Origin of the sequence: Chromobacterium sp. IRSSSOUMB001 (assembly GCF_023507765.1) — a bacterium.
GTDB classification, from domain to species: Bacteria; Pseudomonadota; Gammaproteobacteria; order Burkholderiales; family Chromobacteriaceae; genus Chromobacterium; species Chromobacterium haemolyticum.
Genome location: NZ_JALCYU010000018.1, coordinates 1 through 99,234 on the forward strand (window position 1 = coordinate 1; position 99,234 = coordinate 99,234).

The 99,234-nt window shown below is 63.6% G+C and carries 91 protein-coding genes and 4 tRNA genes; 44 read left to right on the forward strand and 51 right to left on the reverse strand.

What is annotated here, in order from left to right; all coding sequences use genetic code 11:
* Window positions 1-127: 127 nt before the first annotated feature.
* A complete protein-coding gene (locus MOV80_RS20055; protein ID WP_019103283.1) occupies window positions 128-445 on the reverse strand; it encodes a hypothetical protein in 318 nt (105 codons plus the stop codon).
* Between the two features lie 267 nt (window positions 446-712).
* Here MOV80_RS20055 and MOV80_RS20060 point away from each other — a divergent pair, with 267 nt between their 5' ends.
* Window positions 713-1,966 carry a nitrate/nitrite transporter gene (locus tag MOV80_RS20060; protein ID WP_249605439.1) on the forward strand — a complete coding sequence of 418 codons (1,254 nt, stop codon included), beginning with the start codon at window positions 713-715 and terminating at the stop codon, window positions 1,964-1,966.
* A 98-nt stretch (window positions 1,967-2,064) separates the two neighbouring features.
* Complete coding sequence (locus MOV80_RS20065; RefSeq protein WP_019103281.1) at window positions 2,065-3,462, forward strand: NarK family nitrate/nitrite MFS transporter; 1,398 nt, start codon at window positions 2,065-2,067, stop codon at window positions 3,460-3,462.
* A gap of 132 nt (window positions 3,463-3,594) precedes the next feature.
* Here MOV80_RS20065 and MOV80_RS20070 read toward each other — a convergent pair whose 3' ends face one another.
* Window positions 3,595-4,527, reverse strand: a complete 933-nt coding sequence (locus MOV80_RS20070) for a PAS domain-containing protein (protein WP_019103280.1) — start codon at window positions 4,525-4,527, stop codon at window positions 3,595-3,597.
* Between the two features lie 604 nt (window positions 4,528-5,131).
* Between MOV80_RS20070 and MOV80_RS20075 the strand changes: the two genes are divergently transcribed.
* A complete protein-coding gene (locus MOV80_RS20075; RefSeq protein WP_019103279.1) occupies window positions 5,132-6,460 on the forward strand; it encodes a sodium-dependent transporter in 1,329 nt (442 codons plus the stop codon).
* A 187-nt stretch (window positions 6,461-6,647) separates the two neighbouring features.
* Entirely contained in the window at window positions 6,648-8,492 is a 1,845-nt protein-coding gene (locus MOV80_RS20080; RefSeq protein WP_019103278.1) for a methyl-accepting chemotaxis protein, read from the forward strand.
* On the opposite strand, the gene MOV80_RS20085 is transcribed toward MOV80_RS20080, so the two are convergent.
* The 5 genes from MOV80_RS20085 to MOV80_RS20105 form a co-directional block, all read right to left on the reverse strand.
* Window positions 8,489-9,493: an ABC transporter ATP-binding protein gene (locus tag MOV80_RS20085; protein ID WP_019103277.1), complete on the reverse strand. Its 1,005-nt coding sequence runs from the start codon at window positions 9,491-9,493 to the stop codon at window positions 8,489-8,491. The two genes, MOV80_RS20080 and MOV80_RS20085, sit on opposite strands and share 4 nt — an antisense overlap.
* Before the next feature lie 14 nt (window positions 9,494-9,507).
* Entirely contained in the window at window positions 9,508-10,122 is a 615-nt protein-coding gene (locus MOV80_RS20090; protein ID WP_249605440.1) for an ABC transporter permease subunit, read from the reverse strand.
* Window positions 10,122-10,328: a hypothetical protein gene (locus MOV80_RS20095; protein WP_249605441.1), complete on the reverse strand. Its 207-nt coding sequence runs from the start codon at window positions 10,326-10,328 to the stop codon at window positions 10,122-10,124. The genes MOV80_RS20090 and MOV80_RS20095 overlap by 1 nt, the downstream gene beginning before the upstream one ends.
* Entirely contained in the window at window positions 10,325-11,236 is a 912-nt protein-coding gene (locus MOV80_RS20100; protein WP_019103275.1) for an ABC transporter permease subunit, read from the reverse strand. Before MOV80_RS20100 ends, MOV80_RS20095 begins: the two co-directional genes overlap by 4 nt.
* Window positions 11,237-11,303: 67 nt before the next feature.
* Window positions 11,304-12,398, reverse strand: a complete 1,095-nt coding sequence (locus MOV80_RS20105) for an ABC transporter substrate-binding protein (protein ID WP_081576422.1) — start codon at window positions 12,396-12,398, stop codon at window positions 11,304-11,306.
* Window positions 12,399-12,607: 209 nt separating this feature from the next.
* On the opposite strand from MOV80_RS20105, the gene MOV80_RS20110 reads away from it, so the two are divergent.
* Entirely contained in the window at window positions 12,608-13,342 is a 735-nt protein-coding gene (locus tag MOV80_RS20110) for a UTRA domain-containing protein (RefSeq protein ID WP_019101812.1), read from the forward strand.
* A gap of 40 nt (window positions 13,343-13,382) precedes the next feature.
* Window positions 13,383-14,381 (forward strand): asparaginase, encoded by a 999-nt coding sequence (locus MOV80_RS20115; protein ID WP_019101811.1) that lies wholly within the window; start codon window positions 13,383-13,385, stop codon window positions 14,379-14,381.
* 206 nt (window positions 14,382-14,587) lie between these two features.
* Here MOV80_RS20115 and MOV80_RS20120 read toward each other — a convergent pair whose 3' ends face one another.
* Complete coding sequence (locus MOV80_RS20120; protein ID WP_206833296.1) at window positions 14,588-14,908, reverse strand: hypothetical protein; 321 nt, start codon at window positions 14,906-14,908, stop codon at window positions 14,588-14,590.
* Between MOV80_RS20120 and MOV80_RS20125 the strand changes: the two genes are divergently transcribed.
* The 8 genes from MOV80_RS20125 to MOV80_RS20160 all read left to right on the forward strand — a co-directional run bounded on the left by MOV80_RS20125 (window position 14,895) and on the right by MOV80_RS20160 (window position 20,062).
* Window positions 14,895-15,434 carry an ATP-binding protein gene (locus MOV80_RS20125; protein WP_249605442.1) on the forward strand — a complete coding sequence of 180 codons (540 nt, stop codon included), beginning with the start codon at window positions 14,895-14,897 and terminating at the stop codon, window positions 15,432-15,434. The two genes, MOV80_RS20120 and MOV80_RS20125, sit on opposite strands and share 14 nt — an antisense overlap.
* Window positions 15,435-15,634: 200 nt before the next feature.
* Entirely contained in the window at window positions 15,635-15,850 is a 216-nt protein-coding gene (locus tag MOV80_RS20130; protein ID WP_043594600.1) for an RNA-binding S4 domain-containing protein, read from the forward strand.
* Window positions 15,847-16,035: an oxidoreductase-like domain-containing protein gene (locus MOV80_RS20135; protein ID WP_019101808.1), complete on the forward strand. Its 189-nt coding sequence runs from the start codon at window positions 15,847-15,849 to the stop codon at window positions 16,033-16,035. The genes MOV80_RS20130 and MOV80_RS20135 overlap by 4 nt, the downstream gene beginning before the upstream one ends.
* Before the next feature lie 2 nt (window positions 16,036-16,037).
* On the forward strand, window positions 16,038-16,901 hold the full coding sequence (locus tag MOV80_RS20140; RefSeq protein WP_043594597.1) for a 3',5'-nucleoside bisphosphate phosphatase: 864 nt from the start codon (window positions 16,038-16,040) through the stop codon (window positions 16,899-16,901).
* Window positions 16,898-17,464 carry a dihydrofolate reductase family protein gene (locus MOV80_RS20145; protein ID WP_043594594.1) on the forward strand — a complete coding sequence of 189 codons (567 nt, stop codon included), beginning with the start codon at window positions 16,898-16,900 and terminating at the stop codon, window positions 17,462-17,464. The genes MOV80_RS20140 and MOV80_RS20145 overlap by 4 nt, the downstream gene beginning before the upstream one ends.
* A gap of 12 nt (window positions 17,465-17,476) precedes the next feature.
* A complete protein-coding gene (locus MOV80_RS20150) occupies window positions 17,477-18,097 on the forward strand; it encodes an L-threonylcarbamoyladenylate synthase (protein WP_019101806.1) in 621 nt (206 codons plus the stop codon).
* 47 nt (window positions 18,098-18,144) lie between these two features.
* Window positions 18,145-18,783 carry a site-2 protease family protein gene (locus tag MOV80_RS20155; protein WP_019101805.1) on the forward strand — a complete coding sequence of 213 codons (639 nt, stop codon included), beginning with the start codon at window positions 18,145-18,147 and terminating at the stop codon, window positions 18,781-18,783.
* 82 nt (window positions 18,784-18,865) lie between these two features.
* Window positions 18,866-20,062: a tryptophan--tRNA ligase gene (locus MOV80_RS20160; protein WP_043594592.1), complete on the forward strand. Its 1,197-nt coding sequence runs from the start codon at window positions 18,866-18,868 to the stop codon at window positions 20,060-20,062.
* Between the two features lie 668 nt (window positions 20,063-20,730).
* On the opposite strand, the gene MOV80_RS20165 is transcribed toward MOV80_RS20160, so the two are convergent.
* The 3 genes from MOV80_RS20165 to MOV80_RS20175 all read right to left on the reverse strand — a co-directional run bounded on the left by MOV80_RS20165 (window position 20,731) and on the right by MOV80_RS20175 (window position 23,155).
* Window positions 20,731-21,198 (reverse strand): YbaK/EbsC family protein, encoded by a 468-nt coding sequence (locus MOV80_RS20165; protein WP_043594590.1) that lies wholly within the window; start codon window positions 21,196-21,198, stop codon window positions 20,731-20,733.
* Between the two features lie 72 nt (window positions 21,199-21,270).
* Entirely contained in the window at window positions 21,271-22,398 is a 1,128-nt protein-coding gene (locus tag MOV80_RS20170) for a methyl-accepting chemotaxis protein (protein ID WP_043594587.1), read from the reverse strand.
* Window positions 22,399-22,666: 268 nt separating this feature from the next.
* Window positions 22,667-23,155 carry a winged helix-turn-helix transcriptional regulator gene (locus MOV80_RS20175; protein WP_019100787.1) on the reverse strand — a complete coding sequence of 163 codons (489 nt, stop codon included), beginning with the start codon at window positions 23,153-23,155 and terminating at the stop codon, window positions 22,667-22,669.
* A gap of 136 nt (window positions 23,156-23,291) precedes the next feature.
* Between MOV80_RS20175 and MOV80_RS20180 the strand changes: the two genes are divergently transcribed.
* The 4 genes from MOV80_RS20180 to MOV80_RS20195 all read left to right on the forward strand — a co-directional run bounded on the left by MOV80_RS20180 (window position 23,292) and on the right by MOV80_RS20195 (window position 32,784).
* Window positions 23,292-24,599 carry a D-amino acid dehydrogenase gene (locus tag MOV80_RS20180; protein ID WP_043594586.1) on the forward strand — a complete coding sequence of 436 codons (1,308 nt, stop codon included), beginning with the start codon at window positions 23,292-23,294 and terminating at the stop codon, window positions 24,597-24,599.
* A gap of 2 nt (window positions 24,600-24,601) precedes the next feature.
* On the forward strand, window positions 24,602-25,669 hold the full coding sequence (gene alr, locus MOV80_RS20185; protein ID WP_043594584.1) for an alanine racemase: 1,068 nt from the start codon (window positions 24,602-24,604) through the stop codon (window positions 25,667-25,669).
* Between the two features lie 292 nt (window positions 25,670-25,961).
* Complete coding sequence (locus MOV80_RS20190) at window positions 25,962-27,602, forward strand: ShlB/FhaC/HecB family hemolysin secretion/activation protein (RefSeq protein ID WP_019101775.1); 1,641 nt, start codon at window positions 25,962-25,964, stop codon at window positions 27,600-27,602.
* Between the two features lie 244 nt (window positions 27,603-27,846).
* Window positions 27,847-32,784, forward strand: coding sequence for a hemagglutinin repeat-containing protein (locus tag MOV80_RS20195; RefSeq protein WP_249605443.1), 4,938 nt, complete (start codon window positions 27,847-27,849; stop codon window positions 32,782-32,784).
* A gap of 200 nt (window positions 32,785-32,984) precedes the next feature.
* On the opposite strand, the gene MOV80_RS20200 is transcribed toward MOV80_RS20195, so the two are convergent.
* The 7 genes from MOV80_RS20200 to MOV80_RS20230 form a co-directional block, all read right to left on the reverse strand.
* Window positions 32,985-33,845 (reverse strand): pirin family protein, encoded by an 861-nt coding sequence (locus MOV80_RS20200; RefSeq protein ID WP_019101777.1) that lies wholly within the window; start codon window positions 33,843-33,845, stop codon window positions 32,985-32,987.
* Between the two features lie 212 nt (window positions 33,846-34,057).
* Window positions 34,058-34,906, reverse strand: a complete 849-nt coding sequence (locus MOV80_RS20205) for a pirin family protein (protein ID WP_143330297.1) — start codon at window positions 34,904-34,906, stop codon at window positions 34,058-34,060.
* Between the two features lie 134 nt (window positions 34,907-35,040).
* On the reverse strand, window positions 35,041-35,724 hold the full coding sequence (locus MOV80_RS20210) for a GntR family transcriptional regulator (RefSeq protein ID WP_043593865.1): 684 nt from the start codon (window positions 35,722-35,724) through the stop codon (window positions 35,041-35,043).
* Window positions 35,725-35,868: 144 nt separating this feature from the next.
* Window positions 35,869-35,944, reverse strand: a tRNA-His gene (locus MOV80_RS20215).
* A 48-nt stretch (window positions 35,945-35,992) separates the two neighbouring features.
* Window positions 35,993-36,068, reverse strand: a tRNA-His gene (locus MOV80_RS20220).
* A 35-nt stretch (window positions 36,069-36,103) separates the two neighbouring features.
* Window positions 36,104-36,180: transfer RNA gene (locus MOV80_RS20225), tRNA-Arg, on the reverse strand.
* A gap of 21 nt (window positions 36,181-36,201) precedes the next feature.
* Window positions 36,202-36,278, reverse strand: a tRNA-Pro gene (locus tag MOV80_RS20230).
* A gap of 228 nt (window positions 36,279-36,506) precedes the next feature.
* Between MOV80_RS20230 and folD the strand changes: the two genes are divergently transcribed.
* The 3 genes from folD (at window position 36,507) to MOV80_RS20245 (ending at window position 38,975) form a co-directional block, all read left to right on the forward strand.
* Window positions 36,507-37,358 (forward strand): bifunctional methylenetetrahydrofolate dehydrogenase/methenyltetrahydrofolate cyclohydrolase FolD, encoded by an 852-nt coding sequence (folD, locus tag MOV80_RS20235; protein ID WP_249605444.1) that lies wholly within the window; start codon window positions 36,507-36,509, stop codon window positions 37,356-37,358.
* A 163-nt stretch (window positions 37,359-37,521) separates the two neighbouring features.
* Window positions 37,522-38,385: a formyltetrahydrofolate deformylase gene (purU, locus tag MOV80_RS20240; protein ID WP_019100234.1), complete on the forward strand. Its 864-nt coding sequence runs from the start codon at window positions 37,522-37,524 to the stop codon at window positions 38,383-38,385.
* 8 nt (window positions 38,386-38,393) lie between these two features.
* Entirely contained in the window at window positions 38,394-38,975 is a 582-nt protein-coding gene (locus MOV80_RS20245) for a hypothetical protein (protein WP_019100235.1), read from the forward strand.
* An 85-nt stretch (window positions 38,976-39,060) separates the two neighbouring features.
* Here MOV80_RS20245 and MOV80_RS20250 read toward each other — a convergent pair whose 3' ends face one another.
* The 3 genes from MOV80_RS20250 to MOV80_RS20260 form a co-directional block, all read right to left on the reverse strand.
* Window positions 39,061-39,531: an NUDIX domain-containing protein gene (locus MOV80_RS20250; protein WP_048410464.1), complete on the reverse strand. Its 471-nt coding sequence runs from the start codon at window positions 39,529-39,531 to the stop codon at window positions 39,061-39,063.
* Between the two features lie 273 nt (window positions 39,532-39,804).
* The gene (locus tag MOV80_RS20255; protein ID WP_019100237.1) at window positions 39,805-40,626 is read right to left on the reverse strand and encodes an undecaprenyl-diphosphate phosphatase; all 822 of its coding nucleotides are present in this window, start codon (window positions 40,624-40,626) and stop codon (window positions 39,805-39,807) included.
* 78 nt (window positions 40,627-40,704) lie between these two features.
* A complete protein-coding gene (locus MOV80_RS20260) occupies window positions 40,705-41,322 on the reverse strand; it encodes a UPF0149 family protein (RefSeq protein ID WP_081576173.1) in 618 nt (205 codons plus the stop codon).
* A 152-nt stretch (window positions 41,323-41,474) separates the two neighbouring features.
* Between MOV80_RS20260 and cysS the strand changes: the two genes are divergently transcribed.
* The 4 genes from cysS to MOV80_RS20280 all read left to right on the forward strand — a co-directional run bounded on the left by cysS (window position 41,475) and on the right by MOV80_RS20280 (window position 46,064).
* Window positions 41,475-42,848, forward strand: coding sequence for a cysteine--tRNA ligase (cysS, locus tag MOV80_RS20265; protein ID WP_019100239.1), 1,374 nt, complete (start codon window positions 41,475-41,477; stop codon window positions 42,846-42,848).
* A 122-nt stretch (window positions 42,849-42,970) separates the two neighbouring features.
* The gene (gene rpmE, locus MOV80_RS20270) at window positions 42,971-43,186 is read left to right on the forward strand and encodes a 50S ribosomal protein L31 (RefSeq protein WP_043593861.1); all 216 of its coding nucleotides are present in this window, start codon (window positions 42,971-42,973) and stop codon (window positions 43,184-43,186) included.
* 282 nt (window positions 43,187-43,468) lie between these two features.
* Window positions 43,469-44,395, forward strand: coding sequence for a hypothetical protein (locus MOV80_RS20275; RefSeq protein ID WP_019100487.1), 927 nt, complete (start codon window positions 43,469-43,471; stop codon window positions 44,393-44,395).
* A gap of 19 nt (window positions 44,396-44,414) precedes the next feature.
* A complete protein-coding gene (locus MOV80_RS20280; protein WP_019100486.1) occupies window positions 44,415-46,064 on the forward strand; it encodes a hypothetical protein in 1,650 nt (549 codons plus the stop codon).
* A 60-nt stretch (window positions 46,065-46,124) separates the two neighbouring features.
* Here the strand turns inward: MOV80_RS20280 and MOV80_RS20285 are convergent, their stop codons facing one another.
* From MOV80_RS20285 to MOV80_RS20320, 8 genes are all read right to left on the reverse strand, one after another.
* Window positions 46,125-48,083: an acetoacetate--CoA ligase gene (locus MOV80_RS20285; RefSeq protein WP_081576174.1), complete on the reverse strand. Its 1,959-nt coding sequence runs from the start codon at window positions 48,081-48,083 to the stop codon at window positions 46,125-46,127.
* Window positions 48,084-48,136: 53 nt separating this feature from the next.
* Entirely contained in the window at window positions 48,137-49,039 is a 903-nt protein-coding gene (locus tag MOV80_RS20290) for a hydroxymethylglutaryl-CoA lyase (RefSeq protein ID WP_249605449.1), read from the reverse strand.
* 21 nt (window positions 49,040-49,060) lie between these two features.
* The gene (locus MOV80_RS20295) at window positions 49,061-49,573 is read right to left on the reverse strand and encodes a GyrI-like domain-containing protein (protein ID WP_019100483.1); all 513 of its coding nucleotides are present in this window, start codon (window positions 49,571-49,573) and stop codon (window positions 49,061-49,063) included.
* Window positions 49,574-49,578: 5 nt separating this feature from the next.
* Window positions 49,579-51,546 carry an acetyl/propionyl/methylcrotonyl-CoA carboxylase subunit alpha gene (locus tag MOV80_RS20300; protein ID WP_019100482.1) on the reverse strand — a complete coding sequence of 656 codons (1,968 nt, stop codon included), beginning with the start codon at window positions 51,544-51,546 and terminating at the stop codon, window positions 49,579-49,581.
* A 26-nt stretch (window positions 51,547-51,572) separates the two neighbouring features.
* Window positions 51,573-52,358: an enoyl-CoA hydratase/isomerase family protein gene (locus MOV80_RS20305; RefSeq protein WP_043593846.1), complete on the reverse strand. Its 786-nt coding sequence runs from the start codon at window positions 52,356-52,358 to the stop codon at window positions 51,573-51,575.
* A gap of 18 nt (window positions 52,359-52,376) precedes the next feature.
* On the reverse strand, window positions 52,377-53,975 hold the full coding sequence (locus tag MOV80_RS20310; protein ID WP_019100480.1) for a carboxyl transferase domain-containing protein: 1,599 nt from the start codon (window positions 53,973-53,975) through the stop codon (window positions 52,377-52,379).
* Between the two features lie 8 nt (window positions 53,976-53,983).
* The gene (locus MOV80_RS20315) at window positions 53,984-54,247 is read right to left on the reverse strand and encodes a hypothetical protein (RefSeq protein WP_043593841.1); all 264 of its coding nucleotides are present in this window, start codon (window positions 54,245-54,247) and stop codon (window positions 53,984-53,986) included.
* Between the two features lie 183 nt (window positions 54,248-54,430).
* Window positions 54,431-55,600: an isovaleryl-CoA dehydrogenase gene (locus MOV80_RS20320; protein ID WP_019100478.1), complete on the reverse strand. Its 1,170-nt coding sequence runs from the start codon at window positions 55,598-55,600 to the stop codon at window positions 54,431-54,433.
* 141 nt (window positions 55,601-55,741) lie between these two features.
* On the opposite strand from MOV80_RS20320, the gene MOV80_RS20325 reads away from it, so the two are divergent.
* On the forward strand, window positions 55,742-56,191 hold the full coding sequence (locus tag MOV80_RS20325; RefSeq protein ID WP_019100477.1) for a YaiI/YqxD family protein: 450 nt from the start codon (window positions 55,742-55,744) through the stop codon (window positions 56,189-56,191).
* A gap of 516 nt (window positions 56,192-56,707) precedes the next feature.
* Here MOV80_RS20325 and MOV80_RS20330 read toward each other — a convergent pair.
* From MOV80_RS20330 to MOV80_RS20350, 5 genes are all read right to left on the reverse strand, one after another.
* Window positions 56,708-57,229, reverse strand: coding sequence for a hypothetical protein (locus MOV80_RS20330; RefSeq protein ID WP_249605445.1), 522 nt, complete (start codon window positions 57,227-57,229; stop codon window positions 56,708-56,710).
* Between the two features lie 954 nt (window positions 57,230-58,183).
* Window positions 58,184-59,401 carry an MFS transporter gene (locus MOV80_RS20335; RefSeq protein ID WP_019103479.1) on the reverse strand — a complete coding sequence of 406 codons (1,218 nt, stop codon included), beginning with the start codon at window positions 59,399-59,401 and terminating at the stop codon, window positions 58,184-58,186.
* Between the two features lie 396 nt (window positions 59,402-59,797).
* On the reverse strand, window positions 59,798-60,526 hold the full coding sequence (locus MOV80_RS20340) for a LytTR family DNA-binding domain-containing protein (protein ID WP_107731919.1): 729 nt from the start codon (window positions 60,524-60,526) through the stop codon (window positions 59,798-59,800).
* Complete coding sequence (locus MOV80_RS20345) at window positions 60,520-62,190, reverse strand: sensor histidine kinase (RefSeq protein WP_249605446.1); 1,671 nt, start codon at window positions 62,188-62,190, stop codon at window positions 60,520-60,522. Before MOV80_RS20345 ends, MOV80_RS20340 begins: the two co-directional genes overlap by 7 nt.
* 104 nt (window positions 62,191-62,294) lie before the next feature.
* A complete protein-coding gene (locus tag MOV80_RS20350) occupies window positions 62,295-62,807 on the reverse strand; it encodes a MarR family transcriptional regulator (RefSeq protein WP_249605447.1) in 513 nt (170 codons plus the stop codon).
* 129 nt (window positions 62,808-62,936) lie between these two features.
* On the opposite strand from MOV80_RS20350, the gene MOV80_RS20355 reads away from it, so the two are divergent.
* Together MOV80_RS20355 and MOV80_RS20360 are read left to right on the forward strand one after the other, a co-directional pair.
* On the forward strand, window positions 62,937-63,839 hold the full coding sequence (locus MOV80_RS20355) for an EamA family transporter (protein WP_249605450.1): 903 nt from the start codon (window positions 62,937-62,939) through the stop codon (window positions 63,837-63,839).
* Window positions 63,840-63,885: 46 nt separating this feature from the next.
* On the forward strand, window positions 63,886-64,503 hold the full coding sequence (locus tag MOV80_RS20360; protein WP_043593824.1) for a nitroreductase family protein: 618 nt from the start codon (window positions 63,886-63,888) through the stop codon (window positions 64,501-64,503).
* A 428-nt stretch (window positions 64,504-64,931) separates the two neighbouring features.
* On the opposite strand, the gene MOV80_RS20365 is transcribed toward MOV80_RS20360, so the two are convergent.
* On the reverse strand, window positions 64,932-65,330 hold the full coding sequence (locus tag MOV80_RS20365; RefSeq protein WP_019100088.1) for a MerR family DNA-binding transcriptional regulator: 399 nt from the start codon (window positions 65,328-65,330) through the stop codon (window positions 64,932-64,934).
* A gap of 145 nt (window positions 65,331-65,475) precedes the next feature.
* Here MOV80_RS20365 and MOV80_RS20370 point away from each other — a divergent pair, with 145 nt between their 5' ends.
* Both MOV80_RS20370 and MOV80_RS20375 read left to right on the forward strand, forming a co-directional pair.
* Window positions 65,476-67,164, forward strand: a complete 1,689-nt coding sequence (locus tag MOV80_RS20370) for an AMP-binding protein (RefSeq protein WP_081575999.1) — start codon at window positions 65,476-65,478, stop codon at window positions 67,162-67,164.
* A gap of 93 nt (window positions 67,165-67,257) precedes the next feature.
* Window positions 67,258-67,929: a UPF0149 family protein gene (locus tag MOV80_RS20375; protein ID WP_043593818.1), complete on the forward strand. Its 672-nt coding sequence runs from the start codon at window positions 67,258-67,260 to the stop codon at window positions 67,927-67,929.
* Window positions 67,930-68,017: 88 nt separating this feature from the next.
* Here the strand turns inward: MOV80_RS20375 and MOV80_RS20380 are convergent, their stop codons facing one another.
* The 4 genes from MOV80_RS20380 to MOV80_RS20395 all read right to left on the reverse strand — a co-directional run bounded on the left by MOV80_RS20380 (window position 68,018) and on the right by MOV80_RS20395 (window position 71,452).
* The gene (locus MOV80_RS20380; RefSeq protein ID WP_146176084.1) at window positions 68,018-68,440 is read right to left on the reverse strand and encodes a hypothetical protein; all 423 of its coding nucleotides are present in this window, start codon (window positions 68,438-68,440) and stop codon (window positions 68,018-68,020) included.
* Window positions 68,441-68,874: 434 nt separating this feature from the next.
* Complete coding sequence (locus MOV80_RS20385; RefSeq protein ID WP_118268147.1) at window positions 68,875-69,975, reverse strand: alkene reductase; 1,101 nt, start codon at window positions 69,973-69,975, stop codon at window positions 68,875-68,877.
* A 45-nt stretch (window positions 69,976-70,020) separates the two neighbouring features.
* Complete coding sequence (locus MOV80_RS20390; RefSeq protein ID WP_019100093.1) at window positions 70,021-70,761, reverse strand: NADPH-dependent oxidoreductase; 741 nt, start codon at window positions 70,759-70,761, stop codon at window positions 70,021-70,023.
* A 94-nt stretch (window positions 70,762-70,855) separates the two neighbouring features.
* Complete coding sequence (locus MOV80_RS20395; RefSeq protein WP_019100094.1) at window positions 70,856-71,452, reverse strand: TetR/AcrR family transcriptional regulator; 597 nt, start codon at window positions 71,450-71,452, stop codon at window positions 70,856-70,858.
* A gap of 292 nt (window positions 71,453-71,744) precedes the next feature.
* On the opposite strand from MOV80_RS20395, the gene MOV80_RS20400 reads away from it, so the two are divergent.
* Together MOV80_RS20400 and MOV80_RS20405 are read left to right on the forward strand one after the other, a co-directional pair.
* The gene (locus tag MOV80_RS20400) at window positions 71,745-72,593 is read left to right on the forward strand and encodes a 5'-nucleotidase, lipoprotein e(P4) family (protein ID WP_107732715.1); all 849 of its coding nucleotides are present in this window, start codon (window positions 71,745-71,747) and stop codon (window positions 72,591-72,593) included.
* 156 nt (window positions 72,594-72,749) lie between these two features.
* Window positions 72,750-73,316 (forward strand): MarR family transcriptional regulator, encoded by a 567-nt coding sequence (locus tag MOV80_RS20405; protein ID WP_019100096.1) that lies wholly within the window; start codon window positions 72,750-72,752, stop codon window positions 73,314-73,316.
* 10 nt (window positions 73,317-73,326) lie between these two features.
* On the opposite strand, the gene MOV80_RS20410 is transcribed toward MOV80_RS20405, so the two are convergent.
* On the reverse strand, window positions 73,327-73,806 hold the full coding sequence (locus MOV80_RS20410; RefSeq protein ID WP_107732714.1) for a VOC family protein: 480 nt from the start codon (window positions 73,804-73,806) through the stop codon (window positions 73,327-73,329).
* A gap of 290 nt (window positions 73,807-74,096) precedes the next feature.
* Between MOV80_RS20410 and pgaA the strand changes: the two genes are divergently transcribed.
* From pgaA to pgaD, 4 genes are all read left to right on the forward strand, one after another.
* A complete protein-coding gene (gene pgaA, locus MOV80_RS20415) occupies window positions 74,097-76,520 on the forward strand; it encodes a poly-beta-1,6 N-acetyl-D-glucosamine export porin PgaA (protein WP_107732713.1) in 2,424 nt (807 codons plus the stop codon).
* The gene (gene pgaB, locus MOV80_RS20420) at window positions 76,520-78,478 is read left to right on the forward strand and encodes a poly-beta-1,6-N-acetyl-D-glucosamine N-deacetylase PgaB (protein ID WP_019100100.1); all 1,959 of its coding nucleotides are present in this window, start codon (window positions 76,520-76,522) and stop codon (window positions 78,476-78,478) included. The genes pgaA and pgaB overlap by 1 nt, the downstream gene beginning before the upstream one ends.
* A 127-nt stretch (window positions 78,479-78,605) precedes the next feature.
* Window positions 78,606-79,853: a poly-beta-1,6-N-acetyl-D-glucosamine synthase gene (gene pgaC, locus MOV80_RS20425; protein ID WP_233423371.1), complete on the forward strand. Its 1,248-nt coding sequence runs from the start codon at window positions 78,606-78,608 to the stop codon at window positions 79,851-79,853.
* On the forward strand, window positions 79,850-80,323 hold the full coding sequence (gene pgaD / locus MOV80_RS20430; protein WP_019100102.1) for a poly-beta-1,6-N-acetyl-D-glucosamine biosynthesis protein PgaD: 474 nt from the start codon (window positions 79,850-79,852) through the stop codon (window positions 80,321-80,323). Before pgaC ends, pgaD begins: the two co-directional genes overlap by 4 nt.
* A 1-nt stretch (window position 80,324) precedes the next feature.
* Here pgaD and MOV80_RS20435 read toward each other — a convergent pair whose 3' ends face one another.
* A complete protein-coding gene (locus tag MOV80_RS20435; RefSeq protein ID WP_107732712.1) occupies window positions 80,325-80,900 on the reverse strand; it encodes a YIP1 family protein in 576 nt (191 codons plus the stop codon).
* An 82-nt stretch (window positions 80,901-80,982) separates the two neighbouring features.
* Here MOV80_RS20435 and MOV80_RS20440 point away from each other — a divergent pair, with 82 nt between their 5' ends.
* On the forward strand, window positions 80,983-81,405 hold the full coding sequence (locus MOV80_RS20440) for a helix-turn-helix domain-containing protein (protein WP_107732711.1): 423 nt from the start codon (window positions 80,983-80,985) through the stop codon (window positions 81,403-81,405).
* A 277-nt stretch (window positions 81,406-81,682) separates the two neighbouring features.
* Here the strand turns inward: MOV80_RS20440 and MOV80_RS20445 are convergent, their stop codons facing one another.
* Both MOV80_RS20445 and MOV80_RS20450 read right to left on the reverse strand, forming a co-directional pair.
* Entirely contained in the window at window positions 81,683-82,468 is a 786-nt protein-coding gene (locus MOV80_RS20445) for a transporter substrate-binding domain-containing protein (RefSeq protein WP_240333826.1), read from the reverse strand.
* Between the two features lie 47 nt (window positions 82,469-82,515).
* The gene (locus MOV80_RS20450) at window positions 82,516-83,121 is read right to left on the reverse strand and encodes a LysE family transporter (protein ID WP_107732710.1); all 606 of its coding nucleotides are present in this window, start codon (window positions 83,119-83,121) and stop codon (window positions 82,516-82,518) included.
* 100 nt (window positions 83,122-83,221) lie between these two features.
* On the opposite strand from MOV80_RS20450, the gene MOV80_RS20455 reads away from it, so the two are divergent.
* Window positions 83,222-84,100, forward strand: coding sequence for a LysR substrate-binding domain-containing protein (locus MOV80_RS20455; protein WP_107732709.1), 879 nt, complete (start codon window positions 83,222-83,224; stop codon window positions 84,098-84,100).
* Here MOV80_RS20455 and MOV80_RS20460 read toward each other — a convergent pair.
* The 4 genes from MOV80_RS20460 to rtcR form a co-directional block, all read right to left on the reverse strand.
* Complete coding sequence (locus MOV80_RS20460; protein WP_043593807.1) at window positions 84,090-84,500, reverse strand: hemerythrin domain-containing protein; 411 nt, start codon at window positions 84,498-84,500, stop codon at window positions 84,090-84,092. The two genes, MOV80_RS20455 and MOV80_RS20460, sit on opposite strands and share 11 nt — an antisense overlap.
* Window positions 84,497-85,585, reverse strand: coding sequence for a hypothetical protein (locus MOV80_RS20465; protein WP_107732708.1), 1,089 nt, complete (start codon window positions 85,583-85,585; stop codon window positions 84,497-84,499). The genes MOV80_RS20460 and MOV80_RS20465 overlap by 4 nt, the downstream gene beginning before the upstream one ends.
* Window positions 85,582-85,914, reverse strand: a complete 333-nt coding sequence (locus tag MOV80_RS20470; protein WP_019102060.1) for a metal-sulfur cluster assembly factor — start codon at window positions 85,912-85,914, stop codon at window positions 85,582-85,584. The genes MOV80_RS20465 and MOV80_RS20470 overlap by 4 nt, the downstream gene beginning before the upstream one ends.
* A gap of 78 nt (window positions 85,915-85,992) precedes the next feature.
* Window positions 85,993-87,585, reverse strand: coding sequence for an RNA repair transcriptional activator RtcR (gene rtcR, locus MOV80_RS20475; RefSeq protein WP_107732707.1), 1,593 nt, complete (start codon window positions 87,583-87,585; stop codon window positions 85,993-85,995).
* A 534-nt stretch (window positions 87,586-88,119) separates the two neighbouring features.
* Here rtcR and MOV80_RS20480 point away from each other — a divergent pair.
* The 4 genes from MOV80_RS20480 (at window position 88,120) to MOV80_RS23505 (ending at window position 92,921) form a co-directional block, all read left to right on the forward strand.
* The gene (locus tag MOV80_RS20480) at window positions 88,120-89,346 is read left to right on the forward strand and encodes an RtcB family protein (RefSeq protein WP_107732706.1); all 1,227 of its coding nucleotides are present in this window, start codon (window positions 88,120-88,122) and stop codon (window positions 89,344-89,346) included.
* Between the two features lie 516 nt (window positions 89,347-89,862).
* Complete coding sequence (locus MOV80_RS20485) at window positions 89,863-90,687, forward strand: nucleotidyltransferase domain-containing protein (protein ID WP_107732705.1); 825 nt, start codon at window positions 89,863-89,865, stop codon at window positions 90,685-90,687.
* A gap of 103 nt (window positions 90,688-90,790) precedes the next feature.
* A complete protein-coding gene (locus MOV80_RS20490; RefSeq protein WP_019102064.1) occupies window positions 90,791-91,423 on the forward strand; it encodes a lytic polysaccharide monooxygenase auxiliary activity family 9 protein in 633 nt (210 codons plus the stop codon).
* A gap of 67 nt (window positions 91,424-91,490) precedes the next feature.
* A complete protein-coding gene (locus MOV80_RS23505; protein ID WP_107732704.1) occupies window positions 91,491-92,921 on the forward strand; it encodes a glycosyl hydrolase family 18 protein in 1,431 nt (476 codons plus the stop codon).
* Window positions 92,922-93,001: 80 nt separating this feature from the next.
* Here MOV80_RS23505 and MOV80_RS20505 read toward each other — a convergent pair whose 3' ends face one another.
* Both MOV80_RS20505 and MOV80_RS20510 read right to left on the reverse strand, forming a co-directional pair.
* On the reverse strand, window positions 93,002-94,036 hold the full coding sequence (locus tag MOV80_RS20505) for an ABC transporter substrate-binding protein (RefSeq protein ID WP_249605448.1): 1,035 nt from the start codon (window positions 94,034-94,036) through the stop codon (window positions 93,002-93,004).
* Window positions 94,037-94,564: 528 nt separating this feature from the next.
* Window positions 94,565-95,149, reverse strand: a complete 585-nt coding sequence (locus MOV80_RS20510; RefSeq protein ID WP_081950505.1) for a cupin domain-containing protein — start codon at window positions 95,147-95,149, stop codon at window positions 94,565-94,567.
* A gap of 137 nt (window positions 95,150-95,286) precedes the next feature.
* On the opposite strand from MOV80_RS20510, the gene MOV80_RS20515 reads away from it, so the two are divergent.
* A complete protein-coding gene (locus MOV80_RS20515; RefSeq protein ID WP_118268144.1) occupies window positions 95,287-97,242 on the forward strand; it encodes an FAD-dependent oxidoreductase in 1,956 nt (651 codons plus the stop codon).
* 6 nt (window positions 97,243-97,248) lie between these two features.
* Here MOV80_RS20515 and MOV80_RS20520 read toward each other — a convergent pair whose 3' ends face one another.
* Together MOV80_RS20520 and MOV80_RS20525 are read right to left on the reverse strand one after the other, a co-directional pair.
* On the reverse strand, window positions 97,249-97,509 hold the full coding sequence (locus MOV80_RS20520) for a hypothetical protein (protein WP_019102069.1): 261 nt from the start codon (window positions 97,507-97,509) through the stop codon (window positions 97,249-97,251).
* Window positions 97,510-97,530: 21 nt separating this feature from the next.
* Window positions 97,531-98,061, reverse strand: coding sequence for an NAD(P)H-dependent oxidoreductase (locus tag MOV80_RS20525; RefSeq protein ID WP_205422944.1), 531 nt, complete (start codon window positions 98,059-98,061; stop codon window positions 97,531-97,533).
* A 94-nt stretch (window positions 98,062-98,155) separates the two neighbouring features.
* Between MOV80_RS20525 and MOV80_RS20530 the strand changes: the two genes are divergently transcribed.
* Window positions 98,156-99,091, forward strand: coding sequence for a LysR family transcriptional regulator (locus MOV80_RS20530; protein ID WP_107732701.1), 936 nt, complete (start codon window positions 98,156-98,158; stop codon window positions 99,089-99,091).
* Window positions 99,092-99,234 lie beyond the last annotated feature (143 nt).

A 99,234-nucleotide genomic window follows, 5' to 3' on the forward strand; every position in this document is an offset into this window, starting at 1 on the left:
CACGAGCTGGGCTTTTGCGTTGGAGCTGCTGAGACGGCGCTACAACAAGCCTCCCAATGGGAGGCTTTTTTGCGTCTGGGGCGCGCTGGAGACAGAATAAGCAAAACGGCAGTGCCGTTTTGTTTACTTATTTTTTGGGCTTGACGGGTTTGACCGCTGCGGGTTTTTCGGTTGGGCTTTCCGGTTTTTTCACCTGTTTATCCGGTGCGATCTCGGTCAGCAACTGCTCCAGCAGTTTGCTGCGAGAGGCGATGTGATGATCGAAGCGCCAGTCTTTCAGTAGATCAATGGCGACGTCGAAATAACGCATGTCGATATCGTAGAGCAGGCTTAGATCGAAAGAGCGGCCCATTTCCAATGCGGTCGCCAGTTCCTTGAGCACTTGCATTTGCTGCGGGTCGTGTCCTTCTTCGATGAAACGGCGTATTTTTTTGGCGGCATTCATGGGGGAAGCTCCCTTGTTGGCAATGTGCCTATCTTAGCCAATGTCGTCGGGGCTGTAACTTGCATTGGCGCAAAGCCGGACCGTCTCGCCGCTTTCCCCCTCTACTGTGTTGTTCCTTTCTCGAATACCACCCAAAAGAACTATTTCGATTAGATCGTTTTTCCTTGCCCTTGCCCACGTCTGGCGAATGGGTTTTCCTTCGCGCCGGCAGTATGGTGTGAATATGGAATTGGACTGGCCGGCCGTCTGGCCACTGAGGGAGAAACGATGACATCCGAGGCATATAAGCAGTATTCGGTGCTGGTCGTCAGCACTTTTGCTTTCACCGTCTGTTTCATGGTTTGGATGATGATGGGCGTGGTGGGCATTCCAGTGAAGCAGCAACTGGGGCTGAACGAGACCGAGTTCGGCATTCTGGTGGCGATGCCTGTGTTGTCCGGCTCGCTGGTGCGGGTGCCGTTGGGAATTTGGACCGATCGTTATGGCGGCCGCATTGTTTTGTTCTGTCTGATGCTGAGCACGGTGCTGCCGATTTATCTGATGGAGTACGCCTCCCAATACTGGCATTTCCTGCTGATCGGTCTGTTCATCGGCTTGGCCGGCGGCAGTTTTTCGGTGGGTACGCCCTATGTGGCGCGCTGGTTCGACGCGCGGCATCAGGGGGGGGCGATGGGGGTGTTCGGGGCGGGCAACTCAGGCGCGGCGGTGAACAAATTCGTGGCGCCGGCCTTGATTGCGTTGGGCAGCTGGACGCTGGTGCCCCAGGTTTACGCCGGGGTGATGCTGGCCACGGCGCTGCTGTTCTGGCTTTGCAGCCATCACAATCCGGCGCATTTGAGCGGCGGCGGCCAGCGTTTCATCGATCAACTGAGGGTGATGCGCGACCCGAGGGTGTGGCGCTACTCGCAGTATTACTCGGTGGTGTTTGGCGGCTATGTGGGCTTGTCCTTGTGGCTGACCAAGTATTTTGTCGGCGAGTACGGCTTTGATATGAAAACCGCCGCTTTTCTCGCCGCCTGTTTTTCCTTGCCCGGCGGCGTATTGCGCGCGATCGGCGGCTGGATGTCGGACCGCTTCGGCGCGTATCGCACCACGTGGTGGGTGATGTGGGTGCTATGGGTTTGCTTCTTCATTCTGTCTTATCCGCAAACCGAGATGGTGGTGGCCACCGTCAAGGGGCCTTGGAGCTTGCATATCGGTCTGAACTCGGTGTTGTTCACTGCGATTTTGTTCATCGCCGGCGTGGCGATGGCCGTGGGTAAAGCATCGGTGTTCAAATTCATCGCTAACGATTTTCCAGACAACATCGGCGCGGTATCCGGCGTGGTGGGGCTGGCCGGCGGCTTGGCCGGTTTCGTGTTGCCGATTCTGTTCGGCGCGCTGGTGGACCTGGCCGGGGTGCGTTCCAGCTGCTTCATGCTGCTGTACGGCGCGGTCTGCGTCAGCCTGGTCTGGATGCATTACTCGTTCAAGCCGGTGGCCGAGCAGCGTTTGCGCCTGGCGGCTGCCGCCAGCCGTTGAGTTTGAGTTGCATGGCGGCGCGTTTAAGCGCCGCCGTTAAAAGATTGTCAAATAGCGCCGGCCCGGCCATGACTCGGGCCGACGGGGAGGGTTGAGTCATGTCTTATGTCATCAAACGGTGGGAGCCAGAGAGCGCCGAGTTCTGGCAACAGGAAGGCCAGAGCATTGCGCGGCGCAATTTGTGGATTTCGATTCCGTGTCTGACGCTGGCTTTCGTCATTTCGGTATTGTGGAGCGTGGTAACGCTGAACCTGCCGAACGCGGGCTTTAATTACACCAAGGATCAGCTGTTTTTGCTGACGGCCTTGCCCGCGCTGTCCGGCGCGACCTTGCGCATTTTTTACTCCTTCATGCCGTCCATCGTCGGCGGGCGTAAATGGACGACCTTATCCACCGCCTCGCTGTTGATCCCGGCTGTATGGCTGGGCTTTGCGGTGCAGGATCCGACGACGTCTTATCCTGTGATGCTGGCGATCGCCTTGCTGTGCGGGCTGGGCAGCGGTAATTTCGCCAGTTCTATGGCTAATATCGCTTACTTTTTCCCCAAGGCGCAGAAGGGCGCGGCCAATGGTTTGAACGCCGGTTTCGGCAACCTCGGGGTGTCCTTGGCCCAGTTTGTGATTCCGCTGGTAGTGACTGGCGGCATGTTCGGCGCCTTTGGCGGCGATGCGCAGCATTATGTCAAGGACGGGGTGGAGAAGAGTCTGTGGCTGCAGAACGCCGGTTTCGTCTGGGTGCCCTTCATCGTCTTGGCGACGGCGGCTGCTTGGTTCGGCATGAACGATTTGGCTGACGCCAAGGCTTCGTTCACCGAGCAGGCGGTGATTTTCCGCCGTAAGCATAATTGGCTGATGTGTTGGCTGTACATTGGCACTTTCGGCAGCTTTATCGGTTTTGCCGGCGCCTTCGCTCTGTTGACCAAAACCCAGTTTCCTGAGGTGCCGGTGGCCAAGTTCGCTTTTATCGGCCCCTTGCTCGGCGCTCTGGTGCGTCCTATCGGCGGTGTGATTTCCGACAAGCTCGGCGGCGCGCGGGTGACGCTGTGGGTGTTCGCGGTGATGGCCTTGGCTGTGGCGGGTGTGTTGCATTTTCTACCGGCGCATGACGCGGCCGGTCAATTGAACGGCGGTAGCTTTGCCGGTTTCTTCTCCATGTTCCTGCTGCTGTTCACCATGGCCGGCGTGGGCAATGGTTCGACTTACCGGATGATTCCGACCATCTTCACTACGGGGCGGCTGCGTGCTGCGGCTGGCCGAGGCGAAGAGGCGCGCAAGCAGGCCGAGGCGGATGGGGTTAAGGAATCGGCCGCGGCGGGCGGTTTCATCAGCGCTATCGGCGCCTATGGCGGCTATTTCATTCCGCAAAGCTTTGGTGCGTCAATGAAGGCGACCGGCGGGGCGGAGCCGGCACTGCTGTGCTTCATCGTTTTTTATATTAGCTGCATGGTCTTGTGCTGGTGGTTCTATGCGCGCAAGAACGCTGAAGTGAGTTGCTGACAAGCCAAGGCAGTAAGCGAAACCGGCGGGGCGTCAAAACGATGTCTCGCCGGTTTGTCGTTTATCGGGTGGATGGGGATGGAGGCCGCTTGGTTTGCATTTGGGGGGCGGGAACTTGGCCTTGCGGGATGCTCAGGGGAGTTTGACGATGTAGTTGGGGCCGCCTTCCCGCGCTTTCTGAAGGGCTTCGTTCAACCGGTCCAGCATGGGCTTGGGGGTGTTTTCACTGCCGCGTAGAGCGCTTAGCCCGACGCAGGCCGCCGCTTTGCGTTCTTCTCCCTGATACACGAAACTCAGCTGGCGCAGCGATTTGATGAGCCGGCGCGCCAGTTCGTTGGCTCCGCTGACCCCGGTATTGGGCAGCAGAATGATGAAGGCGTCATCTTCGCGCTGGGCAACGAGGTCGCTGTCTCGCGTGCTTTGAAGGCACAGGCTGCCTGCGAGGCGCAGCAAGTGGCGATGAGCCGAACCTTCATCAAGCTCCGGCATCGGTTCCGGCACGTTCATCAAACTGAGGATCAAGCCGGAGACGGCGCCGCCGTAGCGACGCGCGCGGCCGGTTTCGGCGTGGGCGGCGGACAGCAGACGGTGCATGCCGGCCACGCCGGTTAGTTTGTCGTCGTCGGTCAGTTTTTCTTCCGCGCGCAGGCTTTTCATCAGGCTGATCGAGCGCTCCACCAAATTGCGCTCAAAATCCAGCAACTGACTCATTACCTTGGTTTCCGTGCGGTCGCTGAAGCTGTAGATCAGCATGAGCGCGCCTTCCAGCTCCACTTCGCGCAGCGACATCTGAACCTCGAAGCAGCGCCCGCCGCTTGCTTGCAAGGTCAGCGAACGGTTGTAGATCATGCTGGTGCGGCGCAGTTCGCCGGCCAGCAGTTCGCCGTCGGCGGGGTCGGGCAGGAAGCGGGAGAAGGGTTGGCCGATCAGGTCGCCGTGCGGGGTGGCCAGCAGAATGGCGGCTAGCTGATTGGCGCTGACGATCTGGCCATCGGCGGGAAGCGCGATGATCAAGGCGCCTTGTACAGTGTCGATCAGCGATTGAAAGGCTTGCAGTATCGCCATAGGGCTCTCCGTAAGTCGCGTGAGGCCGGCGAGTTCGCTCCTGGCGTGGCCAGGCGCGTAGCAGTGAGGCCGCTGGTCTTAAATGCGGCTGACAAAAATGCCGGGCGCCGCCTTGCTTCGGCTCACCGTCTTGTCCGCGGCGCGCCTTGCCTTGGGCGTGAGGCTGATTTTTGTCCGCCGCTCTAAGTGTATTCCCTGAGTACAGATATTTCATGCTCAACTTGTTGGCTGGGACTTGGCTTGCTTATCTTTGCCGGGAAATGACCGCGCTTATCCTGGAAATCAGAATTAATTGCCTGCGTACGCTGGAAATTGCCATCAATCATGGTAAATTCGTGTTTGTACGCAAAATACACTAGCGAGAACCGTAGTCCGTCGCCACCCCTGACGCGGCTTTCGGTCCGCCCACACGGCGGTTTTCTCTCCCTTGCCCGGCTTGCCGGGTCCCTTCCGTTCGCTCCCGGGCTTCATGATCTGGCCTGGCGCGGGCTGCGCCTCGTCGGCGCAAAACAGCACCTTTGCCGCTGCGGCGATCGCGTTTGGGCGCGGGCGTCGATTTCGGCGATTCAAAAACAAATATTCGGACAAAGAAGCAGACTGCATTATGGCAAGATCACAATGGGGCTCGCGCCTCGGTTTCATCCTCGCCGCCGCCGGCTCGGCCATCGGGCTGGGGGCAATCTGGAAATTTCCCTATGTCGCCGCAACCAATGGCGGGGGCGCCTTCTTGTTTATTTACCTCGGCATCTGCCTGACGCTGGGCCTGGCGCTGATGCTGGCCGAAATGGCGTTGGGGCGCGCGTCCAAGGCTGGAGCCGTAGGCGCCTTCCGGCAGCTGGCCGGCGGCGGCTGGCCCATCATCGGCTATATGAGCGTTTTGGTGTGTTTCCTGATTCTGTCTTTCTATAGCGTGGTGGGTGGCTGGACCATCGCCTACATCGTCAAGGCGCTGGGGGGCGGCATTATGACGTCGGACGCCAAAACCCTGGGCGCCATTTTCAACGGCTTCATCAGCGACCCGCTGGAACCTATCGCCTACCATGCCGGCTTCGCCTTGTTGACTGTATGGGTGGTGGCCGGCGGTGTGCAGAAGGGCATCGAAAACCTGTCGAAGTTTTTGATGCCGGCCTTGTTTGTGTTGATGTTGGTGTTGATCGTCCGCGGCCTGACGCTGCCCGGGGCTTGGGACGGCGTGAAGTATTTCGTGGCCCCGGACTTTTCCAAGGTCAGCAGCGCCATGCTGGTGGACGCGCTTGGCCTGGCTTTCTTCTCGCTGTCGCTGGGCCTCGGCATCATGATCACCTACGGCTCCTATGTGAGCAAGGAATCTAATCTGCTGGGGTCTGCGTTGTGGGTGATCCTACTGACGGTGGCGACGTGCTTCCTCGCGGGTCTGATGGTGCTGCCGGCGGTTTTCGCTTTCGGTTTCGATCCGTCCGCTGGTCCGGGCCTGACCTTCATCACCATGCCGGCGGTGTTCGCCCATCTGCCGTTGGGCCAGCTGTTCGCGGTGATGTTCTTCTGCCTGCTGCTGCTGGCGGCGCTGACCTCCTCGGTGTCCCTGCTGGAGGTGGTGACCAGTTTCGCGATGGACGAGTTCGGCCTCAAGCGTGGCCAGGCGGCCTGGGTAATGACGCTGGGGATCTTCCTGCTAGGCATTCCGGCGTCCTTGTCCCTGGGGGTGTGGAGCGAATACCAGTTGTTCGGCATGGGCTTCTTCGATCTGCTGGACTACCTGACCTCCAAGCTGCTGATGCCGCTGGGTGAACTGCTGCTGGCCTTATTCGTTGGCTGGAAGGCTTGGCCGGTGGTGCGCCGCGAGCTGGCCGGCGACGGCGCCGGCCGCCGCATGCGGTTGATGCGCGGCTTCTGCATGGCGATGGCGCCGGCTTTGATCGGCTGGATCATGGTGGCCAGCCTGCGCGCGGCCTGATCGTCGTTTCCCCATAGCCCGCCGCCTTCCGCGGCGGGTTTTTCTTTGCACGCAGCTTGGTCCGCACGCTCGCCATGCCGGTGTTCTTGCCTTGCCCTGCCATTGCCTATAGTTAGAGCGGTTAGACCGCCGCGAAGGGACTTGCGCCCGGCGGTTTTTGATCCATGGCTTGTATACAGGATACCCGATGCACTTCCGTCTGAAACTGGTGCACAAGCTGGCCTTGCTGATTGCTCCGCTGGTGTTGCTCTTGTTGTGCGGGGCCTTGTGGTTTGCCTTTGCGCAATGGCGGACGGTCCAGGCTTTACAGCGGGATCAGGCACTGGCGGATAATGTGCAGAAAGTGGGGGAGCTGATTCACGCGCTGCAGATCGAGCGTGGGCTGAGCAACCGTTATCTGAACGAGCATAAGCCGATGCCGGCCGCCCTGCCGAGGCAAAAAGCGCTGGCCGACGCCTTGCTGGTCAGCTTGCGTCAGCAACCTGCCGACGAACTGTCGCGCAAGGCAGGCTTGTTTTTCTCCCAGCAGTTGCCAACAGTGGAAATGCTCTCTACTCTGCGCCGCGATGTGGCGCAGCGCCACATTTCGCCATTGCCGGCGTTTGAGCGTTACACCGAAGTCATCGAGCGGCTCTCCAAGGTCATCACGCTGTTCTACTCGCAAAGCGAGGACGTGCGCGCATTGGTGCAACAGTGGTCCGCCTTGCATTGCCAGACGGAGTACACCGGCCGCGCGCGCGGCTTGATCGGCGGGGTGTTGGCGGTGGGCAGTTTCAATATCAACGAATTCCGCCTGGTCAGCGGTATGGTGTCGCAGGAGGCGCTATGCCGCAGCCTGTACCGGCAGAGCGAGGGCGACGAGCGCTTGCTGGACCGGGCGCTGAACGCTAGCGGCGCGTACGAATCGCTGCGCGACGCGGTGCTGGCGCGTGGTCCGGGCGCGATGCAGAGCTTGTCGAGCGAGGAATGGTTCGAGGTGGCCAGCCGGCGCATAGACGCGCTGCAGGAAGTGCAGAACGCGGTGTTGGTCCGGATTCGAGACGCACTGGCGGCGCAGCAGTCCGCTGCGCGTTGGCAAAGCTGGCTGGCCTTGGCGGTATTGGCCGGGGTGCTGTTGCCCATCGCAGCCGCATTGCTGCTGGCGCGCAGCATTCTGCGGACCTTGGGCGCGGAGCCGGATGAAGTGGCGCACGGCATGCGCGAGCTGGCTGGCGGCCAGCTGGACTTCCGCCTGCGGCTGGCCTCGTCGGACGAGGACAGCCTGGCCGCGCACATCCGCCAGATGGGGAGAAAGCTGAGCGGGGTGATCGGTCAAGTGCAGCAGGACGCGGACGCGGTGGCCAACGCCGCGCTGCAATTGAACAGCGCCTCGCAGGGTTTGTCCGACAGCGCCTGCCGCACTTCCTCCGACATCGAGCAGACCAGCCACGCGGTGGACGAGATCGCCGGCCAGATGTTCGCGATGGCCCGCGACGCCAGCCTCAGCGGCGACGTGGCCAGCGAAGCCGCGCGCCAGGCGGAGGAGGGCAGGCGGGTCGTTGGCGAAACCATTGAGGCGATGCATGTGATCGCCCAGCGTACCGACATCATCGACGACATCGCTTATCAGACCAATTTGCTGGCGCTCAACGCCGCCATCGAAGCTGCGCGCGCCGGCGAGTTGGGCAAGGGCTTCGCCGTCGTGGCTGATGAAGTGCGCAAGCTGGCGAAGCGTAGCCAAGCCGCGGCCAAGGAAATCGGTCAAGTGGCGGCGGGCAGCGTGCGGCTGGCGGAGGAGGCGGGCAAAAGCCTGAGCGCCATCGTCGAGTCCAGCCAGCAAACCCGGCAACTGGTGCGGGACATTTCCAAGGAGGCTGTGGCCCAGGCGCAGCATGTGGGCGGTATCAATCAGGTGATGCAGGGCCTGAGCCAACTGTCTCAGGGCAACGCTGCCGCCAGCGAGCAATTGTCGGCGGCGGCGCAGGAAGTGTCGCAACGCGCCGGCAGCCTGCGTCGGCAGATGGCTTATTTCCGCCGCCCACACGACGGCTAGCGCACTTCGCGCATGTCGTCGCGCTGGATGCGCAGCCGCACCGGCGCGCCGTCGGCCAGCAAGTCCGCCGGATTGCGGTTCAGCCGGTCTACCTGCAGCAGCGCGCCGGCGCTTTCCACCTGATAGCGGACGATGTTACCCAGCAGCTGGCGTTGCTTCACCACTGCCGGCAAGCTGTCCGTTTCCGCGCTGTCGCCGGGCAACAGTTGAATGGACTCCGGGCGGATCGCCAGATGGCCCTGGATTTCCAGGCCGAACAGCGCCCGGCTGTCGCCGACGGACAGTAGATTGTAATTGCCCATGAAGCGGGCGACGAACTCGGTGGCCGGCTGGGTGTAGATGGTTTCGGCCGCGCCCTCCTGTTCCACTTTCCCCTGGTTCATCACGAAGATGCGGTCGGACAGGGTCAGGGCTTCCTCTTGGTCGTGGGTCACGAAAATAGTGGTTAGCCCCAGCCGGCGCTGAATGTCGCGGATCTGCTCGCGCAGATTCTTGCGGATGCGCGCATCCAATGCCGACAGCGGCTCGTCCAACAGCAGAATGCGCGGTTCCACCACCAGCGCGCGCGCCAAGGCCACCCGCTGGCGTTGGCCGCCGGAGAGCTGATGCGGATAGTGGTTCTCCTTGCCGGACAGCTCCACCAGCGCCAGCGCCTCCGCTACCTTGCTGCGGATGTCTGCGGCGGCGCGCTTCTGCATCTTCAGGCCGAAGGCGATGTTCTCGCCAGCGCTCATATTGGGAAATAGCGCATAGCTTTGAAACACCATGCCGATGCCGCGTTTTTGCGGCGCGCAGGCCGTGATGTCCTCGCCTTGCAGGCGGATGGCGCCGCCGCTGGGCGTTTCGAAGCCGGCGATCATCCGCAGCACCGTGGTCTTGCCGCAGCCGGACGGACCCAGGAAAGTGACGAACTCGCCGGCCTCCACCCTCATATTGAAGTCGTGCACCACCGTGTGCTGGCCGTAGCGTTTGTGCAGATTTTGGATATCCAGGTATGCCATTGTGGGGTTCTTTCTTATTCCGAGGCCGCGGCATCGCGCAGCGCGCGACGGTGACGGCCGGCCACCTGTAGCAGGCCCATGGCCGCCCAAGTGATCAAAAGGGCGATGATGGCCAGCGCTGCCGGCTCGTAAGCACGGTTGGCGCCGATCAATTGCAGATAAGGGCCGAAGGCCGGCCGCGCCAGCAAGCTGGCCATAGTGAACTCGCCGATGACGATGGCGAAGGTCAGAAACGCGCCGGACAACAGCGCGGACTGGATATTGGGGAAGATCACCCGCAGCAGAATCACTCGCCAGCCGCCGCCCAGGCTTTGCGCCGCCTCGGCCAGAGATCGCACATCGATGGCGGACAGGCCGGCGTCGATGGAGCGGTATAGATAGGGCAGGGCCAGCGTCACGTAGCTGCAGACCAGCAATAGATCCGTGCCGCGCTCGCTGCCGGTCAAGGGCAGCCAGGCATCGCTGCCGAACAGGCGCAGATAGCCGAACACGATGACGATGGCCGGAATCACCAGCGGCAACAGGGTGATGAACTCCACCAGCGGCCGCAGCCGCGGTAGCCGGAGTTGGATCCAGAACGCGGTGGGCGCCACCAGCAGGATGCCGGTGACGATGGTGAATAGGGCCATCAGCGCGGAATAGGCGAAGCTTTGCTGAAAGCCCGGATCCTGTGCAGCACCAGTTTGTAGGCTTCCAGGCTGTAACCCTCGCGCAGCATCTTCAGGCTGAATTCGAAGGTGGCCAACAGCGGCAGAAGGAAGTACAGGCCGCCGGCGATGACCGCGATCCAGGCGCTCAGACGCGACGATGGTTTGTGGGCTGGCTGGTGTTTCATGCCCGGCTCCTTTCCGCGCGGCCGCGCAGCCAGATATAGGCGGCGTTGGACAGGCCGGTGACCACGATCATGCCCAGCGCCAGCGCGTAGCCCAGGTTCTGATCGTGCAGCACGTCGCCGCGGATTTGCGCGTACAGCAGGATGGTGACGATGTTGAGCGAACTGCCGGTCAGCGCGTAGGCGGTGGCCACCGCGCCGAAGGCGTTGGCGAACAGCAGCAGCGCCGCGCCCAGGATGCTGGGCCACAGCACCGGCAGCGCGATGCGGCTCCAGTAGGCGAAAGCGGAGCCGCCCAGGCTGTCGCAGGCTTCGCGCCATTCGGTTTTGAGGCCGTCGATGGCTGGGCTGACGATCAGCACCATCAGCGGAATCTGAAAGTACAAATAAGTCAGCGTCAGGCCGCTGAAGCTGAGAATGCTGAAACCGCCGGCATAGAGATCGAAATCCAGGTAGCGGCGCAACAGCACCGTCACCAGGCCCATGCGGCCGAGCGTGGCCAGAAAGGCGAAGGCCAGCGGCACGCCGGCGAAGTTGGACGCCACGCCGGAGAAGGTGGCTAGCGTCGGGCGGATCCAGCCCGGCAGCCGGCCGCGGATTGCCGCGAGTGCCAGCAGCAGGCCGAAGACCGCGCCCAAGAGCGCAGAGGCGGCGCTGATCTGCAGGCTGATCTTGTAGGCGTCGAGAATCGCCGGTTCGAACAGCCGGGCGATATTGTTCAGCGTGAAATGGCCGTCGGCGTCCTGGAATGCTCCCAACAACAAGCGAGCGGTGGGCAGCAGCAGGAACAGCAGTGCAAACAGAAAGAACGGCGCCACGCCCAGCCAGGACAGCGAGACGAAGCCGCCGCCGGCGCGGCGCGGCGACGCCGGGCCGGCACGGCCGGCGAGGGAGTTGGAAGATGCGGACATGAGGGCGTGTTTCCCAAGAGAGCCCGCGCGCGGCCGAAGCGCCGCGCGCCAATCAGGGCGAAGCGGCTTATTTGACGTTGCTGCCCACCACGCTGTCCCACTGCTTGGTGATTACCGCCTTGTACGCCTCTTGCTGTTCCAGCGTGGGGAACAAGGCTTTCTTATAGGCGGCGGCGTCCGGCATCCGGCTCAGCAGGTCCTGCGGGATTTTCTTGCGGGCGGCCAGATCGTTGAAGCGGGTGGGGTGGCAATACCCCTTGAGCCAGGCCAACTGGCCTTCGTCGGAGAACAGGTATTCCTGCCACAGTTTGGCCGCGTTCGGGTGCGGCGCGTAAGCGCTGATGCCCTGGGCGTAAACACCCGCCACCACGCCGGTTTTGGGCACCACCACCTCCACCTTGGGATTGCCTTTCAAGGTGTCGCGGTCGGCCAAGGCGTTGTAGTCCCAGCGGATCACGATGGGCGTGCTGCCCTGGGCCAGCGAGGCAGCTTTGCCGATCACCGGCACAAAATTGCCGTTCTTGTTCAGCTGCGCGAAGAATTTGAGGCCGGCGTCGGCGGCCTTGGCCACATTGCCCTTGGACTGGGACAAGCCGGCGGCGAACACGCCCTGGATCGCCTGGTTGGCGGCGCGCGGGTCCCCGGCCAGCGCCACCGCGTTCTTGTATTCCGGCTTCAGCAGATCGCTCCAGTCGGTCGGCGTTTTGCTTACCAGGTCCTTGTTGACTTCGAAGGCCAGCACGCCGTAGTAATCGCCATACCAATAGCCGTCTTTGTCCTTGACGCTGTCCGGAATGGTCTTCCAATTGGACACTTTGTATGGCTGAAGCAGACCCGCGGCCTTGGCTTGCGGACCGAAAGACAGGCCCACGTCGATCACGTCCGGCGCCTGCGGGCCCTTATTACTCTTGTTGGCCTTGATTGCCTCCAGTTCGTCGGCCGAGCCGGCGTCTGGATTCAGTTCGTTCACTTTGATGCCGTACTTGGCCTTGAAGCCGGCGATCACGCCGCCGTAGCCGCACCAGTCATGGGGCAGGGCAATCACGTTCAGCTCGCCTTCCTTCTTGGCGGCCTGGATCAGCGCGTTCAGGTTGTCGGCAAAAGCGGTATTGGCCAGCAGGGCCAGAGCGCCCAGCACGGCGCAGCGCAACGGTTTGTTCATGGCATCCATCCCTTTGGACTAGATCAAATAAAAACGATGCTGATGGTATTCCGCGTAGATGACATTCCGGTTTACGACGCATGGCAATTTGATTGCAGATTGGTGACGAATCAGCGGAGGGACAGCCATAGCCGTTTACGGTAGTTAATTTCCTTGTCATTTTTTGTTGGTAAAAAGTCGGCGGAGACCTGATTGTTGGACTAGTCCTGATGCCTGAGCCGAAACCGCTTTCCCAGGCCGCGCGTATCCGCGCGGCCTTATTGCAGCAAATCGAGGGCGGCTTGTTGCGGCCCGGCGGTCGTTTGCCGTCGGAGCGCGCGCTGGCCGAGCTGTTCGCCACCACTCGCATTACCTTGAAAGAGGCGCTTGGCGTGCTGGAAGCCGAGGGGCGGGTGTATCGAGAAGAACGGCGCGGCTGGTTCGTTGCCTTTCCGCGCCTGGAATACGCGCCGCTCTATGGCAACCATTTCCAACAAATGGCCGACACGCAGCAACGGGCGGCGGAAACCCGGCTTTTAAGCGTCGAGACCGTGCTGGCTTCGCCCGAATTGTGCCGGGCGCTGGAGGTGCCGCCCTTGAGCTCTTTGTGGAAAATATGCCGGCAGCGCAGCCTGGACGGGCGAGTGGCGTTATACGTGGAGCACTTTCTGCGGCCGGAGCGTTTTCCGGACATCCAGGGCCAGGACCTGAGCCAATCGTTGACCGGGCTGTATCGCCATCGTTACGGCATCGAATACGCGGCCGCGGCTTTCGACATCCTGCCGGCCGCGGCGCAGGGGCGTGTGGCCCAGGCGCTGATGCTGGCCGAGGGGAGCCCGGTGCTGTTGATACGGCGCATCAATCGCGATGCCGCCGGCGCTGCGCTGGACTGCGATTACGAATACTGGCGGCATGACGCGGTGCGTCTACACGTGGACAGTCCTGCCGCCGCGGCTGCGAATTGAGCTACCATCGCGGCATTGGACACTGTTTACAGGAGATCTCATGAGCCGAGTTTTAGTGTTGTACACCGGTGGCACCATAGGCATGACCGAAACCCCGGACGGTCTAGCGCCGTCGCCGGGCCTGTTGCCGGGCTTGTTGGAGCGCTTTCGCCGTCCCGGCCTGGATTTCGACGTGGTCGAATTTGACGAGTTGATCGATTCCTCCGCCATCGAGCCTCGTCACTGGAACCGCATCATCGCCGCGTTGGCCGAGCGTTACGGCGACTACGACGGCTTCGTCGTCATCCACGGCACCGACACCATGGCCTATACCGCAAGCGTGCTGGCCTTCGCCCTGCGCGGCCTGGCCAAGCCGGTGGTGCTGACCGGCGCGCAACTGCCGTTGCTGCATCCGCGCTCCGACGGCTGGAACAATGTGGCCGACGCGCTGGAAGCGGCCAGCCAGCCTGAACTGCATGAGGTCGCCATCGCCTTCGACCGCCTGCTGCTGCGCGGCAGCCGCGCACGCAAGCTGGACGTTGAGCATTTCGCCGGCTTCGGCTCGCCCAACACGGAGCCGCTGGCTCGCTTCGCCATCCATCCGCATTGGAACAAGGCCGCCTGGTTGCCGGGGCAGGGAGAGTTTCAGCCAAAGGCGCTGCGTGAAGATCTGAGCATCGCCTGCCTGTTCCTCAGCCCGGGCCAGGGGGCTGCGCTGGCTGGCCGCCTGATGGCGGACCCTGCCTTGGACGCCGCGGTGCTGATGAGCTACGGCAGCGGCAACGCGCCGGCAGATCCGGCGCTATTGAATGGCGTGAAGGCCTTGACCGCGCGGGGCGGCGCGGTGCTCAACATCACGCAGGCGCCGAGGGGGGCGGTGGAAGTGGGCGCTTACGCCGCCAGTCAGCCGCTGGCGCGCGCCGGCGCGGTGGCGGGGGCGGACCTGACGCCGGAGGCGGCGCTTGCCAAGTTGCACGTGTTGCTGTCCGCCGGTCTTAGTGGCCCGCAACTAGCTGCGCAACTGGCCAGGCCCCTGCGTGGCGAGATGAGCGCGCATTAAAACGCCGTTCACTACTCGGGCTGCTCATTTTTTGAGCGGCCTTTTTTTGTGTCGGTTTTTCAGGGCCTTGTCGCGCTTGTCCACAGCTCGCCCACATGGCTTTGCACCTTGGGTGTGGGCAAGCGGCAGGGCGACCGACGGCGGCCAGCTATGGCCGGAGCTGGTGTTTTCTTACCGCTATGTCATGAGGGGGCGTGCTGTTTTGCCTAAAAAATGAGCGGCCGAAAATGCGCTTGGCGGAACAAGGACTTGGCTGTCTTATCCACAATTGTCCCACATGGCTTTTCACGCTGGATGTGAGTAATCCCGTGATTTGCCTGTTTTTTGATCAATGCGGACAAATCCATTTCGCGGCAAGGGCTTAGCTTCCTTGTCCACAGTTGGCGCACAGGGCTGTCCCCTCTGCTTGTTGAGAACAGCTGCCCGGCTGTTGATAGCGCGGCAAGCGGCGTATAATTGACCGCTTTTCCGTATTTTGAAAGCAGCGGTATGTTCAAGGGCGCGACACGGCCGTTGAAGATCGCCATTGTAGGGCCGGAGTCTTGCGGCAAGACCACGTTGGCGCGCGCGCTGGCGGCCGCGTTGAATGCATCGGGCATTGCCGCCGCCTGGGCGCCGGAATACGCGCGCGACTATTTCGCCACGCGTCCGTATCGTTCCACGCCGGAGATTATTGAGGAAGTGGCGCGAGGACAGTTGGCGGCGGAACAGGCATTGGCCGCCGACGTCCAAGTCTTGTTGTGCGACACCACCGCATTGAATTGCAAGATCTGGAGCGAGGTGGCGCATGGGCGCTGCAGCCCGGGCTTGTTGGAGCTGTACCGGCCTGGCGATTACGCCTTGACTCTGCTGGCCGAGCCGGACATTCCTTGGGAGCCGGATCCGCTGCGCAGCCACCCGACTCAACGCGACTGGTTGTTCGGGCTCTACCGGCAGGCGCTGGAAGAGGCGGGCATTGACGCCACCAGGGTGAGCGGCGCGCACGAACAGCGCATGGCCCAGGCGCTAGCCGCGCTGGCCGCGATTTGGCCGGGTGAATTGCCTAAATTTTGACCGGCAAGAAGAAAGCGCTGGAAATTCAGCAAATTGCCGCAATTATCCACAACAGGCCCACAAGCTTGTCCTGCCATGGCGTGGATAGATGTCGGCAATAGATTAAAAAATAAGCGACAGTAAAAAGGCGTGAAAAATGAAGGCGCTGCGGTTCTTGTCCACAGCCCGCTCACAGCCCTGTCCCAATCGAGTGTGCAAAAATGAATGAAACCTTTGAATTGAGCGGCGAATACATCGCCTTGTGCGACCTGCTGAAAATCTGCAATGTTTGCGATTCCGGCGGCGCCGCCAAACATTTCATCGCCGAAGGCAATGTGCGGGTGGACGGTCAGGTGGAACTGCGCAAGACCTGCAAGATCCGCGCGGGTCAGCAGGTGAGCGGCGAGGGCTTTTCCATCCGCGTCGCGGCGCCATGAACGACGACGACTTCGACCCGCCGCCGGAGGCGCCCGAGCCCCCGCCGGATGACGCTTGCTGCGGCAGCGGCTGCGACCCGTGCATCTGGGACAGTTATAACGCGCTGATGACGGAATACCGCGCCAAACTGGCAGCCTGGGAACTGCGCGAAGCCGCGCGCCAGGCCGCCGCCAACGGACAATGAGCATGGCCAGCATCGATCTGCATTTCCATTCCCACGCTTCCGACGGCGCTTTGCCGCCGGAGCAGGTGATCGCGCGCGCCGCAGAGCGCGAAGCCACGCTAGTGGCGCTGACGGACCACGACTGCACCCACGGCTTGGCCGCGGCGCGGGCCGAGGCGGCGCGGCGGGGCCTGGCCTTCCTCAACGGCGTCGAGGTTTCGGTCACCTGGGGCAAGCACACCGTGCACATCGTCGGTCTGGGCATTGATCCGGAACAGGAGACGCTGGCCGCCGGCCTGCAATCCATCCGCGACGGCCGCGTCAACCGCGCGCGGCAGATGTCGGATGAACTGATCAAGGTGGGCATACAAGGCGCGTTCGAAGGCGCGATGGCGCTGTGCGACAACCCGGAAATGATAGGCCGCACCCATTTTGCCCGCTTCCTGGTCAATAGCGGGCAGGTCAAGGACGTGCGCACCGTGTTCCGTAAATTCCTGACCCCGGGCAAGCCCGGCTACGTGGCGCACGAATGGGCCAGCCTGGAGGACGCGGTGGGCTGGATCCGCGCCGGCGGCGGCGAGGCGGTGATCGCCCACCCTGGCCGCTACGATATGGGCCGTACCTTGATCGAGCGGCTGATCAACGACTTCAAGTTGGCCGGCGGCCGCGGCATCGAAGTGGCCAGCGGCAGCCATAGCCTGGACGATATGCACAAGTTCGCCTTGTTGGCGGCCCGTCACGAGCTGTACTCCAGCGCCGGCAGCGATTTCCACGCGCCTGGCGAGGGCGGCCGCGACGTCGGCCGCACCGACGACCTGCCGCCGATCTGCAAACCCATTTGGGACGCGCTGGCCGCGCGCATCATTCACCCGGAGACCCTCGCATGAGCTTGAGCACCAGCGCCTATCTCGCTACCAGCCTAGATGGTTTCATAGCGCGCGCAGACGGCGCGCTGGACTGGTTGGAGCAAGTGGCCTGTGAAGACGAGGACTACGGCTACGCCGACTTCATGGCGACAGTGGACGTATTGCTGATGGGAAGCGCCACCTTCCGCAAAGTACTGTCGTTTCCCGAGTGGCCCTATGTCGGCCTGCGCGTGGTCGTGGCCAGCCGTAGCCTGCAGCCGGCCGATATACCGGCGGCGCTGCGCTCGCAGGTGGAATTAAGCGCCGCGGCACCCCCACGCCTGCTGGCGGATCTACGGACTTCTGGCGCACGCCATGTCTATGTGGACGGTGGCCGGCTGGTGTCCGCTTTCCTGCGCGCCGGTCTGTTGGACCGGCTGATTCTCAACCGAGTGCCGGCGCTGTTGGGGGCCGGTATCCCGTTATTCAGCGGCCTGGATGGCGACATCAGGCTGCAACACCAGAGCACGCGGGCTTATGCCAGCGGCCTGTTGCAAAGCAGCTATTTGATCAATCGCGCGGCGGAAGCCGCAGAGCAGCTCTGAGGCGAACGCGCCATGGCACAGTTTTTCATGATCCACCCGGATAACCCGCAAGCACGGCTGGTGCGCGAAGCGGTGAAGATCCTGCGCGAGGGCGGGGTGGTGGTTTATCCCACCGACTCCTGTTACGCGCTGGGCTGTATGTTGGGCGACAAGCCCGCGATGGAACGCATTCTGGATATCCGCCAGCTGGACCTGCGCCATCATCTGACCCTGGTCTGCCACAATCTGTCCGAACTGGCCAATTACGCCAAGGTGGACAACAGCCAGTTCCGCATGCTGAAAGCCGCCACTCCCGGCAGCTATACCTTCATTCTGCAAGCCACTCGCGAAGTGCCGCGTCGCACCCTGCACCCCAAGCGCTCCACCATTGGGTTGCGTGTGCCGGATCACAAAGTGGCGCTGGCCTTGCTGGAGGAGCTGGGCGAGCCGATTTTGTCCTGTACCCTGATGCTGCCCGGCGACGGGGAGCCGTTGACCGACCCGTATGAAATCCGCGAGCGGCTGGAGCACGCGGTGGATGCGGTGATAGACGGCGGCTGGTGCGGCACCGAGCCCACTACCGTGATCGATATGACCGAGGGCGTGGAACTGCTGCGCCGCGGCAAGGGTGATCCGGCGCTGTTCGGTCTATAAGCGCCGCCTTTGCCTCACTACACTGTTTTCAACCCACAAGAGACATCATGGGCGATATTAATCTGATCCAGAAAATCACAATTTACGCGCTGCCGGTGTTGTTCGCCATCACGCTGCACGAGGCCGCCCACGCCTATGCCGCGCGCCGTTTCGGCGACAGCACCGCCTATATGATGGGGCGGATGACGCTGAATCCGCTCAAGCATATCGACCCGATCGGCACCGTGCTGCTGCCCTTGCTGTCCGTGACGCTGGGTGGCTTCATCTTCGGCTGGGCCAAGCCGGTGCCGGTCAACTTCGGCGCTTTGCGCAAGCCGCGCGAACATGGCCGGCTGGTGGCCGCCGCCGGGCCCGCCGCCAACCTGCTGATGACCCTGCTATGGGTGTTGTTGTTCAAGCTGGCCATCGGCATGGATACCAGCTATAGCGAACCGCTGGCGCTGATGAGTCAGGCCGGCATTGGCATCAATATCTCGCTGATGCTGCTCAACCTGCTGCCCATCTTGCCGCTGGACGGCGGCCGCATCGTGGAGAGCTTCCTGCCGCCGGGCATGGCCTGGAAGTATTCCAAGCTGGAGCCTTACGGCATGTGGGTGCTGCTGGCCTTGATCGCCACCGGCCTGCTGACCACCATTTTGCGACCGTTCTACGGCCTGATGTACGGCCTGGTGCGCGCTCTGATTTAAAGCGCTCGGTTCGCTCCCATCCTGACGCGCCGGAATTCGTTTCCGGCGCGGTCGCGCTTATTTTCTGAAACGGAATTCAAACATGTTCGCCAACCGCATTCTCTCCGGCATGCGCCCCACCGGCAGCCTGCACCTTGGTCACTACCACGGCGTGATCAAGAACTGGGTGCAGCTGCAAAGCACTCACGACTGCTACTTCATGGTGGCGGACTGGCATGCGCTGACCACCAATTACGACGACGTCTCCATCATCGGCAAAAGCGTGTGGGACATGGTGATAGACTGGCTGGCCGCCGGCGTGGACCCGGAGCAGGCTACTGTTTTCATCCAGTCCAAAGTGCCGCAGCACGCGGAACTGCACCTGGCGCTGTCCATGGTGACCCCGCTGTCCTGGCTGGAGCGCGTGCCCACCTACAAGGACCAGATCGAAAAACTGTCCACCAAGGACCTGGGCACCTACGGCTTTCTCGGCTACCCGTTGCTGCAGGCTGCCGACATCCTGATCTACAAGGCCGGCCTGGTGCCGGTGGGCGAAGACCAGGTGCCGCACATCGAACTGACCCGCGAAGTGGCGCGCCGCTTCAACAACCTGTTTGGCCGCGAGCCCAACTTCGAAGAGTTGGCCCGCGCCGCGGTGAAGAAGATAGGCAAGGGCGGCAAGGAGTTCGACCGCCTGCGCACCGCCTATCTGCAAGACGGCAATGCCGAGGCGCTGGCCGGCGCGCGCGAGATCCTGGCCGCCAGCCAGAACCTGGGCGCTGCCGATCGCGAGCGGCTGTTCGGCTGGCTGGAGAACAAGGGCAAGAGCATTCTGGCCGAATGCGAGGCGATGCTGACCGAGGCGTCCAAGATGCCGGGTCTGGACGGCCAGAAGATGTCCAAGTCCTACGGCAACACCATCACCATGCGCGAAGACCCGGCCACCGTTACCAAAAAAGTGCGGGCGATGCCGACCGATCCGGCCCGCGTGCGCCGCACCGATCCGGGCAGCCCGGACAAATGCCCGGTATGGCAGCTGCACCAGGTGTACAGCGACGCCGATACCCGCGAATGGGTGAAGCAGGGCTGTACCAGCGCCGGCATTGGTTGCCTGGACTGCAAGCAACCGGTGATAGACGGCGTACTCCGCGAACAGCAGCCGATGTTTGAACGCGCTGAGAAGTATTTGAGCAACCCCAAGCTAGTCAAGGAAGTGGTGGCCGCCGGCAACGCCAAGGCCGAGCAAGTGGCGCGCGCCACCATGCAGGACGTCAAGGAAGCGATGGGGCTGGGCTACTGAGCGCCTTCGTCTGGATGGATGCGAAACGCCCGGCTTGCCGGGCGTTTTTCTTGGCATGGCGGACGCCGGCGGCGCGGACCACGCTGTCTTGACTTATCCATCCGCCTCGCCAACAATCCCCGCGTGCCGTCGCAATCTCGGCACAAGTGGGTTTGACAGCTCCAAACTTATCGGCAGACTGCCGCCACCGCGCGGCATTGTCTGTGTCGGCGCACGCGTACATGGCAGGCGCTGGCAGGGAGCTCCTCGTGGGCTACCGGTTCCGATATGCCGGTCTGTCAACCCTGTCAGGCGCCTGCCGCTCCCGTTTGACAGCGGGAAGCAGGCTTAACCCATATCGGAGACCTCATCATGATTGATTCGAATCGCGTTCCGCGAACCTTGTTTTCCCTTGACCCTGACAGTCTGAAAGCCGGCTACCGCCGCGCCTAAGCGCTGACTCCTGGCTGCGCCTGCCCGGCCTGTATGTCGCCGCGCCGCATGGCAAGACGGTGGCGGTGCCTTGGTTGGGATGCGCGGGCGTCTCAATAGCGCGCTGGCCTGGCGTGGCAGGCGGCGGGGATTCCGCCGCGGGAAAGCTTGAGCCGTCGTTTGGCGACAAACGGCGGCTTTTTGCATCGGTTCGGCAGCACGGCTTAGGACGATGCACAGCGGAGCGTAACTGCTTCCTAGACAAAAGCCTGACACACATCCACCCAGTCGGCCTGGGTGATGTGGTGCAGCTGCTGCGGCGACAAGCGCACCGCACTGTGGACGGCGCCGGCGGCCGGCAGCACTTCGTCGTAGGCCTGCAAGGATACGTCCAGATAGATGGGCAGCTCGGTGGCGAGGCCGAACGGGCAGACGCCGCCCACCGGATGGCCGGTGATGGCCTCCACCTCGTCCGGCGGCAGCATCTTGCCCTTGCCGAAGGCGTCCTTGAATTTGCGGTTGTCGATGCGGGCGTCGCCGCGGGCGACCAGGATCACATCGCGGCCGTCGTTCAGGCGGAAGGCCAGCGTCTTGGCGATGCGGCCGGGCTCCACGTCGTGGGCGGCGGCGGCCTCCGCCACGGTGGCGGTGCTGACTTCCAGCTCTATGATGGGGATGTCCAGCTGACGGGCGGCGAAAAACGCCTGGACGGACGCTAAGCTCATGGTGGCCTCAAAGCGAAAGGGTGGAGCGTTTAATTATTCCGCCCCATCCTTCGCTTGTGAAGCGTTTTTACTTCAGTTTTGCCGGGTGATGTCGCTCAGCTTATCGGCAATATCCTGCGAGGTGGCAGCCTGTTCTTCCGAGGCGTTGGCGATTTCCACCACGAAATTGCGCATGGTGTTGATCTCGCCAACGATGGTGTGTAGTGCGGCTTCGGCCCGTTGGAAGTCGCTTTCGGTTGTTTGCACCTGGTCGCGCCCCAGTTCAATGGCGCGGACGTTTTGCTGCACTTCTCCCTGGATCGCACGGATCATGTCTCCGATTTCCTGGGTGGCCTTGGTGGTGCGCTCGGCCAGTTTGCGCACTTCATCCGCCACCACGGCGAAGCCGCGTCCCATCTCGCCGGCTCGCGCCGCCTCGATCGCCGCGTTCAAGGCCAATAGATTGGTCTGATCCGCAATGTCTTTGATCACGTTGACGATCTGGCCGATGGTTTCCGAGCGTTTGCCCAGCGACATCAGGCTGTCGGCGGTTTGGCGAACCATATTGCCCACTTGCTGCATGCTCTGGCTGGTGTCGTTGACGATGGCCACGCTTTTTTTGGCCTCGCCCAGCATGAGGTCCGCGGATTCGGAAGCCGATGAAGTCTGCACCGCGACGTTTTCTATCGTGGCGCTCATCGCTTGCATATTGTCGGAGAGCTCGTTGACGCGCGCCTCCAGGAATTCGCGGCGCTGGTTGCCATGGTCCTGTAATTGTTGGGCGCGGATTTCGGCGGACACGTCCTGGAAACTGGCCATGAAGCAGAGCAGTTGGTCGGGATGGGCGGAGTCCCAGATCGGGAATACCTTGGTCTTGAACATCACCTCGCCTACCGGGATCATGGCGATGTGCTGGTCTATCTTGCGGCTGGCCAGGTCGGCCAGGATGCGGCGGTTGTGCTCCGGATTTTGGTGGAACTGATGAATGCTGTGGCCATGAGCGTGATTGACGTCGACCCCGGCGCGGAATTTCTGGTTCATCATTTCCCGGTGTCGGCCCAGGATGTCGCGCGCGGTCTTGTTCATGTAGAAGATCACGTTGTCGCGGCTGGTGTCGCACAGCATGATCAGATTATCGGCGTGGTCCAGCACGCTTTCCAACTGGCGCACCTGCCGCGCCGTGTCCGCGGTTTTGTCCACCGCTTTCATGAAGCCGAACATCCTCATCTCCCGCCTGCAAACCTGTTGGAGGGCTGCTGCGCGTCCGCGATACGACGTAGAAAACCGCTTCAGAATGCAGATGTACCTTAGGTACGTTCCGCTTCTTCAGCCGTTTTCGTCTCGTCTCGTTCTAGCCCGCGAGCCTTCGAGCAGGTTCTACGTGTTTTTACTCAAGAAACCGCTGCTTGTGGTTTGGCTGAGATGGGAGGGGAATGCAAGACTTTTTTGATTTAAATCAAATGCAAGCCTTGGATTTTAAATGGCTTATTTATTCTCCCAGAGGCAGTAGCAGGGTCTCCTTTACCTCTTCCATCACCACGTAGCTTTTGGACTCCTTGGCAGAGGGCAGCTGTAGCAGGATGTCGCCCAGTAGCTTGCGGTACATCGACATGTCCGGAATGCGCGCTTTGATCAGGTAGTCGAATTCGCCGGACACCAAGTGGCATTCCAGAATTTCCGGGATACGCATGATTTCGCGACGGAAGGCGTCGAAAATATTGCCGGATTTGGCCTCCAGCTTGATCTCCACGAAGACCAACAGCGCCGCGCCCATCGCATGTGGATTGAGGCGGGCGTAATAGCCTTCGATGATGCCGTCGCGTTCCATTCGACGTACTCGTTCGGTGCACGGCGTGGTGGAAAGTCCCACCTTTTCAGAGAGTTCCGTCATCGAGATACGGCCGTTTTTCTGCAGCAGGCGCAGGATTTTCAGATCGGTTTTATCCAGTGCCTTATCGCCGCTTGCGCTTTTCTTCATGTTTTCACTGTGTATATAAAAGTTTGCAGTTTAAAAATCTGTAGTTTAACGCTACTTTGGTGAAAAAACCCAGTGTTTCATTAATATACTACGCAAAATCACTATAGACATGTAGTGCTGCAAACGGAGAGATAAAATGAAGGTGATCGTGCTGGGCGGCGGTGTGTTGGGCGTGTCCACGGCTTGGTATCTGGCCAAGGCGGGCTGCGAGGTGACGGTGCTGGAGCGTCAGGAGGGCGTGGCGCTGGAAACCAGTTTTGGCAACGCCGGCCAGATTTCCCCCGGATACTCCACGCCCTGGGCCGCGCCGGGCATTCCGCTGAAGGCGGCCAAGTGGCTGTTCCAGCGCCATGCGCCGTTGGCGGTGAAGCCGGACGGCAGCTTGTATCAGCTGCAATGGATCGCCAAGATGCTGGCCAATTGTAATGAAGACGCTTACGCGGTCAACAAGAGCCGGATGATGCGTCTGGCCGAATACAGCCGCGACAAGATGAAAGAGCTGCGCGCAGAAACCGGCATCGGCTACGAAGCGCGCCAGGGCGGCACGCTGCAGCTGTTCCGCAGCCAGGCTCAAGTGGACGGCGTCAGCAAGGATATCGCTGTGCTCAAGGAGTGCGGCGTGGACTTCAAAGTGTTGGACCGGGACGGCTGCGCGGAGGTGGAGCCGGCGCTGGCCAGCGTCAAACACAAGCTCAGCGGCGGCCTGCAACTGCCCAATGACGAAACCGGCGACTGCAATCTGTTCACCGCGCGCCTGGCCGAGATGGCGCGCGCCAAGGGCGTGGAATTCCGCTTCGGCGTGACTGTGGACGGCATTGAGAGCAACGGCAAGCGCATTACCGGCATCCGTGTCGGCGACGATTTGCTGACCGCGGATCACTACGTGGTGGCGATGGGCAGCTTCTCCCGCGACATGGTCAAATCGCTGGGCATCGACATTCCGGTCTACCCGGTCAAGGGCTATTCGCTGACGGTGCCGATCACCAACCCGGCCGGCGCGCCGGTGTCCACGGTGCTGGACGAAACCTACAAGGTGGCGATCACCCGCTTCGATGATCGCATCCGCGTCGGGGGCATGGCCGAGTTGTCCGGCTACGATTTGTCGCTGAACCCGCGCCGTCGCGAAACGCTGGAAATGGTAGTGCGCGATTTGTACCCGAATGGCGGCGACATCCCGGCCGCCAGCTTCTGGACCGGCCTGCGTCCGATGACGCCGGACGGCACTCCCATCGTGGGAGGCACTCGCTTCGCCAATCTGTCGCTGAACACCGGCCACGGCACCCTGGGTTGGACCATGGGGGCCGGCTCCGGCAAGGTGCTGGCCGACATTATCACCGGCGCCAAGCCGGAGATCAGCCTGGATGGCCTGTCCATGCAGCGCTACGCCAAACAGGGCGAAACCCTGGTGGTGCCGGCGGCTCGTCCGGCCGTGGCGGGCGCTTGAGCATGCGGCCGCTGATCGCCGCCATTCGCACCCAATACCTGCGCGACAACTACCTGCTGGCTAAGCGTCAGCATGGCGGGCGGGTATTGGCGGTGCTGAAGGCCAATGGCTACGGCCACGACGCGGCGCGTTGCGCCCAGGCGCTGGCCGATGTAGCCGACGGTTTCGCCGTAGCCTGTCTGGAGGAAGCGTTGCAACTGCGCGCCGCCGGCGTGAGCGCGCCCATTCTGCTGTTGGAGGGCGTGTTCGAGGCGGCCGAGCTGGCCGAGGTCGAGCGCCACCGGCTGTGGCTGGTGGTGCAGAGCGAAGAGCAACTGCGCATGTTGGAAGAAGCGCAGCCGGCCGCGCCGTTCCGAGTCTGGCTGATGCTGGACAGCGGCATGCATCGCGAGGGCTTCCTGCCGCAGCATTACCGCGCGGCCTGGGAACGGCTGCAGGCCAGCGGCAAGGCGGAGAGCATCGTCAAGATGACCCACTTCGCCCGCGCCGACGAGCCGACGGTGCCGATGACGCTGGCGCAAATCGAAACCTTCGACGCCGCCACCGCGGGCTTGCCGGGGGAGGAGAGCGTGGCCAATTCCGCCGGCATCCTGTGCCATCCGCGGTCGCGTCGCGACTGGGGGCGTGCCGGCATCCTGCTCTACGGCGCCAGCCCTTTGCCGGCGGGTTTTCCGCAAGGCGATGCGTTGAAACCGGTGATGCGGCTGAGAAGCCGGATCTTCAGCGTGCGTGAACTGGCCGCCGGGGAGCCTATCGGCTACGGCAACAACTTTGTCACCGATCGGCCTACTCGGGTGGGCCTGATCGCCGGGGGCTACGCCGACGGTTATCCGCGGCTGGCGTCCAGCGGCAGCCCGGTGGCGGTGGACGGCCGCCGTTCGCGCATCATCGGCAGGGTGTCGATGGACATGATCACCGTGGACTTGAGCGACTTGCCCGCCGCGGGCATTGGCAGCGAGGTGGAGTTGTGGGGGGATACGGTATCGGTCAACGAGGTGGCCGCCGCCGCCGGCAGCATTGCCTATGAATTGCTGTGCAATATCAAGCGCGCCCACTTTGTGTTCGAATAAGTTTTTTCTGATCTTCTGAAAGATATTTCATAATCAAACGACTAAGAGGAAAGCCCGGCCACTGGCCGGGTTTTTTTATTTATATTGCATTTTGTGTTGCGCTGATGCCGCAAGGCTGGCATCAAGGCTGGGTAATAGTGTCATTATTTGATAATTATTCTCATTAGTCTGGACGCGTCATGGAATTTCTGTTTTCCTTTATTTAAAAATAGTTACGAATCCGATGATGATTAAATATAAAAACCCATCTCCAGCCCAGTTCTGGCGGATGGCGGGGATCGTTTGTTGGGGCATGACGGCGCAGGCCGCGGAAGTGCCCGGCATGTCTGGCAGCATGCATCAGCAAATGGAAAACGATTCGCGGCGCCTGTTGCAGGACAACAGCCGCCGCTTCGACGCCATCATCCAGCAACATCGGCTGCGGCAAATGCAGCCGGACAGCAATATGATGCGGCGGCCGCAAGCCGCGGACATGAGCGAGCTGGATTGCCTGCGCGTCAAGGGCGTGCGTCTGGCCGGCATCAAGCTGCTGAGCCGTAAGGAAGTGGCTTCTCTGGGCGAACTGGCCAGCGATTGCCTGAACAACGAGGAGCTGAACCGCTATAGCCGCGCCTTGACCCAGCTCTATCTGAAGAAGGGCTATATCGCCGCGCGCGTGGCGGCCGAAGGGCCGGACGAGCAGGGCGTGCTGACCTTGCGCGTGCATGAAGGCAGGGTGGAGAAAATCGTCAGCGACGATAGTCGCAGCAACCCGGCCACCTTGTTTCCCGGCGTGGTCGGCCGGCCGCTGAACATCCACGACGCCGACCAGGGGCTGGACCAGGCCAACCGGCTGCCGTCCAGCAAGGCGACGCTGGATATCTTGCCCGGCGAAACCGTCGGCGGTTCCATCCTCAGTTTGCGCAACAACAAGGATGCACCCTGGCGCTTGAGCTTCAACGCCGACAACACCGGCCGCGACAGCACGGGCCGGGTTCAGGCTGGCCTGGGTCTGTCCTGGGACAGCCCGCTGGGTTTGTCCGACTTCGTCAGCGTGTCGGCGCAGCGCACCAGCAACGACAACGCGGTGCGGCATAGCCGCAGCGAATCGCTGTTTTACTCTCTACCCTATGGCTATTGGACTTTCAGCGCCTTCGCCAGCCGCGCAGATTATCTGAACCCGCTGCAATTGCAGTACAGCGCGGTGAATTTGTCCGGCCGCACCGCGCAGAGCGGCCTGCGAGTGGACCGGGTACTGAGCCGAAGCCAGGACCAGACCACCTCGCTGATGGCGCAACTGACGCACAAGCGGGTGCGCAATTACTTTCTCGACAGCGAGATCGAGATCACCAGCCCCACGCTGAGCGTGGCCGAGCTGGGTTTGTCTCGCTTGCAATTACTCAGCGGCGGCGTGTTGATCGCCGACGCCGGCGTGCAGCGCGGCACGCGCTGGCTGGGCGCCAGCGCGTCGGACCCGCGTGCGCCGGACGGCCCCAATCCGCAGTTCACCAAGTGGAAGGCTTCGCTGAATTGGTTTCAAAGCCTGGGTCTGCCCGGCGGGCCTTATCAGCTCAACAGCGCGCTAACGGGGCAGACCAGCCGTGACTATCTGCCCGGCGTCGAGCAGATGGATGTGTCCGACGCCAGTGCGGTGCGCGGTTTCCGCCGCAATACCCTGGCCGGGGAAACCGGCTGGTCTTGGCGCAACACCTTGTCGCGTCGTTTCGAGGCGGCCGGCGTCGGCGTGACGCCGCGGATTGGTCTGGACGGAGGCAGGGTGCTGCCGCATCGCTCGGTTCAGCAGTGGCAAAGCATTGCCGGGGCCAGCCTGGGTCTGGCCTTCAGCTATCGCAAGGCCAGTCTGGATCTGGAATACAGCCGGCCCTTGTACAAGCCCGCGGGTTGGCAGCAGGAAGGCCATCAGCTGTTCGCCAGGTTTGCATTGTCCTGGTGATGCTTTTGGTATTTATTTTTCGACATGGAAATTTTTTGAAAGAATTTAACCGCGAAAGCGACTAAGCGATATTGGCAGTATTTCATTTGAATTGATTTAAAAAGAGACGTAGATTCGAAATCAAACGCATGTTTCATTGGATGGGCCCGGCTGGCAGGCCGGCTCAGCCCGCGGAACATGGGTTGTCTGGAAAGACGGTTTTGGACCGAATCTGCTTGTTCTCTGAATGAACGGGACTCAAATCATGAAGAAAAAAATAAATTTCGGCTTATCGGTAACGGGGAAAGTCGCCGCGGCGCTGACACTGGCGTTTTGGGCGGTGGAGGCCGCGATGGCGGCCGGCATCGTCGCCGGGGGCAACGGCGCGCAGCCGCAAGTGAGCAACGCTGCCAACGGCGCGGCGGTGGTCAATATCGTGGCGCCCAGCGCCGCGGGTCTGTCGCATAACCAGTACCAGGATTTCAACGTCGGCAAACCGGGCGCGGTGTTCAACAACTCCGCCGTTGGCGGGCAGTCGCAATTGGCCGGCCAGCTGGGCGCCAACGCGCTGCTGGGCGGACGCGAAGCCAGCGTGATCTTGAACGAGGTGATCAGCCGTAATCCGTCCTTGCTGTTGGGCAAGCAGGAAGTGTTCGGCAAGGCCGCCGACTATGTGCTGGCTAACCCCAACGGCATCACGTGCAGCGGCTGCGGTTTTATCAACACCCCGCGCGCATCTCTGCTGGTGGGCAACGCCAATATCGAGAACGGGGCCATCGCCTCCCTGCAGGCGGCGATGAACGGCAACGCGCTCACCGTTAACGGCGCCGGTCTGAGCGGCGTCAATGTGTTGGATTTGATCGCGCCGCGCATTGATGTGCGCGGCAATGTGGCCGCGCGCGAGCAGCTTAATGTCCGCGCCGGCTTCAACTTGGTGGATTACCAAGGCAAGGACGCCAAGGTGCTGCGCAGCGACAAGGCGCCTGAGGGCGTGGGCTCGCTGGATAGTGTGTTTCTGGGGGCGATGCAGGCCGGCCGCATCAACATCATCAGCACCGCGGACGGCGCGGGCGTCAATGTGGGCGGTAGCCTGAACGGCGCGCAAGAAGTGTCGGTGGAGGCGCGCCAGGGCAAACTGGCGCTGGAAGGCGCGCAGATCCGCGCCAGCGAAGGCAAGGTGGCTTTGGCCGCGCGGCAAATAGACAGCCGTGGGCGGGCGGAAACCTCCACCGCTCAAGACAGCGGCCACGACGAGAGCTGGTTCATCTGGAAAACCGGCGAGACCAATACCGCCAGCAATAGCAGCGACACCCGCATCAAGCGCAGCGTCATCAGCGCGCGCGACGATGTGACACTTAGCGCCGGCGACGCGGCGACCTTGGCCGCCACCGACATCAGCGGCCGCAATGTGGCGCTTAGCGGCAAGGATCTGACGCTGGATAGCCAAGTAGCGGAAAGCGCGTCCAGCAGCAGCAATCACGCCTGGAAAAATTCTTGGGCGTACAACCGCGACCAGAGTGAAACCAGTCAGCGTCAGGAAGGCGTGCGCATTCGCGCCGAGCAGGATGCCACGCTGATCGCGGCGGCGCCGGCGGCGGACAATCAGGCGGCGGACGGCGCGCAGCCGCGCGGCCAGATCGCCATTCGCGGCGGCAGCGTCAGCGCTGGCCAGGACATCCGTTTGCAGGCCGACGGCGGCGTGAAGCTGAGCGGGGTGACGGAAACCGACACCCGTAGCGACCGGGGCAACCGCAAGAACGACGGCGCCAGCCTGGAAACAGGTTCCTGGGACAACGCGTCCACCGAACAGCGTCTGGCGCAAAGCCAGCTGCGCGCCGGGCGTGATCTGGATATCCGCGCCCGCGGCGATATTGACGCCAAGGCGACCAAGCTGGCCGCCGGCCGCGACGCCTCCCTTGACGCGGGCGGCGCGCTCGGCCTGGGCGTGCAGCAGACGACAAACCAGAATAGCCAGCGCAACGACCAGGTTTACTGGGGCGGCATCGGCGGCGGGGGCAACCGCGACAACGGCAAGACCGATACCGTCAACACCGGCAGCGATCTGACCGCTGGCGGCAAGCTGACGCTGCGCGGCGACAGCGTGGCCATTGCCGGCAGCCGCGCCCGCGGCGAGCAGAATGCGGTGGCGGTGAGCCGCAACGGCGACATCAGTATTGATAGCGTGGTCAATCAATCGCAAACCCGTACCGATCAGCGCAGCGGCACCGCTTTCAACATCACCAAGAGCAGCAGCAAGGGCAATGCCAGCCAACAGCAAGCGGTCAACGCCGAGCTGAAGTCCGACACCAATCTGACCATCCAGTCCGCCAAGGACGTGGCGATCAGCGGCAGCCAGGTGCGAGCCGGCGGCGAATTGAACGTAACCGCCAACGGCGACATCAAGGTGGCGGCGTCGCAGACCCGCGACACGGTCGAGAGCAAGGATACCGAGCTGGCCTTGCGCGGCGTTGGCGAGGTCACCGGGGACAAGCAGTACCGCGGCGGCGTGCGCATCGAGCACAGTAGCAGCAGCGTGGACCGCGACGCGACCCAGAACCAGGCGGCGACGCTGTCCGGCGACAAGGTGGCGCTCAACGCCCAGGGCGATCTGACGGTGACCGGCTCCAAGCTGAACGCCGGCGCCGGCGGCGCGGCCCTCAGCGGTCAGAACGTCAGCCTGAACGCGGCGCAGGACACCGTGAAGGAAAGCAAGAGCAGCAGCGTCACCGGCGGCGGCATCTATATCGACGCCGGCCTGGACAAGACCGGCGTGGCGCTGGGCGTGGACCAGAAGAACAGCCGTAGCCAGTCCGAGAGCAGTACCGCCCAGGTCAGCGCCATCAGCTCCAAGGGGGGTGTCAGCATCGTAGCCGGAAACGGCGACGGCGAAATCCGCAATCAGGGCACCCAGGTCAAGGCTGACGGCGACATCAAGCTGGCCGGCGGCCGCATTGACAACCAGGCGGCCAACAGCACCCAGAAAACCACTACCGACAGCAGCCACTGGGGCGTGGAAGTGGGCGTCAACGCCGATTACGGCGGCGTGACCCGTCCGTTGGTGGCGGCTGGTGAAAAAGTAGCCAAGGGCGATGTGATCGGAGCGGCCGGCGCCGCAGGCGATTTGGGCGCGGCCAATCTGGGCGTGGATCTTGGCGTTAAGGCCGGCGTGGGCACTGAGACCCGCCAGTCCAGCACCGCGCAGGCCAGCAGCCTGAATGGCGGCAACATCAAGGTGGACGCCAAGGCCGGGCTCACTGACCAGGGGACCCAGTACCAGGCCGGCAACACGGTAGAGATCAAGGCGGATAGCCATCAGTTCACCGCCGCGGCCAATACCCAGAGCCAGAGCGGCAGCAAGACCGAGGCGGATGTGGGCGTGCGCGTCTACACCACCACCGGCGAGGACGTGAACGTCAAGGCGGCAGGAAGCGGCAGCACGGTGACCAGCGCTTCGTCCAGCTCCACCGCGGTGACCGGCGGCATCCGCGCCGGCAACGGCGTCAAGGTGGAGGTGGACAACAACGCTGCTTATCAGGGCGTAGCCATCGCCGGCGGCAAGGGCGCGGCCAGCGTCAACGCAGGCGGCGACCTGAGCTTCACCCAGGCGAACAACACCAGTAGCAGCGAGCAGCGCACCGTGGGCGGCAAGGCCAACCTGGCCATCACCACCAGCCCGATCGAAGGCGGCGGCAAGAATGTCGGCGGCAGCGGCGGGGTGGCGGTGAACGTGGACAAGCAGCAAGCCAACTCTAGTGTCGCCGTGACCGGCGGCGTGGACGCCGATGCCGGCGTGGCATTGACGGCCGGGGGCAAGCTGGCCCTGCAGGGCGACAAGATCGCCAGCCGCGGCGACGTGGCGCTGAAGGGTGGCAAGGTGGAGTTCAAGGCAGCCGAATCCAGCGCCGACAAATCCGGCAGCGAGTGGGGCTTCGATGTCAAAGCCGGCGGCAGCCAGAGCAACGGTCAAGAGAAGGCAAGCAAGGGCTTCAACGTGGGCGCCGGCGGCAATTACGCCAGCACCGACGAGTCCAGTCGCAGCCAGGCAGGCGGCAGCGTGATCAGCGGCGGCCAAGCCAGCGTAGAAGCCGGCAACGGCGGCGTCCGCCTGAGCGGCACCCAGTTGCAGGGCGACAGCGTCAAACTGGACAGCCAGGGCGATGTCCGCCTGGAGTCGGCGCAGTCCAGCAGCCAGCGCAACAACTGGAGCGTGGCCGGCAATATCGGCGGCGGCAACAAGGCCAGCAGCGATAAGGAAAACGGTCAGATCAAGCCTGACAGCACCAAGAATGTGCATGACGTCAAAGCCGGTCTGGAGGTGAAGGTGGACCAGCAGGACAAGCTGAGCAACGCCAACGCCGCCGTGACCGCCAAGCAGCAAGTGGAGCTGAACGTCGAAGGCAATGCCACCCTGGCCGGCGCCAATGTCAGCGGCAAGACCGTCACCGGCCAGGTGGGCGGCCAACTGGCGCTGGAAAGCCGTCAGGACCGCGACAATAGCGTGAAGGTGGATGTGTCGCTGGGCGCCAACAGCTCCAACGGCAAGGAAGCCAGCCTGGTTGACCAGGCCGCCGACAAAGCCGGCCCGCTGAAGGACAAGGTGAAAGAGAAGGGCACCGAGCTGGTCAACGCCGCGTCCGACAAGGTGAAGGAGAAGTATGAACGCTTCGCCTTCAACAAGGGCCTGAAGGAAGACACCACTAATGCGGTGAGCTTCAACGTCAACAGTGAAACCGTCACCCTGCCCGAGCAGCCGATTTCCGGACCGGCCAAGTCCGGCACGCTGGACACTCTGGCGCGCAAAGGCGGCAATACGCTGAAGGACAAGCTGTTGAATGCCCAGGACAAGGGCACCGAGCTGAAGGCCGATGTGGACGTCAGCGTCAAACGCGACAACTCGGTGGGTACCGTCACCGGTATCGCCGGCGCAGACGGCGTGACGCTGCAAGTGGGCGGAAAGACCCAGCTGACCGGCGCGACCGTTTCGTCCGCCAACGGCAAGGTGGACCTGGGCGAATCCAAAGTGGAAACCACCGATATCGCCACTGAGCGCTACAACGGCGGCGGCGGGGTCAAGCTGAACAGCACGCCGTCCGGCATTCTGAAACAGGCTGTCAGCGACGTGACTTCCGGCAAGGCGCCGCTGATCCGCGCCGAACATCAGAATACGTCGACCGTGGTACAAGGCGGCATTCAGAGCAAGTAAGGCGTTCGATCCAAGCGAAAACCCCCGTCAGGAAACTGGCGGGGGTTTTGTTTTGGGGCTGTTCCCTTAGAACGTGTTTCCGATCTCGCGAGCAAGGGCGAGGCAAGGCGAAAACGGCTGAATGTACACACGGCACATGAGCATTTTGAAGACGTTTTCAATGCCGTATCGCTGAAGCGTAGTAGATCGTAAACAGGTTCTCACAGGGGAATGAACTCCGTCTCCCCCGGCACCATCGGGAAGCGCTGCGCAATCCAGTCCGCGCGCGCCTGAGCCAAACGATCGCGGTTGCTGGACACGAAGTTCCAGTCCAGATAACGCGGGCTGGCCGGCGGCGTGCCGCCTAGCAGCATTACCCGGCTGTCGCTGAGCGCGAGCAGTTCGCCGCCTTGGCCGGTTTGCAGCAGGCCCAACTGATTGGAGCCCAGCGCGGCGCCGTCCACGTCCAACTCTCCGGAGGCGACATAGGCGGCTAGTTCGTCCACGCCTTCCGGCAGCGTCAACCGCGCGCCGGCAGGCATGACGGCGCTGGCGTAGAACACCGGCAGCGGATAGGCGACCGGCGAGAGCCGGCCCCAGCCGGCGCCGATCAGCAGATTCAATTCCACCCCGGCCTGGTTCCAGCGCGGCAAATCCTCGGCCGGATAGTGGGCGAAGGCGGGTTTGCATTCTTCCAGTTCGTCCGGCAGCGCCAGCCACAGCTGCATGCCTTCCACCGCCACGCCTTGTTGGCGGATGTCGGCCGGCACCCGCTCGGAGTGGGTGATGCCGCTGCCGGCGGTCATCAGATTGACCGCGCCGGGCTCGATGCGCTGCACCGTGCCCAGGCTGTCGCGGTGCATCATCGCGCCGGAGAACAGATAGGTGACGGTGGCCAGGCCGATGTGAGGGTGGGGCCGCACATCGCCGGCGCTGCCTTCGGCGGCGAAATGGGCCGGACCCATGTGATCGAGAAATACGAAGGGGCCGACCCGGCGCGCCTGGCGGGTGGGCAACAGGCGGCGCACCGGAAAGCCGATGTCGCGGTCCAGACTGACGATGGTTTGAGTAAGCAGCGGCATGGCGGCTCCAGGCAATGAGTTGCGTTTAGGGGGTGTTCAAGTCTCGCTCGCGAAACTTTGAACGGGTTCTTAGGACGTGTTTACGATCTCGCGAGCTAAGGTGAGACAAGGCGAAAACAGCTGAGGAAGCGGGGTGTACGCATGGTACATGAGCATTTCGAAGTTGTTTTCAACGCCGTATCACCGACGCGCAACAGATCGTAAACAGGTTCTTAGAAACGTCCGTCGCGGAAATCAGCTATGGCTTCTTCCACTTGCTCGCGGGTATTCATCACAAACGGCCCCCACTGGGCGATGGGTTCGCCCAAGGGCTTGCCGGCAATCAGCAACAAGCGGCTGTCGATCTCGGCGCGAACGCTGACGCCGTTGCTGCCGTTGCGATTGTCCAGCACCGCCATCTGTCTTGCCTTGACGCCGCGTTGCTGTGCACCGACGGCGACCTCTCCCTGGTAGACGTAGATGAACGCGTTGTGGCCGGAGGGTATCTCCAGCGCCTCTTCGCCTCCGGCGTCAAGATGCAGATCCAGATAGAGCGGTTCGGTGAGCTCGCGCTCCACCGCGCCGGCCTGGCCGCGCCAACGCCCGGCGATCAGCCGCGCCGCGCCGTCGGTCGGGGCTGTTGGAATCTCGGCGGCGGGAATGTCGCGATACCACGGCGCGCACAGCTTGCGTTCCGCCGGCAGGTTCAGCCACAGCTGGAAGCCATGCATCAGGCCGTCTTCCTGTTCCGGCAGTTCCGAATGGACGATGCCGCGGCCGGCGGTCATCCATTGCACGCCGCCGGGTCCGAGCAGGCCTTCGTTGCCGGCGTTGTCGCGGTGGCGCATGCGGCCCGCCAGCATATAGGTGACGGTTTCGAAGCCCCGGTGCGGATGGCTGGGGAAGCCGGCGATGTAATCGCCGGGATTGTCGGAGCGGAATTCGTCCAGCATCAGGAATGGGTCCAGCCGTCGCTGCAGATCGGCGGTGAGCACGCGAAGCAGGCGCACGCCTGCGCCGTCGGTCACCGCTTGGCCGTCGACCAGGCGCTCCGCTTCCCGGCTGATGAAAGAGTGTTGCATGACCATGTCTCCCTGTGGGGCCGGACTCGCGTCCGGCGGTTGGCATGATCGGATTATTACGCGCCGCCATGGCGCTTGATAGCGCAAAGAATTGCGCGCCAGGTTCAAATAATTTGAAGACGGAGCGGCGGGTTTCAGCTCAAGGCGTTCTGCGGGCTTTGGTTGCGCAGGTAGTCTTCCAGGGCGTGGCCGGCGGACAGAATGTGAAAGCGGATGAATTCCGCGGCTTCATCGGCCTTGCCTTGGCGTGACAGCTCCAGCAATTTGCTGTGTTCCTCGTGCGCCCGTTCCATGGTGCGGGTGAACAAGATCTGCATTCGGGTGTAGCGGTCGGTTTTATTGTGCAGTTGCTCGATCAGCGCCAGCGTGTTTGGCCGCTTGGCGGCTCGGTACAGCGCAAGATGGAAGCGAGAGTTCAACTCGCCCCAGTGGCGCACGTCGTTGTTGCGCAGCGCTTGTTCGAATTCGCGCAGGGTTTGCTGGGCCAGATCGTGATCGGCCTTGGTGTGACAGGGGATGGCGGCTTTGAGAACCGAGCCCTCCAGCATCGCGCGGATTTCCAGCAGTTCCAGCACGTCTTCCAGCGACAACTTGGACACCAGTGCGCCCTTGTGGTCGATGATCTGGATCAGGCCTTCGGCTTCCAGCTGGCGCAGCGCCTCGCGCACCGGCACCCGGCTGACGCCGTATTCATTGGACAGCGCCTCTTGGCGCAGTTGTTGGCCATCGGCGAATTCCCCGGAGAGAATGCGCTGGCGCAAGGATTCGGTTACGGCACTGGTGAGCGTCTGGCGCTTGATCGGCTGCATGGTGGTCATGGTGGTGGGTGTCGTCGTCAGTCAAGCGGTGTCATGCAAATGTATTCGATTATACGGAGCTTGAACTGTCAGACAAGGCCCAAAACTGACCTTATGAGTCGCAAAAATGAAAAAACCCGGCGTTTGGCCGGGTTTTTTAAGATTTGGGGTGGATGATGGGGCTCGAACCCACGACAACAGGAATCACAATCCTGGACTCTACCAACTGAGCTACATCCACCGCCGAAAGCGGTGAGCCGACGCCATGAGGCGGCAACTTGAAATAGGGTGGGGTGGATGATGGGGCTCGAACCCACGACAACAGGAATCACAATCCTGGACTCTACCAACTGAGCTACATCCACCACTGAAAAACGACTGCATTGTACCACAACTACTTTGGCGCGCCCGACAGGACTCGAACCTGTAACCCCCGGCTTAGAAGGCCGGTGCTCTATCCGGTTGAGCTACGGGCGCTCAGGTCGGGTTTGCCTCGTCTGGTCGGGGCGGCGGGATTCGAACTCGCGACCCCCTGATCCCAAATCAGGTGCGCTACCAGGCTGCGCTACGCCCCGACGACAGAGACCGCAACTATACGGATGGCGATTTAGGCTGTCAACACCTGTTTGCAATTAAATTGCGGCCGTTCTGGGGCGCAATATTGGCCGCGTGGCGGAGGAGGTGGCAGTTCCCTTTATTTATCTTGATGTTAAGTAAGTTTTGTTGCGCAGCGGCATTTCGGAAGCGGCCGAAAAATGCGAGAATATGCGCCTTCTTTTTCAGCTTCTTTATGGAACCGGCCCATGGCAGCACAACTGATTGACGGCAAAGCGGTAGCGGAAAAACTGATCGCCCAGGTGGGCGAGGGCGTGCAGGCGCGCCTGGCCGCGGGCAAGCGCGCCCCGGCGCTGGCGGTGATTCTGGTGGGCGAGGACCCGGCGTCCGCGGTGTACGTGGGCAGCAAGAAGCGCTCCTGCGAGAAAGCCGGCATCCGTTCCTTGGCCTACGACTTACCGGCCGGCACCAGCCAACAGGAACTGCTGGATATCATTGATCGCTTGAACGCCGACGCGGATGTCGACGGCATTCTGGTGCAGCTGCCGCTGCCCAAGCAGATTGATCCGCAGGCGGTGATCGAGCGCATCGATCCTAAAAAGGATGTTGACGGCTTCCATCCCTACAATATGGGCCGGCTGGCGATCAAGATGCCCTTGCTGCGGCCGTGCACTCCTCGCGGCGTGATGACGCTGCTGGAAGAGTATGGCATTGATCCCAAGGGCAAGAAGGCGGTGATCGTCGGCGCCTCCAATATCGTTGGCCGTCCCCAAGCCTTGGAAATGCTGCTGGCGCGGGCCACGGTGACGGTGTGTCACAGTGCCACCGCCGATCTGGCCGCTGAAGTGGCCGCGGCCGACATCGTTGTGGCGGCGGTGGGCATTCCTAACTTCGTCAAGGGCGAATGGATCAAGCCGGGCGCGGTGGTGATCGACGTGGGCATCAACCGGCTGAACAGCGGCAAGCTGTGTGGCGACGTGGAATTCTCTTCGGCGGCCGAGCGCGCGGGCTTCATTACCCCGGTTCCGGGCGGCGTGGGGCCGATGACGGTGGCTACCTTGCTGCAGAACACTTTGGATTCCGCCAATATGCACGCTTGAACGGCGCGCCCGTTCCGTCAAAAACGCCATCGCCGCAGCCGCGGCGGCGGCGTTTTTGTTTTATCGACGGCATTGGCGACAAACGCTTGCAAACAAAGCAAGACGCTGGCGGCCCGGCTATCGTAAAATCGTCCGTTTTAGTTCGCAGTAAGCAAATCCGATCATGAGTCAAGACAAGCAATCGGCCACGCTGTTGATCAGCGCGCCGGACAAGAAGGGCCTGGTGGCGGCGATCGCCAACTTCCTGATGACCTACAACGCCAACATCATGCACGCGGACCAGCATCAGGACACCAGCGAAAACCTGTTCCTGATGCGGGTGCAGTGGGATGTGAACGGTTTCACCCTGCCGATGGAGAATTTCGCCGCCGCCTTCCAGCCGATTGCCGACGAGCACGCGATGAATTGGAAAGTGTCGCTGTCCACTCGCAAGCCGCGGATGGCCATCTTCGTGTCGCAGTACGAGCACTGTCTGGTGGACCTGATGCACCGCTGGCGCATCGGCGAACTGGACTGCGAGATTCCGCTGGTGATTTCCAACCACGAAACCTGCCGCAGGCTGGTGGAGTTCAACGGCATCCCCTTCCATGTGATCAAAGTCACCAAGGACAACAAGGCCGAGGCCGAGGCCGAGCAGTTCCGTTTGTTGGAAGAAGCCGGCGTGGACTTCATCGTGCTGGCGCGTTATATGCAGATTCTGTCGCACAAGTTCGTTGAGCGGTATCCGGACCGGGTGATTAACATCCATCACAGCTTTTTGCCCGCCTTCGACGGCGCCAAGCCCTACCACCGCGCTTTTGCGCGCGGGGTCAAGCTGATCGGCGCCACCAGCCACTATGTGACCGAGGATCTGGACGAAGGCCCGATCATTGAGCAGGAAGTCACCCGCATTTCTCATCGCGACGAAGTGGACGATTTGATCCAAAAAGGCCGCGATTTGGAGAAAGTGGTGCTGTCGCGCGCCGTGCGCTGGCATATGGACAACCGCGTGCTGTCCTATAACAACAAGACGGTAGTCTTTGACTGAGAGCGGACATGCGCCTGCTGATTGACGATGTGGTGGATTTGCTTCGCTTCCGGGTCAAGCCCCTGGGCGAGTATCAGTATCCGCGCTGGCAGACCCTGCTGTTTCTGATTGCGCTGGGCCTTGTGGCCAGCGCGGACACTGCCGAGCTGGGCAACAACCTGACCGGACGCATGCTGTTCATGGTGTTGTTCACCTTGGCGGAAACCCTGTGTTTCGCCAGCTTCATCGGTTTATGGCTGCGTTTTGCCAAATGGGACGGTCATGGCTCGCTGTTCGGCCTGGTGGCGGTGGCCAGCGGTCTGCAGTTCATCGAGCCGCTGACCAGCTGGTTGCCGGACGACGCGGCGCTGGCGGTCAACGCGGTGTTGTCCATCTTCGGCATCTTGGTGCTGGTCAACGCGCTGGCCGTGGTGTCCGGAATTCACCGGCTGCGGGTGGCGCTTGGCGTATTGTTGTTCGCGCCGGTGGCCATGGTGCTGCTGGCCGGGGCTTTGTCGCTGGGTTCCGCGGCGGGCTGGGTGGATTTGCCCGCCGGCGTGGCCGACGCCGCGCGCGGAGGGGAGGGCTCGGCGCCGACAACCGGCATTTGAGCCTGAACCACGGTTTGGAAAAGCAACAGGACATGCCTTGGCATGTCCTGTTTTGCATGGCGAGCGCGACGGCGCTCAGGCGGGCTCAATCCACTTTGGCGATGTAGCGGGCCAGCCCCAGCAACGCGCGCAGCGCGTCGCCCTTGGCGGTGACCTCGCCGCGCAGCCGCGCGTAGCGTCGCAGGATGGCGCGGCCTTCTATGAACAAATCCATATCGGTGTCCGGCGACGATACCAGCGCGATGCGTTCGATCTCTCCCTGCGGGCGCGGCTGGCCCTGCGCAATACAGAGGTAAACCTTGTGCGCGTTGAACGGGGTGATGTGATCGAACAGGTATAGCATGGAGTTGATGCGCAAGCCGGTTTCTTCCCGCACTTCGCGGATCAGCGCCTGGGAGCGCAGTTCGCCGCGGGCGGCCTTGCCGCCAGGAAGATTGTACCGGCCGCCTCTGGCCGCAGTGACCAGCACGCCATCGGGTAGTTCGATAATGGCGGTTGCGCGCCTGGCCAGGTCCGCGGGCAGGCGCTCGTTTCTTTTTTCTTCCAAAACACTCATTCTTCAAAAAATTAGTTAGGGCCACTGTCGAGAGCGGCCCTGGATATTATTTCTCCGATTCTAAAGCACTAGACCGATCAGTCCAATAAGCTGTGCTCAAAATTTGTTCAAATATATGATTGGAATCCTGTTTGTTGCAATGGTATGCGTATTGAGAAGCGGGCTTGAAGTATTTGGAGGATGTTTACGATCTCGCAAGCCAAGGGGAGGCAAGGCGCACTGGCCGAGCCCCCTTTGGGTATCGCCACTGTCCAACAGATCGTAAGCGGGTTCTTAAATCAGCTTGATCAGCAGGCCGCCCAGCCCCACCAGCAGGCAGTAGTAGCCAAATGGCCGCAAGGATTCGATCTCGCTTTTCTTGAAATAGCGCATCAAAAAAGCCGTGCTGGCGTAAGCGCAGGCGCCGGACAGCAGGCCACAAGACAGTAGCAGCCCTGCCGAAGCTTGGCTATGCGCCAGCTTGGGCACTTCCAGCACGCCGGCGGCGGCGATGATGGGGGTGGCCAGCAGAAAAGAGAAGCGCGCGGACGAGGCGTAATCCAGGCCGTGAGCAAGGCCGGCCACCAGGGTGGCGCCCGAGCGAGAGAAGCCGGGCAATAGGGCCAGCGCCTGGCCGGCGCCGATCTTGATCGCGTCCGGCAGGCTTAGTCTTTCCAGATCCAGATGGGCTTGCCTTCGTTTCAGGTGGTCGCCCCACAGCAGGAGCAGGCCGTTCAGGCTGAGGAAGATCAGCACCGCGGTGGCGCTGGCGAACAGCGCGCGCAGTTGCTTCTCCAGCAGCAGGCCCAGCAGGCCGGCCGGAACGGTGCCGGCGATCAATAGCCACAGCAGCCGGGCTTCCGGATTGTCTGCCTTGCCGCGGGCCTTGAGAAAGCCGCTGATCAATTGCAGCCAATCGCGGCGGAAATACAGCAGCAGCGCGGCGGCGGTGCCCAGGTGCAGCACTACCATGAAGGGCAGGAAGTCCGGGCTCGTCCGGTTGATGGACCAGTGCAGCCAGTCCGGGATCAGCGCGCCGTGCCCCAGGCTGCTGACGGGAAAGAGTTCGCTGACGCCTTGGATGACGGCGAACAGCAGGGCTTCGATGGGATTCATGACGGGTCCTGTGGCAGTGGGAGGACGGCTTGCGCCGGCCTGCTTATCAACGCAGCCGCCACGGCCCGGTTGACCGGCTCAGCTCCGTTGCCGGCGCTCCAGCTCTTGTTCCTCCTCTTCCAGCCGGCGGCGGATGGCGGCGAAGAAGCGGTGAATACCATGTACGGATTCTGACAGTGCGGATAGGCACTGCTCGCGTTGCGTCGGCGTCAGCGCGGGAACTTGCACTTCCGGGTCCGGATTGCGCTCGAAAGCCAGGGTCAGGATGGGCTCCAACAGAGGCGCGTGTTCCGGGTCATCGAACAGCAGGCCCCAGTCCTCGTTCAGCAACTGCATGCCTTCGGAGAAGCCTTCGGCCCAGTCGTTGCCGCGCAGCTCGCCGGCGGCGTCCGGCTCCAGCCAGGGCTGGAAGGCGCCGTCTTCGCGCAGCGAGGCGGAGATGTCCAGCCAATGTCCCATCAACAGTTTGGCGAACTGTTCCAGCGCCTTGTCGCTGGGGAAGGCGGAATCGTCGTCGAAGGCTTCGCCGATGATGATGGGCAGGCATTCGGTAGGCTTGATCTGTTCCGGGCCGCTGAGCAGGGCGGCGAAAAAGCCGTCCAGGCGTTCCAGGTTCATGCCTTGCTGCGGCAGGAAGCGGTTCAGGGTGGCGGCCAGGCGTTGGTAGTCGGCGTCGGAAAGCGGGGTATGGCTCATGGCGGACCAGGGCTAGGGGAAAAAAGCCCATTATCCGCCATCTGGCGGCCAAGCGCATCGCCGGCCGCCAGTCGCGACACAATCGCGATGCGGAGGACTTGACGGCTCTGTTACAATTGTTCTTTTTGACCCAACCTCTAATAGGTTCCATCATGTTGACCGTGTATAACACCCTGACCCGCCAGAAAGAAGAGTTCAAACCCATCGAGCCCGGCAAGGTGTGTATGTACGTGTGCGGCATGACGGTCTACGACCTCTGTCATATCGGCCACGCGCGTATGCTGACGGCCTTCGACGTGATCTACCGCTGGTTCGTCGCCTCCGGCTACGACGCCACCTATGTGCGCAACATCACCGATATCGAGGACAAAATCATCAAGCGCGCCGCGGAGCGCGGCATTCTGCCGCAGCAACTGGTGGAAGAGACCATCGCCGACATGCGCCAGGACGCCGCGGCGTTGGGCCTGTTGTCGCCGACGTTCGAGCCGCGCGCCACCCAGCACGTGCCGGGCATGGTGGCCCTGATCGAAAAACTGATCGCCAACGGCAAGGCCTACGCCGCCGACAACGGCGATGTGTATTACGCGGTGCGCGAGTTCGAGGGCTACGGCAAGTTGTCCGGCCGCACCCTGGACAAGCTGCGCGCCGGCGAGCGGGTGGAAGTGGATCCGCACAAGCGCGACCCGCTGGACTTTGTGCTGTGGAAGGCCGCCAAGCCGGGCGAGCCGTCCTGGGACAGCCCGTGGGGTCCGGGGCGTCCGGGCTGGCATATCGAGTGCTCGGTAATGAGCTGTCATCACCTGGGCGAGCATTTCGACATCCACGGCGGCGGCGAGGATCTGCAGTTCCCGCACCATGAGAACGAAATCGCCCAGTCCGAGGGCGCGCACGGTCACCAGTACGTCAACTACTGGCTGCACAACGGCTTCATCAACGTCGACGGCGAGAAAATGTCCAAATCGCTGGGCAACTTCTTCACCATCCGTGACGTGCTGGGCCATTTCGACGGCGAGGTGATCCGCTTCTTCATCGTGCGCAGCCATTACCGCAGCCCGGTGAACTACACCGACAGCATCCTCGTCGATGCCAAGCACGGCCTGACCCGGCTCTACACCGCCTTGCGCGGCTTGGAGCTGCCGGCCGCCGCAGGCATAGACTGGAAGGACCCGTTCGCAGCGCGCTTCCAGGCGGCGATGAACGACGACTTCAATTCTTCGGAAGCGGTGGCGGTACTGTTCGAACTGGCCGGCGAAGTCAATAAGAGCCGCGACCCGCGGCAGGCGCGGCTGCTGAAGGACTTGGGCGGCGTGCTGGGCCTGCTGCAGCGCGACCCGGAGGAGTTTCTCAAGGGCGGCGTCGGCGACGACGAGCTGTCGGCCGAAGCCGTGGAAGCGCTGATCCAGGCGCGCAAGGACGCGCGAGCCAGCAAGAACTGGGCGGAGTCCGACCGCATCCGCGACGAGCTGACCGCCAAGGGTATCGTGCTGGAGGATGGGGCCCAGGGCACTATCTGGCGTCGCGCCTGAGTCGTTGCCGCCGCCGTTGACAGTAGATTTTGCACTTGTCAAGCGGCGGCAAAGCGCGGATAATCGATAGTTTCGCAAGCAGTACAGGCAAATCCCCTGTACCCGATTTGAAAGGAAGACAGATGAAAACCGATATTCACCCGACTTACAAAGACCTGACCGTTACCTGCTCCTGCGGTAGCCAGTTCGTGACCAAGTCCACCATGTCCAAGGACGCGTTCGGCATTGAAGTTTGCTCCAACTGCCACCCGTTCTACACCGGCAAGCAAAAGATCGTCGACACCGCCGGTCGCGTTGACAAGTTCAACCAAAAGTTCGGCGGCTTCTTCAAGCGCTAAGCGCCGAGAACACGGTGGACACCCAGAAAAAGGCAGCTCAGGCTGCCTTTTTTCTATCAGAGTCTGTTGGCGATCTAGCGAGCAAGAGCGAGACAAGGCGAAAACGACTGAGAAAGCGGAATGTACACACGGTACATGAGCATTTCGAAGGTATTTTCAACGCCGTATCGCCGACGCGCAACAAATTGTAAACAGGCACTATGATTCCGGCGCGCCGGCGGCGGCAGGGCCTGGCAGATCCCGGCCGGCGGCGCGCGCATCCACATCTGCAAGGTTGAGGCCATGGCGATCCACATCGTTTACCTGTCCCACGGCGGCAAGAAATACTACGACCAGACCCGCTTTTCCGTGTTGAGCCTGTTGCATCTGCTGCTGAAGCAGCAGCGGCAGGACGTGAAGATCATGGTGTACACCGACGCGCCGGACAGCGTGCCCGCGCACCCGCTGGTCCTCACGGAGACCTTGAGCCGGGCGCAATTGCAAGCTTATCGGGGCCAGTTCGACTACGTGCACCGTATCAAGCTGGAAGTGATGCTCAAGGCGGCGCGTGAACTGGGCACCGCCGTGCTGTACGTGGATTGCGATACCCGCTGGCTGCGCGTGCCGGACGAGTTGTTCGCCCGGCTGGAAGAGGGGAAGGCCAGCTGCATGCACGTCAACGAAGGCGTGTTTGGTCCCGGCTTCTTCCCGGACTATCTCGCCGCGGTGGACAAGCACGGCGCCGAGCTGCGCAAGATGGGGGTGGCCGACGTCCGGGGTCTGGCGATGTGGAACGCCGGCGTGGTCGGCGCTTCCGCCGACATGGTGCCCTTCTTCGAAACTGCCTTGCGCGTCAACGACTTCCTGCTGCCGCGTGTGGAAGCGCGCAACTGGACCGAGCAGTTGGCCTGGTCGCTGGTGGCCTGCGACGGCCGCGAGCCGCTGGCGCTGGGGGATGCGCTGCACCACTACTGGAACTACAGTTACGAGGCGCCGCTCTACTTGGCGGAGGTGTTCGCCGGCATGGAACCGGAATGGGACGTGGCGCGTCAGGCCGAGTATTGCGGCGAATTCGCCTGGGACGAGTCGCGCTTGAAGACGATACAGGCCGATCCCGAACATAAGCGCCAGCGCCGCCGCAACAAACTGCGCAATTCCATTTCCAAGCGCAAGGTGGATTGGCGCATTCTGATCGCCCGGCTGCGCGGCGCATTGCCGTCGGCCGATTGAAACCGTTTGAACGAGACTCATGCTCACTTATTCGGAACAATCCCAAACTCTGGCCAAGCCCACGGAAAAACCGTGGATCTTGCTGCTGTTGTGTTTCGTCTGGCTGTGGCCGGGCATTATAGGCCACGACCCATGGAAGCCGGACGAACCCTTCGTGCTGGCGGCGGTGCAGGGCATGCTGGACACAGGCAATTGGCTGTTGCCCACGGTGCAAGGCGCGCCCTATCTGGATAGCCCGCCCTTGTACTATTGGGTGGCGGCCATCATGGTCAAGCTGCTGTCTCCCTGGTTGTTGGCGCCGCACGACGCGGCGCGGCTAGCCACACCCTTGTTCATGGCCCTGGCCTTGCTGCTGGCCGGCATGGCCGGCCGCGACCTGATCGGCCGCCGTCACGGCCGCAGCGTGGTGATGGTGCTGATAGGTTGCGTAGGCCTGGTGGAAACCGGCCATCAGCTCACCTCGGTGGTGGCCGGCTTCGCCGGTTTCGCGGCCGCCTTCTACGCCTTGTCCTTAACCCTGAGGTCGCCCGGCATGGCCGGCGCTTTACTGGGCGCGGCCAGCGCGGCGATCTTCCTCAGCGCCAGCCTGATGGAGCTGCTGTTGCTGTGGATGGTGGTGTTGTTGCTGCCGGCCTTCTCCGCCTGGCGCAGCAAGCAGTACGCGATTACCGTGCTGCTGGCGCTGTTGATCGCCGCGCCCACTTCCTTGGTGTGGCCGCTGGCGCTGGCCAAGAGCCATCCGGACGCGTTCAGCCTCTGGTGGAACGACTACTCGCTGGGCCAGCTCAACGGCTTCGGCCGGGTGCAGCTGTTTCACGACTTCGGCTACTACAGCCTGAACGCCCTGTGGTTCGCGTTCCCGGCCTGGCCGCTGGCCGGCTGGACCCTGTACCGCAACCGGGAAAGGCTGGATCAGGCGCGCTTGCAACTGCCGCTGATGTTCTTCGCCGTGGTGCTGATTCTGCTGACCTTGTCCAGCCGGCCCAATATGACCTACGCGATGCCGCTGCTGCTGCCGCTGTCCTTGCTGGCGGCGGTGGAGCTGGACAACCTCAAGCGCGGCGCGGCGGCCTTCCTCAACTGGTTCGGCCTGATGACCTTCGGCTTCTTCGCACTGCTGGTGTGGTCGGGCTGGGCGGCGATGAACTTTGGCTGGCCGCGGGGCCTGGCCGGGCGCGCCCAGTACTTCAGCCCGTATTACCAAGCCCATGTCTCCAGCTTGGCTGCGGTGTGCGCGGTGATCGCCACCCTGGTGTGGCTGTGGGCGTTGACGCGCAAACATTTGCGCGGCCGTCAGGCCATCAGCAACTGGGCGGCGGGCCTGACTCTGCTGTGGGGCCTGGGCATGACCTTGTGGCTGCCGTGGTTCGACGCCGCCAAGAGTTACCGGCCGGTGGTGGAGCGGATGATGAAGGCGCTGCCGGCCAACGCCGCCTGCGTGGCGACCGAGAGCCGCAACCAGCTGGCGCTGATCAGCTGGCGCTATTACGCCGGCCTGGATCTGGTGTCCTATCCGGCGGGCAACGCCTCGCCTTGCGACTACCAACTGGTGGTGCGCTCTGAGGACGATGGAATTGCCGAGCCGGGCTGGGAGGTGCTGTGGTACGGCTCCCGGCCGCGCGAGCAGAACATGATGTTTGCGCTGTTGCGGCGTATTCATCCGCATTAGCAAGAAAAACCCCCGCATTTATTCATGAATGCGGGGGTTTTTCATTGACTGCGCGCCGGTTCAGCTTTGCAGTTCATCCAGGTTCTCGAACAGCTTCAGCGCTTCCGGGTTGGCCAGCGCGGTGACGTTGCTGACCGGCAGGCCGTGGATCACGTTTTTCACCGCCAGTTCGACGATCTTGCCGCTGATGGTTTTGGGAATGTCGGCGACGGCGATGATCTTGGCCGGCACGTGGCGCGGGCTAGCGCCGGTTTTGATCTGCGTCTTGATCCGCTGCTGCAGGTCTTCGTCCAGCCGCGCGCCGGCGCGCAGACGCACAAACAGCAACACGCGCTCGTCGTCCTGCCATTGCTGGCCGACGGCGATGCTCTCCAGCACCTCGTCGAAAGCCTCCACCTGGCGGTAAATCTCGGCGGTGCCGATGCGCACGCCGCCGGGGTTGAGTACCGCGTCGGAGCGGCCGTAGATGATCATGCCGTCGTGGGCGGTGAGTTCGGCGTAGTCGCCGTGGCACCAGATATTGTCGAAACGGCCGAAATAAGCCTGACGGTATTTGCCGCCGTCGGCGTCGTTCCAGAAGCCCACCGGCATCGACGGGAAGGGGCGGGTGCACACCAGTTCGCCCTTTTCGCCGCGCACCGGGCGCCCGTATTCGTTGTAGATGTCCACCGCCATGCCCAGGCCGCGGCATTGCAGCTCGCCGCGATAGACCGGCAGGCTGGCGCAGCCCAGCGCGAAGCAGGACACGATGTCGGTGCCGCCGGACACCGAGGCCAGATTGATGTCGGCCTTGATGTTGGCGTAAACCCAGTCAAAGCTTTCCGCCACCAGCGGCGAGCCGGTGGAGAACACCGCGCGCAGCGAATCCAGCTTCCATTCTTGCACCGGCACAATGCCGCTCTTGCGCAGGCCGTCTATGTATTTGGCCGAGGTGCCGAAGTGCGTGAAGCGCTGCCGTTCGGCATAGTCCCACAGCGTGCGGCCTTCGCCGACGAAGGGCGAGCCGTCGAACAACATCAGCGCCGCGCCGGAAGCCAGGCCGGACGCCAGCCAGTTCCACATCATCCAGCCGCAGGTGGTGAAGTAGAACAGACGATCGCCGTGGTGCACGTCGCCGTGCAGCTGCTGTTCCTTCAGATGCTGGAGTAGGGTGCCGCCGGCGCCGTGGACGATGCACTTGGGTTTGCCGGTGGTGCCGCTGGAATACAGGATGAACAGCGGGTGCCTGAACGGCAGCCGTTCAAAGTGCAGCGCTTGCGCTTGATACGCGGCGGTGAAATCCGTCAGGGTAATGGCCTTGGGCACATTTTCCGCGAATACCCCGGTTTCGCCCAGATAGGGCACCACGATGATTTGCCGCACCGAGGGCAGCGCCTCCGCCAGCGCCGCCATCTTGGCGCGGATGTCCACCGCCTTGCCGGCGTACCAGTAGCCATCCGGGCAGAACAACAGCTTGGGTTCGGTCTGGCCGAAGCGTTCCACCGCGCCGTCCACGCCAAAGTCCGGCGAACAGCTGGTCCACACCGCGCCCAGGCTGTTTGCGGCCAGCATGGCGGCGATGGTTTCCGGCATATTGGGCATGAAGCCCGCCACGCGGTCGCCTGCCTGGATGCCGGCGCCGCGCATGGCTTGCTGCAGCAGCGATACTTGGGCGCGCAGCTCGCGCCAGCTCCAGCGCCGTTGCAGTTTGTCCTCGCCCCAGAACACCAGCGCGTCGCCGTCGTCGTCGCGGCGCAGCAGGTTTTCGGCGTAGCTCAGCCGCGCTTCCGGAAAGAAACGGGCGGCCAGCATATTGTCGCCGTCGCTCAGCGCCGTCGAGCCTTTGTCGCCGATCACGCCGCAGTAATCCCAGACCAACGACCAGAAGCGGGCTGGATCCGCCACGCTGGCGCGCCACAGATCGGCGTAGCCGTTCAGCTTGCGGTCGTAGGACAGTTCGGCCAGCTTGGCGAAGGCGGTCAGGTGGGCGCCGGCCAGGCGGCCGGCGGAGGGGGTCCAAATGGGCGTGTCGGGGGTCATGCTTTCTCCTGATATTTTCTCCGCGCGCCGGCCCATGGACGGGCGGCGGCTTGTTATTGCTCCGGTTTGGCGGCGCGCTTGTCGGCAAAGGCGTAAGCCAGCTTGGAGGCCGGCGGCTTGCCCAGCGCGTCGGCGATGAACCAGGCCGTGTCCACCAGCGCGGCCAGATCGACGCCGGTATCGTGACCCTCGCCGTGCAGCAGGTAAACCACGTCTTCGGTGGCGACGTTGCCGGAAGCTCCCTGAGCATAAGGGCAGCCGCCAAGGCCGGCAACAGAAGAATCGAATGTCATCATTCCCGCGTTCAAACACGCATGAATATTGCTGATCGCCATGCCGTAAGTGTCGTGAAAGTGGCCGGCAAGCTGCGTCATTGGCACAGCCTTGCTCACTGCTTCCAGCATCGCCAGCACGCTGGACGGCGTGCCCACGCCTATGGTGTCGCCCAGCGATATTTCATAACAGCCCATGTCCAGCAGGCGCGCGGCCACTTCCGCCACCTTGGCCGGCGCGATGCGGCCTTCGTAAGGACAGCCGACTACGCAAGATACATAGCCGCGCACCGGCACGCCGGCCGCTTGCGCGCGCGCCATGACCGGGGCGAAGCGTTGCAGGCTTTCGGCGATGCTGGCGTTGATATTGCGTCGGCTAAAGCTTTCGCTGGCGGCGCCGAACACGGCGATTTCACGCGCACCGGCCTCCAAGGCAGCATCCAGCCCTTGTTCATTGGGCACCAGCACCGGGTAGGAGACCGGCCCGGCCAGGTCCAGGCCGGCCATCACCTCGGCGCTGCCGGCCATCTGCGGCACCCATTTGGGCGAGACGAAGGCGCCGGCTTCTATGCTGCGCAGGCCGCTGGCGGCCAGGCGGCGGATCAGCTCCAGCTTGACGGCGGTGGACAGCGCTTGTTTTTCGTTTTGCAGCCCGTCGCGCGGGCCCACTTCCACAATCTTCATATGCGGCACTTCGGCTCTCCGTTAGCGGCGGCGCGGCTGCACCGGGATGTAAATGTCCATCTGGCGCTGCGGCTGGTCCGGCGCGCAGCGGCCGTCGTAGCGCTCGAAGGTGCCCAGCGGCGCCTGTTCCCATTGCTTGGACGCCGGCAGCCACTCTTGCATGATGTAGCGCCAGGCGGCCTGGATCGCCTGGCCGAACTCGGCGTCGCTGCCGGCCGGCTGGGTGGTGAACACCGCGCACTTGGCCGGCGGCGTGCGCCGCTGCTCGCAGCCTGGCGGCAGCGGCAAGGGCTGCGCGCATTCCATCCCTATCATATAGCCGAAGCGGCCCGTGTCCGGGTCGAAGTCGTGGATCAGCCCATATTCGGCGGCGTCGGCGCGGCCCAGCGCCGCCAGCAGCGGCTGGCGCAGCGTGGCCGCGTATTCGCCCCAGAACTCGGGGATCTGGCGCAGGTTGTCGCCGTTCTCCATCCGGGTGGCGATGCTGTAGCCGGCCAGATTCAAGCCGGGGTGATTGATGATGATGGGGTCCATGAGGTTCACTCCGCTTCGAAGTCGACCAGTTCGTCGCCGTCGTTGACCTGCTCGCCGGTGCCGAAATAGAAAGCCTTGACCACGCCGTCCGCCGGCGCGGGGATGGTGTGTTCCATCTTCATCGCCTCCAGGATCAGCAGCGGGTCGCCCTTGTTGAGCTTGACGCCGGTGGCGGCCAATAGGGCGACGATGCGGCCTGGCATCGGCGCTTTCAAATGGGTTTCGCCGTGTACTTCCTCGGCGGCCACCGCCAGCGGGTCCAGCCACTGCGCTTCCAGCCGTTGGCCGGCGGCGAACAGCACCCGTTGCTGGCCGCTGCGGGCGACCACGGCTTCCAGTTGTTTGTCGTCCAGCCGCGCGCGCAGCGTTCCGCCGTCCAGGCGGCCGGCGGCGGAGAATTGGCGGCCGGCGGCGGTGATCTCGAAGCCATCGCCCTGATGGCGCAGCGTCACCGGGTAGTTCTCGCCTGCGATGTGGAACACGAGGCTGCGGCTGAGCGCGCCGTTAAGCCGCCAGCCGGCGCTGGCCGGGTAGGCGCCGGGCGCGGCCAGCGCTTCGGCCAGGGCCAGCAGGGCCAGTTGCTCAGCGTCCGGCGCGGCGGGCGGCGGCAGCAGCGCGTCGTGGTGACGGGCGATCAGGCCGGTGTCCACCTGGCCGCTGGCGAAACTGGCGTGCTGCACGATGCGGCGCAGGAAGGGGATGTTGGTGGTGACGCCGGCCACTTGGTAGTCGGCCAAGGCCGCGTCCAGCCGTTGCAGCGCCTGGCGGCGGTCCTCGCCCCAGACAATCAGCTTGGCGATCATCGGGTCGTAGAAGGGCGAGATGCTGTCGCCGGCGACGACGCCGGTGTCGATGCGCACGACGGCGGATTCCGCCGGCGTGCGCAGGTGATAGAGGGTGCCGGTGGCGGGCAGGAAACCCTTGTCCGGGTCTTCGGCGTAGATGCGCGCCTCGATGGCGTGGCCGTTGATGCGCAGCTGCTCTTGGCTCAAGGGCAGCGGCAGGCCGCTGGCGACTGTCAGTTGCCAGGTCACCAGGTCCTGGCCGGTGATCATCTCGGTGACCGGGTGCTCCACTTGCAGCCGGGTGTTCATTTCCATGAAGAAGAAGCGGCCGGGGCTGCCGTCGGCCAGCACTTCCATGATGAACTCCACGGTGCCGGCGCCGACATAGCCCACCGCGCGCGCGGCGGCGCAGGCGGCCGCGCCCATCGCTTCGCGGGTGGCCGGCGGCAAGTCCGGCGCAGGCGCTTCCTCCAGCACTTTCTGATGGCGGCGCTGCACCGAGCAATCGCGCTCGAACAGATACACGCATTGGCCCTGGCGGTCGGCGAACACCTGGATTTCCACATGGCGGGAGCGCGGCAGGTATTTCTCCACCAGCACCTTGTCGTCGCCGAAGCTGGCGCGCGCTTCGCGCTGGCAGGAGGCCAGCGCCGCTTCGAAGTCCGCGGAAGCTTCCACGATGCGCATGCCCTTGCCGCCGCCGCCGGCGCTGGCCTTGATCAGCACCGGGTAGCCGATGGCGTCGGCCTGGCCGCGCAGGAAGTCCGGTTCCTGACGCTCGCCGTGATAGCCGGGCACCAGCGGCACCTGAGCCCGCTCCATCAGCGCCTTGGCCGCGGATTTGCTGCCCATCGCGGCGATGGCGGAGGCGGGCGGGCCGATGAAGGCGATGCCGGAGGCTTCGCAGGCTGCGGCGAAGTCCTCGTTCTCGGACAGGAAACCGTAGCCGGGATGGATGGCTTGCGCGCCGCTGCGGCGGGCGATGTCCAGGATCAAGTCGCCGCGCAGATAGGAGTCCGCCGCCGGGGCGGGGCCCAGCCGGTAGGCTTCGTCGGCCAGTTTGACGAAGCGGGCGTCGGCGTCGGCGTCGGAATGAACGGCGACGGTGGCGATGCCGAGCGCGCGCGCGGTCTTGATCACCCTGCATGCTATCTCGCCGCGGTTGGCGATCAGTATTTTATTGAACATGGTCCGTCCCTTGTTTCTTGTTCGCGTCATGACCAGTTGGGCGGCCGTTTGTCGAAGAAGGCGGCCAGGCCCTCGCGCGCCTCGGCACCGGCGCGCACGCTGGCGATCTGGCCGGCGGTGTCCTCCAGCAATTGATCGTCCCAGGGCGAGCCCTCGCGCAGCATGGCCAGCAAGTCTTTGGCCGAGGACAGCGCTTGCGGCGCGCCCTGGGCCATCGCCTCGGCGATGTCGGCCACGCGCGCGTCCAGCGCCTCGGCCGGCACCACTTCGTGCACCAGGCCGATGCGCAGCGCGGTGGCGGCATCTATGCGCTCGGCGGACAGAAAATAACGCCGCGCCTGACGCCAGCCTATCGCGTCGGCCACATAGGGGCCGATGGTGGCCGGCACCAGGCCCAGCCTCACCTCGGTCAGGCCGAACTTGGCGGCCTCGGTGGCGATGGCTACGTCGCAGACCGCGGCCAGGCCGGTGCCGCCGGCCAGCGCCGCGCCGTGGATGCGGGCGATCACCGGCTTCTTGCTGCGGTAGATACTCTTGAGCATGGCCGCCAGCCGCTGCGCGTCGGCCAGGTTCTGCTCCTCGCTGTAACCGGCGGCGCGGCGCATCCAGTCCAGGTCCGCGCCGGCGGAAAAGCTCTTGCCGCGGCCGGCCAGCACGATGACGCGGCAGTCCGCCTGCAATTGCAGATGGGTGAAGGCGGCGGTCAGCTCGGCGATCAGGGTTTCGTTCATCGCGTTGTGGATGTCCGGCCGGTTCATCCAGATCGTCGCGGTCTTGCCGCTGTGTTCGATTTCAAGCGTGGTGTAGCTCATCGGTATCGCCTCTCGCCGTCACATCCGGAACACGCCGAAGCGCGTGCTTTCCACTGGGGCGGACAGGGCCGCCTCCAGCGCCAGGCTCAGCACTTCTCGGGTTTGCGCCGGGTCTATCACCCCGTCGTCCCACAGCCGCGCGCTGGCGTAATAGGGGTGGCCCTGGCGCTCGTACTGCTCGCGCACCGGCGCTTTCAGCGCCTCTTCCTGCTCGGCGCCGAAGGCGTCGCCCAGTTGTTCCTTCTTCACCTGGGCCAGCACGCCGGCCGCCTGCTCGCCGCCCATTACCGAGATGCGGCTATTCGGCCACATCCACAGGAAGCGCGGCGAATAGGCGCGGCCGCACATGCCGTAGTTGCCGGCGCCGAAGCTGCCGCCTATCAGCACGGTGAACTTGGGCACGCGGGCGCAGGCCACGGCGGTGACCAGCTTGGCGCCGTCCTTGGCGATGCCGCCGTTCTCGTACTTCTTGCCCACCATGAAGCCGGTGATGTTCTGCAGGAACAGCAGCGGAATGCCGCGCTGGCAGCACAGTTCGACGAAGTGCGCGCCCTTGAGCGCGGATTCGGAAAACAGGATGCCGTTGTTGGCGATGACGCCGACGCGGTAGCCGTTTAGGCGGGCGAAGCCGGTGACCAGGGTGGCGCCGTAGTTCTGCTTGAATTCGTCGAACTCGGAGTCGTCCACCAGCCGGGCGATGATCTCGCGCACGTCGAAGGGTTTTTTCGGGTCCGCCGGAATCACGCCGTAGATTTCCTCGGCCGCGTAGCGCGGCGGGCGCGGCTCGGCGCGGTCCAGCTCGCCCTGTTTGCGCCAGTTGAGGCTGGACACGATGCGGCGGGCGATGGACAGCGCGTGGGCGTCGTTTTGCGCCAGGTGGTCGGCCACGCCGGACACGCGGGCGTGCACGTCGCCGCCGCCCAGCTCCTCCGCCGTCACCACCTCGCCGGTGGCCGCTTTCACCAGCGGCGGGCCGCCCAGGAAGATGGTGCCTTGTTCCTTGACGATGACGGTTTCGTCCGACATCGCCGGCACATAAGCGCCGCCGGCGGTGCAGCTGCCCATCACCACCGCGATTTGCGGGATGCCGGCGGCGGACAGGTTGGCCTGGTTGTAGAAGATGCGGCCGAAGTGCTCGCGGTCCGGGAACACCTCGTCCTGCAAGGGCAGGAAGGCGCCGCCGGAATCGACTAGATACACACAAGGAAGACGGTTGTCGCGGGCGATTTCCTGAGCGCGCAAATGCTTCTTCACCGTCATCGGGTAATAAGTACCGCCCTTGACCGTGGCGTCGTTGGCGATGATCAGGCAATCCACGCCGGCGATGCGGCCGATGCCGCTGATCAGGCCCGCGCCGGGCGCGTCGTCGTCGTACATGCCGAAGGCCGCCAGCTGCGACAACTCCAGAAAGGGCGCGCCGGGGTCCAGCAGCAGATCGATGCGCTCGCGCGGCAGCAGCTTGCCGCGGGCGGCGTGCTTGGCGCGCGCCTTGTCGCCGCCGCCCAGCGCCGCCTTGGCCACCTTGTCGCGCAGATCGGCCACCAGCGCGCGCATCTTGTCGGCGTTGGTCTGGAAATCCGCGGCGCGGGGCGAGAGTTTGGATTCGAGGATGGGCATGGCTATCTCTATTCTTCTTTATCCAAGGATTGACCAATAGCAGCAGCTTCTAGCGATGTGAATTCTTCAATGTCAAAAATACAGTGAAGAAAGTTTGGGGCGCCTGATTCGGTGGACAGGGCTTGGATGGAACGATCTTTCAATGCCGCAATGACTTGCTTGCCGGTTTGCCGTTGAAAGCTTGTGCCTGAAGACAGGATGGCCAAGCCGTCGCGCTCAACCTCGTCGGCCAGTGCTTGAATATCAAAAGGCGCTGTATGTACTTGCTTCATTTGGTCAATTCCATGTTTCTACAGGCAACTGAGCTCGGCTGCAGATGGTGCCCGTCCTTGCCAAACGGAGACGTTTGGCGGCATGGCTGGCTACATCGCCCGAGACCAGGCGCGCCGCAGCAGACAGTACATACGGTCCGGCCAGGCGGCGCAACGCGGCATCAGGCATTTTCTCCGCCGCGATTACCGGGTTTCCGCCATCAGCTCGCGGCCGATCAACCAACGGCGAATCTCGCTGGTGCCGGCGCCGATCTCGTACAGCTTGGCGTCGCGCAGCAGGCGGCCAGTCGCGTATTCATTGATGTAGCCGTTGCCGCCCAGGCACTGGATGGCGTCCAGCGCCATCTGGGTGGCGCCCTCCGCCGCGTACAGGATGGCGCCGGCGGCGTCCTTGCGGGTTTGGCGGCCGGTTTCGCCGCGGTCCAGCGCCTGGCCCACCGCGTAGACATAGGCGCGGCTGGCCGACAGCTTGACGTACATGTCCGCCAGCTTGCCCTGCATCAACTGGAAATCGCCGATGGCCTGGCCAAACTGCTTGCGGTCGTTCAGATAGGGCACCGTGATGTCCATGCAGGCCTGCATGATGCCCAGCGGGCCGGCGGCCAGCACCGCGCGCTCGTAGTCCAGGCCGCTCATCAACACCTTGACGCCGTTGCCTTCACCGCCCAGCACATTGGCGTCCGGCACGAAACAGTTGTCGAAGAACATGGGGTAGGTGTTGGAGCCGCGCATGCCCAGCTTGTCCAGCTTGCTGCCGTGGCTGAGGCCGGCGAAGCCGCGCTCCACGATGAAGGCGGTGATGCCCTTGGCGCCGGCGTTGACGTCGGTCTTGGCGTACACCACCATCACGTCCGCGTCGCCGCCGTTGGTGATCCACATCTTGCTGCCGTTGAGCAGGTAGCCGCCGTCGGCCTTGTCCGCCTTCAGCTTCATGCTGACCACGTCGGAGCCGGCGTTGGGCTCGGACATCGCCAGCGCGCCGATGTATTCGCCGGAGACCAGCTTGGGCAGCAGCCGGCGTTTTTGTTCGTCGTTGCCGTTTTTGTGGATCTGGTTGACGCAGAGATTGGAGTGCGCGCCGTAGGACAGGCCCACCGAGGCGGAGGCGCGGCTGATTTCTTCCATGGCGATCATATGGGCCAGATAGCCCATCTGGGTGCCGCCGTACTGCTCGTCCACCGTCATGCCCAGCAGGCCCAGGTCGCCGAACTTGCGCCACAGGTCGGCCGGGAACAGGTTGTCTCGGTCGATGTCGGCAGCGCGCGGGGCGATTTCGCTTTGGGCGAAGTCGCGCGCGGTTTCACGCAACATATCGTAGGTGTCGCCAAAGGCGAAGCGCAGGCTGCTGTACATGGTTTCTCTCCTCTGATGGGCGCGCGTGATTCGCGTGATATGCTCTATCATTACTTACGTTTACGTAAGCGTCAACATGGCGACGACGGAAACCGGCGTGAAACCGTTATCATGGCCGGGTTTGCATGCAGAGAACAGACAATGACGATATGGGTGGACGCGGATGCTTGTCCCAAGGTGATCCGCGAAACATTGTGCCGGGCGGCGCAGCGCACCGGCGTGGAGCTGGTGTTTGTCGCCAATCAGCTATTGACGGTGCCGAAAGCGCCCAACATCCGCGCCTTGCAGGTTCCCAAGGGTTTTGATGCGGCGGACAACGAGATTGTCCGCCGCATCGCGGCGAACGATCTCTTGATCACCGGCGACATCCCCTTGGCGTCCGAGGCCTTGGGCAAGGGCGCGCAGGCGCTGAATTGGCGCGGCGATGTGTATTCGCCGGACACCATCGCCGCGCAGCTGACGATGCGGGATTTCATGGATACGCTGCGCGCTAGCGGCGTGCAGACCGAAGGCCCGCCGCCTTTGAGCCAGTCGGACCGTCAGGCTTTTGCCCGGCAGCTGGATATCTGGCTGGCCAAGCGGCGGGGCTGAGGCGAGCTTGGCGTTCCGTTTCTTGGGCAGCTTTACAAACGTATTTGCGATGTTGAATCCGCTGCGCGGATGATTATTTTGATTGCCGGGGCTGCCCGGCGGGCAGGAAGGGGAATTTGCTCGGCCAAATTCCCCTTCACCCCAAAGGCCGCCCTGCAAGCCTGGCCTGCGGCTTCCCGCCGGTTCCCGTCAGGCCCGAGGCGCGGCTGAACTCGCAGCGCGCTAACGTCGCGCTGCTCGAACAAACAGCCGCTTAAGACCTCGGGCCTGCCACCCGTCGGCAGGCTTGAAGGGAGTTGGGGCGCATCGAATACGCGGTCTCCTCCGTGTCTAACAATGCCGAACCCATGGTTAAAAAATCGTGAACACAGCCTTAGAACCTGTTTACGATCTGCTGCGCGTCGGTGATACGGCGTTGAAAACCCCTTCGAAATGCTCATGTACCGTGTGTACACTCCGCTTTCTCAGCTGTTTTCGCCTTGTCTCACCTTAGCTCGCAAGATCGTAAACAGGTTCTTAGCGCCTCTTCTTCCGCCGTGGCTTCCTCTGCAAGGTTTCCAACTCGTCCAGGCTGAGATGGAAGCGTTGCAGCGCCTCCACGTGCTGCGCCAGGTCCACCTGTTGCGCCCCCAAGTTCAGCAGTATCTCCAGATAGTTGAAGAAGCTTTTGCACATGCTGCGGCGGTGGCTACGGTCTCGGAAATCCATATCGCTGGCGATGCGGAACAGCAGGCCGCGAGCCGAGTGCTGGCGGTTGAGCTTCAGCAACTGCGCCAGATGGGCGGCGTATTGGCGGCCCAAGGCGCAGGCTTCGAACTCATCCTTAGGCTCGGCCGGTTGCCAGTAATGTGGATAGGTACGGCCTTTGATGCGGCGGACGAAGGGCAGGCTGAGGTCTTTGGCTTCGCTACCGACGAAACGGTAACGCGAACGCGGCCCTAGCGGCGGGAGTGGAGAAGCGTCCTGATGGACGTCTTGAGTTTCAGTAGCGGACGAAGTGAGTTCGATGCCTAGCACCGGACGGACAAGCTTTACCATTTGCAACCTCCTGAGCAGAAGGGCCCGGCCGCAAAGCGGCAGGGCGGGCACATGACAAGAGTTAGTCTACCGGTGGATTCCTACTAAAACCGGCGCGCCCGTGAGGGCGCCACTTGCCACGGCCCGCCCGAATAGGCAAAGCAATGGCAACGGCTGCACTGTGGAAACAGCACATCCGCGGTAGGAATCCAAGTCGGGAGACTAAGCCCGAGCGCCGCGATTGCTGCGGCGCGGGGGCTATTGTTGGGGAGGAGCGGGAGGGCGTCAAGCCGACGAAGCCCTGCAAAGAAAATCACCGCCGAAATCAAGTGCTGCGCAGCCTATATCGGACGGACAAGCTTCTACCATTTGTAAGCTCTTGAGCAGAAGGGCCATGCCGCAAAGAGGCAGGGCGGGCACATGACAAGAGTTAGCCTACCGGTGATATGTCGTACAAAGCCGGCGCGCCCGCGAGGGCGCCACTTGCCACGGCCCGCCCGAATAGGTAAAGCAATGGCAACAGATGCGCTGTGGAAACAGCGCATCTGTTGCAGTGATTCGTATTGGGGAGACTAAACCCGAGCGCCGCGATTACTGCGACGCGGGGGCTATTGTTTGGGGAGGCGGGAAAGGGCGTCAAGCCGGCGAAGTCTAGCAAAGAAAAGGACCGCCGAAATCAAGCTCTGCGTAGCCTAATATCGGACGGACAAGCTCTACCATTTGTATGCTCTTGAGCAGAGGGGCCATGCCGCAAAGAGGCAGGGCGGGCACATGACAAGGTTAGTCTCACCGGCTTTCAGCCCAGCGCGCCCAAGGGCACCCTTGCCACGGCCCGCCCAGATTCAGGCAACACCATAACAAGTCGGATACGAAAAAGCCGCAAAACGCGGCGTGTCCGCTGAAAGTGCAACGGGAGGCTAACCCCCCAACAACAACGCCCCCAAAACGGGGGCGTTGCGGCGAGCGGCGCGGGAATCAGGCTTTGCCCAGATGCGGCTCGGCTTCGAACTCCGCTTCCTTGCTGCTGCCCGGCTGACGTATGGTCAGCGAGAATAGCAGCGCGACGATCAACAGCGCCAGGATCAGGTGGAAGGTGGCCAGGAAGCCGCCGAACAGCGAAGCGACGATGGAGCCGACGATGCTGCCGATGCCGAAGCCCAGATAGATCACGCCGTAGTTCTTGGTCAGATTGTTGAGGCCGAAGAAATCGCTGACCAGCGACGGGTAGACGGTGATGGTGCCGCCGAAGCTGAAGGCGACGCAGGCGATGGCCAGGAAGAACAGGGTGGCGTTCAGGGGCACGAACAGCAGGGTCAGCATGCCGGCCAGCGCAGCAATCTGAGCGATGGTGATCACCCGGATGCGCGGCATCTTGTCGGAGAGAATGCCCAGCACCAGGCGGCCGGACAGATTGGCCACCGCGATCACCGCCACGGCGTTGGCGGCGGTCAGCGCCGGCAGGTGCACATAGCTTTCGCCAATGTCCTTGGCCACGCCGATCACGTACAGGCCGCTCATGCACACGGTCAGGAACATCAGCGCCAGCATCCAGTACTGCGGTTGGCGCATCGCCTCGGCCAGGGTGTAGTCATGGCTGGCGTTCTGCTGCGCGGCGGCTTGTTGCTGCGGCGCGTCGCGCATCAGCAGGCTGCCGGCCACCACCATGGCCATGGCGATCAGGCCCCACAGCTCAAAGGTGGTTTCCAGGCTGAAGCGGGCCAGCAGCGCCAGATTGATGTATTTGAAGCCCAGGCTGCCCAGACCGTAAGCGCCGATGGCGCAGGCGGATACCAGGCCCTTGCGCTCCGGAAACCATTTGACGCAGTTGGACAGCGTCAGCAGGTAGCCGGCGCCGTCGGCCAGGCCCACCAGCACGCCGGCGCACAGATACAGCATGATCAGGTTATTGGCCTGGGCGGTGAGGAAGAAGCCCAGGCCCAGCATCAGGCCGGCGCCCAGGGTGACGCGCTGTACGCCGAAGCGTTCTTGCAGTTTGCCGGCCAGCGAGGAGGCCACCGCCAGCGCCAGGCTGAGCAGGCCAAAGGCGAAAGCCACTTGGCTGACCGGCTCGGACAGCTTGGCGGAGAGTTGGGCGTTGAACAGGCTCCAGGTGTAGACGGAGCCGAGGGCGAACTGGGTGAGGACGGTGCCGGCCAGGGTACGGTAGCGGATGGTGTTGCTTGAGGCGTTCATGGCGCTGCTCGCTTAAAGTCATTACTGTTGGTGTGACTATAAGCCTGTGCTTATGTAGGGGGCGCGGCGGCGGCATGAGATGCAGGCGGCGCGGAATGAAGTGCAGACGGCGGCGAACCAGTTGCAGGCTCTGGAAATGGCGCGCATGAGTGGATGGCATTTCCATTGCCAAGCTGGCTTGCCAATGGAATGTCTGGCCTTAGAGCCTGTTCAAAATCTCGCGAGCCAGCGCGAGACAAGGCGAAAACGGCTGAGAAAGCGGAGTGTACATAGGGTACATGAGCATTTCGAAGCCGGTTTCAACGCCGTATCGCCGCAGCGCAGCAGATTATGAACAGGTTCTTATTCAGGAGCCGGCTGGCAGCCGGTTTAATGCGCCGCGCGGGCGACCAACGCTCAAAGATGCATCAACTGCCGGAAGGCTTTGATATTGCTGCGGCTGACCGGAATCTCCGCCTTCAGCTCGTACAGCTTGATGATGTAGGTGCTGTTGAGCCAGGGCGCGATTTCGCGGATTTTGTGGATGTTGACGCAGTAGGAGCGGTGGCAGCGGAAGAAGCTGTCGGCCGGCAGGCGGGCGACGAATTCGCTGATGCTCATCGACATCACGTAGCGGTCGTGCGCGGTGTAGACCAGGGTGACTTTCTCGTCGGCCTCGGCGTAGTAGATCTGCTCGCAGGGGGTGACGATGATGCTGTCGCCCTTGACCAGGTTGACGGTGCGGCTGGCGGCCGGGGCCTCGGCCGGCGCGGCGGCGGCCGGCGGCGTTTGCGCTTCCAGTTTGGCCAGTAGATTGATGATGCGGGCTTCGTTGTAGGGCTTGAGGATGTAGTCGAAAGCCTCCACTTCAAACGCTTCCACCGCGAATTCCTTGTAAGCGGTGACGAAGACGATGCGCGGCGGCCGCGACGATTTGTGCAGGTTCTTGGCCAGCAGCAAGCCGTCTATGGATGGGATGTTGATGTCCAGGAACACCACGTCCACTTCGTGTTCCTGCAGGAATTTGAACGCCTCCAGCCCGTCCTCCACGCTGGCGACGATGTCGATGCGGCTGTGCTCGCGGATCAAATAGGACAGCTCCTCGCGCGCCAGGTATTCGTCTTCCACGATCAGGGCTTTCAGCATGTCGGCTCCTCGGTGGCGGGCAGGTCAAAACAAACGGCGGTGCCGGGCTCCAGCCGGGTCAGCCGTAGACCTTCTCCGTACAGTAGTTTGAGCCGCTGGTTGACATTGCTCAGGCCTATGCTGCGGCTGGACAGCGTGCCGGCGGCCACGCCGTCCAGCACTTCCTGGCTGACGCCGTAGCCGGTGTCGCGCACGCAGACATGCACCTTGGCGCCGTCTCGCTTGACCGCGATGCTGACCCGGCCCGGCTCCTTGCGCGGCTGGATGCCGTGCAGGATGGCGTTTTCCACCAGCGGCTGCAACAGCAGGCTGGGGATGCGCACGTGCACGTCGTCGATATCGAATTCCACCGTCAGCTTGGCGCCGAAGCGCGCCTGTTCTATCGCCACGTAGTCGCGCACTTGTTGCAGTTCTTCCTGGATGTCGATGAGCCGGTCGCCCAGCGACAGGTTGTAGCGCAGGTAGTCCGCCAGGTTGGAGATCAGCTGGCGCGCCTGCTGCGGCTGAATGCGGATCAGCGAGGAGATGGCATTCAGGGCGTTGAACAGGAAGTGCGGGTTGATCTTGCTTTGCAGCGCGCTGAATTCCGCCTTGCGCGCCATCTCTTCCAGTTGTTTGACCCGCGACACTTCCATCTGGGTGGAGATCAACTGGGACAGGCCCACCGCCACTTCGCGCAACGGCGTGCTGATGCCGTGGCTCTTGCGGTAGAAGATTTTCAGGGTGCCGCTGACGCCGGCTTTTTCGCGCAGCGGGATGATGATCACTGAGTGGAAGTCCGCCAGGTGGTATTGCTGCAGATTGTTTTCGATGATGATCTGGTCGCCTGCGATGGCCTGGCGGGTGATGGCGCCGATGGCGGAGTGCTCGTCCATCTCGTAGTAGTCCTTGCCCAGGCCCACATAGGCTAGCACGTCCGAGGTGTTGGTGATGGCCACTGCGTCGGCGTCCAACTGGTCGCGGATCACGGTGCAGACCTGGACCATGGCATCGCGGTCCAGGTTTTGGAAATAGGGCAGGGTGCGGTTGGCTATGGTCAGCGCCAGCTTGGCCTGGCGCGCGGCCAGCAGTTCTTTTTCGTCGTTGACGTCTTGCACCAGCTTGATGATCAGGCCGACGCACACGGTGCCGAAGATCATCGGGAAGGCAATGTGGCGGACGATGGGCACGCCCACCGCTGGATCGGTCAACAGCAGGATCAGGCCCATGGTCAGTCCCTCGCACAGCATGCCGGCCAAAATGCCGTACAGCCACAGCCGGCTCCTGCCGGCGCGGAAGTGTATCCAGGTGGCCAGCAGGCCGGCGCAGACGCTGGAGATCAGGCAGGGCAGCGAGGTGTAGCCGTTGATGTCTATCAGGTAGCGGTGCAGGCCTGAGACGATGCCGGCCGGTATGCCCACCCAGGGGCCGAACAGAATGCCGCCGGACAGGATGGCGATGATGCGCACATTGACCAGCGAGCCGTCCACCGGAATGCCGGTATAGGTGCTGAACACGGCGAACAGGCAGAACAGCAGCGATACCGCCGCCAGTTCGGCCGGACTGTGGTCTTGTTTGCGCAGCAGATGTTGAAACGGGCGGGTGCGGGTAAGGAAGAACAGCGCCATCAACATCAGCGCCGCCCGTTCGAACACCGCCAGCAGCATGGTTTGGTTTTCTATCATGGCGTCGGGAGCGGGGCGGCCGCGCCCGGTCGGGCCAGCCTCAAGCCCTGATTTTAAGCCATGCGGGACACTTTGACCGCAGGTGGGCGCAGATTAGGCGGGCGTCATGACGCAGGAGGCTCCAAGACCGCCAGCAATTCCGCCAGCTTGCGGTCCAGCGCGTCCTGGCTGCGTTGGCTGAGGCCGGACAGGATGGCGTGCTCGTTGGCCACGTGGGCGGTGACGGCGCGGTCTATCAGTTCCAGCCCGCTCTCGGTCAAGCGCACCAGGGTGCTGCGCGCGTCCTCGGCGCAGGCGGGGCGGTCGATCCAGCCCTTGCTTTCCAGCACTTTCAAGCGGTGGGTCATGGTGCCGGAGCTGATCATCAGCGAGGAGAACAGCGCGGTGGGCGCCAGGCTGTGCGGCGCGCCGGCGCGCCTGAGCGTGGCCAGCACGTCGAACTCCCAGCCGCTGAGGCCGAATTGCTCGAAAGTGGCGTCCAGCCTGTGCTGCAGCAGGATGGAGCAGCGGCGCAGCCGGCCGATCAGGCCCATCGGCGCCACGTCCAGGTCCGGCCGTTCCCGGTGCCATTGCGCCAGGATGGCGTCCACGGCGTCGCCGGCGTTCTGTTGCGTCATGCGCATTCCTTTATCTTGAATTCAAGATTTTGTTTGTCTTGAATTCAAGGCAATGTTATCTTGAATTCAAATCAGTTTTCGATGCGATTATAAGCGATTGCGAAAGGAATGCCCATGTCTGCGCGCCTGATGGCCTCCCGTTGGAGCGATGTATTGTTGACCGCGCTGGCTCCGGCGATCTGGGGCTCAACCTATATCGTCACCACCCAGCTGCTGCCGCCGGACCGGCCGTTCACCGCCGCCTTGCTGCGGGTGCTGCCGGCCGGCCTGTTGTTGATCCTGGCCGGCCGCCACTTGCCGCGGCGCGGCGACTGGGGCCGTCTGCTGGTCTTGTCCGCCTTGAACATCGGCGTGTTCCAGGCGCTGTTGTTCGTTGCCGCCTACCGTTTGCCGGGCGGCCTGGCCGCGGTGCTGGGCGCCACCCAGCCGCTGTTGGTGATGGGCCTGGCCTGGGGGCTGGACGGCCGTCGCCCGGCGCGGACGGCCGCCTGGGCCGGCGTGGCCGGAGTGGCGGGCATGGCGGCCTTGCTGCTGTCACCGGGCGCGGTCTGGGACGGCGCCGGCATGCTGGCGGCGCTGGGCGGCGCGGCGGCGATGGCCAGCGGCACCTATCTGACCCGGCGCTGGCGGCCGGCCGCGCCGCTGGCCGCCTTGACCGGCTGGCAGCTGGGCCTGGGCGGGCTGATGCTGGCGCCGCTGGCCTGGGCGCTGGACCCGGCCTTGCCGGCGCTGGGCGCGGTGCAGTGGCTGGGCTACGGCTATCTGTGCCTGTTCGGCGCGCTGCTGGCCTATTTGCTGTGGTTCCGCGGGCTGACGCGGCTGCCGTCGGTGGCGGTGTCCTCGCTGGGCCTGCTCAGCCCGCTGACCGCGGTGTTGCTGGGTTGGCTGCTGCTGGGGCAGGCGCTGGGGCTGTTGCAGCTGGCCGGCCTGGCCACGGTGTTGGCCAGCGTGCTGGCGGTACAGCGCAGCATGGCCGCGCCGCCGCCAGCGGACAATCGGATCATGGCCGGCGCGGCGCGCGTCCGGTCTTGAGCGGTAATGAAATCAATCAGAAGAAATCATCATAAGGAGTCTGTCCATGAAGAGCGCTTTGCAAACCCTGTTGGAAAACCGCGTGTCGGCCAATCATTTCGATCCCGCCCACGTGTTGGCGGATGCGGAGATCGAGCAACTGCTGAACGCCGCCACCCGCGCGCCGTCGGCCTACCATTTGCAGAACTGGAAGTTCGTCGCGGTGCGCAGCGCCGGGGCCAAGCGTCGTTTGCAGGCGGCCAGCTACGGCCAGCAAAAAGTGGCGGACGCGGCGGTGACTTTTATCTGCTGCGGCACCTTGAACGCGCATCGCGGGCTGGAGGCGTCGCTGCGGCCGTCGGTGGACGCGGGCATCCTGCCGCCGGCGGTACGCGACGGCTGGCTGCGCGCGGCGGAGAGCGCCCATCGGGACGACGCGAGGGCGCAGCGCGACGAGGCGATCCGTTCCGCGTCGCTGGCAGCGATGGTCTTGCTGCTGGCTGCGGAGGAGCGCGGCCTGGCCAGCTGCGCGCTGGGCGGTTTCGACGCCGAGGCGGTGGCGCGGGAGTTTGACCTGGCCGCGGACGAGCTGCCGGTGATGCTGGTGACGGTGGGGCGCGCGGCGGCCGGCAATTGGCCGCAGAAGCCGCGCCGGCCGGTGGCCGAGGTGATGGTGTTGGCTTGATGGTCTGTCTTACGATCTTTTTTGATCGGAAGTATTGTTCAAAGCATTGAATCCGCTACGCGGATGATGGTTTAGGGCCGGTTCCGCCCGGCAAACGGAAAGGGAGATTTGCGCGGCCAAATCTCCCTTTACCCTAAAGGCCGCCCTGCAAGCCTGGCCTACGGCTTCCCGCCGGTTCCCGTCAGTCCCGAGGCGCGGCTGGACTCGCAGCGCGCTACCGTCGCGCTGCTCGAACAGGCAGCCGCTTAAGACCTCGGGCCTGCCACCCGTCGGCAGGCTTGAAGGGAGCAGGGGCCCATCGGATACGTGGTTTCCTGCGTTTCTAGCAACGCTCTATCGCGCTTACAAAAGATTGTAAACAGGCTCTGAAAGCCGGCTCGATGGCTGCTGCCTTATCGCTGGCGAGGCCTTGAGCCGGTTTGAATCGATCAGGCGCTGCGCGCGGCCGGCGGCTGCGCCAGCACCGTGCGGCAGTGGCTTTCCAGGCGGGTGATTTCTTCCAGCACCGCGTCGATGTCGCGGCGTTGTTCTTCCAGCTGGCGGCGGCGCTCCAGTACCAAGTCCAGCAGTTTTTGCGACTGGCTGGCCTCGTCGTGGGCCTGTTCGTACATGTCCAGGATTTCGCGGATGTCGGATAAGGACAGACCGATGCGCTTGCCGCGCAGGATCAGCTTGAGCCGGGCGCGGTCACGGCGGTTGAATACCCGCTGGCGGCCGTCGCGCTGGGGTTCTATCAGGCCCTGTTCCTCGTAGAAGCGGATGGTGCGCAGGGTGACGTCGAAATCGCGCGCCAGGTCGGAGATGCTGAAGAATTCGGGTTCGGTCATGGTGTGTTCCAAGGCAAGCGGCGATTGTAGCTTTTTTTTAACGCGTTCTCAGCCCTAGCATGATTTACGTTTACGTAATCGTCAACTTGTGGGATGAATGAAATAAATAAGAGCGATACGTACCGTCTACCAGGAGAGAGATTCGATGACCCTGCCCAGCTATGTCCATGGCGCCAGCGCGCAGCCCTTGATCGGCCAGACCATCGGCCAGTTATTTGACCAGACCTGCCGCGAGCATGCACGCAGCGAAGCGTTGGTGGTGCGCCATCAACAGATACGTTGGAGCTATGAGGAGCTGCGCGAGCAAGTGGACCGGCTGGCCTGCGGCCTGATCCGGCTGGGGCTCAAGCCTGGCGACCGCATCGGCATCTGGTCGCAGAACAACGCCGAATGGGTACTGACCCAGTTCGCCACCGCCAAGGCCGGGCTGATCATGGTCAACATCAACCCGGCTTACCGCCGCTCCGAGCTGGAGTACGCGCTGAGCAAGGTGGGCTGTCGCGCGCTGGTCCTGTCGCCCAGCTTCAAGAGCAGCGACTACCTGGCGATGGCGGCCGATCTGCTGCCGGAGCTGGCCGTTTGCGAGCCGGGCCGGCTTAAGTCCGCCGCCATGCCGCAGCTGGAGATCGTGATCCGGCTGGGACAGCAACGCACGCCGGGCATGCTCAATTTCGCCGATCTGATGGCCGTGCCGTCGGCGGAGGAGAAAGCCGGGTTGCAGCGCTTGGGCGAGACGCTGCAGTTCGACGACGCGATCAATATCCAGTTCACCTCCGGCACCACCGGCAGCCCCAAGGGCGCCACCCTCACCCATCACAACATTTTGAACAACGCTTACTTCGCCGGCGCGGCGATGGCTTTCGGCCCGGACGACCGGCTGTGCATTCCGGTGCCGCTTTACCACTGCTTCGGCATGGTGCTGGGCACCTTGCTGTGCTTGACCCACGGCGCGACCATGGTGTTTCCGGCGGAGAGCTTCGACGCGCAGGAGGTGTTGCGCGCGGTGCAGGAGGAGGGGTGCACCGGCCTGCACGGGGTGCCGACGATGTTCATCTCGGTGCTGGACCGGCCGGATTTTTCCGATTACGACGTGTCCACGCTGCGTACCGGCATCATGGCGGGCAGCCCGTGTCCCATCGAGGTGATGAAGCGGGTGACCCGCCAGCTCAACATGAGCCAGGTCACCATAGGCTACGGCATGACCGAAACCAGCCCGCTGAGCTTTCAGAGCGCCACCGACACGCCGCTGGACAAGCGCGTGGCCACGGTGGGGCGCATCCACCCGCATGTGGAGGTGAAGATAGTGGACGTGGAAGGGCGCATTGCGCCGCGCGGCCAGAGTGGGGAGTTGCACACCCGTGGTTATTCGGTGATGCCGGGCTATTGGGGCGATCCGGCCAAGACCGCCGAGGCGATAGACGCCGCCGGCTGGATGCGCACCGGCGATCTGGCGGAGATGGATGCCGATGGCTATGTCAACATCGTCGGCCGGGTCAAGGACATGGTGATCCGCGGCGGCGAGAACATTTACCCGCGCGAGGTGGAAGAGTTTCTCTACCGCCATCCCAAGATTCAGGATGTGCAGGTGATTGGGGTGCCGGACGATAGATTCGGCGAGGAGTTGTGCGCCTGGATCCGGTTGCGCGACGGCGAAAGCGCCAGCGCCGACGATATCCGTGCTTTTTGCCAGGGGCAAATCGCGCATTACAAGATCCCGCGTTACATCGAATTCGTCGATAGTTTCCCGATGACCATCACCGGCAAGATCCAGAAATTCGTCATGCGCGAGAAGATGAAGGAGAAGTTGGGGCTGGCGGACGGCAAAACCGCCTGACCCGCCGCAAACTATGGGAACAAAAGCCCCGGCTTGCCGGGGCTTTTTGGCTTACAATGCCGCCAGACTGATCTTTAAGCTGAGGAATCCATCATGACTACCGTATTCAACGACGCCGATCTGCTGCGTCTGGAAAACCTGCTGACGCCCTTGTCCGCCAGCGGCAGCACCATGCGGCCGGACGAAGTGCAGGGCTTTTTCGCTGCTCTGGCGTGCGGTCCGGACGCGGTGGACGCCGATTTCTGGCTGGAGGAAGTGCTGGGCGACGCGCCTGCCTTTGAGAGCGCGGACGACGCGGCTGAATTGAAAACCCTGCTGCAGAAGCTGTACGACACCACCGCCGCCGCGCTGGCGGACGGCAAGGAGTTGGATCTGATCCTGTACGCTGAAGACGATAGCGACAGCGACGAGCCGGACTACTGGCCGTGGGCCAACGCCTTCCTCTACGCGCTGGACGTGGTGGACACAGACTGGTTCGAAGTGGCCGACGAGGACGAGGGCTTCGAAAGCCTGATGATGCCTATGCTGGTGTTGGGCGGAGCTTTCGAGCAAGAGGACGGCGAAGATCTGCTGACCTTCAGCGACGAGGAAGTGGAAGGATACAAGGAAGAGCTGCTGGAAGCGCTGGGCGCGGTTTACACTTACTGGCGCGCCAAGGAGCGGGCGCCCAGCACCGTGCGCCGCGAAGGTGACAAAGTGGGCCGCAACGATGTCTGCCCGTGCGGCAGCGGCAAGAAGTACAAGGCCTGCTGCGGCCGCAACTGATTCCCCGCGCGCCGCGCCGGGAGCAAAAAAAGGAAGCCGAATGGCTTCCTTTTTTCATGCTGAGGCGCCTCGGCGCTTGCTGAAATTGTTAAGTACCGGGGGTTGCTGCGGACTTTAGCGCGCGTTCGGCGGCCTCCCGGGCGTTGAGCCGGTCGATGTAGTCGAATACGTCCAATAGAGAGGTGGTCAGCGCCAGCACTTGCTCCAGCAGGCTGAAGAAGCCTTCCCAATAGCCTTTGGCGGCGCTGTCGTCGCTAAAGTCGATGTCCGCGGCGATTTGAGCGAGCAGATTGTGCAGGCCGTTGTCGGGGTTGTCCTGCAAATACTTGATGAAATGTCCTGCGAATTCGCGGCCCAGCAAATGCGCGGCGTGTTGGTCGTCTATGGGCGGAACTTGCCAACAATGGACGCCGCGCCGGTTGGACGCGTTGCCGGCAAACGGCAATTCCGCGCGGGACGTTGGGTCCGGGTCCGGACGGTAATGGCGGCGGGATGGGGTTTTGATCGACATGATCACCTCCGTGTAGCGGTTTTTCATTGCCACCCCCACGGCCAAGCGGAGGTGGCAGACCGAACAGGGTTGGCCGACCGGACTACACGACTCCGGCACACCCGCTAAGGTGTCCCCACCCGGCCCGCCATTGTGAGCGCGCACGAGTGCAGCGATCCAAACGCAAGACTCAAGCGCTTGTTCGCAGTGTAGTTCGCCGGACGGCCAAGTCCGGTGCCGCGAGGAACGGCACGGCAGCGATTGTGCACAGTTGCCCGCTGCCCGGTCAAGGCGCATGCCTGGCGTTAAAAGCCCGTCAATGCTTGCTTACGCGGCCGGTATCGGCTGAGGGCGGAAAATAGCCGGCCGGCAAGCCTGGATGGGGGAGGCAATGAAAAAACGGCGCGTTCCCACGGGAGGGGAGACGCGCCGCATGTTTGGCGGTGAGCGGCGGCTTAGCTATTCATGGACGGGTAGTCGGTGTAACCGCGCGCGTCGCCGCCGTAGAAGGTGGCCGGATCCGGCGGGTTCAGCGGCGCGCCGCTTTGCAGGCGCTCGGCCAGGTCCGGATTGGCGATATAGCTGCGGCCGAAGGCGGCGGCGTCGATATAACCTTTGCGGATCAGGGTTTCGGCCTTCTCGGCGGTATAGGCGCCGGCGCCTATGATCACCCCCGGGTAACGCTGGCGCAGCGCCTGGCGGAAGCCTTCGTCCAGCACCGGGCCGCCGGCCCAGTCCGGCTCGGAAATGTGCAGGAAGGCCAATTTGCGCTTGGCCAGCTCTTCGGCCAGGTAGAGCGCCATGTCCAGTTGGTCGGTGTTGCTGATGCCGTTGAAGATGCCCAGCGGCGAGATGCGGATGCCCACGTGATCGGCGTCCCATTCCGACACCACCGCGTCCACCACCTCCAGCAGGAAGCGCGCGCGGTTCTCCACACTGCCGCCGTATTCGTCGGTGCGGACATTGGCCTGGGGCGACAGGAACTGGTCCAGCAGATAGCCGTGGGCGCCGTGGATCTCCACCAGGTCGAAACCGGCGCGGCGCGCGTTGTCGGTGGCGCGGCGGTAGTCTTCCAGGATGTCGGCCAGCTCGGAGACTTCCAGCGCGCGCGGGGTATCGCACTGCTCGCGCACCAGGCTGCCGTCGGCGGCGCGGATATTGGTGCGGCTGTCGGCTTGGATAGCCGACGGCGCCACCGGCGCTTCGCCGTCCGGTTGCAGCGAGCGATGGGAGATACGGCCGGTGTGCCACAGCTGCAGCGCCGTCAGCCCGCCCTTGGCGTGCACCGCGGCGTTGACCTTGGTCCAGGCCGTCACTTGCGCTTCACTGTAGATGCCCGGCGCGCCGGCGTAGCCCTTGGCGGTGGGGGAGATGTGGGTGCCTTCGGCCACGATCAGGCCGGCGCCGGCGCGTTGGGCGTAATAGGTTTCCGCCAGCGCGGTGGGCACGTCGCCCGGCTCGGTGTTGCGCAGCCGGGTCAGCGGCGCCATCGCCACTCGGTTTTTCAGGGTCACGGCGCCTACGCGCAGCGGGGTGAACAGTTTGTCGGCTTGCATTGCGGTTTCCTTGGCTCTAAGCGGGAGAAAGTGGGATGGGCGCGATCACTGATCGAAGCCGAAACCCTGTTTGCGCGCCACCGGCGCGACCTGCGGGAAATACACGTTGCGGTAGTACTGCGCGGTGTTGGCGGACCAGGGCTGGCCGTCTGCGCGCTGAATGCTCTTCCAGTAATCCATGATGGCGGCGTCGTACTGCGCGATCATTGCAGGCAGTTCCGCCGCTTGGTAGCGTTCACGATGCACGAAGCTGGCGCGCGGCAGCCGCGGTTTGATCGCGCTGTCCTGATCGGCGTAGCCCAGTACCACACCCACCAGCGGGAAGGTCAGTTCCGGCAGTTCCAGCAGCTCCACCATGGCCTGCGGATCGCGGCGGATGCCGCCGATGGGCACCACGCTGAGGCCGGCGGAGCGGGCCGCGGTCATGAGGTTGCCCAGCGCGATGCCGGCGTCCACCGCGCCGACGGCGAAGGCTTCCACGCTGTTGTGTATCACTTGCTCGGAACCGGCTTTTTCCACGCCGATACGAGTCTTGTAGAAATCCGGCACGATGGCGACGAAGACCGGCGCTTGGGCGATCCACGGCTGACCGCCGGCGATCTCGGCGATTTTCCGGCGGCGTTCCGCATCCTGAACCACCACCAGCGTCACTTGCTGGCCGTTGATGGAGGTGGGGCCTTTCCAGGCGGCGTCCAGCACTGCATCCAGCACCTCGGCGGGAATGGGCTTGTCCTGGTAGCTGCGCACGCTGCGGTGCTCTTGCATCAGTTCCAGTGTCGGGTTCATGCTTTAGGCTCCTTAAAGTAGACCAGTCGTCTAGTTGTAATTTCAAAATAACCCGCTCCGGGGAGCGGGGAGTGTGCGAGCGGCTTCGTGTTGTTTACGGAGCGCGCAGAATTTGTTGCGTGTGCGTCATCGCCGCCAGCAGCGGGGCGCGCGAGTGTTGGGTCTTGAATAGCAGCGCGCTGCCCACCCACAAGCTGTACAGCGCGCTGGCGGTTTCGTCCGGCAGCAGGTCCGCGTCCAGCGATCCTTCCTGTTGGCCGCGGCGGATGCAAGCGGCCAAATTGCGCACTACAAAGCTCATGCCTTCGGCCAGCGCTTCGCGCATCGGCTCGGACAGGTCGGACACTTCGGCCGCCAGCTTCACCGCCAGGCAACAGCGTTGCGGCTCGTCGCAGCGATGGGTTTCCAGCCAGCCGTCGAAATAATGCAACAGGCAATCGCGGGCGCTGCCGGCGTCCTTGGACAGAAAGCTAACCAGTCTGCCGTCGTATTTCTCAAAATAACGGCGCAGCAGTTCCACGCCATAGCCTTCCTTGCTGCGGAAGTAATGGTAGAACGAACCCTTGGGCACGCCGGCCGCGCCGAGGATTTCCGCCAGGCCCACGGCGGAGAAGCTCTTGCCTAGAATGATGGCTTCGCCGGTGGCCAGCAGGTGTTCGCGAGTGTCTGAAAACTGGTTGGGACGTGACATGGGCTGAAGTCTACTAGACCGGTCGTCTAGTTTCAAGAAATTTTTCAATCCTCGGGGGAGGCGAGGCGTTGGCGGCAAATCAGGCGGACAGGGCATGCTTTTGGTATGGCAAATATTGATAATAAGAATCAATTCTCATTAAGGTGCCGGGTTTACGCTAAAAACCCGTGCAAAGTCTCGCTCTAGCTCGCGAGATCATAAACAGGTTTAAAGCTAGGTCGTCTCAAGGTAGATTGTCCAGGTTCCGTGGTGTCCGGGACCTGGACAAGAGCAAACGACAAAGGAGATTCCCATGAACAAACTCAGCCGCGCCGCCATCGCCGCGCTGTGCGCGCTCAGCGTAGGATACGGCGCGCAGGCAGCCGAGGCCGACAACCGCAACGGCCCGTCCGGCAACGGCGGCAACAATCTGTTGATCGCCGCGGCGGCCTGGAAGCAGACCGCGGCGGAATACCGCGCGCTCTACCACCAGGCTTTCAATCTGGCGCGGATGCGGCTGGATCAGGCGCTGGCGGCGCGCAAGCCCGGCGACAAACCGCTGGCCGTGATCACCGACATCGACGACACCGTGCTCAACGCCGTCAATTACTGGGGCTATCTGATCCAGAAGGACCGGGATTTCTTCGACGACGCGATCTGGGACAAATGGATTCCGGAAAACAAGCTCACCGCCACACCCGGCGCGCTGGACTTCTTCAATTACGCCAAGTCGCAGGGCGTGGAAGTGTTCTACGTCAGCAGCCGTGACCAGGGCGACAAAACCTATGAGTACGCGCTGGGCAATTTGCGCGCCGTCGGCTTCCCCTACGTCGACGAAAAACACGTGACCATTCTGCGGGACAGCTCCAACAAGGAGCCGAGGCAGAAGGAGATTGCCGCCCAGTACGAGGTGGTGCTTCTGCTGGGAGACAACCTCAACGATTTCCAACGCAAATACTATGTGAAGAATGTGGACGAGCGGGCGCGGCTGATGGAGGAAGACCGCGAGCTGTTCGGCCGCAAATTCATCCTGATGCCCAATCCCACCGACGGCCACTGGATGCGCGCCATCTTCGGCGATTCCGAACCGCCGGCCACGGACCGCAACCGCGAGATATTCAAGAAAGCGGCCAGCAAGTCCGCCTGGCGGCCGGCGCCCTGAGAACGCGTTTACGATCTGGCGAGCCTGGATCCTACGGGCGTTTGCTTCGCGCCGTGCCCGCCACTATGATAGCCGCGGGAGCGCCGCGCGCTGCCCTCGTTTCCGCGGTAGGCGAAGCCTGCCGCGGGTTTGATTCCTCCTCTATGTCTTGAAGCCATGCCCGCCGACGCCGCCACCTCCTTTCCTCCGTCCGATGCCTCCGCCGCCGTGCGCGCGCTGGAGCCGGCCATCGCCCCACATTTGCAATTGCTGGCGCATAGCGCCGGCGAGGAGGTGAGCCAGACCCACGCCAAGCTCGGCCTGCTGCTGCTGTGGTTGAGCGACGACGTGCTGGACGCGGTGAACGCGGATCTGCAGGCTTTGGATGTGACTGAAAGCAAGCTGAACGTGTTGATGCTGTTTTCGCTGCAAGAGCGGGGATGGTGGCGGAACGGGCCGCTCACCCCGTCGGCGATAGCCGACTATCTGGGCGTGACCCGCTCCACCGTTACCGGCCAGCTGGATTGGCTGGAACGGCGCGGTCTGCTGCAAAGGCAACTGCGCGACGAAGACCGCCGCAGCCTGGATTTGAGCTTGACCGATGCCGGCCGGGAACTGCTGCGGCAAGCGCTGCCGGGCTTCTGGCGCGCTTGCCAGCGCCTGACCGAGGCGCTGGACGAGAGCGAATGCGCGGCGCTTTGGTCCTTGCTAGCCAAGGTGTGGAGTAGATTGAAAGCGGACTGAACCCGTCTTTTCAGCGCGGCGCGCTGGGCTGCGCGCCCGCCGCCGCCAGCGCGTCGGCGCGGGCGCGGTCGCTGGCTTTGCAGCGGCAGTGGCCGATCTGATGCAGCTCTATCAAGTGGCCGGCCGGGTCGCGCAGGAACAATTGCGTCAGTTCCGGCGCGGCGATATTGGCCTGTTTCCAGTGGACGATGCCTTGCCGCAGCAATTCCGCCTCCGCTTGGGCGATGTTCCTCACCGCCAGCGCTACGTGATTGTCCACCGGATCCTGATCCGCGCCCTGCGCATACGGAGACACGCCGTCGTTGCCCAATAGATGAATCTGGCAGTCGTTGCCCAGGTCCAGGAAAAATCCGGGTACCCCGGGGATGTGCCAGCGGCCGCCGTCGGCGTCCAGGCCCAGCACGTCGCGATAAAACGCGCCCATGGCCTCAACCAGGTTCAGCGGCATGCGCAAGCCATGATGGTGCAATTCCAATACTTCGATAGGCATAGTTTGATTCCTTGAGTGGATGAGGTAAGGCGGCCGCCTGTCGTTATATAGTACGTTATGCGTACTATACGTCAAGCATATTTTATTGGGAAGAATGGAATCGTCAGTCGAACCAGCAAGCTGCGCGCCAGCGGCTATATTGGCCTCATGCGAGTGGGGTCGGTTTTCATGTGGATAATTTTAAATCATAGATTTAAATAGAAAAAAAGCTTGCTATCTAATTAGGTGAAATTTAGTATTGGTTTAATAACTTATAACTCGATGTTGATAGAGACCATGACGGGTCAAGCATGACGCGAAATCTATTCACCAGCCTGACCGCTGGTTTGTTGTTGGCCGGCGCCGCGGCGGGCGCGGAAACGCCGGTCTGGAAACAGCCGGAGTACGCGGCGGCCATTGTCCAGGCTAGGGCAGGGCAGACTGCGCCGGCGCTGGCGATGCTGGAGCGGGAGCGCGCGCGAGGACCGTTGGCCGCGCCCTTGCTGGACGATTATTTGACCCTGTTGTGCTGGAGCGGGCGCGGCGCGGAGGCCTTGCGGCTGCTGCCGGGTCACGAAGCCGACATGTCGGCGGACGCGCTGACGCTGCTGGCGCGCGTTGCGCGCGACCAGCGCGACGCGGCGGAGGCCGAACGGTTGTACCGTTTGTTGTTGGCGCGTCAGCCGGCGGCGGGCTACCGTGCCGGGCTGGCGATGGCCCAATCCGAGGCCGGACACGGCGCGGCGGCGCTGGCCACTCTGGACGCCGCGCCGGCCGGCTCGTCGGCAGACGAACTGGAGTTGACCCGAGCGCGTGCATACGTCTTGCTGCAAAGCGGGGACCTGACCCGGGCGCTGGACTATCTGATCCGCGCGCGGGCGCGCTTTCCCGGAGACCCGGAGCTGGAGCGTAGTTATCTGGGCTGCTTGCTCCGCTTGGGGGCGCCGTGGCAGGCAGGTCAAGCGTCCATCGCGGATCCCCGGCTGGCCTTGCAGGTTGATTTCGACCGCGCGGCGACTTTGAGTCGTTGGGGACGCATTCAGGAAAGCCAGGACAGCGGACCTGGCCGGCACGCGCAAACCGACGCGGCGCTGAAGCTTAATCAGGACATCGCGGCGCGGCCTGAAGCCGCGCGGCCGCCGTTCGCCGCGCTGGCCGCGGACGACCGCGTGCAAATGTTGCAGCAGCGCGGCTTGTCGGCGCAGGCCATCGCTCTGGACCGGCGGCAGGCCGGCCAGGCGTGGTCGCCGTATGCCCGCGCGGCCTTGGCCGACGCTTACCTCAACCAGCGCCAGCCGCTGCGCGCAGAGGAGCTGTACCGCTCGGCGTTGCGCGACGCGCCGCAGGCGGACGAGGCGCTGGATTGGCGCATCGGCCTGGTTTACGCCCTGCTGGAGTCCGGCCAGCACGCCGCCTGCCGCCGGGAGCTGGCCGCGTTGCAAGCCACCGCTCCCCGGCTGAAAACCGACCGCGCCAGCGGCCGGCGCGTGTTCAATCCGGCGTTCCAGCGCGTGGCCTTGCTGGACGCGATGGTGACCGCCTACCAAGAGGACACCCGCGGGGGCTGGAAGAAGATGGAGGCTTTGCTGGACGAAGCGTCATTTAATCCCGAATTGCGACAGAACCAGGGCAGCCTGGCACTGATGCGCGGCTGGCCGCGGCTGGCGCGAGGCGTATTCACTCGGCTGAGCGTGGACGAGCCGGACCAGCCGGAAGCGGCGGCAACCGGCTTGGCCGGCGCCGCGCTGGACTTGCAGGAGCTGGACGAGGCGGACCGCCAGCTGCTGAGGCTGAGCGAGCTGGATGTGGACAATGCCGGCGTGCGCCAGCTGAGGGAACGCGCCCGGCTGGAACGGCGGCCGGAGCTGGTGCTGGAGGGGAAGAAGGATTTGAGCGGCGGCCAGGGCGCGGGCGAACAAAACGCCTGGGAAAGCTCGGCGCGGCTGTATTCCTCGCCGTTCGGCCACTGGCGCTTGTTTGGTCTGCACCAGTTGCAACGCGCCAGCTATGTGAACGAGACGGCCTCGGCACGTTACGAGGCGCTGGGAATGGGCGCGGAATGGCGCGGCGAACAAGGGCGCGGCGAATTCGGCCTTACCGGTCAGATAGACGGCGGGCGTCGCGGCGGCGCTTTCGCCGGCTACGACTGGACGCCGGACGACTATTGGACACTGGGTGCTCGCTTTGAGCTGAACAGCGCTGAAGCGCCGTTGAAAGGCCGCCTGGACGATGTGCGCGGCAACCGGACCCAACTGAGCCTGCAATACCGCGCCGACGACTATCGCAGCTACGCCTTGCAAGCCGAGGCTCTGTCCTTGTCCGACGGCAATCTGCGCCGCGCGGTGTCTGCCAACTGGGACCAGCGCTGGGTCAGCGGCCCGCGCTACAAGCTCAACACCATTCTGACGCTGGCGGCCAGCGCCAACGACGCGGTGCCGTCCGCCCGCTACTTCAACCCGCGCGCCGACGGCGAGGCCTCGGTGACGGCGATGCAGGAATGGAAGCTGTGGGGCGAGTACGAAACCACCTGGCATCAGCGCCTGGGCTTGACGCTGGGGAGTTACACCCAGCGTGACTTCGGCGCCGGCGGCGTGTGGGGTCTGCTGCTGGAACAAGAGTGGCGCTGGGGCAGCCGCGGCAGCCTGCGCTACGGCTTCACCCGGGTGCGCCATCCCTATGACGGCAAGGCGGAAACCGGCAACAAGGTGTATCTCAATCTGGATTGGCGCTTCTGATGAAAATGAAACAATGGCTGGCGGCCCTGATGACGGCCTGCCTGTTGTGGAGTGGCTGGGCGCAAGCGGCGGCCGGTCGGCTGGTGATCCTGTGCTACCACGAGGTGGACAAGACCGACAGCGGCGCGTCGGACCCGTTCGCGGTGGACGCCCGCGCGCTGGTGAAACAGATGGAATGGATGCGGGGCCAGGGCTACAGCTTTGTCAGCTTGCAGCAGGTGCTGGACGATCGCGCCGGCGGCAAGCCCTTGCCGGACAAGGCGGTGCTGCTGACTTTCGACGACGGTTACCGCAGCGTGTACACCAATGTCTATCCGGTGCTGAAGCTGTTCCAGGCGCCGGCCGTGATTGCGCTGGTGGGCAGTTGGCTGGAAGCGCCCGAGGGCAGCCAGGTCAGCTACGGCGACGGCGTGGCGGGGCGGAGCAAATTCCTGAGCTGGGAGCAAATCCGCGAAATGCGGGCCAGCGGCCTGGTGGAAGTGGCCAGCCATAGCTATGCCTCTCATCTGGGCGTGCTGGCCAATCCCCAGGGCAATCTTGAGCCGGCCCTGACCGCCCGCGCCTACCGCGCCGGCGGCTACGAAAGCGAATCGGCTTATCTGGCGCGCATCCGCGACGATTTGCGCCGCAACAGCGCGCTGCTCAAGGCGCGGCTGGGCGCGGCGCCCAGAGCGATGGTGTGGCCTTACGGCAGCTATTCGCCGCAGGCGGCGAAGGTGGCGGCGAAGGAGGGCATGCCGGTGACCATGGGGCTGGGCGCGGGCATCAACGACCGCGCCACCCCGCTGTCCTCGCTCCGCCGGGTGCTGCTGGACGCCAATATGGACCTGGCCGATCTGGCTTACCAATTCAAGCAGCTGAACGGCTGGCCGGACGGCGTCCGGCCCGAACCCAGCCGCATCATGCACGTGGATCTGGATTACATCTACGACCCCGACCCCAAACGTCAGGACGAAAACCTGGGCCGGCTGCTGGACCGGGTCAAGGCCATGGGCGTGAGCACCGTCTACCTTCAGGCCTTTGCCGATCCCGACGGCGACGGCGTGGCGCAGGCGCTGTATTTCCCCAACCGCCATCTGCCGATGCGCGCGGACCTCTTCAACCGCGCCGCCTGGCAATTGCAGACCCGGGCCAACGTCAGGGTCTACGCCTGGATGCCGCTTTTGGGCTTTGCCCTGCCGGCAGGCCATCCGCTGGCAGGCGAACGGGTGCTGGCGGAGCAGACCGGAGGCGCTCAGGCCAAGGTGCAGGGCTATGCGCGGTTAACCCCGTATTCCCCGCCGGTGCGCCAGCTGATCCGCGAAATTTACGAAGACCTGGCGCGCAGCTCCCGCTTCGGCGGCTTGTTGTTCCACGACGACGCCACCCTGTCCGATTTCGAAGATGCCGGCCAGGCGGCGCGTCAAGCGCGGCAAGGGCAGGGCTTGGCCGCCGACGTGGCCGAAGTGCGCGCCGATCCAGAGCAAATGGCGCGCTGGACCCGCGCCAAAACCGCCTTGCTGGACGACTTCAGCATGGAACTAGCGGCCGTGGTGCGCCAATACCAGCCGGACTTGCGCACCGCGCGCAATCTCTACGCCGAGGTGGTGCTCAACCCGGATTCGGAAACCTGGTTCGCCCAGTCCTTCGACAGCGCGTTGAACCGTTACGATCGGGTGGCGGTGATGGCGATGCCGTATATGGAAAACGCGGCCGACCCCAAGGCCTGGATGCGCCGGCTGTTCGACAAGGTGGCGGCCAAGCCGGGTGCCTTGGAAAAAACCGTGTTCGAACTGCAGGCGGTCGATTGGCGCAGCCGCAAGCCGATTCCCACCGCGGAACTGGCGGCCACGGTACGCGAGCTCAACACACTGGGCGCGCGGCATATCGCCTACTACCCGGATGATTTGTTCCATGACCAACCCAGGCTGAAGGCGTTCAAGCGGGTGTTTTCGCTGACGGCGCATCCGGAAGAATGAAGGCCGACGGCGGTGGTCAAGCGCCTGCGACAAGGCGCGCCGCGGCCGGAGCCGGGCCCTGCTCATGGGGCGGCGGGACCGTTAGACGATTGATGATTCATCGCATCAAGGGGCGAGGAGACGTGTTGTGGACCTGGCATTGATATTGCTGCTGGCATATGCCTTTTTTTATCCGTTGTTCATGGCGTATTTGTGGATGGTGGGGGCGGTGCATTACTACCTCCACTACGAAAGAAAAGATCCGCCGCTGAACCAGCCGCCAGTGCTGGATTATCCGCCTCTGAGCGTGGTGGTGCCTTGCTACAACGAGGAAGACAACGTGCGCGAGACTTTGGCCTACGCGCTGGCGCTGGACTATCCGGACTTCGAAGTGATCGCGGTCAACGACGGCAGCCGGGACGCCACCGGCGCCATCCTGGACGAACTGGCCGCCGCGCATCCGCGGCTGCGCGTGGTGCACCAGGCCACCAACCAGGGCAAGGCGGTGGGGCTCAACACCGCGCTGGCGCTTGCGCGTCATGAATACCTGCTATGCATAGATGGCGACGCGCTGCTGGACCCGTACGCGGGCAAATGGCTGATGCGCCATTTCCTGACCTCGCCGCGCGTGGGCGCGGTCACCGGCAACCCCCGCATCCGCAACCGCACCACCTTGTTGGGGCGGCTGCAAGTGGGGGAATTCACCGCCATCATCGGCCTGATCAAGCGCGCGCAGCGCACTTACGGCAGATTGTTCACCGTGTCCGGCGTGATCACCGCCTTCCGCAAGACCGCGGTTTACCAGGCGGGTTACTGGAGCGAGGACATGCTGACCGAGGATATCGACATCAGCTGGAAACTCCAGCTCAAGCACTGGAACGTGCGCTTCGAACCGCGCGCGCTGGTATGGATCTTGATGCCGGAAACCCTGCGCGGCTTGTGGAAGCAGCGGCTGCGCTGGGCCAAGGGCGGCACCCAGGCGCTGATGCGCAACGCCTGGGTGCTGCGCACCTGGCGGCATCGCCACATGTGGCCGGTGTACTCCGAATACTTCCTCAGCGTGGTCTGGTCCTACACCATGGCCGGCATCATCGTGTATTGGTTGCTGAGCCTGGTGTTGGGCGACTGGCTGCCCCAGGTGGGCACGCCGCTGATCCCGCGCTGGCACGGCATGGTGCTGGGCGGCACCTGCATGCTGCAGTTCATGATCAGCAAGATGATGGACAGCCAGTACGACGCCAAGCTGGGCAAGAACTACTACTGGATGGTCTGGTATCCGCTGGTTTACTGGCTGCTGAACGTCTGCACAACGATCGTGGCTTTCCCGCAGGCCGTGTTCCGCAAAAAGGGCAAGCGCGCGCGCTGGGTCAGCCCGGACCGGGGAGTGAGGGCATGAGCCGGCTGGGAGACGGCCTGATCATCCAGGCCTCGCACAATATGAGCGCCTTGCAGCGGCTGCTGTCCTGGTTGATGACTCTGGTGTGCTGGCTGGCGTGGTTCTATCTGTGGCTGCCGGCCTTGGCCTATGTCGGCTACCTGATCTGGGGCCGGGACGTGTTGCCTGCGGCGCTCCGCGCGGAGGATGCGCCGGAACACCTGGGCAAGCTGCTCGACTACGGCTTTGAGATCGCGCTGATCGGCTTATGTCTGCTACTTTGGTCGCGCATCAATTACTGGCGCTTCACCGGCAAGCAGAAACGCAGCCCGATCCCCAACGTCACTTTGGAGAAATTGGCGGAAGATTTGGGTTTGCCGCCGGACGAACTGCGCGAGGGCCAGGCCGCCAAGGTGGCGGTGGTCCATCATTGCGGCGAGGGCGGCATCGCCCGCATCGAAACCGTGACGCGGTTGCCGCCGCCCGCTTGAATCACCAGCCGCCGAACAAAGGCAGCAGCACCAAGGCCAGCAACAAAGCCCAGGCGGCCGCGCCGGCGCACAGCGCGCTATAGGCGAAGTGCTGGGACTCTACTTCCTCTTCCAGTCCCAATATGGCCGGCAGCCCGTGGTAGAGCAGGGCGAAGGCCGCGGCCAGGCCCAGTAGCGCGCCCAGCAGATTGAAGGCGAGATCCGGCGCCAGCAAGGCCAGGCTGGACAGCCACAGCGGCACCGCCGCGCCGGCCGCCAACAGGAAGCACTGATCGAAACCCGCGGCCAGTTTGTGGCTGGAGGCCAGGGTTTGCAGCGTCCAGGCCATTAGCGGCACGGTGGCCAGCTCCGCGATGAAAAACAAGGCAGCGGCGGCCAGCCAGCGGTCCAGGCCGGCTGCGGGCGCGTAGAGCTGGCCGTGGGCCAGCCCGGCGTAGCAGATCATCAAGGCGGGCAGCAGCGAGAACGGCAGCACCAGCTTCAGCATCAAGCTGCGCGGCGACGGCGGCCTCCCGCGCAACGCGTCCCAGCCGCCGTGGCTGGAAAACAGCATCTTCGGATAATGGCTTAGTTTCATGGCAAAGCTCCTTGAGGACGGTCTGGCATGGCGGGCGGTTACATACTCTCAATATGTATCATGATGTGATATAAATTCAAGCATGAATCCCTTTTCAGACTCCCCCGTCCTGAGCAAGGCGGATTTTGAACGCCTGTCCGAATTCCGCCATCAACTACGCGTGTTTCTGCGTTTCAGCGAAGACGCCTGCCGCGGCCACGGCCTGACCCCGCTGCAATACCAACTGCTCTTGCATGTGCAAGGCTATCCGGGCCGCGACTGGGCCACGGTGGGCGAACTGGCGGAACGTCTGCAATCCCATCACCACGGCGTGGTGGCCTTGGCCAGCCGCTGCGAGGAGCTGGGCCTGGTGCGGCGACGGCCCGGCCGCGACGACCGGCGGCAGGTGGAAATCCATCTGACCGAGGCCGGCCGCAACCAGGCGCAGGTGCTGGCCGCGCTGCACCGCGACGAAATCCGCCTGCTGCGCGATAAGCTTGCGCCGCCGGGCTTCGACCCGGCTTAGAACCTGTTTACGATCTGCTGCGCGTCGGCGATACCGCGTTAAAAACAAACTCAAAATGCTCATGTACCGTATGTACACTCCGCTTTTTCGCTTGTTTTCGCCTTGTCTCGCCTTAGCTCGCAAGATCGTAAACAGGTTCTTAGACCAGCTAACAAAAGCCCCTGATCCTGCGTTGCGCCTCCTTGGCGTACGACTTGTACTGTAGCTTCGCAGAAACTTTGTTTTCTGCGTCGACGCGCCTTGGCTCAGGTTCTCTGCGAGGTTTTGTCAGCGGCTCTTAATCGCCCAGATAGCGCCGGCGCAGCAGCCGCAGCCGGCCGTCCGCGGCGACGCGGTTCAAGGCCTTCTGCAAACGGAAGACGCGCTGGGGCGGCGTGTCCGGATTGAGTGCGAACCAGTATTGCCCTCCGCCGTCCAGCAAATAAGCCGGCGCGGCCGTGCGCGGCGGCAGTTTCAGCTTGTCCAGATGCCAGCGCATCGCCCAGTCCAGCATCGCCACCAGATCGACGCGGTCCAGCAGTAGCTTGTTCAGATTGGCCGCGTCGTCCTGGCCGGCGTCCAGCCCTTCGCGCCGCGGGTCCAGCGCCGCCAGCCGGCTGAAGGCGGCGGAGCCGGCCAGCGCGCCCACCCGATAGCGCCGCGCGTCGGCCGCGTTGCCCAGGCGGATGTCGCGGCGGGCGGACAGCCGATACAGGAAGACGCGGCGAGGGCCTATCGGCCCCACCCATTGGAACTGCGTTTCCCGCTCCGGTGTGCGCACTATGGCGAACAACAGCGCGTCCGGCGTTTTCCGCACCGTGGCGTATGCGCGCAGCCAGGGCTGAACTTCAATTTCCAGGCTGAGCCCGGCCTCCGCCGCGACCAGGCGCAAGGCCTCGGCGGCATAGCCCTTGACCCGGTCGTTTTCCACATGGCTGAGCGGCGGCAGATCCTCGGTATAGGCGTTGATGTCGGCCGCCGCGGCCGATAGCGCCCAGCATGCGCCAAGCGCCGCCAGCAGCGGGCGGATGAGTGTCCCCGGTATGACCATTTTTTGTCCGTTATGCGTGATGGTGCACAGCATGGCAGTTTGCCAGACAAAAGGACCTGCTTGATGACAAATGGGCGGTTTCAGCGCAGGGCCAGCGCGGTGCCCAGGCCGATCAAGGCGCAGCCTATGATCCGGTTTAAGCCGTGCTGGCGGCGCAGCATGCCGGCGTGCAGCCGCGGCTGAGTAAACAGCAAGGCCACCAGCGCGAACCAGGCCAGATGCGCGGCGGAGATGAATAGCCCGTAGCCCGCGCGCAGCGACAGCGGCGTGTCCGCGTTCACCGCCTGACTGAACAGGCTGAGCACGAACAGCGAAGTCTTGGGATTCAGCGCATTGCACAGCAGGCCGGCGCGCAGCGCGGCCCAGGCGCTTTGCCGGCGGTCCCTCTCCGCGGGGCCGGCGGCCAGCGGCGGCTGGACGAAGGTGCGGTAGCCGATGTAGAGCAAGTAGGCGGCGCCCAGCAGCTTGAATCCGGCCAGCAGCCAGGGCGTGCGGCTGAGCAGCAGGCTGACGCCCAGCAGCGCGCACAGCACATGGAATTGCACGCCCAGCGCGATGCCGAAGGCGCCCAGCAGACCGTGGCCGCGCCCGTATTGCAGGCTGTTGCGGGTGATGACAGCGAAGTCGGCGCCGGGGCTGATCACGGCGAGCAGGGTAAGCAGGGCTACGGTCAGGAGTTCGTTCATCGCGATAAGGCTTTCAGAAGAAGACGCCGCGATTGTCGCGGGCTTGGCGCGCGGGGAAAATCGATTTATTGTCCTTGCATTGAGTGAGGAAAAGTCACAGATGAGCTATCGCATTCCGGCCTTGACCGCCGTCCGCGCCTTTGAAGCCGCCGCTCGCCACGGCAGCTTCGTCAAGGCGGCCGCGGAACTGTGCGTGACCCACGGCGCGGTCAGCCGCCAGGTCAAGCAATTGGAGGAGGGGCTGGGCGTGGCCCTGTTCGAACGGCGCAACCGGGCGGTGTTTCTGACCGCGGCCGGCGAGAGCTTCCGCCAAAGCTGCGCCGAGGCCTTGCGCGTGCTGGAGCAGGGCGCGGCCCGCGCGCAGCGGCAAGCGGACGCGCCGCTGCGGCTGTCCTGCGAACCCACCATTGCGATGCGCTGGTTGATTCCGCGGCTGCCGGCTTTCCAGGCCGAACATCCCGACATCGAGTTGCTGCTGTCCGCCGCCGGCGGGAAAGTCGATTTTTCCTCACAGAGAATCGACCTGGCGCTGCGTCGAGACGACAGCGGCTGGGGCCTGGGCGATCACGTGGCCGAAGTAGCGCGGGAGCGGATGGGGCCGGTGTGCGCGCCGGCGCGGCTGCTGGTCGCGGGCGGAGATTGGCGCGCCTTGCCCCTGCTGCACGCGGACAGCCGGCCGGCGGCCTGGAGCCGCTGGTTGGCGGCGCAGGGCGTGGAGGCTGCGGGAGAGGCTGGGCGTTTCGAACATTTTTACCTCAGCTTGCAGGCGGCCGAAGCGGGAATGGGCCTGGCCATCGCCTCGCTCTATATGGCGGCGGACGCGCTGAGGCTGGGCCAGTTGACGGCGCCGGCCGGCTTTTGCGAGGACGGCTCCGGCTATGTGCTGTTGTCGTCGAGGCCGTTCGACGGCGACGCGCGTCGGCGGGCGGTGCTGGAGTGGCTGCGCCGGCAGATGGCGCTGGATTTGCCTAGGGGCTGAGCGCCGCGCCGTCGGCCGCAGGCAGACAAGCCTGAAAACGTTCGAACAGCTCGCGCTCCTCAAAGCGCACGTGAGCTTCCATCAACTGGGCGAAGCGCGCCAGCGCGGCTGCTTGCGGCGTGGCCAATTCCGCGATCAGCTCGCGCAGCCGGCGGTGTTCGTCCAGGGCGCGGGCGGCCAGCGCCGCGTGCTCGGTCTGCGCCAGCCGCGGCAACAACGCTGTTTCTTCTTCCGCGAAATGCCGTTCCAGCGCGTCGGCGCTCCAGGCGCGCAGCGCGGCGGCCAATTGCGCTTGCCGTTCCGGGTCGCCGGACTCGGCGGCCAGCCGGGCCTGGCGCGCCATTTTCAAGGCGTGATGGTGTTCGCGGGACAATTCCTGCAAGGCGGGGTGTCGCTTCATGAGGTGGGTTCTTTCCGGAGTCTATCCGCCGGGGCGCGGCCGCGCCGCAAGCTGCTTAGCAGCAGGACGACGAAAAACAGCAGGGTCAGCGCATTGAGCAGGCCGGCCGCGCGCCGCCAGGCGAAAGCGCCCAGCATGCCGTACAGCCGCAGCAGCAAGGACAGGTGCAGGGCCGCCAGCGGCGCGTAGAACAGCGGGCGGTAAGGCAGCTTCAGCCGCGTCAGCGCGGGAATGATGATGGGTGCGTGGCCGAACACCATGGAAAACACAAAGCCCAGGCCCGCCGCGTGCAAAGCCGCGTCGCGCCAGGGATGGCCGGGCAGCAGCGCGCCGGCCAGGCCCAAGGCGCCGGCCACTGCCAGCCAGCCGTAGCCGCAGAGCAGGGCGACGGCGATGTAGCGGGTCAGCCCCCGCTGGCGCGCGTTGCGCCGGGCGATGTCGTGTCGCAGCAACCAGACGGCCAGCGCCAACAAGGCCGCCGCGTACAGCCGCAGACCGGCGTCCGGCCGCCACAGGGATAGCGCCGCGCCGCCGCCCAGCGCCAGGGCCGCCAGCGCGAAGCCGCGCCGGGCCGAGGGCGCAAGCGGCAGCAAGCGGGTCAGCTCCAGCCGTTCGCCGGCAATGGTCAGAATCAGGAAGGCCAGCCACCAGGGGATGGCCGCCTGCAAATCGCCGCCCAGCAACCAGGCCAGGCTGCCGATCAGCCAGCACAGCGCGGCGGCGGCCAGGGTCAGAGTGAAAGCGGCGGCCTGACGCCTCAGCACCTGGACGCCGCCGGCCAGCAAGACAACCGCGGCCAGCGTCTGCAGCAACTGCGCCGTCAGCGGCGGCAGGCCGGCGATCAGGCTCAGGCCGGACAGTCCCGCGGCAGCCGGCGCAAGCAAGGCCCACCGGCGGTTCAAGGCCACCGCCCGCTCCAGGCTGATTACCCCGCCGAAGAACGCGCCTATCATCAGCGCGCCGTGCCAACCGGCCAGCGCAGCGGTCGCGGCGGGGACTGCCCAGCCCAGGCGAGCCAGGCCGGCCAGCGCGCCGCAGAGCAGGGACAGCGCGGCCAGGCCCAGCCAGGGCAGCCGGGCGCTCATGCCCGCCAGCCGAAATGGCGGCGGCTGTCCTCGCTCATCCTTTCCGGCGACCAGGCCGGCTCCCAAACCAAGTTGACATGGATGCGGCGCTGCGGGGGCAGGCCGTGGGTGAGCGCGAATTCCACTTCATCCATGATCATTTCGCCCATGGGGCAGGCGGGCGAGGTCATGGTCATCTCGATCAACAAATGTTCGGCTTGCGGGTCGATGCGATAGACCAGGCCAAGGTCGATGATGTTGACGCCGATTTCCGGGTCTATGACCTGGCGCAGCAAGTTGCGCGCCAAGTCCACTTCCTGTTGCTGTTCGGTTGAGAGCGGGTCCGGCATGGTGGTCGCCTTTTAAGGTATATATTTTTTACACCTTATGAATGCTACGCTGGCGGCGGCGGACGGGCAATAGGCCGTTCAGCCTAAATCGCGGCGGCGCACCTGCTCCCAATCCAGGCCGAAGCGCGCCAGATATTTGCGCAGCCGGTCCGCGTCGTTGGGCTGGCTTTTGAGCTGACGCGAGGCGGCGAACAGCCGGCGGCCGGCCTCGGATAGCGAGGCGGCGTCGCGGCAGATGCGCAGCACGCCTTCCAATTGCATGCGGTCGAACAGGTCAAGCCGCGTCAGACGCTCCGGGTCCAGCGCCGCCAAGGCTTCGTCCGGCGCTTGCTCTTGCCAACCGTGGCGCAGCCGCGCGATTTCCTCGTTGACGCCTTCTTCGTCAATGCGGCCGGCGTCGGCCAGCGTGGCCATCCGCGTGACCGAGGCGGACAGCTCGCGGAAATTGCCTTGCCAGCGCGCTTGCGGAGACGCGGCGAAGGCGAGGTAGGCGCGGCGCGCCTCGGCGTTGAAGCGGGCGCGCTGGCCGTGCTGCTCGGCGTGGCGCGCCAGTTCGAACTCCAGATTGGGTTCGATGTCCTCGCGGCGTTCGGCCAGGCCGGGCAAGTCGAAGCTCCATAGATTGATGCGCGCGTACAAATCCTCTCGGAAACGGCCGGCCCGCACCCATTGGCGCAAGTCCCGCACCGTGCCGCAGATCAGCTGGAAATTGCTGTGCACCTCGCAATCGCCGCCAAAAGGGAAGAAGCGTTTCTCCTCTATGGCCTTGAGCAGCATCGCCTGTTCGTCCAGTCCCAGTTCGCCTATCTCGTCCAGAAACAGCATGCCGCCATCCGCGCTGCGCAACAGGCCGAAGCGTTCCGCGTGCGCGCCGGTGAAGGCGCCCTTCACATGGCCGAACAAGGCCGACATCGCGCTGTCGCCGCGCAGGGTGGCGCAATTGACCTCGACAAAGCGGCCGTCCAGTCGATGGCGCGTCTTTTTCAGCTGGTAGAGCCGGCGCGCCAGCTGGCTCTTGCCCGCGCCGGTGGGGCCGCTGAGCAGGATGGGCGCGTCGGAGCGCACAGCCACTCGCTCGATCTGCTCGATCAGGCGATTGAAGCGCGGGTTGCGGGTGGCGATGCCGGACTTGAGAAAGGACACGGTGTCGTCGCTCTCCTGGCGGAAACGTTGCGCGATCTGATCGTAGCGCGACAGATCCAGGTCGATGAGGCTGACCTCGCCGGCCAGGCGCTGGCCCTGGCGCGCCGGCGAGCTTTGCAGCAGCCGCGCCGGCAGGTGGCGGGATTCGGTGAGCAGAAACCAGCAAATCTGCGCCACGTGGGTGCCGGTGGTGATGTGGACCAGATAGTCCTCGCGTTCGGTGTCGAAAGCGTAGCGCGCGGCGAAGTCGTGCAGCGCCGCGTACATCTCCTCGAAATCCCATGGGTCTTGCAGATTGACCGGATGCAGCCGAACCTCGGTGCCCGGCGACACAGCGGCGATGTCCTGCGCCGTCAGCTGCGCCAGCCGCGAATGATGGTTGTCGTGCAGCAACTCCAGCCGCCGCAGCGGCATGTTGGGCTGGGCGCAAATGCCCACCGAGGGCCGCCATTTTTTCCAGCGCTCGGCGCCGTGGCCGCGCCGGTCCAGCACCGTGCCCAGGAAACCAATCACCACTCTCTCGCGCATATATTATCTATTTGGATAATTGAATAGATTATTTTATCAAAAAAGACTTGGCTGTGTTTCTTCAAAATCCGGAGATTGGTTGCCTCGTGGAAGGTTTGTTATTGTTTAATCAATGGTTTGTTGGTTTTATTTCGAGTTGTCTTCAAGCTGGCACGATTCTGGCAATAAGCGAAATGGGTGCGGAGGCGCAAGCCTGTCCGCCCTTGGGGCGAAGCGCGCCGGCAGCGCGCTAAGAACCTGTTCACGATCTGCTGCGCTTCGTGAAGCGTTGCACGGTGAGTACAAGCTCAAAATGCTTCATGTGCCACGTGTACATTCCGCTTTTCGCTCGTTTTCGCCTTGTCTCGCTCTTGCTCGCGAGATCGTGAGCAGGCTCTAAGACCCGCTAACAAAACCCCTGATCCTGAGTCGCGCCGACTTGTACTGTAGCTTCGCAGAAACTTCGTTTTCTGCGTCGGCGCGCCTTGGCTCAGGTAGGCTGCGCGGTTTTGTTAGCGGCTCTAAAAACAGATATGCACAAAGAAAGACAAGAATATGACCGTGAATCCCTACCAAACCCTGCAAGCGCCCAATGGCGCGCCAATCAAGATGTGGACGCAAGGCGTCCCGGTGGAGGACGCCGCGCGCGAGCAACTGCTGCAAACCGCGCAGCTGCCTTTTATCTTCCGGCACCTGGCGGTGATGCCGGACGTGCATCTGGGCAAGGGCTCCACCATCGGCAGCGTGATCCCCACCGTGGGCGCCGTCATTCCGGCGGCGGTGGGCGTGGACATCGGCTGCGGAATGATGGCTGCGCGTACCACGCTGAGCGCCGCGGATTTGCCGGACCAACTGGGCGGCTTGCGCGGCGCCATCGAAGCCGCCGTGCCGCACGGCCGCAGTTCCCCCCGCTCCGGGCGGGACAAGGGCGCCTGGCAGCGACCGCCGGCCGGCGTGGACGCCGCCTGGGCGCGGCTGCTGCCGGGCTTCGACCTCATCGCGGCCAAATATCCCAAGCTGGCGAAAACCAATAACCACCTCCACCTGGGCACGCTGGGCACCGGCAATCACTTCGTCGAAGTGTGCCTGGACGAGGCGGACCGGGTCTGGTTCATGCTGCACTCCGGTTCGCGCGGCGTGGGAAACGCCATCGGCAACCTGTTCATTGAACTGGCCCAGGCGGATATGCGCCGGCACATCGCCAACTTGCCGCACCGCGAACTGGCCTACTTCGAAGAAGGCAGCCCTCATTTCAACGACTACGTGGAAGCCGTGGGTTGGGCTCAGGACTATGCGCGTCAAAACCGTCAACTGATGATGCGCCATGTGGTGGACGCCGCGCGCGGCGTGATCGCCAAGCCCTTCGACGCCGAAGTGGAAGCAGTGAACTGCCACCACAACTACGTGCAGCGCGAGACCCACTTTGGCCGAGACGTGCTAGTCACGCGCAAGGGCGCGGTGGCCGCCCACAAGGGCCAGCTGGGCATCATCCCCGGCTCCATGGGCGCCAAGAGCTTCATCGTGCGCGGCCTGGGCAATAAGGAGGCCTTCTGTTCCTGCAGCCACGGAGCCGGCCGCGCGATGAGCCGCACCGAAGCCAAGCGCCGTTTCGATCTGGAAGACCAGCGGCGCGCCACCGCCCACGTGGAATGCCGCAAGGACGCCGACGTGATCGACGAAATCCCGATGGCTTACAAAGACATCGACGCGGTAATGGCGGCGCAGTCCAGCCTGGTGGAAGTGGTGCATACCTTGCGCCAGGTGGTCTGCGTGAAAGGGTGAAGGCCCGTTCCCAGTCCGGCGCGCGCGTTTTTTAACGCTCTTTGCTAGCCGTTTGGCGGGTGCGCGGCGGACATTGAACAGGTTCAAAGAGCGTGTTTGCGGTCTTGCGAGCAAGGGCGAAACAGGGCGAAAACGGGCGAAAACGGGCGAAAAAGCGGAATGTACGAGTGGTGCATGAGCATTTCGCGGCGGCATTCGCCGTGTGGCGTCTCTCTGCGCGGAGCGGATCGAAAATAGGTTCTAGTAGCGGCTAACAAACCCCTGATGCGGCGTTGCGCCGATTTGCCTCAGGCGTGAAACGAACCATGTTAGCCGCGCTAAGAACGTGTTTACGATCTCGCGAGCTAAGGCGAGACAAGGCGAAAACGGCTGAGAAAGCGGAATGTACGCGTGGTACATGAGCATTTCGAAGGCGTTTTCAACGCCGTATTGCCGACGCGCAGCAGATCGTAAACAGGTTCTAAAGAAAGGCGCCGACAGGGCTGGAGGCCCTGCGGCGGCCTGGAGACAGAGACAATGCGAGAATTTTTATTTCAACACCCGCTGGAAGACGCGATGCGCGAGCGGGTGCGGCGCGAACTGGACGCGCTGGAACGGCGGCACCGGGTGCGGGTGCTCTACGCCTGCGAATCCGGCAGCCGCGCCTGGGGCTTTCCGTCGCCGGACAGCGATTACGACGTGCGCTTCATCTACGTGCACGAGCCGGAATGGTATCTGCGCGTGATGCCGCAGCGCGACGTGATCGAACTGCCGATCAACGATGAGCTGGACATCAGCGGCTGGGAGTTGCGCAAGGCGCTGCGCCTGCTGCAAGGCTCCAACCCCACGCTGTGCGAATGGCTGCAATCGCCGCTGGTGTACCGGGCGGACCCGCAGGCCTTGCGCCTGCTGCGCGGCTTGGCGCCGGACTTCCGCTCGGACCTCAAGTGCCGCTGGCACTACCTGGCGATGGCGCGCAAGAACTTCAACGCCCACCTGCAGGGCGACAGTATCTGTCTGAAAAAATACCTGTACGTGCTGAGGGCTTTGCTGGCCGTGCGCTGGCTGGACGCCGGGCGCGGCATGCCGCCGACGCGCTTCGCCCAACTGGCGGCCGGGGTTGTGGACGACGCCGAGCTGGCGGTTGAGATCGACCGCCTGTTGGCGGTGAAGATAGCCTGCGGCGAGTCCATGCGCGGACCGCGCCGCCCGCGCATCCATGCCTTCATCGAACAGCAGCTGGCGGCGGCGGAACCCGCGCCGGCGCTGCCAACGCCCTGTGGAGACAGCGCGCAGCTGGACCAGGCGCTGTGGCGGCTGGCCAGGCCGCTAGACCATGAATTGGGATTGGTGTCCAGCTGAAAGGACAGCATTGCGTATTCCATCGGGATAATAAGATGTTGGCGGCAGGCAGTTCGGCTCGCGCCGGCCGCCGCCGTCCTGACATCAACCCGGGGGTATCCTGATGAGCTACACCAATGTCGAATCCAGACCTGGCCAACAGTCGCGCCATGGCCAAGTGTTCAAGCCGGAATCGCGCGGCCAGCTTTGCGTGGACGGCGTCAACGCCCAGTGCCCGTTGCAAAGCTGGCAGGTCAACGGCCTGGAAGGCGGCAAATTCTTCCCCGCCATCGCGGGCGGCCTGCGCGACCCGCTGGCGCCGGACGACGTGGCCAATGTGGCGCCGCCGGCGGACGGCAAGATCGCCAGCGCCGGCCAGGCCTTCGCCGCGGTGCTGGACGAGCAGAGCGCCGAGCGTTGGCACAAGCACCCGGTCAAATCCGGCCAGACGCAGGAATTCCACTGGAGCTACCACGCCGTCCATCTGACCCGGCGCTGGAACTACTTCATCACCAAGCCCGGCTGGAATCCCAACCAGCCGCTGAGTCGCGCCCAGTTTGAATCCGAACCCTTCTACAAAGTGGAACTGACCGCCCAGCCGTATTGGTCCCACGGCGCCGAACTGATGCCGCCGGACCCCACCATCCACAATGTCAGGCTGCCGGAACGCCAGGGCTACCACGTGGTGCTGGCGGTGTGGGAAGTGGCCGACACCGGCAACGCCTTCTATCAAGTGATCGACTTCGACTTCAGCTAATCAAGGCGCTTCTGGAAACGCGCGGCGGCCTAGGCCGCCGCCGTCGCCACCATGAAAGGAAGGGCAGATGAACCAATTCGCCAAGCCGGAACAGCGCGCGCTGAGCGACGACGCCGCATTGATGCCGGAGATTGAAGGCAACTTTTTGATGGGCTTCTGGCACAACTGGCCGTCGGAGCCGGGCAACGGCTATCAGGGCGGCCAATCCGCGGACCTGCCGTTGGCGGAAGCGCCGGCCGACTACAACATTGTGGCGGTGGCCTTCATGAAGGGCGCCGGCATTCCCACCTTCAAACCTTACAATCTGAGCGATCAAGCCTTCCGTGAACAAGTGGGCGAACTCAATCGCCAGGGGCGGGCGGTGTTGATCTCGCTGGGCGGCGCGGACGCCCACATCGAACTGCATGCGGGGCAAGAGCAAGCGCTGGCCGACGAAATCATCCGGCTGGTGGAAACCTACGGCTTTGACGGCCTGGACATCGACCTGGAGCAAAGCGCCATCGCCGCCGCCGACAACAGCGCGGTGATCCCCGCGGCGCTCAAGCGGGTCAAAGACCATTACGCCGCCCAGGGCCGGCATTTCATCATCAGCATGGCGCCGGAATTCCCCTACCTGAAAGTGGGCGACAAATACGCGCCGTATCTTGCCGCGCTGGACGGTTACTACGACTTCATCGCCCCGCAGTACTACAACCAGGGCGGCGACGGCGTCTGGGTGGACGAACTGAACGCCTGGCTGTCCCAGGACAACCAGGAACAAAAGGAAGATTTCCTTTACTACCTGACGGATAGCCTGGTCAACGGCACCCGCGGCTTCCTGCGCATACCGGCGGACAAGTTCGCCATCGGCTTGCCGGCCAACAACGACGCCGCCGCCACCGGCTTCGTGGCGGACCCCGGCGCGGTTTACCGCGCCTTTAGCCGCTTGGCCGCCGACGGCAACCCCATCCGCGGCTTGATGACCTGGTCCGTCAACTGGGACGCCGGGCATAACGCCGAAGGCCGGCCCTATGACTGGGGCTTTGTCCGCGACTACGCCGAACTGATCCACGGCGGCGGCGAAGGCGGCCGTCCCGGCGCGCCGCAAAACCTCAAAGTGGACAGCCGCAGCGACACCGCCATCAGCCTGAGTTGGGAAGCCTCGCAAGGCGGCGAGCACGCGGTGACGCATTACCAGCTGCACCGCGACGACCAGCCGGCGGGCGAAACCAGCGCGCTCAACTATCTGGACAGCGGCCTGCGGCCCGGCACCGCCTACCGCTATTTCGTCACCGCGCTGGATGCCGAGGGCCAGGCCTCCGGTCCCAGCAACAGCGTGACCGCCAGCACCACCGGCGGCGATCCGGGGCCGGAATTTCCCGAGTGGCTGAACGAACACGACTACCAAGTGGGCGACGGCGTCAGCTATCAGGGCCTGCATTACCGCTGCTTGCAGGCGCACCGGTCCAACCCCGGCTGGACGCCGGACGTAGCCTTCACTCTGTGGGGGCTGGCCTGAGTCGAGCCTGGCGGCCCGCCGTCGCGGCGGCGGGCCTTGTTGGGAACTGGCGAAATGCGCGGTGGATCGCCCGCCGCTGTTTATGGCCGCTTGGCCGCCCAACTGGCGAAGCGCTGCTCCAGCGCCTCGCCGTTATCGGTCCAGAACGCGGCGTCCATCGCCAGAGATCCGGCCATATTGGCCGGGTGGCTGGGCAAGTCGGCCTGGACCGCGGCCGGCAGCAGGCTAAGCGCCTTGCGGTTGCTGGGGCCGTAAGGCATCTGCTCCGAATACAGCTTTTGCTGTTCCGGCCGGCTGGCGAAGGCGATGAACTTCAGCGCCTCGTCCTTGTTGGGCGAGCCCTTGGGAATGGCCCAGTAGCTGAACTCGCTGATGTTGTTAAGCCATACCATCTTCAGCTTGCGGCCCTCGCGCCGCGCCAGGCTGATGCGGCCGTTGTAGGAAGAACTCATCACCACGTCGCCGGACAACAAGTATTGCGGCGGTTGGGCACCGCTCTCCCACCACTGGATATAAGGCTTGAGTTGATCCAGCTTGCGAAAGGCGCGGTCCACCCCGGCCGGCGTGGATAGGATCTTGTAGACCTGGGCAGGCGGCACGCCGTCCGCCAGCAGCGCGATCTCCAGCGTGTAGGGCGCGCCGCGGCGCAAAGCCCGCTTGCCGGGGAAGCGCTTCACATCCCAGAAATCGCGCCAGCTTTGCGGCGCGGTTTTTAGTTTGTCCTCGTTGTAAGCCAGCACCATGGAGGCCAGAAACATGCCGATGGCGCAAGGCTGGGCCGCGCCCGGCACGAAGTCGGCCTTGTCGCCTATCCGCTTGTAATCCAGCTTTTCCAGCAGGCCCTCCTCACAGCCGCGCCCCTGCGCCGCGGCGTCCACCTCCACCGCGTCCCAGCGCGCGCGGCCGGTGGCCGCCATCGCCTTGATCTTGGCGAACTCGCCGTTCCAGGCGTCCGCGACGATGCGCACGCCGCTTTGACGCTGATAGGGCGTGTAATAGGCGCGCGACTGCGCCGCCTGGTTTTCGCCGCCGTAGGACACCACCACCAGTTCGCTGGCGGAGGCGACGCCGCCGGCCAGCAGGCTGGCGGCGATGCTCAGATACGTCAGTTTCATGACCAATCTCCTCTTATGCCGGCGGGGCCGGCTTAGATCCGCTAACCAAACCCCTGATCCTGTGTTGCGCCGACTTGTCGTACGACTTGTACTGCCTGCGTCGGTGCGCCTTGGCTCAGGTTCTCTGCGTGGTTTTGTTAGCGGCTTTTAGCCTTGCCGGATTGAACAGTCTAGGAATTGATCAAAAAACTGTAAAATTTATTTTAATTTTATTAAAAATTTGTTGCGGTATCGGCTGGCCTTGAGCGGGCCAGGCGCTGCGCAAGCCAGCGCGGAATAAGATGAAAGCCGCTGCGGGAGCGGCTTTGCTAAGGGCGCGTGGGTATGTCGAAGCGGCACTCGCCGTGCCATGTCTCACGACGCGCAGCAGATCGTAAACAGGCTCTCAGAGCCTGTTCAAAGTCTCGCGAGCAAGAGCGAGACAAGGCGAAAACGGCTGAGGAAGCGGAATGTACACGTGGTACATGAGCATTCTGAAGATGGTTTCAACGCCGTATCGCTGAAGCGCAGCAGACTTTGGCCTGGTTCTCAGAAGCTGGGCGGAGTAATCACCCAGATCACAATGGCCTCGCCGCTGCCCGGATTGCGGTAGCGGTGCGGCTCGCTGCTGGAATAGGCGAAGCTGTCGCCCTGTTCCAGATGGAACTGGCGCTCGCCCACAAACAGCTCCAGCGAGCCCTTGAGCACAAAGCCGGCTTCCTCGCCGTTGTGGCTATAGCCCTCGTCGCAGCTGGCGCCGGGCGGGATCAGGCAATGGATCATCTCCAGCTGGCGCTGGTTCCGGGGCGTCAGCAAGTGGTCGACGAAGCCGCTCTGGTAGTCCAGCCGCGGCCGCTGCTCGCGGCGCACGATGTAGTCCTTCTCATCCTCGGCCTGCTCGGCGGGGTCGTTGAAAAACCATTGCACCGTTACCCCCAGGCTGCGCGCGATATTGACCAGCGCGTTGATGGATGGCTGGGCCAGCTCGCGTTCTATCAGGCTGATGTGGCCCACGGACAGGCCACTGGTTTCGGCCAGCCGGCTCAGCGTCAGGCCCTGGCGCTTGCGCAGTTGGCGGATGCGCGCGCCCAGCTGCAGCGGGGCCTCGGCGGCGGATGTTGCGTTTTTGCTCACGATGAAATCCTGTGCGACGGCGCTTGGCCGCGGTTCATTCTTGAATTTTATTAAAAAAATTTGCAATAAATTTTAATTTAAGCAAAATCAAAGCGCCACGGCGATGGCGTCCGCCAACCCGATCAAAGGTCCACGCGATGAGCACCTTGTTCCCCTTGCTGTTCTCCCCGCTGCGCATCGGCCCGGCGCTGCTGAGGAATCGTATCATGTCCACCGGCCACGACACCGTGCTGCCGGAGGATGGCCGGGTCAGCCCGGCGCTGGTGGCCTACCACCGGGCGCGGGCGCGCGGCGGCGTCGGCCTGATCGTGCTGCAAGTCTCCGGCGTCCACGAAACCGCGCGCTACACCTCGCACGCCTTGATGGCCACCGACGACAGCTGCGTGCCCGGCTACCGTCAACTGGCCGAGGCCGTGCACGCCGAAGGCTGCAAGCTGTTTGCCCAGCTGTTCCACCCCGGCCGCGAAATCATGGAAAGCGCCGACGGCCTGCTGAGCGTGGCCTACGCGCCGTCGGCGACGCCCAGCGAGCGCTTCCACGTGCAGCCGCGCGCGCTGAGCCGCGAAATGATAGACGAAATCATCGCCGGCTACGGCGCGGCGGCGCGGCGGCTGCGCGCCGCCGGCGTGGACGGCGCCGAGATCGTCGCCAGCCACGGCTATTTGCCGGCGCAATTCCTCAACCCCCAAGTCAACCGCCGTGAAGACGGCTACGGCGGCGACGACGCCGGCCGGCTGCGCTTCCTGCGCGAAGCGGTAGCCGCCGCCCGCGCCGGCGGCGGGCCGGGCTTCGTGGTGGGCCTGCGCATCTCCGCCGGCGAGGAAGAAGGCGAGGGCATGGACGCCGAGCTGGCGCTGGCGGCGACGCGGGCGCTGGAGAGCGAATTGGACTACGTCAGCCTGGTGGCCGGCAGCTCCGCCACCTTGGGCGCGGCCATCCACATCGCGCCGCCGATGGCGTTGCCGGCCGCCTACCTGGCGGCGCAAGCGGCGCGCTTCAAGCGCGCGCTGAGCATCCCGGTGCTCTTGGCCGGGCGCATCAACCAGCCGCAGGAAGCAGAACAACTATTGGCCGGCGGGCAAGCCGACGGCTGCGGCATGACCCGCGCGCTGATCTGCGACCCGGAACTGCCGGCCAAGGCCGAGCAGGGCCGGCATGACGACATCCGCGCCTGCATAGGCTGCAATCAAGCCTGCATCGGCCGCTTCCACCGCGGCCTGCCCATCTCCTGCATCCAACACCCGCAAAGCGGCCGCGAACTGGAATACAGCGAACCGCGGCCGGCCGCCGCGCCGCGGCGAGTGCTGGTGGCCGGCGGCGGCCCGGCCGGCATGAAGGCGGCGGTGATCGCGGCGCAGCGCGGCCACCAGGTCAGCCTGTACGAAGCGGGCCCGCAACTGGGCGGCCAGGCGCTGCTGGCGCAACTGCTGCCCGGCCGCGCGGAATTTGGCGGCCTGATCACCAATCTGGAACGGGAACTGCAACTGGCCGGCGTGGAAGTGAAGCGCAACGTCAAGGTGGACCGCGAACTAGTGCGGCGGCTGGCCCCGGACGCGGTAGTGGTGGCCACCGGCGCGCGGCCGCGCTGGCCGGCGCTGGAAGGCGGCGGCGCAATGCAAGTGCTGGACGCCTGGCAAGTGCTGCGTGGCGAAGCGGTGAGGGGAGGCAAGGTGCTGGTGGGGGATTGGCGCTGCGACTGGATCGGCCCCGGCATTGCGCTGCGGCTGGCCGCCGCCGGCCACCAGGTGAGGCTGGCGGTCAACGGCACCCATGCCGGCGAAGCGCTGCAAATGTATGTGCGCGACCACCTCGCCGGCCAACTGCAGCGTGCCGGCGTGGCGGTAACGCCGTACGCGCGTCTGTACGGCCACGACGACGACAGCGTGTACCTGCTGCACACCGCCAGCGAGGAAGCGATGGTGGAAAGTGAAGTGGACTGCCTGGTGCTGTGTCAGGGGCACCAGGCCGAGGATGGTTTATTGGAGGAATTGAGCGGCTGCGGCGCCCAGCTGCACGCGATAGGCGATTGCCTGGCGCCGCGCACCGCGGAAGAAGCCATCTATGAAGGCATGCGGCTGGGCTGGCGTTTGTAGCCGCCGTCAGCCGGCGATATGCGCCGTCAGGCCGCTGGCGTCGGCAGCGACCTGCTCGCCCAAAGTGTGGCCGTCCGGGTAATCGCCGCCGTTTTGGCGACGGAAGGGAATCGGCGCTTCATCCCACACCCCAAGCAGCCTCCGCCGCCAGGCGTCCTTGGCCGCATCTATATCGGTGCCGGAAAGACGGTTGGCGTCGTACACCGCATGCGTGGGCAGCACCTCCATGCCGGGGTAGAACAGGCAGCCATGTGTCACGGGAAACAACAGTTGCTCCAGCGGTTGTCCTCATTGCGGTAGCCATAGGCGAAGCCGTAAAAACCTGTTTACGATCTGGCGAGCTAAGGCGAGACAAGGCGAAAACGGCTGAAGAAGCGGAATGTACATACGGTACATGAGCATTCTGAAGACGTTTTCAACGCCGTATCGCCAACGCGCAGCTGATCGTAAACAGGTTTTAAGCGTAGACTCGGTCAATCCAACCCTTGAGTAAGCGGGCAAGCCGTACCACCACAGCGGAAACAGCATGATCACCAAGTCCGCCGCCAGCAGTTTTTGCTGTTCGGCCGCCACATCGGCGCTCTGCCGGCCGCTGGCGTAAGCGTGCTGGGATTCGGAGATTAGGAACAGCCGCTGCGGGTTGAGCCGGTCCGGGAAATCCTGAGCGTCTGCGCCGGCTTTCCAGCCCATTGCGTAGAGGTCGGACTCCATGACCTCGCAGCCCTGCTGTTGCAAGGTCAGCCGCGCCAGCGCGGCGAATTGGGCGGTTAGCGACGCTGGGTCCGGGTGGGCGTGGATGATCAGGGCGTGTCGGTTCATGCGGCCTCCAAGCATTTAAAGGGGGAAAGCCGTCAGTCTGACGCGTGGTCAACAATCCGTGAAATCACGGTTTTTATTGCTTACTATTCATCAGATGGATACCAAACGACTCGACCTCAATCTGCTGGTAACGCTGGAAGCCTTACTGGTGGAACAGAACGTGACCCGCGCGGCCGCGCGGCTGAGCTTGAGCCAGCCGGCGGTGAGCGCGCAATTGAACCGCCTGCGCGAATTGTTTGACGATCCGCTGCTGGTGACCGTCCACCGCGGCATGTACCCCACGGCCAAGGCGCTGGAAATGTTCGAGCCCTTGCGCAAGGCGCTGAACGAAGTGCGCGCCACCGTGGCCGGACATCAGGACTTTGAACCGGCCAGCGCGGACCTTACCGTGGCTATCGCCTGCACCGATTACCTGCAAGCCGCGCTGCTGATTCCGCTGGCGCGGGAACTGCACAAAAGCGCGCCCGGCGTGCGGGTGGCGGTGCGCACGCTGGACCCGCACCGGCTAGAGGCGCAGCTGGAGCAAGGCGATCTGGACCTGGCGCTGCTCACCCCGCCGGCCGCCCCGTCCAAACTGAACAGCTGCCGGCTGTTTGACGAACACTATGTGCTGATTGGCCGCCGCGACCACCCCGCCCTGAAGGAAGGGCTGAGCGTGGAAGAATACGCGGCCTTGGACCACGTCATCGTGTCCTTGGACGGCAACGGCTTCTTCACCCCGGTGGACCGCACGCTGGCGGCGCTGGGCCTGCGCCGCAACGTGGCCTTGTCCGCCGCGTCCTTCCTGTTTGTACCGGAAATGGTGGCGCAGTCCGACTTTGTCGCGCTGGTGCCGCAGCGCCTGGTGCAAGACCGCTGCGACGCGCTAAAACAAGTGGAGTTTCCGCTGCCCACGGAAAGCTTTGAAGTGGGCATGGCCTGGCATGACCGCACCCAGCAGCACCCCGGCCATCGCTGGATGCGGGACTTCATCGTCACCCTGGTTAATGCTCAGGCGGGGTCGGCGGCTGACGCGGTGCCTTTGTCTTAGAGCCTGTTCAAAGTCTCTGAATAGAGCGGAGTGTGAGAAAATCCAGAGGTGAGAAAAAGCTACCCAAGCGATATCAGTCGCGAACAATTTGAAGTGATCAGACCACTTCAGTGACCAGACCACTTCTGGAAAGCGCGCGTAAG

Excerpts from the sequence above, each read along its gene's own strand:
- MOV80_RS20055 (WP_019103283.1), bottom strand. The coding sequence starts at position 445 with ATGAATGCCGCCAAAAAAATACGCCGTTTCATCGAAGAAGGACACGAC.
- MOV80_RS20060 (WP_249605439.1), top strand. The coding sequence starts at position 713 with ATGACATCCGAGGCATATAAGCAGTATTCGGTGCTGGTCGTCAGCACT.
- MOV80_RS20065 (WP_019103281.1), top strand. The coding sequence starts at position 2,065 with ATGTCTTATGTCATCAAACGGTGGGAGCCAGAGAGCGCCGAGTTCTGG.
- MOV80_RS20070 (WP_019103280.1), bottom strand. The coding sequence starts at position 4,527 with ATGGCGATACTGCAAGCCTTTCAATCGCTGATCGACACTGTACAAGGC.
- MOV80_RS20075 (WP_019103279.1), top strand. The coding sequence starts at position 5,132 with ATGGCAAGATCACAATGGGGCTCGCGCCTCGGTTTCATCCTCGCCGCC.
- MOV80_RS20080 (WP_019103278.1), top strand. The coding sequence starts at position 6,648 with ATGCACTTCCGTCTGAAACTGGTGCACAAGCTGGCCTTGCTGATTGCT.
- MOV80_RS20085 (WP_019103277.1), bottom strand. The coding sequence starts at position 9,493 with ATGGCATACCTGGATATCCAAAATCTGCACAAACGCTACGGCCAGCAC.
- MOV80_RS20090 (WP_249605440.1), bottom strand. The coding sequence starts at position 10,122 with ATGGCCCTATTCACCATCGTCACCGGCATCCTGCTGGTGGCGCCCACC.
- MOV80_RS20095 (WP_249605441.1), bottom strand. The coding sequence starts at position 10,328 with ATGAAACACCAGCCAGCCCACAAACCATCGTCGCGTCTGAGCGCCTGG.
- MOV80_RS20100 (WP_019103275.1), bottom strand. The coding sequence starts at position 11,236 with ATGTCCGCATCTTCCAACTCCCTCGCCGGCCGTGCCGGCCCGGCGTCG.
- MOV80_RS20105 (WP_081576422.1), bottom strand. The coding sequence starts at position 12,398 with ATGAACAAACCGTTGCGCTGCGCCGTGCTGGGCGCTCTGGCCCTGCTG.
- MOV80_RS20110 (WP_019101812.1), top strand. The coding sequence starts at position 12,608 with ATGCCTGAGCCGAAACCGCTTTCCCAGGCCGCGCGTATCCGCGCGGCC.
- MOV80_RS20115 (WP_019101811.1), top strand. The coding sequence starts at position 13,383 with ATGAGCCGAGTTTTAGTGTTGTACACCGGTGGCACCATAGGCATGACC.
- MOV80_RS20120 (WP_206833296.1), bottom strand. The coding sequence starts at position 14,908 with ATGGCGATCTTCAACGGCCGTGTCGCGCCCTTGAACATACCGCTGCTT.
- MOV80_RS20130 (WP_043594600.1), top strand. The coding sequence starts at position 15,635 with ATGAATGAAACCTTTGAATTGAGCGGCGAATACATCGCCTTGTGCGAC.
- MOV80_RS20135 (WP_019101808.1), top strand. The coding sequence starts at position 15,847 with ATGAACGACGACGACTTCGACCCGCCGCCGGAGGCGCCCGAGCCCCCG.
- MOV80_RS20140 (WP_043594597.1), top strand. The coding sequence starts at position 16,038 with ATGGCCAGCATCGATCTGCATTTCCATTCCCACGCTTCCGACGGCGCT.
- MOV80_RS20145 (WP_043594594.1), top strand. The coding sequence starts at position 16,898 with ATGAGCTTGAGCACCAGCGCCTATCTCGCTACCAGCCTAGATGGTTTC.
- MOV80_RS20150 (WP_019101806.1), top strand. The coding sequence starts at position 17,477 with ATGGCACAGTTTTTCATGATCCACCCGGATAACCCGCAAGCACGGCTG.
- MOV80_RS20155 (WP_019101805.1), top strand. The coding sequence starts at position 18,145 with ATGGGCGATATTAATCTGATCCAGAAAATCACAATTTACGCGCTGCCG.
- MOV80_RS20160 (WP_043594592.1), top strand. The coding sequence starts at position 18,866 with ATGTTCGCCAACCGCATTCTCTCCGGCATGCGCCCCACCGGCAGCCTG.
- MOV80_RS20165 (WP_043594590.1), bottom strand. The coding sequence starts at position 21,198 with ATGAGCTTAGCGTCCGTCCAGGCGTTTTTCGCCGCCCGTCAGCTGGAC.
- MOV80_RS20170 (WP_043594587.1), bottom strand. The coding sequence starts at position 22,398 with ATGTTCGGCTTCATGAAAGCGGTGGACAAAACCGCGGACACGGCGCGG.
- MOV80_RS20175 (WP_019100787.1), bottom strand. The coding sequence starts at position 23,155 with ATGAAGAAAAGCGCAAGCGGCGATAAGGCACTGGATAAAACCGATCTG.
- MOV80_RS20180 (WP_043594586.1), top strand. The coding sequence starts at position 23,292 with ATGAAGGTGATCGTGCTGGGCGGCGGTGTGTTGGGCGTGTCCACGGCT.
- alr (WP_043594584.1), top strand. The coding sequence starts at position 24,602 with ATGCGGCCGCTGATCGCCGCCATTCGCACCCAATACCTGCGCGACAAC.
- MOV80_RS20190 (WP_019101775.1), top strand. The coding sequence starts at position 25,962 with ATGACGGCGCAGGCCGCGGAAGTGCCCGGCATGTCTGGCAGCATGCAT.
- MOV80_RS20195 (WP_249605443.1), top strand. The coding sequence starts at position 27,847 with ATGAAGAAAAAAATAAATTTCGGCTTATCGGTAACGGGGAAAGTCGCC.
- MOV80_RS20200 (WP_019101777.1), bottom strand. The coding sequence starts at position 33,845 with ATGCCGCTGCTTACTCAAACCATCGTCAGTCTGGACCGCGACATCGGC.
- MOV80_RS20205 (WP_143330297.1), bottom strand. The coding sequence starts at position 34,906 with ATGCAACACTCTTTCATCAGCCGGGAAGCGGAGCGCCTGGTCGACGGC.
- MOV80_RS20210 (WP_043593865.1), bottom strand. The coding sequence starts at position 35,724 with ATGACCACCATGCAGCCGATCAAGCGCCAGACGCTCACCAGTGCCGTA.
- folD (WP_249605444.1), top strand. The coding sequence starts at position 36,507 with ATGGCAGCACAACTGATTGACGGCAAAGCGGTAGCGGAAAAACTGATC.
- purU (WP_019100234.1), top strand. The coding sequence starts at position 37,522 with ATGAGTCAAGACAAGCAATCGGCCACGCTGTTGATCAGCGCGCCGGAC.
- MOV80_RS20245 (WP_019100235.1), top strand. The coding sequence starts at position 38,394 with ATGCGCCTGCTGATTGACGATGTGGTGGATTTGCTTCGCTTCCGGGTC.
- MOV80_RS20250 (WP_048410464.1), bottom strand. The coding sequence starts at position 39,531 with ATGAGTGTTTTGGAAGAAAAAAGAAACGAGCGCCTGCCCGCGGACCTG.
- MOV80_RS20255 (WP_019100237.1), bottom strand. The coding sequence starts at position 40,626 with ATGAATCCCATCGAAGCCCTGCTGTTCGCCGTCATCCAAGGCGTCAGC.
- MOV80_RS20260 (WP_081576173.1), bottom strand. The coding sequence starts at position 41,322 with ATGAGCCATACCCCGCTTTCCGACGCCGACTACCAACGCCTGGCCGCC.
- cysS (WP_019100239.1), top strand. The coding sequence starts at position 41,475 with ATGTTGACCGTGTATAACACCCTGACCCGCCAGAAAGAAGAGTTCAAA.
- rpmE (WP_043593861.1), top strand. The coding sequence starts at position 42,971 with ATGAAAACCGATATTCACCCGACTTACAAAGACCTGACCGTTACCTGC.
- MOV80_RS20275 (WP_019100487.1), top strand. The coding sequence starts at position 43,469 with ATGGCGATCCACATCGTTTACCTGTCCCACGGCGGCAAGAAATACTAC.
- MOV80_RS20280 (WP_019100486.1), top strand. The coding sequence starts at position 44,415 with ATGCTCACTTATTCGGAACAATCCCAAACTCTGGCCAAGCCCACGGAA.
- MOV80_RS20285 (WP_081576174.1), bottom strand. The coding sequence starts at position 48,083 with ATGACCCCCGACACGCCCATTTGGACCCCCTCCGCCGGCCGCCTGGCC.
- MOV80_RS20290 (WP_249605449.1), bottom strand. The coding sequence starts at position 49,039 with ATGAAGATTGTGGAAGTGGGCCCGCGCGACGGGCTGCAAAACGAAAAA.
- MOV80_RS20295 (WP_019100483.1), bottom strand. The coding sequence starts at position 49,573 with ATGGACCCCATCATCATCAATCACCCCGGCTTGAATCTGGCCGGCTAC.
- MOV80_RS20300 (WP_019100482.1), bottom strand. The coding sequence starts at position 51,546 with ATGTTCAATAAAATACTGATCGCCAACCGCGGCGAGATAGCATGCAGG.
- MOV80_RS20305 (WP_043593846.1), bottom strand. The coding sequence starts at position 52,358 with ATGAGCTACACCACGCTTGAAATCGAACACAGCGGCAAGACCGCGACG.
- MOV80_RS20310 (WP_019100480.1), bottom strand. The coding sequence starts at position 53,975 with ATGCCCATCCTCGAATCCAAACTCTCGCCCCGCGCCGCGGATTTCCAG.
- MOV80_RS20315 (WP_043593841.1), bottom strand. The coding sequence starts at position 54,247 with ATGAAGCAAGTACATACAGCGCCTTTTGATATTCAAGCACTGGCCGAC.
- MOV80_RS20320 (WP_019100478.1), bottom strand. The coding sequence starts at position 55,600 with ATGTACAGCAGCCTGCGCTTCGCCTTTGGCGACACCTACGATATGTTG.
- MOV80_RS20325 (WP_019100477.1), top strand. The coding sequence starts at position 55,742 with ATGACGATATGGGTGGACGCGGATGCTTGTCCCAAGGTGATCCGCGAA.
- MOV80_RS20330 (WP_249605445.1), bottom strand. The coding sequence starts at position 57,229 with ATGGTAAAGCTTGTCCGTCCGGTGCTAGGCATCGAACTCACTTCGTCC.
- MOV80_RS20335 (WP_019103479.1), bottom strand. The coding sequence starts at position 59,401 with ATGAACGCCTCAAGCAACACCATCCGCTACCGTACCCTGGCCGGCACC.
- MOV80_RS20340 (WP_107731919.1), bottom strand. The coding sequence starts at position 60,526 with ATGCTGAAAGCCCTGATCGTGGAAGACGAATACCTGGCGCGCGAGGAG.
- MOV80_RS20345 (WP_249605446.1), bottom strand. The coding sequence starts at position 62,190 with ATGATAGAAAACCAAACCATGCTGCTGGCGGTGTTCGAACGGGCGGCG.
- MOV80_RS20350 (WP_249605447.1), bottom strand. The coding sequence starts at position 62,807 with ATGACGCAACAGAACGCCGGCGACGCCGTGGACGCCATCCTGGCGCAA.
- MOV80_RS20355 (WP_249605450.1), top strand. The coding sequence starts at position 62,937 with ATGGCCTCCCGTTGGAGCGATGTATTGTTGACCGCGCTGGCTCCGGCG.
- MOV80_RS20360 (WP_043593824.1), top strand. The coding sequence starts at position 63,886 with ATGAAGAGCGCTTTGCAAACCCTGTTGGAAAACCGCGTGTCGGCCAAT.
- MOV80_RS20365 (WP_019100088.1), bottom strand. The coding sequence starts at position 65,330 with ATGACCGAACCCGAATTCTTCAGCATCTCCGACCTGGCGCGCGATTTC.
- MOV80_RS20370 (WP_081575999.1), top strand. The coding sequence starts at position 65,476 with ATGACCCTGCCCAGCTATGTCCATGGCGCCAGCGCGCAGCCCTTGATC.
- MOV80_RS20375 (WP_043593818.1), top strand. The coding sequence starts at position 67,258 with ATGACTACCGTATTCAACGACGCCGATCTGCTGCGTCTGGAAAACCTG.
- MOV80_RS20380 (WP_146176084.1), bottom strand. The coding sequence starts at position 68,440 with ATGTCGATCAAAACCCCATCCCGCCGCCATTACCGTCCGGACCCGGAC.
- MOV80_RS20385 (WP_118268147.1), bottom strand. The coding sequence starts at position 69,975 with ATGCAAGCCGACAAACTGTTCACCCCGCTGCGCGTAGGCGCCGTGACC.
- MOV80_RS20390 (WP_019100093.1), bottom strand. The coding sequence starts at position 70,761 with ATGAACCCGACACTGGAACTGATGCAAGAGCACCGCAGCGTGCGCAGC.
- MOV80_RS20395 (WP_019100094.1), bottom strand. The coding sequence starts at position 71,452 with ATGTCACGTCCCAACCAGTTTTCAGACACTCGCGAACACCTGCTGGCC.
- MOV80_RS20400 (WP_107732715.1), top strand. The coding sequence starts at position 71,745 with ATGAACAAACTCAGCCGCGCCGCCATCGCCGCGCTGTGCGCGCTCAGC.
- MOV80_RS20405 (WP_019100096.1), top strand. The coding sequence starts at position 72,750 with ATGCCCGCCGACGCCGCCACCTCCTTTCCTCCGTCCGATGCCTCCGCC.
- MOV80_RS20410 (WP_107732714.1), bottom strand. The coding sequence starts at position 73,806 with ATGCCTATCGAAGTATTGGAATTGCACCATCATGGCTTGCGCATGCCG.
- pgaA (WP_107732713.1), top strand. The coding sequence starts at position 74,097 with ATGACGCGAAATCTATTCACCAGCCTGACCGCTGGTTTGTTGTTGGCC.
- pgaB (WP_019100100.1), top strand. The coding sequence starts at position 76,520 with ATGAAAATGAAACAATGGCTGGCGGCCCTGATGACGGCCTGCCTGTTG.
- pgaD (WP_019100102.1), top strand. The coding sequence starts at position 79,850 with ATGAGCCGGCTGGGAGACGGCCTGATCATCCAGGCCTCGCACAATATG.
- MOV80_RS20435 (WP_107732712.1), bottom strand. The coding sequence starts at position 80,900 with ATGAAACTAAGCCATTATCCGAAGATGCTGTTTTCCAGCCACGGCGGC.
- MOV80_RS20440 (WP_107732711.1), top strand. The coding sequence starts at position 80,983 with ATGAATCCCTTTTCAGACTCCCCCGTCCTGAGCAAGGCGGATTTTGAA.
- MOV80_RS20445 (WP_240333826.1), bottom strand. The coding sequence starts at position 82,468 with ATGCTGTGCACCATCACGCATAACGGACAAAAAATGGTCATACCGGGG.
- MOV80_RS20450 (WP_107732710.1), bottom strand. The coding sequence starts at position 83,121 with ATGAACGAACTCCTGACCGTAGCCCTGCTTACCCTGCTCGCCGTGATC.
- MOV80_RS20455 (WP_107732709.1), top strand. The coding sequence starts at position 83,222 with ATGAGCTATCGCATTCCGGCCTTGACCGCCGTCCGCGCCTTTGAAGCC.
- MOV80_RS20460 (WP_043593807.1), bottom strand. The coding sequence starts at position 84,500 with ATGAAGCGACACCCCGCCTTGCAGGAATTGTCCCGCGAACACCATCAC.
- MOV80_RS20465 (WP_107732708.1), bottom strand. The coding sequence starts at position 85,585 with ATGAGCGCCCGGCTGCCCTGGCTGGGCCTGGCCGCGCTGTCCCTGCTC.
- MOV80_RS20470 (WP_019102060.1), bottom strand. The coding sequence starts at position 85,914 with ATGCCGGACCCGCTCTCAACCGAACAGCAACAGGAAGTGGACTTGGCG.
- rtcR (WP_107732707.1), bottom strand. The coding sequence starts at position 87,585 with ATGCGCGAGAGAGTGGTGATTGGTTTCCTGGGCACGGTGCTGGACCGG.
- MOV80_RS20480 (WP_107732706.1), top strand. The coding sequence starts at position 88,120 with ATGACCGTGAATCCCTACCAAACCCTGCAAGCGCCCAATGGCGCGCCA.
- MOV80_RS20485 (WP_107732705.1), top strand. The coding sequence starts at position 89,863 with ATGCGAGAATTTTTATTTCAACACCCGCTGGAAGACGCGATGCGCGAG.
- MOV80_RS20490 (WP_019102064.1), top strand. The coding sequence starts at position 90,791 with ATGAGCTACACCAATGTCGAATCCAGACCTGGCCAACAGTCGCGCCAT.
- MOV80_RS23505 (WP_107732704.1), top strand. The coding sequence starts at position 91,491 with ATGAACCAATTCGCCAAGCCGGAACAGCGCGCGCTGAGCGACGACGCC.
- MOV80_RS20505 (WP_249605448.1), bottom strand. The coding sequence starts at position 94,036 with ATGAAACTGACGTATCTGAGCATCGCCGCCAGCCTGCTGGCCGGCGGC.
- MOV80_RS20515 (WP_118268144.1), top strand. The coding sequence starts at position 95,287 with ATGAGCACCTTGTTCCCCTTGCTGTTCTCCCCGCTGCGCATCGGCCCG.
- MOV80_RS20525 (WP_205422944.1), bottom strand. The coding sequence starts at position 98,061 with ATGAACCGACACGCCCTGATCATCCACGCCCACCCGGACCCAGCGTCG.
- MOV80_RS20530 (WP_107732701.1), top strand. The coding sequence starts at position 98,156 with ATGGATACCAAACGACTCGACCTCAATCTGCTGGTAACGCTGGAAGCC.